The 114,608-nt window shown below is 71.4% G+C and carries 96 protein-coding genes and 3 pseudogenes (2 of these 99 running past the window's edge); 60 read left to right on the top strand and 39 right to left on the bottom strand.

The genetic code is table 11. The features are described 5' to 3' along the window. From ACKTSN_RS41445 to ACKTSN_RS41410, 8 genes and pseudogenes are all read left to right on the top strand, one after another. Positions 1-117, top strand: partial view of an ArsR/SmtB family transcription factor gene (locus ACKTSN_RS41445; protein WP_409473770.1) — the 3' portion only. Its footprint begins 246 nt before the window's first position; only the last 117 of its 363 coding nucleotides appear in the window; its start codon lies beyond the left edge, outside the window; its stop codon occupies positions 115-117. Beyond that, positions 114-428, top strand: coding sequence for a hypothetical protein (locus ACKTSN_RS41440; protein WP_409473769.1), 315 nt, complete (start codon positions 114-116; stop codon positions 426-428). Before ACKTSN_RS41445 ends, ACKTSN_RS41440 begins: the two co-directional genes overlap by 4 nt. Before the next feature lie 188 nt (positions 429-616). Then, positions 617-2,671 (top strand): MMPL family transporter, encoded by a 2,055-nt coding sequence (locus tag ACKTSN_RS41435; RefSeq protein ID WP_409473768.1) that lies wholly within the window; start codon positions 617-619, stop codon positions 2,669-2,671. A 225-nt stretch (positions 2,672-2,896) separates the two neighbouring features. Further along, on the top strand, positions 2,897-3,871 hold the full coding sequence (locus ACKTSN_RS41430; protein WP_409473767.1) for an alpha/beta hydrolase: 975 nt from the start codon (positions 2,897-2,899) through the stop codon (positions 3,869-3,871). A gap of 92 nt (positions 3,872-3,963) precedes the next feature. Further along, positions 3,964-4,953: a helix-turn-helix domain-containing protein gene (locus tag ACKTSN_RS41425; RefSeq protein ID WP_409473766.1), complete on the top strand. Its 990-nt coding sequence runs from the start codon at positions 3,964-3,966 to the stop codon at positions 4,951-4,953. Positions 4,954-5,180: 227 nt separating this feature from the next. Next, positions 5,181-7,535: pseudogene (locus ACKTSN_RS41420) on the top strand (molybdopterin cofactor-binding domain-containing protein). 12 nt (positions 7,536-7,547) lie between these two features. After that, a complete protein-coding gene (locus tag ACKTSN_RS41415; protein ID WP_409473765.1) occupies positions 7,548-8,027 on the top strand; it encodes a (2Fe-2S)-binding protein in 480 nt (159 codons plus the stop codon). A gap of 126 nt (positions 8,028-8,153) precedes the next feature. After that, positions 8,154-9,728: an SMI1/KNR4 family protein gene (locus ACKTSN_RS41410; RefSeq protein WP_409473764.1), complete on the top strand. Its 1,575-nt coding sequence runs from the start codon at positions 8,154-8,156 to the stop codon at positions 9,726-9,728. A 36-nt stretch (positions 9,729-9,764) separates the two neighbouring features. Here the strand turns inward: ACKTSN_RS41410 and ACKTSN_RS41405 are convergent, their stop codons facing one another. After that, complete coding sequence (locus ACKTSN_RS41405) at positions 9,765-10,871, bottom strand: NAD(P)/FAD-dependent oxidoreductase (protein WP_409473763.1); 1,107 nt, start codon at positions 10,869-10,871, stop codon at positions 9,765-9,767. Between the two features lie 300 nt (positions 10,872-11,171). Between ACKTSN_RS41405 and ACKTSN_RS41400 the strand changes: the two genes are divergently transcribed. After that, positions 11,172-11,897: a polysaccharide deacetylase family protein gene (locus ACKTSN_RS41400; RefSeq protein WP_409473762.1), complete on the top strand. Its 726-nt coding sequence runs from the start codon at positions 11,172-11,174 to the stop codon at positions 11,895-11,897. A 1,108-nt stretch (positions 11,898-13,005) separates the two neighbouring features. Here the strand turns inward: ACKTSN_RS41400 and ACKTSN_RS41395 are convergent. From ACKTSN_RS41395 to ACKTSN_RS41375, 5 genes are read right to left on the bottom strand one after another with little or no spacing between them, the layout of a single operon-like run. Further along, complete coding sequence (locus ACKTSN_RS41395) at positions 13,006-15,060, bottom strand: right-handed parallel beta-helix repeat-containing protein (protein WP_409473761.1); 2,055 nt, start codon at positions 15,058-15,060, stop codon at positions 13,006-13,008. Between the two features lie 40 nt (positions 15,061-15,100). Beyond that, positions 15,101-16,336: a mandelate racemase/muconate lactonizing enzyme family protein gene (locus ACKTSN_RS41390; RefSeq protein ID WP_409473760.1), complete on the bottom strand. Its 1,236-nt coding sequence runs from the start codon at positions 16,334-16,336 to the stop codon at positions 15,101-15,103. 1 nt (position 16,337) lies between these two features. Continuing rightward, a complete protein-coding gene (locus ACKTSN_RS41385; RefSeq protein WP_409473759.1) occupies positions 16,338-17,165 on the bottom strand; it encodes a carbohydrate ABC transporter permease in 828 nt (275 codons plus the stop codon). After that, complete coding sequence (locus tag ACKTSN_RS41380; RefSeq protein WP_409473758.1) at positions 17,165-18,151, bottom strand: carbohydrate ABC transporter permease; 987 nt, start codon at positions 18,149-18,151, stop codon at positions 17,165-17,167. Before ACKTSN_RS41380 ends, ACKTSN_RS41385 begins: the two co-directional genes overlap by 1 nt. 4 nt (positions 18,152-18,155) lie before the next feature. After that, positions 18,156-19,421, bottom strand: coding sequence for an ABC transporter substrate-binding protein (locus tag ACKTSN_RS41375; RefSeq protein WP_409473757.1), 1,266 nt, complete (start codon positions 19,419-19,421; stop codon positions 18,156-18,158). Positions 19,422-19,565: 144 nt separating this feature from the next. On the opposite strand from ACKTSN_RS41375, the gene ACKTSN_RS41370 reads away from it, so the two are divergent. Next, the gene (locus ACKTSN_RS41370) at positions 19,566-20,336 is read left to right on the top strand and encodes a FadR/GntR family transcriptional regulator (protein WP_409473756.1); all 771 of its coding nucleotides are present in this window, start codon (positions 19,566-19,568) and stop codon (positions 20,334-20,336) included. Between the two features lie 54 nt (positions 20,337-20,390). On the opposite strand, the gene ACKTSN_RS41365 is transcribed toward ACKTSN_RS41370, so the two are convergent. Next, positions 20,391-20,675 carry a ricin-type beta-trefoil lectin domain protein gene (locus tag ACKTSN_RS41365; protein WP_409473755.1) on the bottom strand — a complete coding sequence of 95 codons (285 nt, stop codon included), beginning with the start codon at positions 20,673-20,675 and terminating at the stop codon, positions 20,391-20,393. Between the two features lie 4 nt (positions 20,676-20,679). Next, positions 20,680-22,146, bottom strand: a complete 1,467-nt coding sequence (locus ACKTSN_RS41360; RefSeq protein WP_409473754.1) for a non-reducing end alpha-L-arabinofuranosidase family hydrolase — start codon at positions 22,144-22,146, stop codon at positions 20,680-20,682. 40 nt (positions 22,147-22,186) lie between these two features. Between ACKTSN_RS41360 and ACKTSN_RS41355 the strand changes: the two genes are divergently transcribed. The 6 genes and pseudogenes from ACKTSN_RS41355 (at position 22,187) to ACKTSN_RS41330 (ending at position 29,950) form a co-directional block, all read left to right on the top strand. Continuing rightward, the gene (locus ACKTSN_RS41355) at positions 22,187-22,309 is read left to right on the top strand and encodes a hypothetical protein (RefSeq protein ID WP_409473753.1); all 123 of its coding nucleotides are present in this window, start codon (positions 22,187-22,189) and stop codon (positions 22,307-22,309) included. A gap of 339 nt (positions 22,310-22,648) precedes the next feature. Then, positions 22,649-23,460, top strand: a pseudogene (locus ACKTSN_RS41350) (LacI family DNA-binding transcriptional regulator). Between the two features lie 916 nt (positions 23,461-24,376). Beyond that, positions 24,377-24,658, top strand: a pseudogene (locus ACKTSN_RS41345) (non-reducing end alpha-L-arabinofuranosidase family hydrolase); the annotation flags it as partial. 61 nt (positions 24,659-24,719) lie between these two features. Then, positions 24,720-26,873 carry a glycoside hydrolase family 9 protein gene (locus ACKTSN_RS41340; protein ID WP_409473752.1) on the top strand — a complete coding sequence of 718 codons (2,154 nt, stop codon included), beginning with the start codon at positions 24,720-24,722 and terminating at the stop codon, positions 26,871-26,873. Positions 26,874-27,120: 247 nt separating this feature from the next. Further along, a complete protein-coding gene (locus ACKTSN_RS41335; protein WP_409471458.1) occupies positions 27,121-28,551 on the top strand; it encodes an endo-1,4-beta-xylanase in 1,431 nt (476 codons plus the stop codon). Positions 28,552-28,582: 31 nt separating this feature from the next. After that, complete coding sequence (locus ACKTSN_RS41330) at positions 28,583-29,950, top strand: RICIN domain-containing protein (RefSeq protein WP_409473751.1); 1,368 nt, start codon at positions 28,583-28,585, stop codon at positions 29,948-29,950. A 449-nt stretch (positions 29,951-30,399) separates the two neighbouring features. On the opposite strand, the gene ACKTSN_RS41325 is transcribed toward ACKTSN_RS41330, so the two are convergent. After that, a complete protein-coding gene (locus tag ACKTSN_RS41325) occupies positions 30,400-30,822 on the bottom strand; it encodes a secondary thiamine-phosphate synthase enzyme YjbQ (RefSeq protein WP_409473750.1) in 423 nt (140 codons plus the stop codon). A gap of 84 nt (positions 30,823-30,906) precedes the next feature. Here ACKTSN_RS41325 and ACKTSN_RS41320 point away from each other — a divergent pair, with 84 nt between their 5' ends. Then, entirely contained in the window at positions 30,907-31,986 is a 1,080-nt protein-coding gene (locus tag ACKTSN_RS41320) for an NAD(P)-binding domain-containing protein (RefSeq protein WP_409473749.1), read from the top strand. A gap of 49 nt (positions 31,987-32,035) precedes the next feature. On the opposite strand, the gene mltG is transcribed toward ACKTSN_RS41320, so the two are convergent. Both mltG and ACKTSN_RS41310 read right to left on the bottom strand, forming a co-directional pair. After that, positions 32,036-32,890: an endolytic transglycosylase MltG gene (gene mltG / locus ACKTSN_RS41315; protein ID WP_409473748.1), complete on the bottom strand. Its 855-nt coding sequence runs from the start codon at positions 32,888-32,890 to the stop codon at positions 32,036-32,038. Between the two features lie 43 nt (positions 32,891-32,933). After that, complete coding sequence (locus ACKTSN_RS41310) at positions 32,934-34,736, bottom strand: ABC transporter ATP-binding protein (RefSeq protein ID WP_409473747.1); 1,803 nt, start codon at positions 34,734-34,736, stop codon at positions 32,934-32,936. A gap of 93 nt (positions 34,737-34,829) precedes the next feature. On the opposite strand from ACKTSN_RS41310, the gene ACKTSN_RS41305 reads away from it, so the two are divergent. After that, on the top strand, positions 34,830-35,297 hold the full coding sequence (locus tag ACKTSN_RS41305; RefSeq protein WP_409473746.1) for a MarR family winged helix-turn-helix transcriptional regulator: 468 nt from the start codon (positions 34,830-34,832) through the stop codon (positions 35,295-35,297). A gap of 74 nt (positions 35,298-35,371) precedes the next feature. On the opposite strand, the gene ACKTSN_RS41300 is transcribed toward ACKTSN_RS41305, so the two are convergent. Further along, entirely contained in the window at positions 35,372-36,736 is a 1,365-nt protein-coding gene (locus ACKTSN_RS41300; RefSeq protein WP_409473745.1) for a cation:dicarboxylate symporter family transporter, read from the bottom strand. 435 nt (positions 36,737-37,171) lie between these two features. On the opposite strand from ACKTSN_RS41300, the gene ACKTSN_RS41295 reads away from it, so the two are divergent. The 4 genes from ACKTSN_RS41295 to ACKTSN_RS41280 all read left to right on the top strand — a co-directional run bounded on the left by ACKTSN_RS41295 (position 37,172) and on the right by ACKTSN_RS41280 (position 41,934). After that, on the top strand, positions 37,172-38,977 hold the full coding sequence (locus ACKTSN_RS41295) for an ABC transporter ATP-binding protein (protein ID WP_409473744.1): 1,806 nt from the start codon (positions 37,172-37,174) through the stop codon (positions 38,975-38,977). Then, positions 38,974-40,791: an ABC transporter ATP-binding protein gene (locus ACKTSN_RS41290; protein ID WP_409473743.1), complete on the top strand. Its 1,818-nt coding sequence runs from the start codon at positions 38,974-38,976 to the stop codon at positions 40,789-40,791. The genes ACKTSN_RS41295 and ACKTSN_RS41290 overlap by 4 nt, the downstream gene beginning before the upstream one ends. A 360-nt stretch (positions 40,792-41,151) precedes the next feature. Next, a complete protein-coding gene (locus ACKTSN_RS41285; protein ID WP_409473742.1) occupies positions 41,152-41,619 on the top strand; it encodes a DUF5709 domain-containing protein in 468 nt (155 codons plus the stop codon). Between the two features lie 51 nt (positions 41,620-41,670). After that, on the top strand, positions 41,671-41,934 hold the full coding sequence (locus ACKTSN_RS41280) for a type B 50S ribosomal protein L31 (RefSeq protein WP_409473741.1): 264 nt from the start codon (positions 41,671-41,673) through the stop codon (positions 41,932-41,934). A 56-nt stretch (positions 41,935-41,990) separates the two neighbouring features. Here ACKTSN_RS41280 and ACKTSN_RS41275 read toward each other — a convergent pair whose 3' ends face one another. Next, positions 41,991-42,785 carry a metal-dependent hydrolase gene (locus ACKTSN_RS41275; RefSeq protein ID WP_409473740.1) on the bottom strand — a complete coding sequence of 265 codons (795 nt, stop codon included), beginning with the start codon at positions 42,783-42,785 and terminating at the stop codon, positions 41,991-41,993. Positions 42,786-42,930: 145 nt separating this feature from the next. On the opposite strand from ACKTSN_RS41275, the gene ACKTSN_RS41270 reads away from it, so the two are divergent. Then, positions 42,931-45,444, top strand: a complete 2,514-nt coding sequence (locus tag ACKTSN_RS41270; protein WP_409473739.1) for a DEAD/DEAH box helicase — start codon at positions 42,931-42,933, stop codon at positions 45,442-45,444. A 19-nt stretch (positions 45,445-45,463) separates the two neighbouring features. Further along, positions 45,464-46,330 carry an acyl-CoA thioesterase gene (locus tag ACKTSN_RS41265; RefSeq protein ID WP_224739451.1) on the top strand — a complete coding sequence of 289 codons (867 nt, stop codon included), beginning with the start codon at positions 45,464-45,466 and terminating at the stop codon, positions 46,328-46,330. 46 nt (positions 46,331-46,376) lie between these two features. On the opposite strand, the gene ACKTSN_RS41260 is transcribed toward ACKTSN_RS41265, so the two are convergent. Both ACKTSN_RS41260 and ACKTSN_RS41255 read right to left on the bottom strand, forming a co-directional pair. After that, positions 46,377-47,258 carry a DUF6397 family protein gene (locus ACKTSN_RS41260; RefSeq protein WP_409473738.1) on the bottom strand — a complete coding sequence of 294 codons (882 nt, stop codon included), beginning with the start codon at positions 47,256-47,258 and terminating at the stop codon, positions 46,377-46,379. Positions 47,259-47,385: 127 nt separating this feature from the next. Then, complete coding sequence (locus ACKTSN_RS41255) at positions 47,386-47,796, bottom strand: roadblock/LC7 domain-containing protein (RefSeq protein WP_129796562.1); 411 nt, start codon at positions 47,794-47,796, stop codon at positions 47,386-47,388. 93 nt (positions 47,797-47,889) lie between these two features. Here ACKTSN_RS41255 and ACKTSN_RS41250 point away from each other — a divergent pair, with 93 nt between their 5' ends. Continuing rightward, entirely contained in the window at positions 47,890-48,318 is a 429-nt protein-coding gene (locus ACKTSN_RS41250) for a PPOX class F420-dependent oxidoreductase (protein ID WP_409473737.1), read from the top strand. Positions 48,319-48,339: 21 nt separating this feature from the next. Here the strand turns inward: ACKTSN_RS41250 and ACKTSN_RS41245 are convergent, their stop codons facing one another. The 5 genes from ACKTSN_RS41245 to ACKTSN_RS41225 form a co-directional block, all read right to left on the bottom strand. Continuing rightward, entirely contained in the window at positions 48,340-48,945 is a 606-nt protein-coding gene (locus ACKTSN_RS41245; protein ID WP_409473736.1) for a GTP-binding protein, read from the bottom strand. 144 nt (positions 48,946-49,089) lie between these two features. Continuing rightward, positions 49,090-49,503, bottom strand: a complete 414-nt coding sequence (locus ACKTSN_RS41240; protein ID WP_409473735.1) for a DUF742 domain-containing protein — start codon at positions 49,501-49,503, stop codon at positions 49,090-49,092. A gap of 22 nt (positions 49,504-49,525) precedes the next feature. After that, positions 49,526-49,999 carry a roadblock/LC7 domain-containing protein gene (locus ACKTSN_RS41235; protein WP_409473734.1) on the bottom strand — a complete coding sequence of 158 codons (474 nt, stop codon included), beginning with the start codon at positions 49,997-49,999 and terminating at the stop codon, positions 49,526-49,528. Further along, positions 49,996-52,506, bottom strand: coding sequence for a sensor histidine kinase (locus ACKTSN_RS41230; protein WP_409473733.1), 2,511 nt, complete (start codon positions 52,504-52,506; stop codon positions 49,996-49,998). The genes ACKTSN_RS41235 and ACKTSN_RS41230 overlap by 4 nt, the downstream gene beginning before the upstream one ends. A gap of 49 nt (positions 52,507-52,555) precedes the next feature. Continuing rightward, the gene (locus ACKTSN_RS41225) at positions 52,556-53,329 is read right to left on the bottom strand and encodes an MHYT domain-containing protein (RefSeq protein WP_409473732.1); all 774 of its coding nucleotides are present in this window, start codon (positions 53,327-53,329) and stop codon (positions 52,556-52,558) included. Between the two features lie 152 nt (positions 53,330-53,481). Between ACKTSN_RS41225 and ACKTSN_RS41220 the strand changes: the two genes are divergently transcribed. From ACKTSN_RS41220 to ACKTSN_RS41205, 4 genes are all read left to right on the top strand, one after another. Further along, complete coding sequence (locus ACKTSN_RS41220) at positions 53,482-54,081, top strand: class I SAM-dependent methyltransferase (RefSeq protein ID WP_409473731.1); 600 nt, start codon at positions 53,482-53,484, stop codon at positions 54,079-54,081. A 128-nt stretch (positions 54,082-54,209) separates the two neighbouring features. Then, positions 54,210-54,506 (top strand): hypothetical protein, encoded by a 297-nt coding sequence (locus ACKTSN_RS41215; RefSeq protein WP_409475047.1) that lies wholly within the window; start codon positions 54,210-54,212, stop codon positions 54,504-54,506. 136 nt (positions 54,507-54,642) lie between these two features. Beyond that, positions 54,643-55,476 carry a hypothetical protein gene (locus ACKTSN_RS41210; protein ID WP_409473730.1) on the top strand — a complete coding sequence of 278 codons (834 nt, stop codon included), beginning with the start codon at positions 54,643-54,645 and terminating at the stop codon, positions 55,474-55,476. A gap of 171 nt (positions 55,477-55,647) precedes the next feature. Next, positions 55,648-57,048, top strand: a complete 1,401-nt coding sequence (locus tag ACKTSN_RS41205; RefSeq protein ID WP_409473729.1) for a tannase/feruloyl esterase family alpha/beta hydrolase — start codon at positions 55,648-55,650, stop codon at positions 57,046-57,048. A 4-nt stretch (positions 57,049-57,052) separates the two neighbouring features. Here the strand turns inward: ACKTSN_RS41205 and ACKTSN_RS41200 are convergent, their stop codons facing one another. Further along, positions 57,053-57,235 carry a hypothetical protein gene (locus ACKTSN_RS41200; RefSeq protein WP_129796572.1) on the bottom strand — a complete coding sequence of 61 codons (183 nt, stop codon included), beginning with the start codon at positions 57,233-57,235 and terminating at the stop codon, positions 57,053-57,055. Positions 57,236-57,479: 244 nt separating this feature from the next. On the opposite strand from ACKTSN_RS41200, the gene ACKTSN_RS41195 reads away from it, so the two are divergent. The 3 genes from ACKTSN_RS41195 (at position 57,480) to ACKTSN_RS41185 (ending at position 63,071) form a co-directional block, all read left to right on the top strand. Continuing rightward, complete coding sequence (locus tag ACKTSN_RS41195) at positions 57,480-60,344, top strand: DEAD/DEAH box helicase (protein ID WP_409473728.1); 2,865 nt, start codon at positions 57,480-57,482, stop codon at positions 60,342-60,344. Continuing rightward, positions 60,341-61,609 carry an SWF or SNF family helicase gene (locus ACKTSN_RS41190; RefSeq protein WP_409473727.1) on the top strand — a complete coding sequence of 423 codons (1,269 nt, stop codon included), beginning with the start codon at positions 60,341-60,343 and terminating at the stop codon, positions 61,607-61,609. The genes ACKTSN_RS41195 and ACKTSN_RS41190 overlap by 4 nt, the downstream gene beginning before the upstream one ends. A 121-nt stretch (positions 61,610-61,730) precedes the next feature. Continuing rightward, positions 61,731-63,071 (top strand): esterase-like activity of phytase family protein, encoded by a 1,341-nt coding sequence (locus ACKTSN_RS41185; protein WP_409473726.1) that lies wholly within the window; start codon positions 61,731-61,733, stop codon positions 63,069-63,071. A gap of 10 nt (positions 63,072-63,081) precedes the next feature. Here ACKTSN_RS41185 and ACKTSN_RS41180 read toward each other — a convergent pair whose 3' ends face one another. Together ACKTSN_RS41180 and xylA are read right to left on the bottom strand one after the other, a co-directional pair. Beyond that, positions 63,082-63,471: a hypothetical protein gene (locus ACKTSN_RS41180; RefSeq protein WP_409473725.1), complete on the bottom strand. Its 390-nt coding sequence runs from the start codon at positions 63,469-63,471 to the stop codon at positions 63,082-63,084. A 121-nt stretch (positions 63,472-63,592) separates the two neighbouring features. After that, positions 63,593-64,759: a xylose isomerase gene (xylA, locus tag ACKTSN_RS41175; RefSeq protein ID WP_409473724.1), complete on the bottom strand. Its 1,167-nt coding sequence runs from the start codon at positions 64,757-64,759 to the stop codon at positions 63,593-63,595. Positions 64,760-64,943: 184 nt separating this feature from the next. On the opposite strand from xylA, the gene xylB reads away from it, so the two are divergent. The 4 genes from xylB to ACKTSN_RS41155 all read left to right on the top strand — a co-directional run bounded on the left by xylB (position 64,944) and on the right by ACKTSN_RS41155 (position 70,254). Beyond that, complete coding sequence (gene xylB, locus ACKTSN_RS41170) at positions 64,944-66,389, top strand: xylulokinase (RefSeq protein WP_409473723.1); 1,446 nt, start codon at positions 64,944-64,946, stop codon at positions 66,387-66,389. A 14-nt stretch (positions 66,390-66,403) separates the two neighbouring features. After that, positions 66,404-67,618 (top strand): ROK family protein, encoded by a 1,215-nt coding sequence (locus tag ACKTSN_RS41165; RefSeq protein WP_409473722.1) that lies wholly within the window; start codon positions 66,404-66,406, stop codon positions 67,616-67,618. A 518-nt stretch (positions 67,619-68,136) separates the two neighbouring features. After that, complete coding sequence (locus ACKTSN_RS41160) at positions 68,137-68,739, top strand: N-acetylmuramoyl-L-alanine amidase (RefSeq protein ID WP_409473721.1); 603 nt, start codon at positions 68,137-68,139, stop codon at positions 68,737-68,739. 264 nt (positions 68,740-69,003) lie between these two features. Beyond that, positions 69,004-70,254 carry a right-handed parallel beta-helix repeat-containing protein gene (locus tag ACKTSN_RS41155; RefSeq protein WP_409473720.1) on the top strand — a complete coding sequence of 417 codons (1,251 nt, stop codon included), beginning with the start codon at positions 69,004-69,006 and terminating at the stop codon, positions 70,252-70,254. Between the two features lie 55 nt (positions 70,255-70,309). Here the strand turns inward: ACKTSN_RS41155 and ACKTSN_RS41150 are convergent, their stop codons facing one another. Together ACKTSN_RS41150 and ACKTSN_RS41145 are read right to left on the bottom strand one after the other, a co-directional pair. Next, positions 70,310-71,770, bottom strand: a complete 1,461-nt coding sequence (locus ACKTSN_RS41150) for an FAD-dependent oxidoreductase (protein ID WP_409473719.1) — start codon at positions 71,768-71,770, stop codon at positions 70,310-70,312. Between the two features lie 64 nt (positions 71,771-71,834). Continuing rightward, positions 71,835-73,058: a polysaccharide pyruvyl transferase family protein gene (locus ACKTSN_RS41145; RefSeq protein WP_409473718.1), complete on the bottom strand. Its 1,224-nt coding sequence runs from the start codon at positions 73,056-73,058 to the stop codon at positions 71,835-71,837. 601 nt (positions 73,059-73,659) lie between these two features. Between ACKTSN_RS41145 and ACKTSN_RS41140 the strand changes: the two genes are divergently transcribed. The 10 genes from ACKTSN_RS41140 (at position 73,660) to ACKTSN_RS41095 (ending at position 84,725) form a co-directional block, all read left to right on the top strand. Then, a complete protein-coding gene (locus ACKTSN_RS41140) occupies positions 73,660-74,658 on the top strand; it encodes an NAD-dependent epimerase/dehydratase family protein (protein WP_409473717.1) in 999 nt (332 codons plus the stop codon). A gap of 81 nt (positions 74,659-74,739) precedes the next feature. Next, positions 74,740-76,401, top strand: coding sequence for a carbamoyltransferase family protein (locus tag ACKTSN_RS41135; protein ID WP_409473716.1), 1,662 nt, complete (start codon positions 74,740-74,742; stop codon positions 76,399-76,401). Next, positions 76,401-77,471, top strand: coding sequence for a glycosyltransferase family 2 protein (locus ACKTSN_RS41130; RefSeq protein ID WP_409473715.1), 1,071 nt, complete (start codon positions 76,401-76,403; stop codon positions 77,469-77,471). Before ACKTSN_RS41135 ends, ACKTSN_RS41130 begins: the two co-directional genes overlap by 1 nt. Beyond that, complete coding sequence (locus ACKTSN_RS41125; RefSeq protein WP_409473714.1) at positions 77,468-78,076, top strand: D-glycero-alpha-D-manno-heptose-1,7-bisphosphate 7-phosphatase; 609 nt, start codon at positions 77,468-77,470, stop codon at positions 78,074-78,076. Before ACKTSN_RS41130 ends, ACKTSN_RS41125 begins: the two co-directional genes overlap by 4 nt. Continuing rightward, positions 78,073-79,233 (top strand): glycosyltransferase family 9 protein, encoded by a 1,161-nt coding sequence (locus ACKTSN_RS41120; protein ID WP_409473713.1) that lies wholly within the window; start codon positions 78,073-78,075, stop codon positions 79,231-79,233. Before ACKTSN_RS41125 ends, ACKTSN_RS41120 begins: the two co-directional genes overlap by 4 nt. Continuing rightward, positions 79,230-80,195 (top strand): glycosyltransferase, encoded by a 966-nt coding sequence (locus ACKTSN_RS41115; protein ID WP_409473712.1) that lies wholly within the window; start codon positions 79,230-79,232, stop codon positions 80,193-80,195. Before ACKTSN_RS41120 ends, ACKTSN_RS41115 begins: the two co-directional genes overlap by 4 nt. Beyond that, positions 80,192-81,460, top strand: coding sequence for a glycosyltransferase (locus ACKTSN_RS41110; protein WP_409473711.1), 1,269 nt, complete (start codon positions 80,192-80,194; stop codon positions 81,458-81,460). The genes ACKTSN_RS41115 and ACKTSN_RS41110 overlap by 4 nt, the downstream gene beginning before the upstream one ends. A 147-nt stretch (positions 81,461-81,607) precedes the next feature. Next, positions 81,608-82,264, top strand: a complete 657-nt coding sequence (locus ACKTSN_RS41105; RefSeq protein WP_409473710.1) for a D-sedoheptulose-7-phosphate isomerase — start codon at positions 81,608-81,610, stop codon at positions 82,262-82,264. Further along, positions 82,261-83,655: a D-glycero-beta-D-manno-heptose 1-phosphate adenylyltransferase gene (gene rfaE2 / locus ACKTSN_RS41100; RefSeq protein WP_409473709.1), complete on the top strand. Its 1,395-nt coding sequence runs from the start codon at positions 82,261-82,263 to the stop codon at positions 83,653-83,655. The genes ACKTSN_RS41105 and rfaE2 overlap by 4 nt, the downstream gene beginning before the upstream one ends. Then, positions 83,652-84,725 (top strand): glycosyltransferase family 9 protein, encoded by a 1,074-nt coding sequence (locus ACKTSN_RS41095; protein WP_409473708.1) that lies wholly within the window; start codon positions 83,652-83,654, stop codon positions 84,723-84,725. Before rfaE2 ends, ACKTSN_RS41095 begins: the two co-directional genes overlap by 4 nt. Before the next feature lie 191 nt (positions 84,726-84,916). Here the strand turns inward: ACKTSN_RS41095 and ACKTSN_RS41090 are convergent, their stop codons facing one another. Next, positions 84,917-86,185 carry an MFS transporter gene (locus tag ACKTSN_RS41090; RefSeq protein ID WP_409475046.1) on the bottom strand — a complete coding sequence of 423 codons (1,269 nt, stop codon included), beginning with the start codon at positions 86,183-86,185 and terminating at the stop codon, positions 84,917-84,919. A gap of 533 nt (positions 86,186-86,718) precedes the next feature. On the opposite strand from ACKTSN_RS41090, the gene ACKTSN_RS41085 reads away from it, so the two are divergent. Continuing rightward, positions 86,719-86,913, top strand: a complete 195-nt coding sequence (locus tag ACKTSN_RS41085; protein ID WP_224733218.1) for a DUF2795 domain-containing protein — start codon at positions 86,719-86,721, stop codon at positions 86,911-86,913. Positions 86,914-86,967: 54 nt separating this feature from the next. Here ACKTSN_RS41085 and ACKTSN_RS41080 read toward each other — a convergent pair whose 3' ends face one another. The 4 genes from ACKTSN_RS41080 to ACKTSN_RS41065 are packed head-to-tail and all read right to left on the bottom strand — an operon-like array spanning position 86,968 to position 90,780. Continuing rightward, positions 86,968-87,900 (bottom strand): glycosyltransferase family 2 protein, encoded by a 933-nt coding sequence (locus ACKTSN_RS41080; RefSeq protein ID WP_409473707.1) that lies wholly within the window; start codon positions 87,898-87,900, stop codon positions 86,968-86,970. Next, entirely contained in the window at positions 87,887-88,792 is a 906-nt protein-coding gene (locus tag ACKTSN_RS41075) for a glycosyltransferase family 2 protein (protein WP_409475045.1), read from the bottom strand. Before ACKTSN_RS41075 ends, ACKTSN_RS41080 begins: the two co-directional genes overlap by 14 nt. Positions 88,793-88,821: 29 nt before the next feature. After that, complete coding sequence (locus ACKTSN_RS41070) at positions 88,822-89,718, bottom strand: glycosyltransferase family 9 protein (protein WP_409473706.1); 897 nt, start codon at positions 89,716-89,718, stop codon at positions 88,822-88,824. Positions 89,719-89,739: 21 nt separating this feature from the next. Next, positions 89,740-90,780 carry an NAD-dependent epimerase/dehydratase family protein gene (locus tag ACKTSN_RS41065; RefSeq protein WP_409473705.1) on the bottom strand — a complete coding sequence of 347 codons (1,041 nt, stop codon included), beginning with the start codon at positions 90,778-90,780 and terminating at the stop codon, positions 89,740-89,742. 343 nt (positions 90,781-91,123) lie between these two features. Between ACKTSN_RS41065 and ACKTSN_RS41060 the strand changes: the two genes are divergently transcribed. Further along, a complete protein-coding gene (locus ACKTSN_RS41060; RefSeq protein WP_409473704.1) occupies positions 91,124-92,362 on the top strand; it encodes a phosphodiester glycosidase family protein in 1,239 nt (412 codons plus the stop codon). Between the two features lie 21 nt (positions 92,363-92,383). Here the strand turns inward: ACKTSN_RS41060 and ACKTSN_RS41055 are convergent, their stop codons facing one another. The 7 genes from ACKTSN_RS41055 to ACKTSN_RS41025 all read right to left on the bottom strand — a co-directional run bounded on the left by ACKTSN_RS41055 (position 92,384) and on the right by ACKTSN_RS41025 (position 99,445). After that, complete coding sequence (locus tag ACKTSN_RS41055) at positions 92,384-92,578, bottom strand: hypothetical protein (protein ID WP_224733213.1); 195 nt, start codon at positions 92,576-92,578, stop codon at positions 92,384-92,386. A gap of 104 nt (positions 92,579-92,682) precedes the next feature. Continuing rightward, positions 92,683-93,549, bottom strand: a complete 867-nt coding sequence (locus ACKTSN_RS41050; RefSeq protein ID WP_409473703.1) for a phosphatidylinositol-specific phospholipase C/glycerophosphodiester phosphodiesterase family protein — start codon at positions 93,547-93,549, stop codon at positions 92,683-92,685. Positions 93,550-93,730: 181 nt separating this feature from the next. Next, positions 93,731-95,377: an IS1182 family transposase gene (locus ACKTSN_RS41045; protein ID WP_409473702.1), complete on the bottom strand. Its 1,647-nt coding sequence runs from the start codon at positions 95,375-95,377 to the stop codon at positions 93,731-93,733. Between the two features lie 155 nt (positions 95,378-95,532). Next, positions 95,533-96,645 (bottom strand): acyl-CoA dehydrogenase family protein, encoded by a 1,113-nt coding sequence (locus ACKTSN_RS41040; RefSeq protein ID WP_409473701.1) that lies wholly within the window; start codon positions 96,643-96,645, stop codon positions 95,533-95,535. Further along, positions 96,624-97,805 carry an acyl-CoA dehydrogenase family protein gene (locus tag ACKTSN_RS41035; protein ID WP_409473700.1) on the bottom strand — a complete coding sequence of 394 codons (1,182 nt, stop codon included), beginning with the start codon at positions 97,803-97,805 and terminating at the stop codon, positions 96,624-96,626. The genes ACKTSN_RS41040 and ACKTSN_RS41035 overlap by 22 nt, the downstream gene beginning before the upstream one ends. Beyond that, a complete protein-coding gene (locus ACKTSN_RS41030) occupies positions 97,802-98,767 on the bottom strand; it encodes an NADPH:quinone oxidoreductase family protein (RefSeq protein ID WP_409473699.1) in 966 nt (321 codons plus the stop codon). Before ACKTSN_RS41030 ends, ACKTSN_RS41035 begins: the two co-directional genes overlap by 4 nt. A gap of 105 nt (positions 98,768-98,872) precedes the next feature. Next, a complete protein-coding gene (locus ACKTSN_RS41025) occupies positions 98,873-99,445 on the bottom strand; it encodes a helix-turn-helix domain-containing protein (RefSeq protein WP_385508971.1) in 573 nt (190 codons plus the stop codon). 79 nt (positions 99,446-99,524) lie between these two features. Between ACKTSN_RS41025 and ACKTSN_RS41020 the strand changes: the two genes are divergently transcribed. The 5 genes from ACKTSN_RS41020 to ACKTSN_RS41000 all read left to right on the top strand — a co-directional run bounded on the left by ACKTSN_RS41020 (position 99,525) and on the right by ACKTSN_RS41000 (position 104,215). After that, complete coding sequence (locus ACKTSN_RS41020) at positions 99,525-100,454, top strand: NAD(P)/FAD-dependent oxidoreductase (protein WP_409473698.1); 930 nt, start codon at positions 99,525-99,527, stop codon at positions 100,452-100,454. 29 nt (positions 100,455-100,483) lie between these two features. Beyond that, the gene (locus ACKTSN_RS41015) at positions 100,484-102,022 is read left to right on the top strand and encodes an ATP-dependent DNA ligase (protein WP_409473697.1); all 1,539 of its coding nucleotides are present in this window, start codon (positions 100,484-100,486) and stop codon (positions 102,020-102,022) included. Beyond that, on the top strand, positions 102,019-102,483 hold the full coding sequence (locus tag ACKTSN_RS41010) for an NUDIX domain-containing protein (protein ID WP_409473696.1): 465 nt from the start codon (positions 102,019-102,021) through the stop codon (positions 102,481-102,483). Before ACKTSN_RS41015 ends, ACKTSN_RS41010 begins: the two co-directional genes overlap by 4 nt. A gap of 75 nt (positions 102,484-102,558) precedes the next feature. Then, positions 102,559-103,953: an NADP-dependent succinic semialdehyde dehydrogenase gene (locus ACKTSN_RS41005; RefSeq protein WP_409473695.1), complete on the top strand. Its 1,395-nt coding sequence runs from the start codon at positions 102,559-102,561 to the stop codon at positions 103,951-103,953. A 25-nt stretch (positions 103,954-103,978) separates the two neighbouring features. Continuing rightward, positions 103,979-104,215 (top strand): DUF6213 family protein, encoded by a 237-nt coding sequence (locus tag ACKTSN_RS41000; protein ID WP_224733204.1) that lies wholly within the window; start codon positions 103,979-103,981, stop codon positions 104,213-104,215. A 52-nt stretch (positions 104,216-104,267) separates the two neighbouring features. Here the strand turns inward: ACKTSN_RS41000 and ACKTSN_RS40995 are convergent, their stop codons facing one another. After that, positions 104,268-105,494 carry an acyl-CoA dehydrogenase family protein gene (locus tag ACKTSN_RS40995; protein WP_409473694.1) on the bottom strand — a complete coding sequence of 409 codons (1,227 nt, stop codon included), beginning with the start codon at positions 105,492-105,494 and terminating at the stop codon, positions 104,268-104,270. A 169-nt stretch (positions 105,495-105,663) separates the two neighbouring features. Here ACKTSN_RS40995 and ACKTSN_RS40990 point away from each other — a divergent pair, with 169 nt between their 5' ends. Further along, entirely contained in the window at positions 105,664-106,305 is a 642-nt protein-coding gene (locus ACKTSN_RS40990) for a TetR family transcriptional regulator (RefSeq protein ID WP_224733202.1), read from the top strand. A gap of 16 nt (positions 106,306-106,321) precedes the next feature. Here the strand turns inward: ACKTSN_RS40990 and def are convergent, their stop codons facing one another. Beyond that, the gene (def, locus tag ACKTSN_RS40985) at positions 106,322-106,861 is read right to left on the bottom strand and encodes a peptide deformylase (protein ID WP_409473693.1); all 540 of its coding nucleotides are present in this window, start codon (positions 106,859-106,861) and stop codon (positions 106,322-106,324) included. A 156-nt stretch (positions 106,862-107,017) separates the two neighbouring features. Here def and ACKTSN_RS40980 point away from each other — a divergent pair, with 156 nt between their 5' ends. From ACKTSN_RS40980 to ACKTSN_RS40955, 6 genes are all read left to right on the top strand, one after another. Beyond that, a complete protein-coding gene (locus ACKTSN_RS40980) occupies positions 107,018-108,256 on the top strand; it encodes a MurT ligase domain-containing protein (protein WP_409473692.1) in 1,239 nt (412 codons plus the stop codon). A 24-nt stretch (positions 108,257-108,280) separates the two neighbouring features. Beyond that, positions 108,281-109,012, top strand: a complete 732-nt coding sequence (locus ACKTSN_RS40975) for a type 1 glutamine amidotransferase (protein ID WP_224733199.1) — start codon at positions 108,281-108,283, stop codon at positions 109,010-109,012. A 188-nt stretch (positions 109,013-109,200) separates the two neighbouring features. Continuing rightward, entirely contained in the window at positions 109,201-110,226 is a 1,026-nt protein-coding gene (locus ACKTSN_RS40970; protein WP_409473691.1) for a 6-phosphofructokinase, read from the top strand. Between the two features lie 179 nt (positions 110,227-110,405). Continuing rightward, complete coding sequence (locus tag ACKTSN_RS40965; protein ID WP_409473690.1) at positions 110,406-111,356, top strand: cytochrome c oxidase assembly protein; 951 nt, start codon at positions 110,406-110,408, stop codon at positions 111,354-111,356. 68 nt (positions 111,357-111,424) lie between these two features. Continuing rightward, the gene (locus ACKTSN_RS40960) at positions 111,425-112,858 is read left to right on the top strand and encodes a DUF6777 domain-containing protein (RefSeq protein WP_409473689.1); all 1,434 of its coding nucleotides are present in this window, start codon (positions 111,425-111,427) and stop codon (positions 112,856-112,858) included. 20 nt (positions 112,859-112,878) lie between these two features. After that, on the top strand, positions 112,879-114,608 hold the 5' portion of the coding sequence (locus ACKTSN_RS40955; protein WP_409473688.1) for a serine/threonine-protein kinase. The gene runs 94 nt beyond the window's last position; the window shows 1,730 of its 1,824 coding nt (coding positions 1-1,730); the start codon lies at positions 112,879-112,881; its stop codon lies beyond the right edge, outside the window.

Genomic DNA, 114,608 nt, shown 5'->3' with positions numbered 1-114,608 from the left:
TTCGAAGTCGCCCCGTTCTTCTACGAGTTGACACCCCACATCATCGCCCGGGCGGCCGCGACGATCACTGAGACCGCCGACCGGACCGACCGGACCCCGAAAGAGGAAGCGAAGTGAATGAGGAACTGGTGACGCTCTCCGCCGACGCCGAGGAGCTGGGGGTCCTGGTCGGCGCCGTCGGCGCGGCCGGGTTCTTCGCCCTGCTCATCGTGATCGTCTGGCAGGCCGCCGCCACCTGGCGGGCCCGCATGCTGGCGGCACGCGAGGAGCAGTACAAGGAACTCGCGGCAAAGTACGCGCAACTCCTCGAAGACACCGTTGAGTTGCAGCGCCGCACCGTCGAGGAACAGCGCCAGACCCTCGACGAACTGACGCAGACCCGGCTGGCGGTCGGCTCGATGGAGAAGATGATGCGCGAGCTCGAGTAACAGCGGCCGCAGACGTACGGCCGGGAGCGCCAACTCCCGGCCGTACCGAGGAAGCACACGCCCCGGACACACATCCCGTACGCCACGGCAGGTCGTCACACCTCATGCGCCGTGGTGCCGATCCCGTGCGCCCTGTGCCGGTCGCCGCACAGGCTACCGGCGGCACGCTCCCACGAAGGAGACTACTCATGCGTGCGCTGCTCAAGCGCGTCACCCGTGCGCCCGGCGGGCGGCGCGGCAAATGGCTGGTCCTTGCGGCCTGGCTGATCGTGGCCGTCGCACTCGGCCCGCTGGCCGGAAAGCTCGGCGAGGTCGAGGACACGAGCGCCAACGCCTTCCTGCCGCGCGGCGCCGAGTCCGCGCGGGTCAACACCGAGCTGGAGAAGTTCCGTACGGACCCGGTCATGCCCGCCGTCGTCGTCTACACCGGCGAGGGCGCGGAGGCGAAGGCGGCCGCCGACCGGACGGTCTTCGCGCAGTTCGTTCCTGCTGGGGAGGAGATCTCGCGGCCCGTCCCGTCCGATGACGGCAAGGCCCTGATGATCGTCGTCCCGCTGGACACCGAGGACGACCTCACCGGCAGGATCGACGAACTGCGCGAGATCGCCGGAGCCAATGCCCCACCCGGTGTGGACATCGAGGTCGGCGGGCCTGCCGGCTCCCTCACCGACCAGGTCGCGGTCTTCGACGGCCTCGACTCGACCCTGCTGGTCGCCACCGCCCTGGTCGTCGCAGTACTGCTCCTGATCACCTACCGCAGCCCGATCCTGTGGCTTCTCCCCCTGCTCTCCGTCGGCTTCGCGGCCGTCCTCACCCAGGTCACCACCTACCTGCTGGCCAAGCACGCCGGGCTGCCGGTGGACCCGCAGAGCGCGGGTGTGCTGATGGTGCTCGTCTTCGGTGTCGGCACCGACTACGCGCTGCTGCTCATCGCCCGCTACCGCGAGGAGCTGCACCGACACGCCGACCGGCACGAGGCGATGCGCATCGCGCTCGGCCGCTCCGGCCCGGCGATCCTCGCATCGGCCGGCACCGTCGCGGTCGGACTGGCCTGCCTCGCCTTCGCCGACATCAACTCCTCGCGCTCGCTGGGACTGGTCGGCGCGATCGGCGTCATCTGCGGCTTGCTGGCGATGGTCACCGTGCTGCCGGCGCTGCTCGTCATCACGGGCCGCTGGGTGTTCTGGCCGTTCGTACCGCGCCACGGCACGCCCGCCCGCAAGGCGCGCACCGTCTGGTCCCGCATCGGCACGGCCGTAGCCCGGCGCCCCCGCTGGTCGTGGATGATGTCCGTCGCCGCCACCGGCGTCCTCGCCCTCAGCGCGGCCGGCATCAACCTGGGGCTGACACAGGCCGAAATGTTCCAGGACAAGCCCGAGTCGGTCGTCGCCCAGGAGAGGATCTCGGCGCACTATCCGTCGGGCGCCTCGGACCCCGCGAAGATCGTCACCAGCACCAGCCAGGCAGCCGAGGTCCGGGCCGCCGCGGCCACGGTCGACGGCGTCGCCCGCGTCGAGAAGGCCGCCGACCACACCCCGGACGGCGAACTCACCACACTGTCCGTGGTGTTGGCGGACGCCCCGGACAGTCAGGCCGCCAAGGACACGATCGACGAGCTCCGCGACGCCGTGCACAAGGTCAGTGGCTCGGGCGCCCTCGTCGGCGGCACCACCGCACAGACCCTCGACACCCAGCGGGCCGCCGACCGCGACCTGACCACGGTCATCCCGATCGTGCTCCTGGTCGTCCTCGGCGTCCTGATCTGGCTGCTGCGGGCCCTCGTCGCCCCGCTGCTGCTGTTGGCCACCGTGGTGTTGTCGTACTTCGCCGCCCTCGGCGCCTCGAACCTGCTCTTCGAGCACGTCCTGGGCTTCGCCGGCTTCGACTGGTCGATCCCGCTCATGGGCTTCGTCTTCCTGGTGGCCCTCGGCATCGACTACAACATCTTCCTCATGCATCGCGTGAAGGAGGAGGCCGCCGGCATCGTCCTCGCCGCCACCTTCGCGGTCTTCGCCGGCCTGCCGCTGGTGACCACGGCCCAAATGGGCGTGCTCGTCGGCATCGGTGTCCTCCTGGACACCTTCCTGGTCCGCACGGTCCTGGTCCCCGCTCTCGCCCTGGACCTGGGCCGCTGGTTCTGGTGGCCGGGCAAGCTCTTCCACCGCTCGGCCGACCGCGGTGGAGACGCTGAAGGCAGCCCCGCCTCACCCTCCGCACGGGACCGTGCGCACGAGCCGGCCTGACGCCAGACGGACGACGTAGCTCGGGGATGCGGGACGCAGGTCGCGTCGGGTCCGCGTCCCAAGGCGCTGGCGCCACCGGCACATGCGGACGGTGCGGCGGACTGCGCCCGCGGCCGCCACCCGCCAAGTGGCGGGGACATTCCGCCGTACGGCGGCGTGGGAGGCTCGCCCGGCGCATCGACCATGGTCGTACGAACCGCCGTTTCCCCGCTCGAGGAGACAGACATGACCCTGGTCCCACCCCCGTTCGACCCTGAGCTGGCTGCTGCCCTGGAGTTGGTCAAAGAGATGATGCCGTCCCGGTTCACCCTTGACACCATCCAGGCGCAGCGGGAGGGCCCGGCCATGCAGATGCTGGCCGAGGTGGACCTGACGTCGGGCGGGGCCTTCGAGGCGGAGGACCGGCTGGTGCCCGGGCCCGAGGGTGCGCCCGAGGTGTCCCTGCTGACATGCCGCCCGATCGCCCCCGCCGCGTCCGGTCCGCTGCCCGTGATCTACCACATTCACGGTGGCGGCATGGTGCTGGGCGACAACCGGGCCGGCGTCGACGTGCCGCTGGCCTGGGCCGAGGATCTGGACGCGGTTCTGGTGTCCGTCGAGTACCGGCTGGCACCGGAGAACCCGTACCCGGCCGCGGTGGACGACGTGCTCGCCGGTCTGCTGTGGACCGCGGAGCACGCCGAGGAGATCGGCGGCGACCCGGAGCGGATCGTCATCGCGGGCGCCAGCGCGGGCGGCGGCCTGACCGCCGCGCTCGCCCTGCTCCTGAGGGACCGCAAGGGCCCGCAGCCGATCGGCCAGGTCCTGATGTGCCCGATGCTCGACGACCGCAACGACACTCCGTCCGCCCACCAGATGGCGGGCCTCGGCGTGTGGGACCGCACCGCCAACGAGACCGGCTGGACGGCCCTGCTGGGCGAACTCCGCGGCGCCCCCGGCGTATCCCCGTACGCCGCGCCCGCCCGGGCCGAGGACCTCTCCGGGCTCCCACCGGCCTTCCTCGACGTCGGCTCCGCGGAGACCTTCCGCGACGAGGTCGTCACCTACGCGTCCCGCATCTGGCAGGCCGGCGGGGTCGCCGAGCTCCACGTCTGGCCCGGCGGCTTCCACGGCTTCGACGGCTTCGCGCCCCAGGCAGCGCTCTCCCAGGCGGCCCGGGCGGCACAGCTTCAGTGGCTGCGCAGGATTCTCGGCCGGTGAGGGAAAGGCACGCGGGCCGTGCGGCGCGGTGAGCTGGGCGACAACGCTCCGCAGGGTCCTTCACCACCCGCCGCATGGCGCACCATGGGCGTATGAAAGAGCTGGCCGGGCGCCTGACCGCGCTGGACCCGGATGCCGGGGCCGCCGTGCAGGTCATCGCCTATTTCGACCGACTGGCCGAGTCCCGTGCCGGTCTGGAAGCGCTGGTGCGCGGGGCCGCCGTACTGGCCGGGGTGCCCGCACGGCTCGTCGAAACCGGGACGCGGGTGCACGTCCGCGTCGAGGCCGACGGAAGGCGCCGGGACACGGATCTCCCACCGGATCCCGGCTGGCCGTCGACGGCCCTGACGCCGGGCGGCACTCCCGCCCTGTGGCTGGAGCGGCCGGAGGCGGCAGCCAGTGTGGTCGACGCCGTGATCCTGGAGCGCGCCGCACGGGCCGTACGACAGGTTCTCGACCGCACGCGGGGCCGGGCTCCGCTCGACGACCCCGCCCTCGTGGAGACCGTCCTCGACGCCACCGCACCTCAGGCGGCGCGACTGCACGCGGCCCGCCGTCTGGGCCTCGACCTCACCGCCGAGTGCCGCGCGCTCGCCACCCCCGACGGCCGGCCCCGGATCCTCCCCGCACACCCGGACGCCGCACTGCCCGCCGGCCGGCTCGGCGTCGGACCCGCCGTCCCCGTACTCGATCTGCCCCGCTCCTGGGCCGCCGCCCGCATCGCCCTGCGCCTCACCGCCGAGGGCACGGCGCAGGACCCCGGCTCACGCGTCGTCCACGCGGACGGCCTCGGCGACATTGCGCTGCTCGCCGGCCTGGTCGCACCGGGCGCCGAGGTCCCGCCGGACGTACGCGTCCTCGAGTCCGCGGCGGCGCACGCCCCCTGGGTGCTGGCCACCCTGCACGCCGTCGCCTCGACGACAAGCCTGCGGGCGGCTGCCGCCGAGATCAACGTCCACCACTCCACGCTCCAGGACCGGTTGACCCACGCCGAGACCCTGCTCGGCTGGCCGGTGCGCACCCCGGGGGGCCGGTTCCGGCTCCAACTGGCCCTGAGAATGCGTCTCTTGGCCCGGCCGTAGGGATCAGGAGCCGCCGTGGTCGACGGTGACGCTGTCGTCGGAGGCGCGGGTGCCCCGCGCACGCAGAGGTTCGTCCCATGGGCGACGACCCTCGGTGAGGGGTTCGTGCCGCACGGGTGAAGCATGCGACAAACCAGCTTCCGCAGCCGGGCGAAGTGCGCGATCGTGCCTGCGAGTTACACGGATCCACCACCAGAGACCCACGGGACGCGTTGAAGGGGCAGCCGATGGGAGCGCGGGACGATGCGTGGCAGGGCGAGGAGGCGGCGGCCCGGCGCGGCACCGGGCGGCGCAGATTCCTCGGATACGTACTGGCGGCACCGACCCTGACCGTCGCCGCCCAGCTCGGCGAGGCGGCGCTCGCTCCCCGGCAGGCCGCGGCGCAGGCCGCGTCCGTGGTCCCGTCCCTGCCCGGCCCGTCCGAGATCTACGACCTCAACGACATGCTCACGCATGCCACGCTGCCCACGGCGAACCTCATCACCATCCGGATCGACGCCGACGGCACGGCCGCCTTCGCTCTGCCCCGGGCCGAGGTGTGACAGGGCATCACCACCTCCAGCGCCATGCTGATCGCCGAGGAACTCGACCTGCCGCTCGACAAGATACGGGTCACACTCGCCGACGCCCGGCCCGAGTTGCTCTTCAATCAGCTCACCGGCGGCTCCAACACCACCATCTCCACCTTCACCCCGATCCGCGTCGCCGCCGCCGTCGCCCGGGGCCGACTGCTGCGCGCCGCCGCCCTGGAACTCGGCGAGGTGGTCGGCTCGCTCACCGCCCGCGCCGGAGCGATCGTCTCCACCACCGGGCGCAGCCTCACCTACGGCGAGCTGGCCGCGAAGGCGGCCGCCCTCACCGACACCGCGGTCGAGGTGACCCTCAAGGACCGGTCCCGGTTCACCGTCATCGGAACCCCGCAGCGGCGGATCGACGCCCTTGAGGCGGTCACCGGCCGCAAGAAGTTCGCGATGGACCTGCAGGTGCCTGACGCGCTGCCCACCATGGTGTGCCGCCCCCCGACCATCAACGACACCGTCCGTTCGGTCGCCAACCTCGACGCGATCCGCACCATGCCCGGCATCACCGACGTCGTACGGATCTCCACCGGCGTCGCCGTCCGCGGCCGCACCTTCGGCCAGTGCATCGACGCCGTCCGCGCCCTGAAGGTCACCTGGGGACCCGGCACTGCCGACGGCGCTTCCGACGAGACCGTCCTGCGCGCGCTGAAGGCCGCCGAACTGCCTCTCGTCGTGTCACCGTTGCCGCTCCTCACCAAGTCCGTCGACGCCCGCTTCACCTTCCACTTCGCCAGCAACAGCGCTCTGGAGACCAACTGCGCCATCGCCGACGTACGCGCCGACTCGGCCGAGATCTGGGCCGGCCTCAAGTCGCCGATCGCCGCCCAGGAGCAGATCGCCCTCCAGCTCGGTCTGCCGATCGCCGCCGTCAGGGTCCATGTCACCGAGGGCGGCGGCTCGTTCGGACGCAAGTTGTTCTACGACGCCGCCAGTGAGGCCGCCGAGATCTCGAAGGCCATGGGCAAGCCCGTGAAGCTGATGTGGCACCGCGCCGACGACTTCCGTCAGGGGCGCACGCACCCCATGTCGACCTCGCGGGTCCGGGCCACCTACACGCCGGGCGAGGTCCTCACCTACGCGCAGCGCCACACCTCGGTCGCCACCGACTTCGGGCACGGAATCGGCGAGGTCATCACCTCCCAGGCCGCCCGACTGCCGGTCGCCGATCTCACCTTCTCCCAGACGCTCTTCCAGCTCACGCAGCAGAGCCCGTACCACTTCGGCGCCACCACCATGCTGCTCAACGAGACCGACAACGGCTACAACACCGGCGCGATGCGGAACATCTACTCGCCCAACGTGCGCTGCGCCCAGGAACTGGTCGTCGACGAGCTCGCGAAGCGGATGGGCGACCAGGACCCCTATGCCTTCCGCCGCCGGTTCCTCAAGGACGAGCGGGCCAGGGCCGTCCTCGACAAGGTCGCGGAGCTCGGCAGCTGGGGCCGAGCCATGCCCGCCGGCACCGCCCAGGGCATCGCGGTCCACCCCGAGTACCACTCCTTCGTCGCCGTGCTCGCCGAGATCGACTGCCGGCCCGAGACCACCGGGCGGAAGATCCCCGACGCGTACACCGGACCCCGGGTCACCAAGGTCGTCTGCGCCGTCGACGTCGGACTGGCCGTCAACCCGCTCGGTCTGGAAGCCCAGATGATGGGCGGGATCATCGACGGCATCGCCCTCACCCTCACCTCCGGCCTCCACCTCCACGACGGGCACTTCCTGGAGGGGAGCTGGGACAACTACTTCTACACCCGCCAGTGGAACACCCCGCCCGAGCTGGAGATCGTCGTCATGCCGCCGACCACCGGCCGACCGGGTGGCGCGGGGGAGCTGGCTGTCGCGGGCGCGATGGCCGCCGTCGCCTGCGCCTACGGACGCGCCACCGGCACCATGCCGACGGCCTTCCCCGTCAACCACGCCGAACCGCTCGGCTTCGAGCCGCCGCCCACCACCCCGCCGATCCCCGCCTCGCCGACCGACGGTCTCGACCGCGCCTTCTAGACAGGAGTCCCTGTGCCGCAGCACACCTTCATCCTCAACGGCAGGGCCGTCACGGCGGAGGTCGAGGACGACGTCCGGCTGCTGTGGGTGCTCCGGGACGTCCTCGATGTCACCGGACCGAAGTACGGCTGCGGGGTCGGCGTCTGCCGGGCCTGCACCAGCCACATCAACGGCAGGGCGTTCACCCCCTGCACCGTCCCGGTCAAGGACATCGCGCCCACCGACGAGATCACCACCATCGAAGGCCTCCCCGCCACCGTCGGCAGGGACCTGCACCCCCTGCAGGAGGCCTGGCTCGACCTCGACATCGCCCAGTGCGGCTACTGCCAGCCCGGTCAGATCATGACGGCGGTCGCACAGGTGCGCCGGGCGCGGGAGGAGGGACGGGAGATCGACGAGGCCGAGCTGGACGAGATCCGCAACATATGCCGCTGCGGCACCTACAACCGCATCCGCGAGGCGATCGTCGCGGGAGCCCGGCGCATGCCGTGACACGGTCCCGAAGGCCGTTCTCACGCCTTGTTGTTGTCGATGTCCGGCGCGTTCAGGTACACCCGGTCTCGATGTCAGTGGTGGCTGCCATGATGCCCGGCAACATCGACAGCACGGGAGCACGACATGGTGGAGCAGGCGGTACGACCGATAGTCGAGGCGATCGTCGCCAAGGCTCCGAACGGCTGGACGCACGCGGTCCTGCACGGGCGGGCAGGGCGGGGCGGTACGGGAGTGACCGGCGGCTACGGCCGGCACGAGGAGAACTGGAACACAGGCCTGCCCAATCCCTATGAGGAACTCATGGCACTGGCGGAGAGACTGCGCGAAGACCGCGGTTGGGAGCCCGTCAGCCTGGAGATTCGGTGCCGGCCGTCAGGCGAGTATCGGCTCGTCGCCTTCGACGACGCCATCAGCAGGGTGACCGGGATGAGCAGCGGCTTCCAGGTGGTCCTGGACCCCGACTACCGATTGCCCCAGCCCGGCCGGCATCAGGAGCCCGGCACCGGCGCGCCGGCGGGCGATCCCGAACTGGCCGTGGCCCGCTTCCGCGCCTACCTCGAGCGGCGCGCCGCGATCCTGGGACACTCCGAGGAACTGCCCCCGCCCGTCACCGCCGCCTCGATCGAGGAGGCCGAACGCCGCCTGGGCCGCCGCCTGCCCCCCGATCTGCGCGCGCTCTACCTGATCGCCGACGGCGACGGCATCGGCTACGAGAACCGCTACCTGTTCCAGGGCAACGCCTGGCTGTCGCTGGAGAGCATGGTCGCCGAGCGCACCGAGTGGGGCGCGGGCGAACGACCCTGGTACGGCTGGGACCTGGAATGGGAGGCCGTCGTCTTCGACGCCGCCCCCGCCGACACCGTCCGCCGCTGTGGAGGCCACCCCGGCTGGTTGCGCTTCGGCAGCAGCGAGGACGGCAACTTCCTGGCCGTGGACACAGCTCCGGCCCGCGACGGCCGCCCCGGCCAGATCATCCGGACCGGCCGCGACTACGACGAGGGACCCACCTACGTCGCCGACTCGATCACGTCACTCCTGGGCCACTACCTGGAACTCCTGGACCAGGGCGCTTACGAGAAGGACGGCGACCACATCCACTTGCTCGAACCCGACCACGATCCCGCCCCGCAGCAGCTCATCGGCGGTGATGTCCCCGCCGAGGTCCCGCCCACCCTCCAGGCGATCCACATCAACAACGTCACCGGCCTCGTCGACCTCGCCCCGCTCACCGCCGCCCCCAACCTCCGCCGCCTGCACCTCAACCGCTCCACCGCCGCGGACCTGTCACCCGTGCGCGAACTGCCCGTCGAGTCCCTGCGTGTCACCCTCACCACAGGCGATCTGACTCCCCTCGAAGCCCACCCCCACCTCACCTCCCTCGACCTGACCACCACCGGCCCGGCCGACATCACCCCCCTGCGCACCGTCCCCCACCTGCGGGGCCTCGACCTCTCGGGAGCCGACGTCCCCAACCTGCCCGTCCTGGCCGGCCTTCCGGACCTCCGCTACCTCTCCCTCACCGCCCGCCAGTGGACCACCCTCCTGAATGAAGCCAAGGTGCCACCCACCCTCACCGCCGCTCACCTGGCCGAGGCGAACGCCACCCTCGACGACGCCCTGGCCTGGGCAGCCCGCCTCGGCCTCGACACCGACAACGCCCTACGTCTCTCCGGCACCCTGAAGACCGTCGACGGGTGAAAGGCGCCGCCAGATCGAGCCGACAGCAGGCTGTCCTCAGTTCGCGGTGTAACCGAGCTGGCGCCTGATGTAAGGGGTCATGAGCGTCTTCGCCTTGGCCAGGACGGTGGTACGGCTACCGAGGACCGCGGTCTCGCCGCCCGGTACGGGCAGCACGGTCAGTCCGTCGGCCGAGCCGAACGGCACGATGATCGGGCTGCGCCGGACCGGCTGGTACATGCGGGGCTGCTTGCGGTGCCTTCCGGAACTGTTCAGGTAGGTGCGGATGTTGTGGGCGGCGAGGTCCGCCTGGGCGAGCGCGGTGGGGGTGATCTTGAACTCGCTGGCGTCGTTGACGTCGCCGACCGCGAACACGTCCGCCTTTCCCTCGACCCGGAGCATCCGGTCGACCTTCACCTGCCCGGCCGCGTTGAGCCAGTCGCCGTGCCCGGCCAGGCGCAGCCAGAGCGTGTTGGGGGTGGTGCCCGTCGTCCAGAAGGAGAGGTCGGCCTCGACGATGTTGCCGTCGGCGTCGCGGTAGGTGCCGAAGTCATTGCCGGGCGACATGAAGGAGTCGAGCCGTACCTGAACGTCGTGGGACTCCAGCCAGTCGCGGGCCTTGCGCCCGGCCCGCGCACTGCCCGTGGCATTGAGCAGCGCCGGCCCGGCATGGGCGAGCGTGACCCGGGCGTCCGGCCGGGCCAGCCGGATCTCGGCGCTGAGCTCGACGCCGGACGGCCCGCCGCCGACGACGAGGACGTGATCGGCGGCGGAGATGTTCCGCTGGTGCACCGCGAACGACGTGGCCGCCTCCTCGGCAGTGGTGCCGGTGAAGCGGGCCGGTTCCGGGTAGTCGGCGCCGGTGGCGATCACCAGCACGTCGTACGGCAGCCGCTCGCCCGTGGCCAGCGCCACCTGCCGCTCGCCGGTCTCGACGCGGACCGCCTTGCCCACGACCACACGGCCGTGGCTCAGCAGTCGGTCGTACGGAATGAAGGGCGTCACCGACCACTCCGGGCGCACACCGGCGCGCAGGGAGGCGATGCGGTGGAAGAAGATCTCCTTGCGGTCCACCAGCGTGACCCGTGCCGTCCCGTCCAGCCGTTTCGCCAGCCGGACGCCCGCATAGCCGCCGCCGATCACCACTACGTCGCCGTCATACACACCGAGTCTCCTGTGCCTGGTGGGGGGAGCGAGTGCCGCGGTGCGGGTGCTCCGTCGGCCACTCGCCGGTCGGCGAGCGTAACGCTTGAAAGATAAAGTTTTGGCGAAGCTCTGTGGGCGTTCTGTGAAGCGACGAGGATCACGAACCCGCAGCTTGGGTTCGCTGTTGCTCTTTTGCAGCCCGGCAGGAGGGCGACCGCTCGTCCCTTGATCAGACCGGTCCGCACCCGCGGTGGCGCGGGCCGAAGGGCTGAGCGACGGACCACCGCAAGCCCACGACACACGCGGCATACTGGGCTGATGTCGGCGTTCTTCCCCGCAGGCGCGGCAGTCGCGGTGAGCCTGTCGTTCGACGACGCCAGGGAAAGCCAGCTGCACGGAGTGCGGATCCTCGACGAACACGGGATCCGGGCGAGTTTCTACGTCCTGCCCTCCGGAATTGCCGCGGCACCCGACCGCTGGTCTTCTGTCGCGTCGGCAGGCCATGAGATCGGCAACCACACCACGACGCATCCATGCAGTGCGAACTACGAGTTCTCGCGCACCAACGCGCTCGAGGACAGAACCTTGGACGAAATCGCCGCTGACATCGACAGGGCCGGCCAGGTGATCGAGGATCTGCTCGGTGTGCGCCCGAAGACGTTCGCCTATCCGTGCGGCCAGTCCTTCGTCGGCCGGGGATCACGACGGCAGAGCTACGTCCCGCTCGTCGCACACCGCTTCATGGCAGGACGCGGCTACGGCGGCGAAACCGGCAACATGCCGGACGTCTGCGATCTGGCGCATCTGGACGCGTACGTCATCGACGGACTCGACGTCGACGCGCTCATGTCCCTTGTGGACAGCGGAACAGCCCGCGGCGAGTGGGTGATCATGGCGGGCCACGACATCGGCGACCAGGCCCCGCAGACCGTGCGCGCCCGCGACCTCGAAGAGTTCTGCCGTCGGCTGGCGCGCGACGACCGCGTGTGGGTGGCACCCGTGGTCGAGGTCGCCGAACAGGTGCTGGCGACTCGCGCGCACTGATCGACCGGGAGGATCGGCCAGGAGTCGAGCCCGGGAACGGCGGCGGCCTGCGCGCCCACCGGGTGAACGACAGGGTTACCCGCGTGCACTCACAAGCGAACAGACCTGGTGTGGGCCGTTGAGAGGTAGGCGCTCAGCGCCGTTTCCACGGCCCGGGGCTCCTCGACTGCGAGATGGCCGGCGGCCACTGTCCTCAGGGTGGCTCCGGGGATGCCGTCCGCGAGTTCCCTCGCGTGGTGCGACCGCCGGGGAGTGGGGCACCGCGGCCGACACCCTGGTCAAGGCCAGCCGTCTGAGCAGCGACCGCCCCGCCCGCCAGAACCGGCTGCTCCGCGCGGTCGACGCCATGATCGGCACAGGAGACGTACCGCAGGCCGCGGTCTTCGCCCTGGAACTGGAAAGTTTCCCGCCCAGCACCCTGCGCGACGTGGTCCTCGGCTATCTGGCCATCATGCGCGGCCGGCCCTCGGAAGCCGAGACGTTCCTGACCCAGGCCTGGGAGCGCTGCGACCCGAAACGCCACCGCGACCTGATGGCGAAGATCTGCCAGCGGCGCGTGCTGCACGCCCTGGGGCGCTGGAACGGGCGCGATCTGGTCCCCTGGGCCCGCCGCGCCATGGACCTGGCAGACCCGGACGATCCGTCGGCCATCGAGTCGGAGGCCATCCTCGGCCTGGGCCTGGCGGGGATCGGCCGGCCCGAGGAGGCCGTCGCCGCATACGACGCAGCCGCCGCCCAACTGCCCGGCGGCGCCCAGCCGCAGCGCTTCCAGCTGGGACGCGGCTGGGTGGACGTCGCTCTGGACGCCCCGGAGGACGCACGCCGGCGACTCGAGGCCGCCGTCCCCACCGGCTACCGGATGGGCTCCACCCGGATCTCCCTCTGGGCGCAGGGCTGGCTCGCGCGCACCCAGTTCGCACTCGGGGCATGGCAGGAGGCCCTCGAGACGGTACAGCGGGCCACCATCCGTCTCTCCGAGGCCCGCATCGAGGGCCGGGGCGAAGACCCGGCTGCGCCCACTCGTCCCGGTGCGTGCGCGGGTGCGGCGAGAGGGCGCGGCCGGGTGTCGTCCGCCTGTGACGGTGACGGTGACGGTGACCAACAACGGTCAGGTCACCACGTCGACATGGTCGTCGGCGCCCTCACTCTTCGGTGCGGCCGCGCCCGCGTTGGACATGATCTCTCTGGCCTCTGCGGGGATGTTGTCGCTGGTGAAGATGGTGTTGTCCCGTACGACGTTGCCGCGCTCGCCGTCGACGAGGCCGGTGATGTTGGGGTTGGTCGCGTAGTTTCCGATCAGGGTCTGATCGCCAGTGCGGTTGCCGTGCTGGTTGTTGGCATGCGCCCACTGGCCGGCGGTGTCGAGGAAGACGTTGCGGTTCGCGGTCATGTAGCGGGATCCCTCGTCGAAGTACAGGCCGAGTTGCCCGCTGTCCTCGCAGAAGTTCTCCTCGATGGTGCCGTTGGGGTTGGCGGAGAGCGTATAGATGCAGCCGGCGTCGAACATCGTGTGCACGACATTGCTCACATGGTTGCCCACCACGTGGAGGTCCGTCAGGGTCGTGGGCGTGTCGTAGATCGGCTGGAAGTCGTACAGTCCGCGGTTGATGTACTCAGGGCTGCCGCCCGGGTCGTTCGCACCCCATCCGTAGCCGATCCCGATGCCGGTGTACGGCATGTCGGAGACGTCGTTGTGCTCGATGGTCAGCCGGGTGGCGTAGCTGGCGAAGATGCCGTCCTGGTCGAGGTACTCCAGCGCCGTGGAGAAGATGCGGTTGTTGCCGATCAGGATGTCGCTGTTGGTCATGCGCTCGTCGGACGGGTGGTGCGCGTCGGGACGCACTCCGCCGACCACGATGCCGCCGCCGGCGCTCGCGGTGAACGTGTTGCGGGTGACGGAGATGTTCTGCGCGCCCAATCCGACGCCGGTGGCGTGTGCGTTGGCGTCGTTGCCGATGCCGAGCCCGACCGAGCCGAGGTTGACGAAGCGGTTGTCGGCGAAGGTGATGCCGTCCGCCGCCGACACCTGCACGGCCGCGGGCGCCTGTGCCCAGTTGTTGCGTGCTCCCTCAAATCCCCGGCAGCCGACCGCACACGACGTGAAGGCATCGGCGGGCCGGTGGGGCTGCACGCCGGTGATGAACGCGCCCGTCTGCTGGTTGGCGTATCCGTTGGGCGAGCTGGGGTGCAGCCACGTGGTGCCGGTGAAGGTCATTTTCTGGAACCGGAGGTCATGGGCCGGCTCGTCGTAGGTGCCGCCGACCTCGAGCAGCGTTTCCATGCGCGGCAGCTCGACCTGTGCGCTCTCCAGGTCCTGCCCCTCGAGCGGCTTGTAGTACAGCGTGCCGGCCGTCGTGTCCAGGTACCACTCTCCGGGCTCGTCGAGGAAGCTCTTGGAGTTCAGCAGCCAGAACGTCGGCGTCCGGAACGGGGACTGGATGGTGTCGTATCCATAGGTGTTGTTGTCCCAGGCGGGTTGCTGCATCACGACCCTGGAGCCGGAGATGCTCTCCACGGGCGCGAAGCGGTTGGTGAACGACAGCTTCGCCTGGAGTTCGATGCGCTTCTGGTCGGGCAGCGTGGCCAGGTGATCCAGGTCCGAGTTGTCGAGGGTGAAGCCGGTCGGGTTGAGCGAGATGTCGGACCGGTTCAGCGCGAGGCGCGCGCGCTGTGCCGGGACGCCGTCGACGTAGAGCTGACGGGTGTCGAAGCCGGTGCCGACATGTGCCTTGTAGATGCCCTTGTCCGGGTCGTCGAGTTCCCAGTCGGTGACCGGGTCCGCGCCGCTCACCACGGGCTTCGCTCCGGGCGCGGCCTTCCAGGTCACCGTGTGCCCGTCGCGGCCGGAGTCGGCTGCGCCGAAGCGCAGCGGCGAGGTGAGCCGGTGGGTCCCGCTCAGGAGGTTCACGGTGACGTCGCCGTCGCCTCGGGCAGCGAGGACCTCTGCCCGGCGCTGCGCCTCCGCCAGGGTCTTCAACGGCCGGCTGACCGTGCCTGGCCCGTGGTCGTCGGCGCGCGGAGCACCGGTGGGAGCGACGACGAGTCTGTGCCCCTGGGGAGCGGCGTGTGCGTCGGAGGGCAGGGCGGCGAGCAGTCCGGCGGCCAGGGCTGCGGCGGTTGCCACGACGGACGTTCGGGTGTGCCGTGCGAGGAGCGCGGGCATGGCCACGTCCTTTCTTCGCGGTCGGGGTGGTCCGGGCCGGTCAGGGCCCAGCGGTGTGCGGCACTTCGTTGACGGGATGCGGTAGGCGGAAGTCGGGAAGACCGGGGTGGTGCTGCTGCGTGGCAGAGTGACGAGCGGCCGCCGCCAGCAGTCGTCGTCCTGCGTGCTCGGGCCGGATTCCGGGACCTTCGGGTGCGGCGGTGTTCTGTCGTCCTGACGCCGCTATCACGTCCTCGTCGACCTCGATGCCCAGGCCCGGCGAGTGACCGAGGACGAAGGCACCGTCCTCAACGTGCAGGTCGAGGGAGAGGCCGAGGGGCGGCTGGAGGTTCTGCAGCTCGGCGGCGATGAGGTTGGGCACGGACGTCGCGGCGTGCAGGAGCGCCACGGGAGTGTCGCCGATCGGGCTGACGGGCAGGTCGTGGGCGTGAGCCAGGGCGGCGACCCGAAGAAAGTGGGTCACGCCCCAGACCGCCGCCGTCTGGACGATGTCGACCGCGCCCCGGGCCAGCAGCGGCCGGTACTGCTCGAGGCCGCTGAGGTTCTCCCCGCTGGCGACCGAGGCCCGGATTCCCCGTCCGACGGCAGCCATTCCTTCGGCGTCCCAGCGCCGGACGGGTTCCTCGACCCAGGTGAGGTCGAGCGTGCGTTCCAGTTCCCAGATGTGACGGACCGCCTGCTTGCGGGTCCAGGTCTCGTTCGCGTCAAGCATCAGGGCCGGCCGCGCGCCCCGTCCGGCCCTGGTCAGTACCTCCCGCACGAGGGCCAGCCGGTCGCGGTCCCGCTCGACGTCGAGGCCGCCCTTGAGCTTGGCCGCCCGCAGGCCGTGCTCGGCGTAGGTCTGGTAGACGTGGGCCAGTTCGTCGTCGCTCAGGGCGATGTCCAGGGCCGATGCGTAGGCGGGGACCCTCCGGTCGCCTCCGCCCAAAAGGCGCCACAGCGGTTCGCCGGCCGCCTTCGCCTTGACGTCCCACAGGGCGGTGTCGAGTGCACCGATGGTCCCGAAGAGGGCTCCGGCGTGGCCGGCCTTGAAGGTGTGCCGCAGCATGCGGTCGTAGAGCGCGGTCACGCAGCGCGGGTCCTCGCCGTCGATGGCGGCGAAGACGGCTTCCACTTCTACGTGAGATCCCAGTCCGACGCCGGTGACGCCCGCGTCGGTGTCCACCAGGATGATCGGCACCGGGATGAGCCCGTCGGCGTAGACGCCGTTGGCGTCACCGACGGGCCGGCCCCATTCGAGGACGGTCGTCAGCGTGCGAAAGCCGGCTATCCGCATGTCAGCCCTTCGTGGCGCCGGCGGTGATGCCGTCGGCGATCTGGCGCTGGAAGAAGAGGTAGAGCACGAGGACCGGCAGTGCGGCGATCAGCACTCCGGAGGCGAAGGTGGGGATGTCGTCGGAGTACTGTCCGCGCAGTGACGTGACCCCGACCATGAGCGTGCGGTGTTCGGCGGACGGCATCATCAGCAGGGAGATGAGCACGTCGTTCCAGCAGAACAAGGCGTTGAGGATGCCGACCGACAGCAGTGCAGGACGGCCGATCGGCAGCATGACCCGCCAGTAGACGCCGTACAGCGTGTTCCCGTCGATCCTGGCCGCGTCCATGATCTCGCCCGGAATCCCGGAGTAGTAGCTCGTCATCAGGAAGATCGTGAACGGGAGGAACTGTGCGACGTAAGCGAGGATCAGCCCGGGATAGGTGTCCATGAGGCCGCAGTCCGCCATGACCCGCGCGAGCGGGACCATGATCACCTGGAACGGGATGAACAGCGCCGCGAGAAAGCACAGGAACAGGGCCCGTGAGCCCCGGAACCGCAGGTGGCTCAGCGCGAAGCCGGCCATCGAGCCGATCAGCAGAAGGAGGGCGACAGCGGACGCCACCACGATGACGGAGTTGGCGAAGTACCGCCCCAGGCCGACACTCGTCCACGCCGTGGCGATGTTGTCCCAGGACAGGGAACTCGTCAGGGAGAACCGGTCGAGGATGTAGTCGTGCCGGGTCTTCATGGCGACGTTGGCGGTGAACACCAGAGGGTAGATCGTCGCCACTGCCAGGGCGGCCATCGGGACGGCGGCCACCCACACACGCAGGCGCACGCGGCGCATCAGTGCTCCCTCCCCGCGCGGCGGAGCAGCCCGATCTGCGCGAGCCCCACCACGAGCATGAGGAGAAAGAGAACCGTCGAGGCGGCAGCGGCGAGCGCCGGCCGGTTCATCTCCCCCTGCTGGATCCAGATGTAGTACTCGGGCAGGTAGGTGGACCCCTCCGGGCCGCCGCTGGTCATCACATAGAGCAGGCCGAACATCGACGTCAGCATCCCGATCATGGTGGTGACGAAGGCGAACTGAATGGTGCGGGACAGGCCCGGGACGATTACGTGCCAGATCACCTGGGGCAGCGACGCGCCGTCGACCCGGGCGGCGTCGAGGAGTGTGGCGTCCAGGGTGGAGAACCCGGCGAGGAAGACCACCAGGGCCATCCCGAACGTCGCCCAGACGTGCACTGCGACGACCGTGAACATGGCGATGTCCGGATCGCCGAGCCAGTCGACGGGGTCGATGCCGGCGTTCCCGAGGGCCGCGTTGAGAGGGCCGTCGAAGGCCAGCAACAGATTGAAGATCGCGCCGACGAGCACCGGGGAGAGCACGGCCGGAAAGAAGTAGACGCTGCGGTAGAACCGGTGCCCGGGCACGCGCAGATAGAGGAACGTCGCGAGCAGGCCCGGGATCGCCACCGCCACCGGCAGCAGCAGCACTAGCAGTCCGACGTTCTGCAGGGCAGTGCGGAAGAGCGGGTCCCGGAACAGTTCCGCGTAGTTGTCCAGGCCGACCGCCGTCCCGTCGCGCTCGCCGTCGCCGGTGAAGGAGAAGTTGACGCCCATGAGCAGCGGGACCAGGCGGAGCGCCACGACGATCACAATGGCCGGGGCCAGCAGGACGTAGGGCGCGAGGCGTTCGGCACGCTGCCGGCCGAAGAGCCGTGGGGCATCCGCCCCAGGGGCCGTGCGGCGCGTGCGCTGCCCGGCCTTCGTCTCATCGGTGCGCCCGGCATCAGCCGGGCGGACCGATGGGGGCGAATTCCGGGGCGGCACGGGTTCAGCCCTTCTGGTCGGAGTCGGCCAGCTTCTGCACGGCGTCGTCGACGCTGGTCGATCCGCTCAGGATCTGCTGGGACAGCCTGCCCATCAGATCCAGCGTCTTCGAGGACAGCGCGACGTGCAGTGCGGGCTTGCCGGTTTCGATCTCCGACACGATCGTGGCGAGGGCCTGGCCGCCGCCTGACACGTCGATGGTGGTGTCGGATGCGACCGCGCCGGCGTCGGCGTAGAAGGCCTTGAGAGCGTCCTTCGAAGTCAGGGAGCGCACCAGGTCTGCGGCCAGGTCCGGCTTCTTCGTCCACTCGGCGACCCCGTAGCCGATACCGCCGTCGTACGGAAGGCTGGGGTCGGCCCCGGCGTTGACGAGCGGCGCCCGCATCACGCCGATGTCGTCCGGGTCCAGGAACTCCCTGAAGTCCTTCCAGTGGCCCACGTCCGACATCAGCCCGACGATGTGGGCGGCCTCACCGGACTGGAAGCGGGCGAAGGCGTCGTTGAACAGCGCTGTCGAGTTGGCCCCGTCGTTGTTCAGGCCGGCGTCCTCGGCCTCCTTCCAGAGTTCGAAGATCTGCCGCACGCGGGGAGAGTTCCAGTCCCGGTCCCCGCCGATCCAGTCGTCGTACTCCTGTGGTGTGAGGACGCCCGGCCCCAGTGCCGAGAGGAAGAACTGGATTCCGATGCCCTCCTTGTTTCCGAGGGAGAGACAGCTGGCCTCTGTCTCCTCGGCGATGGCCCGGCAGTCGTCGAGGAACTCCCGCCACGTCGTCGCCGGGTGTTCGGGGTCGAGACCGGCCTCCTTGTAGAGCGCCTTGTTGTAGTAGAGCGGGTGCCCCTGCAACGTCACCGGCGCGGCGTAGACCTTGCCCTCCGCGGTGAAGGCCTCCCACCCCGACAGCCGCTTCCTGTCCTTGGCCACGTAGTCGTCCAGAGGCAGGAGCGCGTCCGTGCGGCCGCGTATCTCACCGCCGCCGTTGAAGAGCATGACGTCGGGGCCCTTGCCGGACTGTATGGCCGTGCCCAGCAACGTGTAGTACTGGTCGAACGGCTGGGCCACGAACTCCACCTTCACATCGGGGTGTTTCTCGGCGAAGTCGGCTTTCGCCTGCTCGATGTAGGAGGCGGCCGTCTCCTCACCGGACTTCCAGTCCCAGACCACGAGCTTGTCGTCCGCGGCGTCGTCAGATGAGCCGGATCCCGCGCTGCCGCAGCCGGACAGCGTCATCCCCGCGACCAGGACGGCCGATAACAGTGCTCGCCGCTTCACGCCGATCACTCTCCGTTGCCTTTGGGCGACCCACCGCCCGCCGATGACCCGGAAACGTAACTCGTATGACGTATGATGTCAATGGCTGTCGCGTATGATGGCGCCTCGAGTCGCCCGCGTGGTCGCGGGACCACCGGAGGGACCATGACGGCATCGCAGCCAGCAGCCGAGAGCAGTTCGGCGCCTCCCGCCTGGGCACGACGGCCGGCCAACCTCGCGAAGGCGGTCACTGCCGAGTTGGTGGGCCGCATCGTTCGCGGAGAGCACCAGCCGGGGACACCCCTCCCGCCCGAGCCCGCTCTCTGCGAGGCCTTCTCGGTGAGCCGGACCGTCATCCGGGAAGCCGTGAAGATCCTGCAGGAGAAGGGACTGGTGCAGGTCCGCCAGGGTGCCGGCACCATGGTGACCGCCCCGGCGAAGTGGAACATGCTCGACGAGCACGTCCTGGCGGCGAGCATCGACCAGGACGAGAGTCTGCAGCTCCTCGACGACCTCGTGGTCACACGGCGGCTGTTGGAGTCCGACATGGCGCACGTCGCCGCCCGGCTGGCCACTCAGGACGTCGTTGATCGGCTGCGCACACTGGTGGACCGGATGGACGAACTCGTGGACGACTACGTCACGTACGCGGAGCACGACCGCGCCTTCCACGACGTCATCATGCAGGCGTCGGGAAACCGCATCGCCCGTGGGGTGGTACGCGCACTGGAGAGCCAGGTCGTCAACACCGCGCGGTACATGGGCCGGCCCGAGCGCGCCATGTGCATCGCGTCCAACCGCGGCCATCGCCGCGTGTACGAGCGCATCGCCGCCCACGACCCGAGCGGTGCGGCCGAGGCGATGTTCACCCACATCACCGAAGCCTGGCTCGTCCGCCGCAGCGCACCGGGCGACCCGGTGCGGCTGGACCGTTAGCGAGCGCCACCGGCGGCGCCGCGTTGCGGGCGGCGCCGCCGGTGGAGCCCGGCCTCACCCGCAGGCCCAACGCCGATTGTCCTGGCCGTTACAGGTCCACAGGATGAGCGCCGATCGGTTCGCGGTGGCCGCCCCGTCCACGTCGAGGCACAGCCCTGCGGGTACGTTGCGGATCGATCCGTCGGCCGCGAGTGTCCACTTTTCTGGTTGTCCTGTTCGTTGCCCGACCCCACGCTCCGTCGCCGTATGAGCGCTGACGTGGTCGCGTGACCCCGGGCGGGCTCGGCCTTCCGCCGAGCCCGCCCCGCCGGCTCCATACCGGAGCCGGACTCGTGTCACGCCGTCAGCGCTGCAGTGTCAGCAGACCCGGACGGTAGGGGAGGAGGCCGTAGTCGCCGCCGGAGTTGGGGCTGCGTCCCTGGTAGAGCAACTGCAGATTGCAGGGATCGACGGTCATGGTCTGATCGGGGCTGGTGCGGATCAGTTCGCCGTGGCTGATGTCGTTGGTCCAGGTGGCGCCGCTGTTGGCCTTCCCGGCGAAGGGATTGCTCTCGGTCGCGGCCTGGGGTGTCCATGAGCCGTTCAGACTGGTGGCTGTGAACGAGCGGAAGTAGCGGCCCTGCGAGCCGATCGCCTCGACGATCATGAGGTAGCGGTTCTGGCCCTGGAGCTTGTAGACCTGCGGGGCTTCGAACAGGTTGTTCGTCGTATCGCTCATGATCGTCGTGTACGACGAGCCGAAGCTGCCCGGGAAGTTCCCGATCGGCATGCTGGCCCGGTAGATCTTGCCGTTGTCACCGGCGAAGAACAGGTACATGTTCTGGTCGTCGGCGATGAGCGTCTGGTCGATGGGTCCGGTCCCGGAGCCGGAGATGCTTCCGGAGAAGAGCACCTGCTCGGATGACCAGCCATTCGGGTTGGTGGGGTCGCTCGACGTCCGGTAGGAGAAGGCAGTCCCACCCCACTGGTAGGCGAGCACCCAGATGTTCTTCGGCGCGAAGTAGAAGAGCGTGGGCGCGACGGTGGAAGTCGACATGGTGTTCTGGCTGGCCGAGGCCATCTCCGACCAGTTGGTGAACAGGCCGAAGTTCATCGAACCCCACCTCGTCCCCGTGTCGTGCGTCGTCGCATAGACGAGTTGCCTGCCGTTGTAGGGGACGACGGTGAAGTCCTTGAGCGAGACCCACCCCGGCTTGGGCTGCGCCAGCGCGCCCGTTGATGTCCAGCGGTATGTCGACGGAAGATCGCACGGGCCGGGGTTGCCGCCGCCGACCTTGACGAGCTGCCACTGCTGGTTGGTGCCGCCCCAGTCGTCGTACTGGACGACGTTCGCGTTGTCTGCGGTGGAGCCGCCTTGTACTTCAAGGGCCTTGTTGCTGTGGCGCGAAATCAACCTCACGTAGCCATCCGAGCTGTCGGCCAGCCGCCACTGCTGGTTGGTGCCATTCAGGTCGGCCCACTGGACGATCGAGCCGCCGTTCGCGGTGGACCAGTTGTAGACGTCCAGCACCTTGCCCGAGTGGCGGGACTTGATGCGGTAGTTACCGCCGCCGGAGTCGACGAACTGCCACTGCTGCTGGTTCTGATCGTTCCTGGTCCACTGGGTGATGCGGGCGCCGTCGTTGGTCGCCAGGTTGTAGACGTCCAGGGCCTTGCCGCTGTTGCGGTTGACCAGCACATACCAGGCGTTGGGGTCGACGGTCGCCGCAGCGGCGGGCTGGGCACCGAGGAAGGTAGCCACGAGCAGCAAGGGCGCAAGGACGGCGAGTAAGCGTCTCAGGTGGGCCGGGGACGGACGGCGAAACCACATCAGAAGACCTCCTTGGGGGGCGGGGGTGAGGTGACCCCCGATGAACCGCGGAGCGGCCGCGCCGGGGGGCAGGGACGGGAGAGGTGCGAAGGCGGCCGCACATGCCGAAGAGTTGGCGCCCTGGGCGCTCCAGCCGGACCACTTCGCCGTGGCCGAGACGTGAGAGGTCTCCGGCCTTCAGCCGTTCCAGCTGACGGCCGGTTGTGACGGCTGCGGCCAGGGGGCCGTCACGCCGACGGATCCACCAGGCGTCCGGGGAGTGCTGGCCAAGGGGGACCTCCGGGGTGAGGAACGTCGGTTCATTCTCGAAATTTTCGGAAGCTTCTCGTATTCTTTGACGCCACAAGCTAGGAACGTGGAGCGTCCCGGTCAAGACCTGTCGCCGATCTGTCCACAAACAGCGCCTCCCCTATGGGCTTAACAGGCATGTCGGTCGACCGGAAAATCTCCGAATGTTTCGATACAGCTCGCTGGCCCAAGGTGTCCGCGCGGAGGAGGGAAGTTGAGCAAGCAGCGCCCGACCCTGGCCGTCATCGCCGCGGAGGCAGGGATCTCCCAGGCCACCGTGTCCAAGGTGATCAACGGCCGCGCCGATGTCGCACCCGCGACACGCGAACGGATCGAGAGCCTGCTGCAATCCCACAATTACCTCTCCCCCGGCCGGCGCGGCAGGGCCCGCAGGTCGGGCCTGGTCGACTTGATCATCGGCGGCCTGGACAGCGCGTGGGCGTGGAGATACTGCGCGGCGTCGAGGCCGAGTGCGCCCAGCGGAGCGTCGGCACCGTCGTGTCGCTCGTCCCGCCGGGCGAGGCCACGCCGTCGAGCTGGGCCGCGCTGCAGCGGGCAGGGATCGAGGTCGACCGCGACCTGATCCGGTTCGGCAACTTCCAGCACGAGGGCGGGTTCCGGCGCGCCCAGGAACTGCTCGCCCTCCCCGAGCCGCCGACCGCCATCTTCGCCGGCAGCGACCAGCAGGCGATGGGCGTCTACGAAGCCACCGGGCAGGTCAGGCTGAGCATCCCGCAGGACCTCAGCGTGGTCGGCTTCGACGACCTGCCGATGTGCGAATGGCCGTCACCACCGCTGACGACGGTGCGCCAGCCGCTGGAGGAGATGGGCCGGCTCGCCGCCCGCACGCTGTTCCAGCTTCTGGAGGACCAGCCCCTGATCAGCCCTCGAATGGAGCTCTCGACGGAGCTCAAGGTCCGGCTCTCCACCGCCCCGCCGCGTCCCTGGGAAAACCCCTTGGCCGAGCCCTGGCGTGCCCCCTCCTGCCCGCATCCGTGCGAGTCGCCGATCTGCTGGAACGGATGAAGATGGAGGAGAAGGCGGGGCAAATCGTCTGCTTCTGGGCGTTGCCCTCGAATCCGGGAACACCTGTCGCGCCGATCACCGCAGAAGCACTGCACACGAGCGGCGAGCTTCCACATCGGGCTTCACTTACCAGCGCTTCGTGGTCTGCACATTGGTGTGGTCGGCCCACCGAGCCAGGAGGTGATCCGGCACGCCGTGGTTCGAAAGGTACGTGAAGCAGCTCGAGCGGGCGTCGTACAGCCGGACCCGCCGTAGGGCGTTTTTCGCCCATCCCTCTGCACGCCCGCTCACGCAGCTGCCGCCCCTTGATGGCCCTGCCGACCGTCGGCCCACAGGGCGCAGGGAACACACCGGCGCAGTTGACACCGTGGGCGAAACCGCCGCCCGCCCACTCCACGCCGCATCCGTCAGCTCCCACAGTGCGAGCAGTCGCTCCGCCGGCTCCCCGGCCGGCACGCACAGCGCGGTCACCGCGTTGCGCGGAGGCAGCTTCTTGCCTTGCAGACAGCACTGCCAGGAAGACTCGCTGTACGCCGTGCGGGCGCGGCTGCGGACAGGATCTCGCTCAATCGTCTCCCGCGCGTGATGTCCAGCCGGGTCACCACCCTGCCTGCTCGATCAGAAGGGCCGTCAACTCCTCGGTCTGCCCACGCAGTTCAGCGTGCCGACCCCGTGCCACGGTCTCCCGCCGCTCCAGCCATGACACCATCACCGCCTCCCAGCCCCGAGCCCCGAGCCCCGAGCCCCGACACGACGATCCGGCAAACGATCCCCGACCGGCTTCTACACCAACCCAGGAGACGTGTCCGTCACATCTTCAACTCCCGCATGAGTCCACACCTGTTGACGACTGTCCTGTGCGTCATTACTGTCCGCCCCGAATCCTCGACCCACCGACCTCTGTTCGATATTTCGAATGGGAGCGCTCCCGATCTCCGCCGCCGCCCATGGCGCCCGCTGGGCACCAAGAACGGCTCCACAGAGAAAGGACGATCATGTCGGTGTTACCCCGATCTCCGAGACGTCGGTCACGGAGACTCAAGGGCTCAGCAATCGCCGCGGTGTTCGAGGCGCGACCGACGTGTACTACAAGGTCGCCGGCAGCAACCAGTACCTGCTCCTCCAGGAGGCCATCGGCTCCACCGGCCGACGCTACTTCCGCTCCTTCACCTCCACCGGGACCTGGACACCCCTGGCGAATGGGCCTGCTCACCCAGACCAACTCCCCCTGCTGACCACCATGGACACAGGAGCCGCTCATGCCCCCCACCCCTCTGTTACGCCACCCCAGACGCCTCGCCGCCACCCTGCTGACGGGTTCCTTCCTCGTCGGCGGCCTCCTGACCGCGCCCACCGCGGCAGCCGCCCCTTCCGCGGCGGCGACCACGGCCGTACGCGTCAACCAGGTCGGTTACCTGCCGGACGGCCCCAAGCGCGCCACCGTGGTCACCACGGCGACGCAGTCGCTCACCTGGCAGTTGCGCGACGCGTCCGGGACGGCTTTCGCCTCCGGTGCGACCGTCCCGCGCGGCGCGGATGCCCCCTCCGGGCAGTCCGTCCAGGTGGCCGACTTCTCCTCGTACCGAGGGTCCGGCTCGGGATACGTCCTGACGGTGGACGGCAGCGGTAGCGTGCCCTTCGACATCCGCGCGAACCTGTACGACGCTCTGCGCTCCGACGCGATGGCGTTCTTCTACCACCAGCGCAGCGGCATCCCCATCGATGCCTCTCTGGTGGGCTCCGCCTACGCGCGCCCGGCCGGACACCTCGGTGTCGCGCCCAACAAGGGCGACACCTCCGTCCCGTGCCAGGCCACCGTGTGCGACTACAGCCGGGACGTCAGGGGCGGCTGGTACGACGCGGGCGACCACGGCAAGTACGTGGTGAACGGCGGCATTTCCACCTGGCTGATGGTCAACTCCTTCGAGCGGGCCAAGCGGGCGGGTAAGGACACGGCGCTGGGCGACTCGACCCTGCGGATCCCCGAACGCGACAACGGCGTACCCGACGTCCTGGACGAGGCGCGCTGGGAGCTCGACTTCCTGATGCGGATGCAGGTGCCCGAGGGCAAGCCGTACGCGGGCATGGCGTTCCACAAGATCCATGACGCGGCCTGGACTGGCATGCCGACCCGCCCCGAACAGGACGCCCAGCCCCGCGAGCTGCACCGTCCGTCCACGGCAGCGACCCTCAACCTCGCAGCGGCCGCGGCGCAGTGCGCCCGCGTCTTCCGGCCCTACGACGCCGCGTTCGCCGACCGCTGTCTGTCGGCCGCCCGCCGGGCCTGGACGGCGGCCCGGGCCAACCCGACCCTGTACGCGCCGGATTCGGACAGCACGGGCGGCGGTGCCTACGGCGACACCCAGGTCGGCGACGAGTTCTACTGGGCGGCGGCCGAGCTGTACGCCACGACCGGCGAGAGCGGCTACCGGGACGCGGTCACCGGCTCGTCCTGGCACACTTCCCCAACTGCCTTCTCCGCCTACGGGTTCGGCTGGGCAGACACCGCCGCGCTCGGCCGGCTCACCCTGGCCACCGTCCCAAGCGGCCTCCCCGCAGCCGACCGGGACCGGGTCCGGGCCTCGGTAACGACAGCCGCCGACGGCTACCTGTCCCGGATGGCCGCCCAGGGATACGCGGTGCCCGTCCCGGCGGACGGCTACTTCTGGGGCTCCAACGGCGAGGTCGCAGGCGACGCGATCGTCCTGGCCGTCGCCGGGGAACTGACCGGCAACGAGCGCTACCGCACCGGCGCGCTGGAGACAATGGACTACCTGCTGGGCCGCAACGCCATCGGCCAGTCCTACATATCCGGCTATGGCGAGACATCCTCGCGCAACCAGCATCACCGCTTCTGGGCACACCAGTTGGACGCCACACTGCCCAATCCTCCGGCGGGATCCCTGGCCGGCGGGCCCAACAGCGCCCTCCAGGACCCGGTGGCGCAGGAGAAGCTGGCCGGCTGCGCGCCCGCCGCCTGCTACATCGACGACATCGGCTCATACTCCACCAACGAGGTGGCCATCAACTGGAACGCCCCGCTGGCCTGGCTCGCCGCCTACGCCGCCGAGCGGACCTCCACCGGCGAACCACCCACCGGTGCCTGCACGGTGACGTACAAGACCGACAGCTTCTGGAACACCGGCTTCACCGCGACGGTCACCGCCAAGAACACGGGCCCGACAGCCGTGGACGGATGGCAGCTGAGCTGGATCTACCCGGCCGGCCAGCGCGTCACGAACGCCTGGAACGCGACCGTCGCCCACAACGGCACCACCGCCGTCGCCCGCAACGCCGACTGGAACCGGACCATCGAACCCGGCGCGACAGTGAGCTTCGGAATCCAGGGGACACACAGCGGGACCAATCCCTCCCCCACGGCCTTCACCCTCAACGGGAATGCCTGCGCCTGATCCATGGCCGACCAGACTCAGGCAGACGATCCCACCCGGGCTCACCCTGCAAGGCCCCCTAAGTCACCCGACGGCCGACCGGGTGCCGTCCATGCCGGTTGAGATCGTCCCGGTTCCATGACCGCGGTGTCCGGTGATTCCGTGCTGCCCGGGTTCCGGCCCGCCTCGTCCGCCTGCCGAGTGGGAGCGGACGACGCATTCCGCTGCACTTCAGTCCTTCCGTGATTTCTACCCTGGAGGCACAGTCATGGGCTCGTATGCCATTCCCCCACCCGCCGTCCGCCGGAAGCTCCGCGGTCTGCTGATAGCGCTGGTCGTCGGCGTCCTCGGTGTGGTCGGTGCACTGGTCGCGCCGCCGAGAGCACACGCCGCCGAGAGCACGCTCGGCGCCGCGGCAGCGCAGAGCGGTCGTTACTTCGGCACCGCCATCGCCTCGGGCAGGCTGGGCGACTCGGCGTACACGGCGATCGCGGGCCGCGAGTTCAACTCGGTGACGGCCGAGAACGAGATGAAGATCGACGCCACCGAACCGCAGCGGGGCCAGTTCAACTTCACCGCCGGTGACCGCGTCTACAACTGGGCGGTGCAGAACGGCAAGCAGGTGCGCGGTCACACCCTGGCCTGGCACTCCCAGCAGCCCGGCTGGATGCAGAGCCTCAGCGGCGGCGCGCTGCGCCAGGCGATGATCGACCACATCAACGGCGTGATGTCCCACTACAAGGGCAAGATCGCCCAGTGGGACGTCGTGAACGAGGCCTTCGCCGACGGCAGTTCGGGAGCCCGGCGCGACTCCAACCTGCAGCGCACCGGCAACGACTGGATCGAGGTCGCCTTCCGCACCGCGCGCGCCGCCGACCCGGCCGCCAAGCTCTGCTACAACGACTACAACGTCGAGAACTGGACCTGGGCCAAAACCCAGGCCATGTACGCCATGGTCCGGGACTTCAAGCAGCGCGGCGTGCCGATCGACTGCGTCGGCTTCCAGTCGCACTTCAACAGCGGCAGCCCCTACAACAGCAACTTCCGCACCACCCTGCAGAACTTCGCCGCCCTCGGCGTCGACGTGGCCATCACCGAACTCGACATCCAGGGCGCCTCGGCCACGACCTACGCCAACGTGATCAACGACTGCCTGGCCGTCCCGCGCTGCCTCGGCATCACCGTCTGGGGTGTGCGCGACACCGACTCCTGGCGACCGGAGCACTCGCCGCTGCTGTTCAACGGCGACGGCAGCAAGAAGCCCGCCTACACCGCCGTCCTCAACGCACTCAACGCCGGCTCCTCTACGCCCCCTTCGGATTCCGGGCAGATCAAGGGCGTCGCTTCAGGCCGCTGCCTGGACGTGCCCGGCGCCGGCACCACCGACGGCACCCAGCTCCAGCTGTGGGACTGCCACAACGACACCAACCAGCAGTGGACCCACACCGCCGCCGGCGAGCTCAGGGTCTACGGCAACAAGTGCCTGGACGCCGCCGGCACCGGCAACGGCGCCAAAGTCCAGATCTACAGCTGCTGGGGTGGCGACAACCAGAAATGGCGCCTCACCTCCGACGGCTCCATCGTCGGCGTCCAGTCCGGCCTCTGCCTCGACGCCGCCGCAGGCGGCACCGCCAACGGCACCCTGATCCAGCTCTACTCCTGCTGGAACGGCAGCAACCAACGCTGGACCCACACCTGATAGGACCTGCCACAAACGAAAGGGTGGATCGATGAAGACCCATGGTGCGGCTTCCCCCGCCCCTCCACGAAGGCATCGCTGGTGGTCCCGGGTCGCCGCCGCGGTGGCGGCGACCCTCGCGATCGGCATGCTCGGCGCGGTGAATCCGGCGCCCGCCGAGGCGGCGACGGTGGACACCAATGCCTGGTATGTCCTGGTCAATCGCAACAGCGGCAAGGCGCTGGACGTCTATGACGTGTCCACGGCCGACGGCGCGCGGGTCAGCCAGTGGACGCGCAACGACGGAGCCAACCAGCAGTGGCAGTTCGTGGACTCCGGCGGCGGCTTCTACCGGCTCAAGGCCCGGCATTCGGGCAAGGTTCTCGACGTGGCCGGCGCCTCGACCGCCGACGGTGCCGCGATCCAGCAGTGGGCCGACCACAACGGGGCCAACCAGCAGTTCCGCCTGGCCGACTCCGACGCGGGCCACGTCCGGCTGATCAACCGCACCAGCGGCAAGGCCGTGGAGGTGCAGGGCGCCTCCACCGCCGACAGCGGCAACGTCGTCCAGTACACCGACTGGGGCGGCGCCAACCAGCAATGGCAGATGATCAAGCTGTCGTCCGGTGGCGGCGGATGCGGCAGCACCCCGACCCTGGCGAGCGGTACGCATACGATTCAGAGCGGCGGTAAGAACCGCAGCTTCATCCTCAGGGTTCCCGAAAACTACAACAACAGCCACCCCTACCGGCTGATCTTCGCGTTCCACTGGCGGGGCGGAACCGCCGGCGACGTCGCCCCGGGCGGCACGAGTGGGAACGCCTGGTCCTACTACGGCCAACAGGAGCAGTCGAACAACAGCGCGATCCTCGTCGCTCCCCAGGGCCTCGGCAATGGCTGGGCCAATGCGGGAGGTGAGGACGTCACCTTCGTCGATGACATGATCCGGCGAATCGAGGGCGGCCTCTGCGTCAACCCGGCACAGCGTTTCGCCACGGGTTTCAGCTGGGGCGGCGGTATGAGCTACGCCCTCGCATGCGCCCGGGCGAGCGTCTTCAGGGCCGTCGCGGTCATCTCCGGCGCTCAGATCAGCGGGTGCAGCGGCGGCACCCAACCCACCGCCTACTTCGGAATCCACGGCATCAGCGACAACGTCCTCAACATCACGCAAGGACGGTCCCTGCGCGACAGATTCGTCAGCAACAACGGCTGCACCCCCCAGAGCCCGCGCGAGCCCGCGCCGGGCAGCCGAACGCACATCACCACCACCTACTCGGGCTGCCGTGCCGGGTACCCGGTCCAATGGGCCGCGTTCGACGGAGGCCACATACCCGGTCCGGTCGACGGCTCCCCCAACGAAAGCGGCGTCGCCACCTGGACCAAGGCAGAGATCTGGAGGTTCTTCGCACAGTTCCAGTGACACGCCCGCACCATGGAGTGGAGCCAGGATGATCCTGGCTCCACTCCGTCGACGTCTATCTCAGATTGAAGACCGGATCGTGTGGTCCGAGGAGGAGGTGCCCGGGTGGCTGCGAGGCAGTATTCGGAGGAGTTCAAGCGGGACGCGGTCGCGCCTCATCGCGGAGCCAGGGGCCCAGTTTGGGCCCGGTCATCGGGTCTGTGGCACCCGACACCTCCCAGTCGTCGGCCCAGCCGATGATGTGGCAGCCGTGAGGACGTCCTCCCGTTGACGCTCCGGCAAAGAGGTCGCCCCTTCCTGCGGGACAGCCGCCGCACTCCAAGCAGACATTTTCCGCACCCGTCACAGGGTCGCTCGATCATGTTCAGGTCCGTACCGCGCAAGGTCTCTCCATTTCGAGCACGCAGCGTACGGAGAATTCGCGGCCACGCCCTGGACGATGATCTTGATCATCCCAGGAAACTCAGCCGCACCTGTCGGTTCGGGTTGTCGCGGTTGGTGTCCACCAGGCACACCGACTGCCACGTCCCCAGCTCGAGCCGTCCGTCCAGTACGGGCAGGGTCGCATGCGGGGGGACGAGTGCCGGGAGGACGTGGTCGCGGCCGTGGCCGGGGCTGCCGTGGCGGTGCTGCCAGCGGTCGTCGGCGGGGAGCAGGGTGTGCAGCGCGGCGAGGAGGTCGTCGTCGCTGCCCGCGCCCGTTTCGATGATCGCGATGCCGGCCGTGGCGTGCGGGACGAAGACGTTGAGCAGGCCGTCGCGGCCGGCGGCCACCTCGCTCAGGAAGGCCTCGCAGTCACGGGTGAGGTCGACGACGTTCTCCGCGGAACCGGTGGCGACGTGCAGTACTCGGGTGCTGAACACATCTGACATGCCTCCATCCTGACCCACGGGCCGCCGCCCGGGCCCGCCAGACCGCGCGGGAAGATCCACGGACTCGACGCTGTTGGTGGAAGCGTGAACTACACGCGCGAGGTCGAGGTTGTCGTCATAGGCGCCGGTCAGGCCGGACTGGCCGGCGCCTATCACCTGCGGCGGACCGGTTTTGAGCCGGACCGTGACTTCGTGGTGCTGGACCACTCCCCCGGTCCGGGCGGCGCGTGGCAGTTCCGGTGGCCTTCGCTGACGTACGGCAAGGTGCACGGGATGCACGCGCTGCCGGGGATGGAGCTGACGGGCGCCGATCCGGCGCGGCCGTCGTCGGAGGTGATCCGCGAGTACTTCGCCGCGTACGAGGAGACGTTCGACCTGCGCGTACGGCGGCCCGTCGACGTGCGCTCCGTGCGGGAAGGCCCGGGCGGGCGGCTGCTCGTCGAGACCTCGGCCGGAGACTGGGCCGCGCGTGCGCTGATCAACGCGACCGGCACCTGGGACCGGCCTTTCTGGCCGCGTTATCCGGGCCAGGAGACCTTCCGCGGGCGGCAGTTGCACACCGCGCAGTACCCCGGGCCCGAGGAGTTCGCCGGACAGCGGGTCGTCGTGGTGGGCGGCGGCACCTCCGGTACGCAGCATCTGCTGGAGATCGCCGCGTACGCGGCCGCCACCACCTGGGTGACACGGCGGCCGCCCGTCTTCCGTGAGGGGCCCTTCGACGAAAATGCCGGCCGGGCGGCGGTCGCGCTCGTGGAGGAACGGGTACGGCAGGGACTGCCGCCCAAGAGTGTGGTTTCCGTCACGGGCCTGCCGCTGAACGACGCCATTCGGCAGGGGCTGACGAACGGAGTGCTGGACCGGCAGCCGATGTTCGACCGGATCACGCCGGACGGTGTCGAGTGGCAGGACGGGCGGCACGTGAGCGCGGATGTCATCCTCTGGGCGACCGGATTCCGGGCCGCCATCGACCACCTGGCGCTGCTGCGGCTGCGTGAACCGGGCGGCGGCATCCGGGTGGACGGAACGCGCGCGGTCGCCGACCCGCGGATCCACCTCGTCGGCTACGGCCCCTCGGCCAGCACCATCGGCGCCAACCGGGCCGGGCGGGCGGCCGTACGGGACATCAGGCGGCTGCTGGCCGAGGAGCGGCCCGTCGCCGCATGACGTCCAGCCGGTGTCGTGCAGTCGCCTTGCCGCCCGATGTTCCGTCGGGTCACCGCGTCGGCTGCGGGCTCACGGTCGCCTGCTGTGCGTTGAACTCGGCGACATTGCGCTGGTGTTCCGCGTAGTCGGCCGTGAAGCGGGTGTCGCCGGGCTTGACCGTGACGAAGTACAGCCAGTTGCCCGGGGTCGGGTTGATCGCGGCGCGCATCGCCTCCTCGCCCGGGTTGTCGATCGGCGTGGGCGGCAGGCCCATGCGCTGGTACGAGTTGTAGGGGCTGTCGATACGGGTGTCGTTCAGCGTCGCCCTCAGCTTGGTGCGGTTGAGGGCGTAGTTGATGGTGGAGTCCATCTGGAGCGGCATACCGCGCTCCAGTCGGTTGAAGATGACCCGGGCCACCTTCCCCATGTCGGCCTTGGTCGCGGCCTCGGCCTGGATGATGCTCGCGATGGTGACCGCCTGGTAGACGTTCATGGCGTTGCGCTGCGCCCCGGCGGCGATCGGGGCGCCGTTGAACTTCCTGTTGGCGGTGTCGACCATCGTCGACAGCAACTGCTCCGGCGTCGCCTTCTCGGGCAGCGGATATGTCGCCGGGAAGAGGTAGCCCTCCGGGTTGCCGTCGGCGTCGTTCGGCAGTTTCAGCTTGGCTCTGGGGAGGGCCTTCTTGGTGGTGCCGGGGGGCAGTTCGAGGACCTTGTCGACGGCCTCGTAGACCTGGCCGGCGCGCCAGCCCTCCGGGATCACCAGCGATGTGGGTCTGGCCTCCTCGTCGTCCCCGTGGGTCAGCAGCGGCACCGCCACGGCGGTGCCGGCCAGGACGGCTCCGATTGCGATGAGGGCGGCACGGCCCCGGCGCGTCAGTCGAGTCCTGCGAGTCGTGCTCCGTGGCGGAGTATTCGTCTGCATGCGGGCACGGTAACCCGCACATCACTACAAACCCGGCATATCGTCACCTTGTCGGCTCAAGTTGGGCGTCCCGGCGTACCAGCGCCGCATACCGCCCGTCGAGCTCCAACAACTCCTCGTGCGTGCCCCGTTCGACCGCGCGCCCGGCGTCCAGGACCACGATCTGGTCGGCGCCCCGAACGGTGGACAGCCGGTGGGCGATGGTGAGCGTCGTCCGGTTGGCCGACAGCGCGTCGATCGCCTCCTGGACGGCGCGTTCGGTGCGGGTGTCCAGCGCACTGGTCGCCTCGTCGAGAATCAGCACCGGCGGATCGCGCAGGATCGTACGGGCGATGGCCAGGCGCTGCTTCTCGCCGCCGGAGAAGCGGTGGCCGCGCTCACCGACCACGGTGTCGTAGCCGTCGGGCAGGGCGGCGATGTGATCGTGGATCTGGGCTGCCCGGGCCGCCGCGTGCAGCTCCTCGTCGGTGGCATCGGGTTTGGCGAAGCGGAGGTTGTCGGCGACCGAGGCGTGGAAGAGGTACGTCTCCTGGGAGACGACGCCGACCGCCCGGGCGAGGGTGTCGAAGTCCAGGTCGCGGACGTCGACGCCGTCGAGGGTGACCCGGCCGCCCGTCACGTCGTACAGCCGCGGCACCAGGTAGCCCAGCGTGGACTTGCCGGCGCCGGTCGGGCCGACGATCGCGAGGCTGCCGCCGGCCGGGACGGTGAGGTCGATGCCGTCAAGGACGGGGCCGCCCTTGCCGTCGTAGCGGAACTCGACGCCCTCGAAGCGGACTTCGCCCTTGACCTGGTCGAGACGGAGGGGGCGCTCGCGCTCGGTGATGTCGACGGGCAGGTCGAGGTACTCGAAGATGCGCTGGAAGAGGGCCAGCGAGGTCTGGATCTGGACGCCGGTGCCGAGCAGGCTGACCGCCGGGCGGAACAGGCCCTGCTGGAGGGAGACGAAGGCGACGATCGTACCGATGGAGACCTCCGGACCGCCCAGATGGAGGGCGAGGCCGGCCGTCCAGTAGATGACGGCGGGCATGGCGGCCATGACGATCGTGATGACGGCCATCCGCCAGCGGCCGGCCATGTTCGACCGCACCTCGAGGTCGACCAGCCGGTCGGACTCTTCGGCGAAGGACTTCGTCAGCGACTCCGCTCGGCCCATGGTGCGGCCCAGCAGGATGCCGCTGACCGACAGCGACTCGGTGACCGTCGCGGCCATCACGGCCATCTGCTTCTGACGCTGCGTGGTGATCTTCCGGCGTTCGTCGCCGACCCGGCGGCTGATCCACACGAACGCCGGCAGCAGGAGCAGCGAGACGACGGTCAGCCGCCAGTCGAGGGCCAGCATCGCGATGATCGTGGCGACGACGCTGGTGAAGTTGGAGACCAGGGAGGTGGCCGTGGAGGTGACGGTGGCCTGCATGCCACCGATGTCGTTGGCGATGCGGGACTGGACCTCGCCCGTGCGGGTGCGGGTGAAGAAGGCGAGCGACATGCGCTGCAACCGGCCGTAGACGGCGGTGCGCAGATCGTGCATGACGCGCTGGCCGACCGTCGTCGAGATCAGGGTCTGCAGGACACCGAAGACGCTGGACAGTACGGCGCTGAGGATCATGCCGAGGGCCAGCAGAGTGAGCAGGCCGGTCCGTCCCTGGGGAATCGCGGTGTCGAGGATCGCCTTGAGCAGGAACGGCGTGGCGACCGAGACGAGTGACGCGGCGCCGACGAGCAGGCCGACGACAAGGAGTCGGCCACGGTAGGGGCGGAAGAGTTTCAGGATGCGTCGCACCTGCCGCGGCTGCTCCTCGGAGTCGTCCGGCGGCGTCCAGGCGGGTTCGTGGTCGGGTTTCATGGGCTCCTTCAGGAGGGGGTCGGCGACGACTGGCGGAGCGTAGCTCATTGTTACCTATACTCACAATGAACGGGGTCCTGATATTGTTCCCGCATGACCACCTCCGACCCCGACGGACCGCTCGCCGAGCAGCTGCTGCGGCTCACCCGCCGGGTGCACCGGATCCAGAAACGCCATCTCCAACAGCGTGCCCTGGGCATCACCCCGGCGCAGTCCCGGCTGCTGCGCACCCTCGCGCACTACGACTCACCGCCCCGTATGGCCGACCTCGCCGAGCGGCTGGAAGTCGTGCCGCGTGCCGTGACGACGCTGGTCGACGCCCTGGAGGCGAGCGGCAAGGTCCGCAGGGTTCCCGACCCGAGCAATCGCCGGGTGATCCGGATCGACCTCACGCCCGAGGGACGCGAGGCGCTGCGCGAGCTGCACGCGGCACGCAGATCGGCCGCGGAGGAGATCCTCGCACCCCTCACGGACAAGCAGCGGGAGGTGCTCGGAGGGCTGCTGGACACGCTGGTCGACGGGGGGCCTGGCGGTGCTGACGCCGGCCAGATGCTCTCGTAGGCCCCAACACCAAGAGCCGCGCGCTGCCGCTCCCGGTTACGGAGTGGCAGCGCGCGACTCGTTGCGACGAGTGCTCAGCGGGCCTCGGACGCAGGCTCCTTGGCCGACTGCGCGGGCAGAGCCTCTTCGTGGGCGTCCGGTACGAAGACGATCTCCCCGTCCAGCACCTTCTTCGCCCGTACGGCATCCAGCGCGCCCTCCCAGCGGGACACCGCGAAGACGGCGACGCAGTTGCCGAGGAGGTTCGTCACCACGCGCATCGAGTCCATGATGCGGTCCACACCCAGCAGGAGGGCGACGGCGCCGGCGGGAATGGCGCCCAGCGAGGCGGCGGTCGCGGACAGGGCGAGGAAGGCCGAACCGGGGATGCCGGCCATGCCCTTGCTGGTCAGCATCAGCACCAGCAGCACGGTGATCTGCTGGTCCAGACCGAGATCCACACCCACGGCCTGCGCGATGAACAGGGTGCCGATGGACAGGTACAGCGAGGCGCCGTCGAGGTTGAAGGAGTAGCCCGTGGGCAGTACCAGGCCCACGGCGTCGTCGCGGGCACCTGCCTTGCGCAGCTTCTGCATCACGCGCGGCATGACGGACTCGGTGGACGCCGTGCCCAGCGCGAGCAGCATCTCCTCACGGATGTACCGGAGGAACTTCCAGAGGCTGAGCCCGGTGACCATCCGCAGGGCGACCGCGAGGAGCACGATGAAGAACGCCGCGGCCGCGTAGCACAGGACGATCAGCTTGGCGTACGTCTCGATCACGCCGAGCCCGTACTGGCCGATCAGGACGGCCATCGCGCCGAACACCGCGATCGGGGCCAGCCGCATGACGAAGCCGACGATCGCGAAGATGATCTCCTGGGCCTGCTCGATGGCCGGCAGGACCTGCGGCACCTTGGTGTGGCCGAGATACAGCAGAGCGGCGCCCACCAGGCAGGCGAGAATGAGCACTTGGAGCAGGGAGTTCTCGGCGAAGGCTCCGATGAAACTGGTGGGAAGCGCGTTCAGGACGAACTCGGTCGTCGAGGGCAGTGAACCGCCGCCCGTCTTCTCGTCGACCGCCGAGGTGTCGAGCGTGGCCGGGTCGACGTTCATCCCCGAGCCGGGCTGGACGACGTTGGCGGCGAGAAGCCCGATGAGCAGGGCGAGCGTGCTCGCGACCTCGAACCAGATCAGGGACTTGAGCCCGATCCGGCCGAATGCCTTCAAGTCACCGGCCTTGGCGATGCCGACGACCACCACGCAGAACACCAGCGGCGAGATGATTGTCTTGATGAGCCGGGTGAACCCGTCGCCGAGCGGCTGGAGATCCGCGGCCAGGCCGGGCCACAGCTTTCCGACGACGATGCCGAGCACGAGCGCGCAGGCGACCTGCGCGAAGAGAGAGGTACGCAGTATGCGTGCGACGCGTCGCGGCAGGGACGGTATGGACGGCGGCACGGGCACTCCTTGGGGACGGTGGCACACAGAAGCCGGACGGGGCTTCTGCAATGCGGAAAGCGGCTTCCGCGGCGATCACTTTGCGGGGGTTGTTGATCGCCCACGAGACCGCCGTGTTGCCACCGTGTAAATCAGGAACCGAGTGACGCATCGCACACAACTCGCTTCAACAGCCGCGGCGGTCCTCGCATCGCCGGTGTGCCACGGCGAGTCGGGCGCGCCCGCAATGAGGCCTCGGTGACGGGAGGCGCACGAGGTGAGTCCCGCGGTAGCCGGATCTGTGCGCTGCCGCGGAAAACCGGTTGCCTTCGACCACGTTGTGACGCGAACCTTTCACGGCCTGTTTCCCCCGTGCACGGTCCTTTCCGTTCGCATCCGCACCCCTTCACCAACCGCCATCCCTTCCGCCAACCTGACACGAGCCACTGGGACGTCATGCAGATCCAAGACCTTCCGTATCCCGACCCAGGTGTGCCGGACGCGCGCTCGGGACCGCGGTTCCTGTGGTGGCTCGGCCGGAATCAGCTGCGTGGACAGTTCAGATCGCTGGCCTGGGGACTGCTCCACTTCGTGTCGGTCTCCGCGTTGCCGTTCTGTGTGGGCTTCGCCGTCCAGGCCGTGGTCGACCGATCCGGCTCCCGGCTCGCCCTCGCAGGCGGTCTGATGGCGCTGGCCTGCGCCGGCAACGCGATCGGCGACACCTTCCTGCATCGCGCCGCCGTCACCAACTGGATCACGGCGGCCGCCCGCGTCCAGCAACTCCTGGCCCGCAAGGCCGCACTGCTGGGCTCCGCACTGACCCGGCGCGTCGCGGCGGGCGAGGTGGTGGCCGTCTCCACGGGTGACGTCGAGAAGATCGGCTGGTTCGTGGAGGCCATGTCACGCTTCACCGCCGCGGCCGTCAGCATCGTGCTCGTCTGCGTCGGCCTGGTCGTCTACCAGCCGGCCCTCGGCGTGGTCGTCGCCGTGGGCCTGCCCGTCCTCGCGGTGGCGGTGCTGCCGCTGCTGCCCCGCGCGACCCGCCGCGCCGACTTCCAGCGCGAGAAGGCGGGACGGGCCACCGAGCTGGCCTCGGACACCGTCGCCGGGCTGCGTGTCCTGCGCGGCATCGGCGGCGAGGAACTGTTCCTCGACCGCTACCGCCGCGCATCCCAGGAGGTCCGCCACGCGGCCGTGCGCAGCGCCCGGATGTGGTCACTGATCTCGGCCATCCAGGTACTGCTGCCGGGGCTGCTGCTGATCGCGGTCGTCTGGTACGGCGTGCACCTGGCCCGCCACGGCCGGATCACCGTCGGTGAACTCGTCACCGTCTACAGCTCCGTCATGATCCTCACGTATCCGTTGCGGCACTTCGAGGAAATCGCGATGGCCTACTCCTTCTCGCGGCCTTCGGCCCGGCGGGCGGCGCGGGTTCTGGCCCTGGAGCGGGTCACGTCCGCCGAGGGGTCGCGCGAGGCCGATCTGCCCTCGGGCGACCTGTACGACCCGGCGAGCGGTCTGCTCGCGCCGGCCGGCCGGCTCACCGCCGTGGTGTGCGGCGACCCGGACGCGGCGGGCCGACTGGCGGAACGCCTCGGCGGACACCCCACGGAGGCGGGCGCATCGGCGCTGCTCGGCGGCGTCCCGCTGGACGAGCTGCCGCTCGACAGTGCTCGGACGGCCGTGCTGGTGCAGGACAAGGATCCGGTGCTTCTGTCGGGCTCGCTGCGCGAACTGCTCGACGTGCCCGCCTCGGGAGACGTCGGCGCCGAGGAGGCACTGGCGGCCGCGCAGTGCGGGGACGTGCTGACGGCACTCGTACAGGGCTCGCTCGACACCGAGGACCCGATGGACGCCCGTATCACCGAACGCGGACGGTCCCTCTCCGGCGGCCAGCGCCAGCGGCTCGCACTGGCACGGTCGCTCATCACCGACCCGGAGGTGCTCGTCCTGGACGAACCGACCTCCGCCGTCGACTCCCACACCGAGGCCCGGATCGCGGAAGGCGTGCGCAGTCTGCGAGCAGGCCGCACCACGGTCGTCTTCACCTCCTCGCCGCTGCTCCTGGACCGGGCCGACCGGGTGGTGCTCGTGCACGAGGGCGAGGTGGCGGCGGTGGGCGTGCACCGGGAGCTGGTGCACAAGGAGCCCCGGTACCGGGCCGTGGTGACCCGCGAGACCGAGGACGAGGCCGCCCTGAGCAGCGCGCTGGACAAGCTGGATGAACTGGATGAGCTGGACGAGATCGAGGAGACCGCATGATCGGCGTGGCGCCACCGGCCTACGACCCGGCAGCCCCGACGACGGCGAACACCCTGCCCGTCGGCGCCACTGCGACCGTACGCGCCTACGTGGCCGAACTGTTCCGTCGGCACCGCCGTGCCTTCCTGCTCCTCATCACCGTCAACACCGTCGCCGTGGTCGCCTCGATGGCGGGCCCCTACCTGCTGGGCGGGCTCGTCGAGCGGGTGTCGGACGAGGCTCGTGAGCTGCACCTCGGCCTCACGGTGACACTGTTCGTGCTGGCGCTGGTCGTGCAGGCCGTGTTCGTCCGCGAGGTGCGGCTGCGGGGCGCGATGCTCGGCGAGCGGATGCTGGCTGATCTGCGCGAGGACTTCCTCGTGCGGTCGGTCGGGCTGCCGCCGGGTGTCCTGGAGCGGGCCGGCACGGGCGACCTGCTGTCCCGGATCACGACCGACATCGACCGGCTCGCCAACGCCATGCGCGAGGCCGTGCCCCAGCTGGCGATCGGCGTTGTGTGGGTGTGCCTGCTGCTGGGCGGGCTGGTCGTCACGGCACCTCCGCTGGCGGGCGCCGTGCTGCTGGCACTGCCGCTGCTGGTGGTCGGCTGCCGCTGGTACTTCCGGCGGGCGCCGGCCGCCTACCGCTCGGAGGCCGCCGGGTACGCGGCCGTCGCCGCCGCCCTCGCCGAGACCGTGGACGCCGGGCGCACTGTCGAGGCGCACCGCCTCGGCGCCGACCGGGTTCAGCTGTCGGACCGGCGGATAAGGGAGTGGACGGCCTGGGAGCGCTACACGCTCTGGCTCCGGTCGGTGCTGTTCCCGGTCATCAACATCACGCACGTGACGGTGCTCGCCTCGGTCCTCATGGTCGGCGGGGTCTTCGTGCTCCAGGGCTGGCTCGGGGTCGGCCAGCTGACGACGGGTGCGTTGATCGCGCAGATGCTCGTCGACCCGGTGGGCCTGATCCTGCGCTGGTACGACGAGCTGCAGGTCGCCCAGGTGTCGCTGGCCCGGCTGGTCGGCGTCCGGGACGTCGAGCCGGACGCCGGTGACGACCGGCTCGCTCCCGACGGGCGCGACGTGCACGCCGACCGGGTGCACTTCGGCTACCTCGATGGCGTGGACGTGCTGCGCAAGGTGTCCCTGGAGGTCGCTCCCGGCACCCGGCTGGCGCTGGTGGGTCCCTCGGGCGCCGGCAAGTCCACGCTGGGACGGCTGCTCGCCGGGATCTACGCGCCCCGGAACGGCCGGATCACCCTCGGCGGTGCGGAGCTTTCCCGCATGACCGCGGAACGCGTCCGCTCCCACGTGGCCCTCGTCAACCAGGAGCACCACGTCTTCGTGGGCTCCCTGCGCGACAACCTCCTGCTCGCCCTCCCCCACTCCCGGCTTCGTTCGAGCGAGGGGACCTCGGCCGACGCCGTCGATGCCGAGCTGTGGGCGGCGCTCGGGGCGGTCGACGCGGACGGGTGGGCGCGTGCGCTGGACGACGGTCTGGACACCGAGGTCGGTTCGGGCGGGCTGGCGCTCACTCCGGCCCAGGCCCAGCAGATCGCGCTGGCCCGGTTGGTGCTGGCCGACCCGCACACACTCGTCCTGGACGAGGCGACCTCTCTGCTCGACCCACGCGCGGCACGTCACCTGGAACGGTCCCTGGCCCGCGTCCTCGACGGGCGCACGGTCGTCGCCATCGCCCACCGGCTGCACACCGCCCACGACGCGGACGTGATCGCCGTTGTCGAAGACGGTCGGATCAGCGAGCTGGGCAGCCACAACGAGCTGGTCGCGGCCGACGGGGCGTACGCAGCGCTGTGGCGCTCGTGGCATGGGTGAGGGACTCGTGCTGCCGCCAGGCCACGGCACTACAGGAGGCGACCCCAGGCCGGGCCCTGTGACTGCGGTGGATCGCCCGAGGCCGGGCCCACGTGGCCACGATGGTCGTCCCGAGCGACACCCCGGGGCCACGGTGGTCCACCCCAGGTCATGGCCTGTGCATGTGGCGGACCACACCGAGCCGGGGCCCGTGCCGTTGCGCTCGGGCGAAGAGGGGTGGAAGGCTGGATAGCGGCGCAGGCTCGGGGAGCGCCCGCAAACCCCGCGGGATCGCGTCGGGCGCAGTCTGTGTCCCCCGTACGGGCGGCCCGAGGCCGACCGTGGTGGGAACGGCTCCGTCTTCACCACCTGGAGGTACCTGTGAACAGCGCCGACGGATGGGGGGACGACGTCTACCAGCCCGACGGATCCGAGATTCAGGAGGACTCGGGGCTGCTCGACGCGGAGGACACCCTGGAGAACGACGGTGTCAGCGATCCCCTGGACCGTGGCTGGTCCCCTCCGGAGCGGCCGTGGGCAGTGGAGCGCGCGGATGTGACGGCGGCCGAGCGCCAACGGGGCGAGACGCTGGACCAGCGGCTCGGCGAGGAACTGCCCGATCCGGCCGTACCCGACGGTGACGGCATCGGCGACCGCGACACCGACGGCGAACTCCTGGACAACGAGGTCGGCGCCGTCCGCTCCGGCCGTCTCGTGGCCCCCGACGAGGGAGCGCACGAGGACGAGGAGAGCGCGCTGATCGCCTCGGACGTCGGAATCGACGGCGCGGCCGCCTCCGCCGAGGAGGCCGCGATGCACATCGTCGACGAGGACGCCCTCTCCGGCTGACCCGCGCCCCACCTGCCCGATGCCCTCAGCACCGCCGTACCAGGAGCAGCCATGCAGCAGGAAAAGCACCCCGACTACCACCCCGTCGTCTTCCGCGACCGCGCTGCCGGCTACGCGTTCCTGACCCGCTCCACCGCGACCAGCGACCAGACGATCGAGTGGGACGACGGCGAGACCTACCCGGTGGTGGACGTGGAGATCTCCTCCGAGAGCCACCCGTTCTACACCGGCAAGGCCCGCACGGTGGACACGGAGGGCCGCATCGCCCGCTTCGAACGGCGGTACGGCGAGGGCTCGCGGCAGGGTTCCGACTGAGGCAGAGACGGAGGCCGGCCGGCCGACACCCGACCCGGCCGGGACGGCGCCGTGCCTCAGATGACGTTGAGCGCGGCGGCGCCGCCCACTCCCCCGAGCAGCATGAACGCCGGCATCAGCACCTTGAGCTCCACCCAGCTGCCCGCCCGGAACCGCATGCCCTTCGGCGGCCCGATCGGGTACCAGCGCTTGCGGCCCACCGGAATCGGCCACAGGATCGGGCAGCCCGAGACGGTGAGCGCGTCCCCGATGTCGTGCACCAGTGCGCCGAGCACGATCGGCAGGCCCAGCCACAGGTACTCCTGGCCCGGCGCCGTGAACAGCCAGTCCGCGCCGTTGCCCGGCTTGTCCAGCACGCCGGCGAGAATCCAGGCGCTCGTTGCGGCCAGCAGCCACACCAGGACGTCGCTGCTGGAACCCCGGGCCGCCCGCCACAGCAACCCCTCGATGGCCAGCACCATGTGCACGAAGAGGATCGCCAGCACCGCCCAGCGTCCGCCGGTGATCGCCAGGACCGAGGTGCCCGCGCCGATCAGGACCGCCCACAGCCAGGTGTGGGTGAGCGTGCGGTGGCCGCCGGAGCGGCGTGGATCGCCCTGCTTCCTGGTGGCCTTGTAGACGGCGTAGGAGAGCTTGTCGACGATCTCGCACACCCAACGCGAGATCGGCCCGAAGGCGCGTGAGATGGTGGCGGCCTTGTGGTCGAGGTCGGGGGCGAGCGCGGCGCCGGCGCAGATCAGTGCGCCGCACAACAGGACCGGCCAGGGCATCGGGCGTCCGGCCGCGGCGGCGGCCGCACCGACACCGAGCCAGGCTGCGGCCCCCGAAAGAGAGTGTGCTGGTCCCATCATCGCCGTAGCCCGCCCCGTTCCTTGTGTGCCGCTGTCCAGTTGACCTTGTGCGCCGACGTCGTGTCGGCGACACAGCGTAGCGTTCGCGATCTTCGTGCGGGCATCCGATTCCCTGATCGGGCGAGAGGCCAGGCAAGATGGGGGCGTGACCCTCATCGATCAGCTGCCGCAGACTGCCGACCCCGACGCCCTCTACGAAGCCTTCGAGTCGTGGGCCCAGGAGCGCGGTCTCACGCTCTACCCCCACCAGGAGGAGGCGCTGATCGAGGTGGTCTCCGGCGCGAACGTGATCGTGTCGACCCCCACCGGCTCCGGTAAGAGCATGATCGCCGCGGGCGCTCACTTCGCCGCGCTGGCCCGGGACGAGGTCACCTTCTACACGGCTCCGATCAAGGCACTCGTCTCGGAGAAGTTCTTCGAACTGTGCAAGCTGTTCGGCACCGAGAACGTCGGCATGCTCACCGGTGACGCGTCGGTCAACGCCGACGCCCCGGTCATCTGCTGCACTGCCGAGGTGCTCGCGTCGATAGCGCTGCGCGACGGCAAGGACGCGGACATCGGCCAGGTCGTCATGGACGAGTTCCACTTCTACGCGGAGCCGGACCGCGGCTGGGCGTGGCAGATCCCCCTGCTCGAGCTGCCGCAGGCACAGTTCATCCTCATGTCGGCCACGCTCGGCGACGTCTCGATGTTCGAGAAGGACCTCACCCGACGCACCGGCCGCCCGACCGCGGTGGTCCGCTCGGCGACCCGTCCTGTGCCGCTCTCCTACGCCTACCGGCGCACCCCGCTGACGGAGACGCTGACCGAACTGCTGGAGACCAAGCAGGCTCCCGTCTACATCGTGCACTTCACTCAGGCCCAGGCCGTGGAGCGTGCGCAGGCACTGATGAGCATCAACATGTGCTCGCGCGAGGAGAAGGAGCAGATCGCCGAGCTGATCGGCAACTTCCGCTTCACCACCAAGTTCGGGCGCAATCTCTCCCGATACGTCCGGCACGGCATCGGCGTGCATCACGCCGGCATGCTGCCCAAGTACCGCCGCCTGGTGGAGAAGCTGGCGCAGGCCGGTCTGCTGAAGGTCATCTGCGGCACCGATACCCTCGGCGTCGGTGTCAACGTGCCCATTCGGACCGTGCTGTTCACGGCTCTGACGAAGTACGACGGCAGCCGCGTGCGCACGCTGCGCGCGCGTGAGTTCCACCAGATCGCGGGGCGTGCCGGGCGTGCCGGCTTCGACACGGCGGGCTTTGTCGTCGCCCAGGCTCCGGAGCACGTGATCGAGAACGAGAAGGCGCTGGCCAAGGCGGGCGACGATCCCAAGAAGCGCCGGAAGGTCGTCCGCAAGAAGGCGCCCGAGGGCTTCGTCGCCTGGAGCGAGGACACCTTCGACAAACTCATCGCCTCCGAGCCGGAGCCGCTGACGTCCCGCTTCCGGGTGACGCACACGATGCTGCTGTCGGTGATCGCCCGGCCGGGCAACGCGTTCAAGGCGATGCGGCACCTCCTGGAGGACAACCACGAGCCGCGCAAGCAGCAGGTGCGGCACATCCGGCGCGCGATCGCCATCTACCGCTCGCTGCTGGACGGCGGCATCGTCGAGAAACTGGACGAGCCGGACGCCGAGGGTCGCATCGTCCGGCTCACCGTGGATCTGCAGCAGGACTTCGCGCTGAACCAGCCGCTGTCGACCTTCGCTCTGGCCGCCTTCGAGCTGCTGGACCCCGAATCGCCCTCGTACGCCCTGGACATGGTGTCCGTCGTCGAGTCGACGCTTGACGACCCGCGGCAGATCCTCGTCGCCCAGCAGAACAAGGCGCGGGGCGAGGCCGTCGCCGCCATGAAGGCGGACGGCGTCGAGTACGAGGAGCGCATGGAGCGCCTCCAGGACATCACCTACCCCAAGCCCCTGGAGGAGCTGCTCTTCCACGCGTACAACACGTACCGCAAGAGCCACCCGTGGGTCGGCGACCATCCGCTGTCGCCGAAGTCCGTCATCCGGGACATGTACGAACGGGCGCTGTCCTTCACGGAGTTGGTCTCCCACTACGAGCTGGCCCGTACTGAGGGCATCGTGCTGCGCTACCTGGCCAGCGCCTACAAGACCCTCGAGCACACCATCCTGGACGATCTCAAGTCCGAGGACCTGCAGGATCTGATCGAGTGGCTCGGCGAGATGGTGCGTCAGGTCGACTCCAGCCTGCTGGACGAGTGGGAGCAGCTCGCCAACCCGGAGGAGATGACCGCCGAGGAGGCGCAGGAGAAGGCCGACCAGGTCAAGCCGGTCACCTCGAACGCGCGCGCCTTCCGCGTCCTCGTCCGCAACGCCATGTTCCGCCGTGTCGAGCTCGCCGCCCTCGACCAGGTCGAGGAGCTGGGCGAGATGGACGCCGAGTCCGGATGGGACGCCGACGCCTGGGGCGAGGCGATGGACAAGTACTGGGACGAGTACGACAGCCTCGGCACCGGTCCGGACGCCCGGGGTCCCAAGCTGCTGCTGATCGAGGAGGAGCCGGAGAACGGGCTGTGGCGCGTCCGGCAGATCTTCGACGACCCGAACAGCGATCACGACTGGGGCATCAGCGCCGAGATCGACCTCACGGCCTCCGACGCCGAGGGCCGTGCCGTGGTCCGCGTCACCGACGTCGGACAGCTGTGAGCACAGGAGAAGGACATCCATGACAAACCCGGCCGAGAGGCTCGTCGATCTGCTCGACCTGGAACAGATCGAGGTCAACATCTTCCGTGGCCGCAGCCCCCAGGAGTCCCTGCAGCGTGTCTTCGGCGGCCAGGTGGCCGGCCAGGCGCTGGTCGCCGCCGGGCGCACCACGGAGGGCGACCGCCCGGTGCACTCGCTGCACGCGTACTTCCTGCGCCCGGGCCGGCCGGGCGTGCCGATCGTGTACCAGGTCGAACGGGTCAGGGACGGGCGGTCGTTCACGACCCGCAGGGTCACCGCCGTACAGCAGGGCCGCACGATCTTCAATCTCACCGCCTCCTTTCACAAGCCTGAGGTTGGGAGCTTCGAGCACCAGCTGCCGCCGGCGCGTGAGGTGCCGGACCCGGAGTCCCTGCCGTCGGTCGTGGACGAGGTCCGGGAGCATCTGGGCGCGCTGCCGGAGCAGTTGGAGCGGATGGCGCGCCGTCAGCCCTTCGACATCCGGTATGTGGACCGGCTGCGCTGGACGCCCGAGGATGTCAAGGGCGCCGAGCCGCGCAGTGCGGTGTGGATGCGCGCGGTCGGACCGCTCGGCGACGACCCGCTGGTGCACACCTGCGCGTTGACGTACGCCAGCGACATGACCCTGCTGGACGCGGTCCGCATCCCGGTCGAACCGCTGTGGGGGCCGCGGGGGTTCGACATGGCGTCGCTGGACCACGCGATGTGGTTCCACCGGCCGTTCCGCGCGGACGAGTGGTTCCTGTACGACCAGGAGTCCCCCATCGCGACGGGCGGGCGCGGGCTCGCGCGCGGGCGGATCTACGACCTTCAGGGGCGGCTGCTGGTGTCCGTCGTCCAAGAGGGGCTTTTCAGGGCGCTGTAGGGAAACGTCCAGCCGTCCCGGGAAGGGCTGTTCAGGGCGCTGTGAGTCAGGCGCTTCTGCGGCGCAGCCAGCCCAGCAGGCGGTGGGTTCGCTCCGGCTCGGACGGGTGTGCATCGTGCTGTGGTGCCGGCGGCGCCTGCCGGGGTGCGGGGCGGGGCGCGGACCGGTGCTCGCGCGCCTCGTCCAGGGTTTGTGCCAGGTCCGCCCGCAGCCAGCCGATCTCGTCCGGGTCACCCGCCGTCATGATCCGCTCGGCGAGCAGCGCGGTCGGTGAACCGGGGGCGCCATGGTTCGGTGGCCCCGGTCGGAACCGGTTGAGGTGGGCGCGCTCGTAGGGGTCCTTGGCGATGTCCGCGATCTGGACGGGATCGAGCAGGGCGGCCAGGGCCCCGGCGCGCTGCCACGGGTCCTCGGCCTGGCGCAGCAGGAACCCCAGATGCCGTCCCCGCCAGTTGCGGGGGCGGAGGTCCAGTCCGGTGTCCAACTGCTCCCGCAGTCCTTCGGGCATACGCCCCTTCACCAGGTGGGCGTTCTTCTCGTCGGTCGCGAACTGCCGGATTTCATCGGCAAGATACAGCCACACGAGCGCCCGATAGCGGTTCAGGTAGAAGTAGACCGGCACCACCAGCCCCAGACGGGCGAGGCGCGTGAACCTCTCCTTCGTCACCTCCATGATGGCTGCGGCTTCCCCGGTACCCACGGCCCGCACGCTCTCATGGAGCGACCGGGGAAACCCGTCCTCCGCGCGCAGCCGGTCGATCTCGACGGGCGCCACGCGACGCCCTCCCCCGCCTTCGTCGGGCACGGTGCGGATGCGACCCAGGTGCACGGCCAGATCGAACTCGCGCCGCTTGAGGCCCAGTTCGCGAGCCGCGCGGCTCGGCGTGTACGTCACGCGGTCCGGTGTCGTGATGGTGTTGCCTGACATGGTCCGTCTCCCCCGTGGAGTCATCTGCTCACGCTGTGTGCGCTCGCCGTGACACAAACCGTAGCCGGTCGCACGGATCTCGTGACCGGCCTGTGGATAACTCCACAGGGGTTGAAGAACCCGCAGGTCAGGGGTCCAGTCGGGTCCGCTCGGGCTGGCGGGCGTCCACGCCGAGGTGCTCGCCGACCCGGTTGACGAGCAGCGTCATCTCGTAGGCGATCTGACCGATGTCGGCCTCCGCGGCGCTGAGCACGCACAGGCAGCTGCCGCTGCCCGCCGCCGTGACGAAGAGCACCGCATCATCGAACTCCACCATTGTCTGGCGCACTTGTCCGGCGCCGAAGTGACGTCCCGATCCCTTGGCCAGGCTGTGCAGTCCGGACGCGACGGCGGCGAGGTGCTCGGCGTCCTCGCGTCGTAGCCCGGTACTCGCTCCCGTCACCAGCCCGTCGTTGGACAGGACCAGGGCGTGCCGCACATGTTCGACACGCTCGGTCAGATCGTCCAGTAGCCAGCCAAGTCCCTGGTTGTGCGCCATGATTCGGTCTCCCCGTGTGATGACTCCCCCTGGCCGGAGGATCTCTCCGCCAGCCTTCCCCACGACCGGCGCGCGGGCAAGGAACATGGGGGCATGGCAGAGAAGATGACCGGCAAGGAATGGCGGGAGTTCGTCTCGTACGGCACCCGCACCGGCAAGCTGTCGACGGTCCGGGCCGACGGGAGCCCGCATGTGACGCCGATCTGGTTCCTGCTCGACGGAGACGAGGTGGTGTTCAACACGGGCAAGGGGAGTGTGAAGGGGCGCAATCTGGCGCGGGACGGCCGGGTCGCCCTCTGCGTGGACGACGACCGGCCGCCGTTCGACTACGTGGTGCTGCAGGGCCGCGCCCGTCTTTCTGAGGACCTCGACGAGCTCCGGCTCTGGGCCACGCGTATCGGTGCGCGGTACATGGGTGAGGAGCGTGCCGAGGAGTTCGGTGCCCGCAACGGTGTGCCGGGCGAACTCCTCGTCCGCGTCACGATCGACAAGGTCGTGGCGCAGAAGGCCGTGGCCGACTGAAGCCCCCGTCAGGTAAGGCGGTCATCCCACGGAGTCGAGCAGCCGGGCGGTGTGCATCCGTCCGGCGTACTCGACGAGTCGGATCAGGACCTCCTTTCCCGAGTCGCGATCGCGGGCGTCGCAGAGCACGACGGGCGTGCCCTGGTCGAGGTCGAGGGCGCGGGAGACATCCTGGGCGCCGTAGGTCCGGGCCCCCGCGAAGCAGTTGACGGCCACCACGAACGGGATGTGCCGGTGCTCGAAGTAGTCCACCGCCGGGAAGCAGTCCTCGAGGCGACGGGTGTCGGCCAGCACCACAGCTCCGAGGGCTCCCTGCGACAGCTCGTCCCACAGGAACCAGAAGCGGTCCTGGCCGGGCGTGCCGAACAGGTAGAGGGAGAGGCCGGACCGGATCGTGATGCGGCCGAAGTCCATGGCGACGGTCGTCGTGACCTTCTGGTCCACGCCGTCAGTGTCGTCCACCAACTGGCCCGCCTCGCTGAGCAGTTCCTCGGTGCGCAGCGGCCTGATCTCACTGACCGCACCCACCAGGGTGGTCTTGCCCACGCCGAATCCGCCGGCGACCAGTATCTTCAGCGCCAGGGCGGCCGTCTCGCCACCTGTGGCGTCCAAGGCCTCGGAGATCATCGATCACTTCTCTCGGGAGTGCCGGCAGGGATGGACGTCGGTACGTGCGTGCCGTGCCCCGGCACGTCGTCCGCGCACGGCTTCGGTGCATGGGAGCGAAGTCAGCATGAGGTGGTGCGGGTCCGGGGTGTTCTGAACGTTCATCTACAGCGCCCGCAGTCCTTCGATGACCTCGCGCAGAATCCGTTCGTCGGGCAGCTGCGCGGGCGGCACCGGACGGCTGACCGTGACGCAGCCGAGCTCCAGGAGGTCGCCGAGGAGGACCCGGACGACGCCGACGGGGAGATCGGCGTCCGCGGCCAGCTCGGCGACCGACTGGGTTTCCGTGCGGCACAGCTCGATCAGGGTGCGGTGCTCCGGCCCGAGCGCGATGTCGTCGTCGATGTCCGGAGCGCCCGGGTCGAGTGTGACCAGGGCGATCAGGTCGAACCGCACTCCGATGGGGCCGGGCTTGGTGCGGCCTCCCGTCATGGCGTACGGGCGGACCAGCGGGCCGGCCTCGCTGTCGTACCACTGGCTGCCCTGCTGGTGCGGGGTGCCCTGGATGTCCTCGGTCATGGCTGTGGGCCGCCTTCTCGCCTCATCCGGCGGCGGGCGGCCGCGCGCCGACGCGCGGCGCCGTGTAGAGATGCTCACCGACGCGCTTGACCAGCCGTGCCATCTCGTACGCCACCAGGCCGATGTCGGCGGTCACTGCGGTGAGGACAGCGAGGCAGGAGCCGTCGCCGGCCGCGGCCACGAACAGGAAGGCGTCGTCCATCTCCACCATGGTCTGGCGCACACCGCCGGCGCCGAAGTGCCGGCCCGCCCCCTTGGCCAGGCTGTGGAAGCCGGAGGCGACCGCGGCGAGGTGTTCCGCGTCCTCGCGGCCGAGGTCGGTGGAGGCGCCCACCGCGAGCCCGTCGTTGGAGAGCACCACGGCGTGCCGTACTTCGTGCACACGCAGTACCAAGTCGTCCAGCAGCCAGTCGAGTTCGCCGGACCTCCCCCACTCTCGGCTTCGCTCGAGCGGGGGGACCCCCCCGGCGGCTCTCATGCTCGGGTCCTGGATCATGCGGGGTCTCCTTCACTGCTGTCGCTGCGGCCTGCGGGATCCGGTGCGGCACCGCGGCCGGGTCGCCGGCCGCCACCGCGCGCCCATCCGTCGCGATAGGCCGCCATCCGGTCCCGTACGAGTTCGGGGGTACGCCGGTCGTCGTTCCGGGGGTCGGACGGCTGCGCCGTGTCCTCGGGGCGCCGGTCGCGCAGTTGGGGTGCGAGGTTCGCCTGCCGTACGCGGCGTGGGAGGTCTTCCGAGCCTTCGGAGTTGTCCGTGGGCCGGTGCAGGCGCAGGGTGGCCACTCCGGGGGGCGGGGTTTCGGGGCCGGTCTCCGTCGCCGCCGGGACCGGAGCCACGAGGGCGGGCCGGTCGGCCGTCCGGGGGACGGCCTCCTGATGCCGGGGGCCGCCGGGCACGCGCGCGTACTCGGGTTCCGTTTCCACCGTCTTGTTGGGGGAACGTTCCGGCGCGCCGCTGTGCAGCAGGGCCGTGGGCAGCAGGACGACCGCCGTGGTGCCGCCGTAGGGCGAGGTGCGCAGGTGCACCTTGATGTCGTGCCGTGCCGCGAGCCTGCTGACCACGAACAGGCCGAGCCGGTCACTGTCGAACAGGTCCAGGGCCTCGGACTGGGCGATACGGCGGTTCGCCTCGGCTAGGGTCTCTTTGCCCATGCCCAGGCCGCGGTCCTCGACCTCGACGGCGTAGCCGTTGCCGACGGGCTCTCCGGTGATGCGCACGCGCGTGTGCGGGGGCGAGAACTGGGCGGCGTTCTCCACGATCTCGGCGAGGAGGTGCGTGAGGTCGGCGACGGCGGCGCCGATGACGGAGGCCTCGGGGAGTTGTCGTACCTCCACGCGCGCGTAGTCCTCGACTTCGGAGACGGCCGCGCGAACGACGTTCGTGAGGGGCACCGGCATGCGCCAGGCCCGGCCGGGTGCCGCGCCGGAGAGGATGATCAGGCTTTCCGCGTGGCGCCGCATGCGGGTGGTGAGGTGGTCGAGCCGGAACAGGTCGCTGAGTTCGTTCGGGTCCTCGGAGCGGCGTTCCATGCTGTCGAGGAGGCTCAGCTGGCGGTGGACGAGGACCTGGCTGCGGCGGGCGAGGTTGACGAAGACCCCTGAGATGCCGCTGGCGAGTTCGGCGCGCTCCACGGCGGCGCGCAGCGCGGCTCGGTGCACGCTGCCGAGGGCCTCGGCGACCTGGCCGGTCTCGTCCTCCGCGGGCGGCCCGGGTGGTGCCTCGGCCCGGACGTCGATCTCCTCGCCCGCGCGCAGCTTCCGCATGGCTTCGGGGAGTTTGCGGCGGGCTATCTCCAGGGCACTGTTGCGCAGACTCACCAGCTCGACGACGAGGGCACGTCCGATGCGTACGGAGATCACCAGGGACGCGGCGACGGCGGCGAGTCCGAGGAGGACGGCGGCGCCTGCGGGAGTGAGCAGTCCGCGGGTGAACGGGTCGGCCCGGTCCGCGACACCACGGGCGGCGTCCTGTTCGATCGTGCGCATGCCGCCCTGTACGCGTGCGTGTGCCCGCTCCCAGTCGGCTTCGGGTGCGGCCTCGATCGCCCGGGCGCCCGGGCCGACGGTCAGGACCTCGTCCTCGAGGGTGCCTAGGGCGGCGTAGTCACCGCCGTCGGCGAGGTTTCGCCAGGCGGCGCGTTCGTCACCACGCAGGTCGGCGACGGCGGACTCGGTCAGGGCGCGGCGGGTGTCGACGGCGCCGGTGAACAGGCGCAGCCGCTCGCCGCCCAGGCCACCCGCGAGGCGCGCGCTGGTGAGCAGCACGTCCTCCTGGGCCAGGGCCTCCCCCGCGCGGGAGAATTCGAGCAGTACGCGCGCGTCGGAGCCGAGTCCGGCGTCCTGGATGCCAGTGAGCGCGCCGCCCACGCCGAAGGCCGTGGAAATGGTCTTCGTGTAGCGGTCGTACGTCTCGTCCCATCCGGCGCGCCGGTCGAGCACCGCGGTCCGCAGCGGGCGCAGTTGCTCGGCGCCGGTGACGAAGGCGTCGAGCCGCTGGGCCACTCCCGGGGGCAGCTCCTGGCCGTCCGCGACGGTGCTGCGGTCGCCGAGCCGCAGTTCCGCCACTGCCCGGTCCGTGCGCTGCGCGAGCTGCTTGAGGTCGCCGCCCTGTCCGGCGGAAGGGTCGGTCGCATGGCGTACGGCGGCGGCGCGCTCGGCCTGGAGTGCGGCCACCGCGGCCGCGACGGGGGCCCGTACCTCGGAGTCCACGCGCTGCAACTGCCGCAGCCGGGAGACGTCCTGGACGGTGGTGACGGTCGCGTACGCCCACAGGGCCAGCAGCGACACGACGGGCACCATCAACAGGCAGACGATCTTGGCGCGGACGGTGCGCGGTCGGATGCGCCAGTGGTCCGCGCGCGGGGACCCGTCCTCCGGCGCCGCATCGGTGGCCTCGTCCGGGCCCTCGTCCGCCGGTGGTCCGGCGTGCGCGCGGCGGCCGCGTACGGGGGGTATGGGCGGCGTCTGGGCGCCTGACGTGGGGGTCCTACGGGGTGTACGCATGGCCTCCTCGCTCGGAAGGGTTCGGGGGCGTGCCGGTGCGCATGCGCCGTCAGCGGGCGACGCTCTCGACGGGCCGCTGGGCCGACGCGGATGCCTCGCGCTCCCCCGCCGTCGGCGACAGCGCCACGAAGGCCGAGGTCAGGAAGAGGTAGGACCCGAGGCCGACGGCGAGGGGGAAGACGAACTGCATCGTCGTGGCCCCGGGCAGAACCTCGCCGGAGGGGGTGACCTGCACGCGTACCGCGAACATCCCGGTGTAGTGCATGCTGCTCACCGCCGCTCCCATGACGAGGGAGGCGACGGTGACCGCGACGGGCGACTTGATGTTGAGCGCCGCCCACAGGGCCGCTGTCGCCGCGACGACGGCGATCACGACGGAGAGGGCGACGAGCATCGGGTCGTACGTCACGTCACCGTGCAGTCGGACCGCCGCCATGCCCAGGTAGTGCATGCTCGCGACCCCCAGCCCGGTGGTGAGACCGCCGAGGAGCAGGGCACGGGTCCGGTCGCGGCCGTAGCCGACGGCGAAGACGCCGGCGCTGACCACGATCATGGCCACGAGAAGGCTGAGGACGGTCAGCGGTACGTCGTAGCGGATCTCGGTGCCGTTGACGCTGAAGCCGAGCATGGCCACGAAGTGCATGGTCCAGATGCCCGTGCCGATGGCCGAGGCGGCCGTGACGAGCCAGTTGCGGCGTGAACGCCCCGTGGCGCCGAGCGCGCGGACGGTGCAGCGGAGCCCGAGTGCGGCGCCTATGCAGGCCATCGCGTACGACAGCACGGGAGTCAGCCAGCCGAAGGTGGCGTGGTCCAGGTGTCCCATGGCCCCGGGACGCTAGTCGGGGCACGGGCGCACAAAGGGGGCGCATTTCGAAAGCTGTTGGAATATGACGCAGAAATGTACCTGAACGATCGCGTCCAGCTCGAACATGTGCGCCGACGCGTCATCCGTGACGGTGAGGGATCATGCGGAATATGAACGACGACCGCACGCACGTCCAGGATTTCTTCGCCACCCGCGCGGCCGACTGGGACAGCCGGTTCCCCGACGACGGCCCCGCCTACGCGGCGGCGGTGGCCGAGCTCGGTCTTCACGAGGGCGATCGTGTCCTCGATGCCGGCTGCGGCACCGGACGTGCCCTGCCGCCCCTGCGGGCGGCCGTGGGGCCCTCCGGAGTGGTCCTCGGCGCCGATCTGACGCCCGCCATGCTCGAAGCCGCCGTACGGGCCGGACGGGACCGCGACGGGCGGCTGCTGCTCGCGGACGTGGCCGCGCTGCCGTTGCGCGCCCGGTCGCTCGACGCGGTGTTCGCGGCGGGCCTGATCGCCCACTTGCCCGACCCGGCCGAGAATCTGCGGGAGTTGGCGCGTGTGGTGCGCCCCGGCGGCAGACTGGCGCTCTTCCACCCGATCGGACGGGAGGCGCTCGCCGCCCGCCAGGGCCGGCAGATCACCCCGGACGACCTCCGCGCGGAGCCCAACCTGCGTGCGCTGCTGACCCGTTCGGGGTGGCGCATGACGTCGTACGTCGACGAGGATGCCCGCTTCCTGGCCCTGGCCGTCCGCGAGAGCTGACCCGTGGTCGAACGGACCGGTCCGGCCGCTCACCGCGCCGTCCCTCTTCTGTCGCCGAAGCTCCAACTCTAGGTTGAGGAGCGGCTGATGAACGATCGGCGACGCCATGGAGGGGGAAGGTGACCACAGTGTTCGACAGAGTCCGCAAGTCCTGGGCAGGATTCCGCGAGGCCTTGCGCTCGGAGCGGGACTCCGGCGGGGACAAACGTACGCACAACCTGTTCGAGGCGGCCGCCGCATACGTGTCGGCATGCGCGGAGGACGACCAGGAGCGGATCGACGAGGCTGCGGGCTGGGTGTCGCCGGAGGCGCTGTCGTTCGGGGTGAACGAGCTGGCGTGCCGGGCCGTCATCGCGCTGGCGCGGGAGCGCGACGAGTCGCCGCGGACCGTCGCCCGTGCGCTCCTGGGGCTGCCGGTGTCCTGACGTACCCGCCCAGGGCGGGCGATTCTGCCCCGACCAGCCGGATAACCGCAGCTCCGGATGGTCCGCGGAGTCGTGACAAGCTCGTCCCGGTCGCACTAGGGTGCGCGCCGTTGGACGAACTCCTGGGGAGGCTGGGATGGCCGGGACGGACGAGACCGCCGTCGCCGCCGCGGACGATGCGCTCTATGTGCTCACGGCGGTGTTGCTGACGCCGGCGCAGTTCCCGAGCGTGCTGGGCGACGACTACCCGGAGGCCTGCGCGGCGCTCGGTCTCGCGCCGCTCGCCGACGGGTACGGCCTGGTGCTCGGACAGGACGGCGACGGCGCACGGTGGACGGTCGTCACCAACGACGTGTCGCTGGTCGCCGTCGCCATCGCCTCCTGGGACTGCGGCATGGAGTACGACCTGTCGCCCGACGAGCGGTCCGTCGTCGCGGCCCTGCCCGGCTGGCCCCTGGCGGTCGCCGTGGCGGCGCCCGGCGTGCCCGAGCCGCACGATCCCGATCCCGACCCCGCGGACGGTCCCCCGCTGTGCCCCCCCGACACCAGCAACTGGGGGCCGGCCCAGCGACGGCTCGGTGCCGACGAGATCGCGCTCCAGTGGGCAATGTGGCGCGAGCAGATCGACGACGCCGAGTTCGTGACGCCGGACGGTTCCGCCGGGGCCGCGGAGGGAGGGGACGGCAAGGACGCGAGCCCGGGGCGCACCGGCATCCGGCGCGTGCTCGCCGAGGCGCGCGCGTACGTGGACACCCCGCCGCCGCTCGGCCGCGTCCGCTCGTCCTTCGCCCCGGGAGACGCACGGACGCTGCGGGCCGACGGTCCCGGTTGGTCGCTGGTGGCCAGGACCGACGACATCGCGTTCGTGCTGCTCGACGAGGTGCCCGGCGAGGTCCTGCCGGTGGGCCGGGGGCCGGAACTGCCGGGTCTGCTGGAGGCGCTCGACAAGATGGCCGTACGGCCCAGTTGATCCGGGACTGCCACCGTAGGGCCTCACACCCCTCGCTCTATTAGGGACATCCATACGGAGACGGCGTCATATGTGGTGCCAGTCCATGGAAGATGCGAATGGGGAGCCGCACGATAGGGCAGCCCGCGGCTCTGCTCCCCTACCGCTCCCCGGCACGCTCTGGAGGCCCCGATGCGTCCTTCCCGTGGTGTTCCCTCGGTTGCCGCCGCCCTTGCGGCAACGATTGTGGCAGCGGCTCTCAGCGCGCCGAAACCCGCCGCTGCCGCGGGCCTCGGCGACAGCCACTGCGAACGACAGGACCGTGTGCGCGTGCCGGGCGCGGAGTTCCAGCGAACTGCCTGTCTGGCCGACCTGACCACCACGGGACTGGCCGGCACCCCGTACACCGACCTGGCCGACCAGGCGGGACTGACCGCCCGGGCCACCCGGACACCGTCCGGCGTGCCCGGGGTGCAGGTCGACGGCTACTTCCCGGACTCCTCGCATTTCAACGCCACGCATGGCTGGCGGCATGACGCGCAGTTCGTGATCCGCCTGCCGGACCGCTGGAACGGCGGTCTCGTCGTCACGGGGGCGCCCGGCACCCGCAGACAGTACGCGACCGACAAGGCGATCTCCGATCAGGTGCTGGCCCAGGGATATGCATACGCCGCGACCGACAAGGGCAACAACGGGACCGACTTCTACCGCGACGGCACCCGGCCCGGCGACGCGGTCGCCGAGTGGAACGCGCGCACGACCCAGCTCACGCGCGCGGCGCGGAAAGCCGTCGCCCAGCGGTACGGGCACACCCCACGCCGCACGTACATGACCGGCATCTCCAACGGCGGCTATCTCACGCGCTGGCAGCTGGAGAACCATCCGGAGCTGTATGACGGCGGTGTGGACTGGGAGGGTGCGCTGTGGACGGCGGACGGCCCCAATCTGCTCACCTCCCTGCCCACGGCGGTGGCGCGGGTCCTCGGCTCGGCGTCGGAAGAGGAGTTGTACTCGGTGGGCTTCGCGCGCGGCTCGGAGTTTCTGTGGCCGTACCACGAGAAGGCCTACTGGGGTGTCACGCAGAAGACGTATCGGGCGGAGTTCGACCCGGCATACGATCCCGGCTGCCCCGGACCGTCCGCCGGTGCGACGACCGAGGAGATCCTGGCGCCCTGTGCGTCCGACGCGGCCTACGACTACGCCTCGCGCCCCGCGTCCGTCCATCGCGCCGTGGCCCGGGCGGCGCTGACCGGACGCATCGGGAGGCCGCTGATCACACTGCACGGGGACCTGGACGCACTGCTGCCCAAGGCGGCCGACTCCGACGTGTACGAGGGCATGGTCGACGCCCGCGGGCGGGGTCCGCTGCACCGGTACTACACCGTCCAGGGTGGAACCCATGTCGACGGGCTGTACGACACCTACCCGGACCGGCTGCGGCCGATCCTGCCCTGCTATCGGTCTGCCTTCGACGCGCTCGTCGCATGGGTCGAACAGGGCACCCGTCCGCCCGCGGACCGGACCGTCGCCCGGCCCACGGACGGTGACGTGGTCGACTCGTGTGCACTGGACGGCACCGGCCCGGGGCGGTAGCGCGTCAGCGGCCGAGCTCCTTGCGTCCGACACGACGCAGCCTGCGTCGCTGCGAGGGGTCCAGCGCGAGGTACGCGGCGGCCGGGACTCCCAGCACGATCAGCAGCGCGGCCCACCAGGGAAGCCAGATCAGCAGGATGAGCCCGGCCGCCACACCTCCTGCGGCGATCTTCGCGTTCTTCGACATATGTGTCGCCTCCTTCGCGGCCACTGCCGCTCTCTGTCCTGAAAACGGGCCCGCGCTTCCGGCGGTTCCGGATCGCGACCCTGAGACGCACCCTGAGACATCCCTGACGCCCGACCCTTACCCACCCCCGAGCATCGACAGTGATCCAGGTCACAGCCAAAGCATGCCGGGTCGGCCGACGATGTGCCGTATCCTCGGCGACTCCGATCCCAGGTAGTCAAATTTGAGGAATGCGGACTTCGCTGTGCAGAGGACTCCCGCGGCATCCCCCTCCGAGATCTCCGAACTGGCCCGCTGCTGTGCCGTGTTCCTGCCGGGCGATCCCGCCCGCACCGGCAGCGTAGCCTTCTGGCGGCCGGACGGCGCCGCTCCGCCGGGCGTCGACGGCGGCACCGTCGAGGACCTGGGCGTCGTCCTGCCCGGCGGCGACGGCGTGGAGCTGGTAGGCGTGTCCGCCCTGTTGCTCCCCGTGCGCGCGGCCCTGCCCGTTCTCACGCGCGTGCGTGTGGCCCCGCAGGGACATCGTTCGGCCGTGTTCTGGGGAGCCGCAGCGGTACTGGCCCTGCAGTTCGCGGCGCGTGGCCTGCTGCTGCCCGGCCTGTCCCCCGGCGACCACGACGCCTGGCGCGCGGGCCCGCTGCGCGCCGAGGACGTCGAGAGCGTCCGCCGACTCGCCGCCGCGATACCGCCCGAAGCGCACGCCGTACCGCTGGGCACCACCGAGCCGCTGCGTCTACCCGCACCGGAGCGCCTGCTGCGGGCCTTCCTGGACGCGGCCGCCGACACGCTGCCCCGGTCCCCGGCCGCGTCGCTCGTCACGGGCGGTCCGGCCTACGCGGCGCAGGATCCGCAGCACCTTCCCGGGCAACGAGCGTGGGCCGCCGATGTCGCCGCGGGCAACGACGCGGGCGTACGGATCTCGCTGCGGATCGAGGTGCGCGGTCTGGCGGCCGCGGAGCGGGACGAGACGGAGCCGGCCTTCCGGGCCGTGCTCCAGGTGCACAGCGTGAGCGATCCCTCGCTGGTCGCGGACGCCGCCGAGGTGTGGGCCGGGACGGATGCGACGAGCCGTGTCCTCGGTCCGCGCGCGCGGATGGACGCCCTGCTCTCGCTCCGTCGCGCCGCCCGCGCCTGGCCGGCGCTCACCCCGCTGCTCTCGGCCTCCGTGCCGGATGCCGTCGAACTCGCCGACGAGGAGGTGACCGAGCTGCTCGGTGACGGTTCGGCAGCCCTCGCCGGTACCGGGGTCGACGTGCACTGGCCCAGGGAACTGGCCCGCAAGCTGACCGCACGCGCGGTCGTCGGCCCCCCGGACGACGAGACGGCTGCGCACCGGCTGTCCTCGGACACGCCGTCGTTCCTGTCCGCCGATGCACTGCTCGCCTTCAACTGGCGGTTCGCGCTGGGCGACCAGCGGCTCACCCGCGCGGAACTGGACCGTCTCACCGAGGCGAACCGGCCGGTGGTGCGACTGCGCGACCAGTGGGTCCTGATCGACCCTCAGGAGGTGCGCCGCGCCCGCGCGCAGCAGGACCGCAAGGTCACGCCCATCGACGCGCTCGGCGCCGCGCTGACCGGCTCGACGGAGGTCGACGGCCGCCGGGTCGAGGTGCAGCCGACGGGGTGGCTGGCCGCGCTGCGGAAGCGCCTCGCGGACCCGGAGGGGCAGGAGCCGGTCGGGCAGCCCGCCGCTCTCGCCGCCGAGCTGCGCGACTACCAGCGGCGGGGCCTGAGCTGGCTGGCTCGGATGACGTCCCTGGGGCTGGGCTGCTGTCTCGCCGACGACATGGGGCTCGGCAAGACGATCACGTTGATCGCCCTGCATCTGCACCGGCAGACCGATCCGTCGGCCGCCGGTCCCACGCTCGTGGTGTGTCCGACGTCCCTGATGGGCAACTGGCAGCGCGAGATCGAGAGGTTCGCGCCCGGCACGCCCGTGCGCCGCTTCCACGGCTCGCGGCGTGCCCTGGACGACCTGGTCGACGGGGAGTTCGTCCTCACCACGTACGGCACGATGCGCCTCGATGCGGGTCGGCTGGCCGAGGTGCCGTGGGGCCTGGTCGTGGCGGACGAGGCACAGCATGTGAAGAACCCGTACTCGGCGACCGCGCGTGCGCTGCGTTCCATCGGCGCACGCGCGCGCGTGGCGCTGACCGGCACACCGGTGGAGAACAACCTCTCGGAGCTGTGGGCCATCCTCGACTGGACCACTCCGGGACTTCTCGGCCGCCTCGGCACCTTCCGCACACGGTACGCGCAGGCCGTGGAGAGCGGCCAGGACCCGGCTGCCGCGGAGCGGCTCGCCCGGCTGGTCCGCCCGTTCCTGCTGCGCCGACGCAAGTCGGATCCGGGAATCGCGCCCGAGCTGCCGCCGAAGACGGAGACCGATCGGGCCGTGTCGCTCACCACGGAGCAGACGGGACTGTACGAGGCGGTCGTACGCGAGACGCTGGCGGAGATCTCCGGCGCCGACAGCATGGCGCGGCGCGGTCTGATCGTGAAGCTGCTGACCGGCCTGAAGCAGATCTGCAACCACCCCGCGCAGTACCTCAAGGAGGACCGGCCCACGATCGCCGGACGCTCGGGGAAGCTGGAGCTGCTGGACGAGCTGCTCGACACCATCCTCGCCGAGGGGGCGAGCGTCCTGGTCTTCACGCAGTACGTGGCGATGGCCCGCATCGTCGAACGGCATCTGTCGGACAGAGGCGTGGCCTCGCAGTTCCTGCACGGCGGAACGCCCGTGCCCGAGCGCGAGGCGATGGTGCGGCGCTTCCAGGACGGTGAAGTCCCCGTCTTCCTGCTGTCGTTGAAGGCCGCCGGCACGGGGCTGAACCTCACACGGGCCGAGCACGTCGTGCACTACGACCGCTGGTGGAACCCGGCCGTCGAGGCGCAGGCCACCGACCGGGCGTACCGCATCGGCCAGGACCGGCCCGTGCAGGTGCACCGGCTGATCGCCGAGGGAACGATCGAGGACCGGATCGCCGACATGCTGGACCGCAAGCGGGAACTGGCCGACGCGGTGCTCGGCTCCGGCGAGGCGGCGCTGACGGAGCTGACGGACGCGGAACTGGCCGATCTGGTCGAGCTGAGGGGGACCACACGATGAGCCGTCACGACCACGGACACGCCGACGAGACAGAGCGCACGTTCGCCGCGTTGCCGCCCACGCGCGGGAGGGGTTTCGCGGTGACGTGGTGGGGCCGTGCCTGGCTCAGGGCCCTGGAGGACTCGGCACTGGACGCCGAGCAGGTGAAGACGGGCCGTCGGCTCGCGCGCGCGGGAGCCGTGGGCGCGGTGTCGGTGCGGCCGGGCCGTATCACCGCGGTCGTCCAGGACCGCGACGGTACGGGGCACCGGGCCGACGTGCTGCTGGAGGAGCTGTCCGCAGAGCAGTGGAACCGCTTTCTCGAGATGGCGGTGGAGCGGGCCGGGCATGTCGCCGCGCTGCTCGACCGGGAGATGCCGCCGCACCTCGTGGAGGACGCGGCGGCGGCCGGGATCGAACTGCTGCCGGGCATGGGCGATCTGGAGCCCGAGTGCGACTGCGGCACCTGGGACCAGTGCGGGCACACGGCAGCGCTGTGCTACCAGACGGCGCGACTGCTCGACGAGGATCCCTTCGTGCTGCTGCTGATGCGGGGGCGGGGCGAACGCGCCCTGCTGGACGACCTCCAGGACCGCACCAGCAGGCCCGCCGAAGAACCGGTCGAGCCGGAGGGACTGGACGCCGCGGAGGTCTGGGCGACGGGCGACATCCTGCCTCCGCTGCCCGACCCACCCGAACTCCCCGACCACCCGGGTCTCCCGCCCTCTCTGGACACCGAGGCACCGCCTGCCCCAGGGGTCGGCCCGGCCGCCCTGGAGTTCCTGGCGGCCCGGACCGCCGTTGCGGCGCATCGGATGCTGGCCCAGGCGCTCCGGCCGACGGCTGCTCCGGAAGCGGAACTGACGGTCGCGCAGGACGCCGTCCGGCTGGCTGCGGGGTCTCCTGAGGAGGCAGTGGCGGACCGGCTCGCCGACGGTTCCGGGCGCGGCCGGGACGAACTGGCGTCGGCCGTACGCGCCTGGCAGTACGGTGGCGTGGCCGGACTGTCGGTGCTCGAGGAGGAGTGGGCCGTGGAGGGGGAAACCCTCGCACGCGCGCGTGCGGCCCTGGCTGCGGCCTGGGACGACGACGAGCGGCCGACGCTGCGCGCCAGGGGCAACCGGTGGACGGTCGTCGGCGCGCCGAGCCAGTTGCGGCTGGGTGGCGACGGCCGCTGGTGGCCGTACCGGAAGGAGCACGGCCGCTGGGCACCGGCGGGAAGCGGGGTCCAGGATCCGGCCACGGCACTGGCCGCGGCGGAACAACCGGCCGCGGAAGAAACCTGATCGAACCGGACGTCGGCCGGACCGGCGGCCGATGTCCGGCGTTCACCGGAGCGTCGTACGTCGTTCCCCGTGGGGTTCAAGTCTGGCCGCTGTCACCGAACTTGGTCCATCAGGAGGCCCGATGTCCCCGCACGCCACCGGCCGGCGCCGCGTCCACCGTTCCGTCGCGACGGGCGTCCCTCTCGCCGTGGTCGCCGCTCTGCTGACGGCCGCTCCGGCCACGGGCGCCCCGTCCGAGGACGCGCGCGTGATCCGCACGGCGACACTGGGCGACATGTCGCTCGGCGCGTTCAGCAACGCGCTGCTGCCCGGCACGGTGGCCGACGACCGGGGTGTGGACCTCGGCGGCATCGGCAGCGACATCTACCCGGCGGGCCGCAAGGGCGAGTTCTGGACGGTCACCGACCGCGGGCCCAACGGCCAGATCAAGGTGGACGGCAAGAATCGGCGGACGTTCCCGGTGCCGGGCTTCGACCCGGCGATCGTGCGGATCCGGGTCTGCGGTGACTCGGTGCGGGTGCTGGACGCGACCCCGATCACCACGTCCTCCGGGAAGCCCTTGACCGGCCTGTCCAACCAGGAGGGGCGTGACGAGGCGCCGTACTCCTACGACGCGAGGACTCCGCTGTCGTACGACCCGAACGGGCTGGACACCGAGGGCCTCGTGCGGGCCGAGGACGGCAGTTTCTGGCTCGTCGACGAGTACGGGCCCTCCCTGGTCCATGTCTCCGCGCGCGGGAAGGTGCTCACGCGCTATGTGCCGGAGGGGCGGAACCTCACCGGCGCGGACTACCCGGTCGTGGAGGCGCTGCCGTCCGTACTGCTGCACCGGAAGATCAACCGTGGCTTCGAGGGGCTCGCGCTGCTGCCGGGCGGCGACCTGGTGATGGCGGTGCAGAGCCCGCTGTCCCTGCCGGACAAGGGCGCCGGAGAGGCGTCGCGCACGACCCGGCTGTTGCGCTTCTCCCCGAAGAAGAAGGCCGTCACCGCCGAGTACGCGTACCGCTTCGACGCGGTGAACGTCGTCGATCCCGGCGAGGACGACACCTCCGAGCTCAAGATCTCCTCGGTGGTCGCCGTGGGCGGTGACCGTCTGCTGGTCGAGGAGCGCACCGACAAGGCCGCCCGCCTGCAGCTCGTGCGCCTGGACCGCGGCGCGAACATCCTGGGTGGCGCGTGGGACGACGACGCCACGTCACCGTCCCTCGAGCAGCTCGACGACCCGGCGGCCGCAGGTGTTCCGGTGCTCGCCAAGCGACTGGTCGTCGACCTGGGCACGGTCGCCGGCGTCCCCGGCAAGATCGAGGGCGTCGCGCGCGTGGACCGCGACACGCTCGCCCTGATCAACGACAACGACTTCGGGATGACGGACGGCGCGGAGGCGTTCGACGCCCAGGGCCGCCTGGTCGACAGCGGGATCGAGACGTCGGTGGTCTACGTACGGCTGCCGCGCGGGCTGTGATGCAGTCCTCCTAGGGCAGTAGGTCGCCCGGGATGGAGGGGATCAGCGATTCGAGGTCGCTCGGTACCCCACTCGGCAGTTCGGTCGGGAACTGGGACGGCAGGGACGGCAACTGGCTGGGCAGCCTGCTGGGCAGCTCGGTCGGGATGCCGAGGGACGGACGGGGCGACCGACTCGCGCTGCTCTCGGCGGGCTGCTTGCCGTCCGGGGAGTCGTCGCTGCCGGAGGCCATGAGGACGACGGCGGCGACGGCGCCGACGCCCACGAGCGCGGCGAGCACGATGAGGACGGGGTTCCGCCGGCGTGCCGGAGGTTCCGGCGGCGGTCCGAAGCCGCCGCCCGGAGGCGGTGTGTCACCCGGAGGGCCGGGCGGTTGAGGCGGTACGGGCGGCAGGGCCATACCGCCAGGGTCGCGGCACGCCCGGCCGTGCCGCGACCCCCACGCGGACGTTGACACGGACTCATGCCATGGATCGCACGATTCCGCGGCATTCCGCGTGGAGGTCACGACGGGCGCAGCCTCAGCCGCGCGCGCCCAGCAGATGGTCCATGGCCAGCTGGTCGAGCCGCTCGAAGGCCATCCCGCGCGCGGCGGCCGTCTCCACGTCGAACTCCTCGAAGGCCGTGCGGTCGGCGAGCAGTGCCTGCAGACCGTCCGCCGCGGTGGGCTGGGCCAGCTCGTCGAGGCGGGAGGCGCGCAGGGCCTCCTGGACCTCCGGGTCGGACCGGAAGGCGGCAGAGCGCTCCTTCAGGATGAGGTAGTTGCGCATGCAGCCGGCGGCCGACGCCCACACGCCGTCGAGGTCCTCGGTCCGCGGCGGCTTGAAGTCGAAGTGGCGGGGGCCGTCGTAACCGGCGCTCTCCAGGAGGTCGACCAGCCAGAAGGCGGCGCGCAGGTCACCGGCGCCGAAGCGCAGGTCCTGGTCGTACTTGATGCCGGACTGGCCGTTGAGGTCGATGTGGAAGAGCTTGCCCGCCCACAGGGCCTGCGCGATGCCGTGCGGGAAGTTCAGCCCGGCCATCTGCTCGTGCCCGACCTCGGGGTTGACGCCGTACAGCTCCGGCCGCTCCAGGCGCTCGATGAACGCCAGGGCGTGGCCGACCGTGGGCAGCAGGATGTCGCCGCGCGGCTCGTTCGGCTTGGGCTCGATCGCGAAGCGCAGGTCGTAGCCCTGGGAGGTCACGTACTCGCCGAGGAGGTCGAACGCCTCCTTCATCCGGTCGAGTGCCACGCGCACGTCCTTGGCGCCGCCGGACTCGGCGCCTTCCCGGCCACCCCAGGCGACGTACGTCTTCGCGCCGAGTTCGACCGCGAGGTCGATATTGCGGATGGTCTTGCGCAGCGCGTAGCGGCGCACGTCGCGGTCGTTGGCGGTGAACGCGCCGTCCTTGAAGACGGGGTGCGTGAAGAGGTTCGTGGTGGCCATCGGCACGGTCATGCCGGTCGCGTCCAGCGCCTGGCGGAAGCGCTTGATGTGCGACTCGCGCTCGGTGTCGGAGGACCCGAACGGGATCAGGTCGTCATCGTGGAAGGTCACTCCGTGCGCGCCGAGCTCGGCCAGGCGCTGCACCGTCTCGACCGGGTCGAGGGCCCGCCGGGTGGCGTCGCCGAACGGGTCCCTTCCCTGCCAGCCGACGGTCCACAGGCCGAAGGTGAACCTGTCCTCGGGGGTGGGCTGGTAGTTCATGCCGCGGCTCCCTTGCTCGCTTGCGACTGTTGCACACGACTATTTCGTCATGGCGGTTTACAAATTAGTATGCAGAAGCACCTCTGGGAAGAGACAAGGTGTCTCCGGAGCCGGAACATGACCCAGAGAGACGTGCCTCACAGCAGCCGCCGGGGCGCGTGAGCCGCAGGAAAGGGAGAGCCCGATGTCAGCAGCCGAGGGTCCGCTCGTCGTCGGCGTGGACACGTCCACCCAGTCCACCAAGGCGCTGGTCGTCGACGCGGCGACCGGCGAGGTCGTGGCGAGCGGCCAGGCACCGCACACCGTGTCCTCGGGAGCCGGGCGCGAGAGCGATCCGCGGCAGTGGTGGAACGCCCTGTGCGAGGCGCTGCGCCAGTGCGGCGACGCCGCGCACGAGGCCGCCGCCGTCTCCATCGGAGGGCAGCAGCACGGCCTCGTCACGCTGGACGACCGGGGCGAACCCGTCCGCCCCGCCCTGCTGTGGAACGACATGCGCTCCGCTCCGCAGGCGCGCCGGCTGACCGAGGAGCTGGGCGGCGCGAAGTTCTGGGCGGACCGCACGGGCAGCGTGCCCGCGGCGTCCTTCACGGTCACGAAGTGGGCGTGGCTCGCGGAGCACGAGCCGGAGGCGATCCGCGCGACCAGGGCGGTGCGCCTGCCCCACGACTACCTCACCGAACGCCTCACGGGGCAGGGCACGACCGACCGCGGGGACGTCTCCGGGACGGGCTGGTGGGCGTCCGGCACCGAGTCGTACGACGAGGAGATCCTCGCGCACGTGGGACTCGATCCGGCGCTGCTGCCGCGCGTGGTCAGGCCCGGCGAAGTGGCGGGCACCGTGCGCGACAGCCACGACCTGCCGTTCTCCAAGGGCACCCTGGTCGCCCCCGGAACCGGCGACAACGCTGCCGCCGCGCTCGGCCTCGGGCTGCGCCCCGGCATGCCGGTGCTGAGCCTCGGCACGTCGGGCACGGTGTACGCGGTGTCGCAGCGGCGCCCGGCCGATCCGACCGGTACCGTGGCGGGCTTCGCCGATGCGCGCGGCGACTGGCTGCCGCTGGCCTGCACTCTGAACTGCACGCTCGCCGTCGACCGCGTCGCGACCCTGCTGGGCCTGGACCGCGAGGCCGTCGAGCCCGGCACGAGCGTCACCCTGCTGCCCTACCTGGACGGCGAGCGCACCCCCGACCTGCCGAACGCGTCGGGGCTGCTGCACGGCCTGCGCCACGACACCACCGCAGGCCAGCTGCTCCAGGCCGCGTACGACGGCGCCGTCCACTCACTGCTCGGCGCGCTCGACCTGGTCCTCGACGAGGACGCCGACCGCTCGGCACCACTGCTACTGATCGGCGGCGGCGCCCGGGGCACGGCCTGGCAGCAGACCGTACGACGGCTCTCCGGGCGCCCGGTCCAGGTCCCCGAGGCCAGGGAGCTGGTGGCGCTCGGCGCCGCGGCCCAGGCGGCCGGCCTGCTCACCGGCGAGGATCCGGCCGCGGTCGCCCGACGCTGGAACACCACCCGCGGACCGGTGCTCGAAGCGGTCGAACGGGACGAGGAGACGCTGGCCAGGATCTCCGGGGTACTCTCCGACGCGGCCCCGCTGCTGGAGCGGAGCACACAGATCGACTGAGGACGGACGGAGGCATGACCGCACCGCTGCACGAGGCCCGCCCTGCCGGTCCCGGGCGTGCGCTGCCCGACACCCAGCAGGGCATGCGGCGCCGCAACCTGGCCCGGGTGATGCACACGGTCAGCGCCGAGGGGCCGCTCTCCCGTGCCGCGGTCGCCTCGCGCATCGGGCTGACCCGCGCGGCGGTCTCGACCCTCGTCGACGAGTTGATCCGCTCCGGGCTGCTGGAGGAGCTGGGCCCGGAACGGCCCGTCCGGGTCGGCCGGGGCCGGCCCGGGTCCGCCCTCGCCGTCAGCGGGCGCGGTCCCGCCGGGATCGGCGCCGAGGTCGGCGTCGACCACCTCGCGGTCTGTGCGGTCGACCTGCGCGGACAGGTGCGGGCGAGGATCGTGCGGCACAGCTCCAACCGCGGCCGCTCCCCCGCGCCGGTCGTCGAGGAGCTGACCCGGCTGGTACGTCATGTCGTAGCCGAGGCGGAACGCGAGGGGCTGTGGCCGGCCGGGCTCGCCGTGGCCGTGCCCGGTCTGGTGGCGGGCGACGGGCGCACCGTCGTACGCGCCCCGAACCTCGACTGGCACGACACGGACCTCGGCTCCCTGCTGCCCGTCGAGCTGCCGCTGACCGTGGACAACGAGGCCAACTTCGGAGCTCTGGCCGAGCTGTGGCTGGGCGAGGGCACTCCGCGGGACTTTCTGCATGTGTCCGCCGAGATCGGCATCGGCGCGGGCGTCGTCGTGGACGGGCGGCTGCTGCGCGGAACGCGGGGATTCGCGGGCGAGTTGGGGCATGTGCCGGTCCGGCCCGACGGGCCGGCCTGCGCGTGCGGCGGGCGCGGCTGTCTGGAGCAGTACGCCGGCGAGGAGGCGGTGCTGCGCGCGGCCGGCCTGGAACCGGGCGAGGACCGGGTGGGACTGCTCGCGGCGCGCGCGGCGGAGGGCGACGAGGACGTACGGCGGGCGCTGCGGGATGCGGGAGAGGCGCTCGGTGTCGCGCTGACCGGGGCGGTGAATCTGCTGGACCCCGAGAGTGTCGTGCTGGGCGGGGCGCTGGCCGGTCTCGCGCCGTGGTTGCTGCCGTCGCTGCGGTCCGAACTGGCCGGGCGCACGGCGGGGCCGGCCTGCCCCGTGTCCGTGTCCCGGCTCGGGCCGCAAGGGCCGTTGCTGGGTGCGGCGCACTCGGTGGTGCGCGCCGTGCTGGACGATCCGGCGGCGGTGGCGGAACGTTCCTGACGGGCCGAGAACTGAAGGCCCGACGGGCGAAAGAACGACGTCCCCACCCGTTCGGGTGAGTGAGTTGTCCACAATTCCGCGGCCGTCCACCGATGAGCGGGACGTCCTCCCGTCCAACCGGCAGGCGTCGTACCGTGATTCACGCGAGGCGCAGCCGCCGTGTGGTGACCACGGCGGGTGTGCGGGGCTGGATTGTCGAGGGGGACGCATGATGTCGGTGGAGCTGCCGAAGGGTGCTGGTGCCCGTCCGGTCGCGTCGCGGGGAACGCAGGGGTGTGGTCAAGAGCGATCCCCGCATGCCGCCCGTCCGGCCCGAACGGGGCGAATACGCCTGGATGTTCGGCGGCGCGCCGCCCATGGCGCGCATCGCGCCGGGCACGGTTCTCGATCTGTACACGGAGGACTGCTCCGCCGGGCGCACGCGCGGCTGCGTAAGACGGCGGCGGCGCTGCGGCGCTGAGCGGCCACCGTGGCTCGCAGCATTTCCCGACTTTCCTCAATGCAAAGGCGAATCGTCCATGGAACGGGCCCGACCGATCTCCACCAGGCGTCGCATCCTGAAGGGCGCCGCCGCCCTCGCCGCCGTCCCGTACGCGCTGCTCCCCGAGCCCAGCGTGGGTGCCGTGATGCCGGCCCCGGACCACCCGCACGCCGACTGGCAGCCGGCCACCGCCGCCAACTACACGGCGTCGAACCGAGGGACCGCCCGTCCCGTCGATCTCGTGGTCATCCACGTCACGCAGACGAGCTACTCCAACACCCTGGCCGTCTTTCAGAACCGCCGGAAGCAGGTCTCGGCGCACTACGTCGTCAGATCCGGCGACGGGCACGTGGCGCAGTGCGTCCGCGAGTCCGACATCGCCTGGCACGCGGGGAACTGGCACTACAACACCCGCAGTATCGGCATCGAGCACGAGGGCTGGGTCGACCAACCCGGTTACTTCACCGACGCCCTCTACGAGCAGTCGGCCGCACTCACCGCCGCGATCTGCACGAGGTACGGCATCCCGAGGGACCGGGAGCACATCATCGGGCACTACGAGATACCGGGCACCGACCACACCGACCCCGGACCGCACTGGGACTGGGCGCGCTACACAAGGCTCGTCAACTCCGCCTGAACCGGACGCCGGGCTCGCTCGGGACTTCCGGGATTGGGCACGGCCGTTCACCGCCCCCAGGGCGAAAGACCGCCCACGAGACGGCTGGTACGATCTCCGACGTGCTGAGCGAGAACCAAGCCAGCACAGCAACTCCTTTGTTTGCAGTACCAAACCGGGCTGGTTCCAACCCGGCTGGTGTTGATCGTGTAAGACCTGCCGGTCCGCAGGGCCGCAGGCGACGTGAGCCAGGAATCCCCCTGCCTTCAGCTGGGGAGGGTTCAAATGTCCAGGTCCCTGTCGATGCCGTTGCCGGTCGACGCCCGGAAGCACGGTCTGGTCGGTGAGGGAAACATCGATCAGCCGGCGTTCACCGCCGCGCAGCACGGGGCCGGCCGGGACAACCATCTGGCGGACATCACCTTCGCGCATTTCGAGGTGGACGGTTCGGGCGTGTGGACCCAGGAGTACGACGCCCTGGCGAAGGGGATCGGTCTGCAGTACGTGCTGCGGGGCCGGTTCAGCGATCTGTTCGTGCACGACACCGCGGCGACCGGTTTCGGTTGTGACTTCCTGCAGGACACGCTCGTGGAGGGGGTTCTGGCGGAGCGGTGCGGACGGCAGGACCCCGGCGAGAGGATGGGCGGCGCGGGGACAGGGATCGGCGTGGGCGGCTGGAGCATGGTCGAGCGCCTGACGATCACCGCCCGCACGGCGGTCGGCAACGGCACCAACGGCATCTTCGTGGAGTTGCAGAAGGAGCACTGGCCGCCACCCCGCGGCATCCGCATCACCGCCTGTCACGTCGAGGACAACCGGTTCGGCATCTCCGACTGGGGAGCCGACGGTCTGCTGGTCACCTCGTCGACGATGCTCACCAATCACGAGGCGGGGTTCGACGTGTCCTCCCAGGGCACATCGGGCGTCGGCGGACGCGGCGGCATCGTCACCGGCTGCGTGATCGACGGCAATGTGCGCGACGGCCTCGGGATCGGCAGCACTCCCGGCCCCTACGCCTTCCGCGGCAACCGGATCAGCAACAACGGCCGCCGCGCCGCGCCGGCGGCATCGGGTGGCGGTGACGGGGTGCGCTTCAGTCGTCTGTCCATGATCGACGAGAATGCCGACTGGCCGCCGGACGGGCATCGCGGCAAGCAGCTGACGGTGGGCGCCCAGCACGCCGTGGTCACGTTCAACACGGAAACGGAACTACGCCTGGCGCCTGTGCGGCCGGGGTCAGGGACGGCCTGGATCGACGGCACGCCGACGCCGGGCTCCCCGTACCGGCTGCCCGGTTCCCCGGCGCCGCGGGCCGGAATCACCACCGCCGCCACCGTCTGCGGACCGCACATGCACAGCAACCGGATCTGGGACGACCAGCGGCCCAGGACTCAGACCCACGCCCTCTGGATCACACACGAAGGCAGCTGGAGGGACGGACGCGTGGTCGGCAACGACTTCAGGGACAACGCGTCGGCGGCCACGCGCTTCGACACCGCTCCCGTCAACGGCCGGTGGCACGACAATGAGTCATGAACCGCCGCTCACCACGCCGTTGAGTGGCTGCCAGTACGCCGTTCGGAGCGCGGCGTCAGCGGGGCTGTGGCGCGGGTGCGTCGGCCTCGATGTCCAGTCGGGCTCCCTGGCGCAGGAGTTCCTGCTGGACGAGGTGGTACGGCACGTCGCGCGGGCTGCGGCCGAGGCGGGTGGCCAACGCGGCGCAGGCGCCTGCCGCCTGGCCGGTCGCCATGGCGATGGGCATCACACGGTAGGAGGAATGTGCCACGTGCGAGCCGGAGATGCAGCGCCCGGCGACGAGCAGTCGGTCCGTTTCGCGGGGCAGCAGACAGCGCAGCGGGATGTCGTAGAACCGCCCACGGGGGACACGCTTGAGGACGGTGCCGCTTCCCCTCGGGTTGTGGATGTCGACGGGATAGGCGCCGTGTGCGACGGCATCGGGGAAGGAACGCGCGGCCAGGATGTCGTGTCCGGTCAGGTGGTAGTCGCCGAGGATGCGGCGCGTCTCCCGTACGCCGACCTGGGTGCCGCTCTGCACGACGTACGACTGCTCGAAGCCCGGTACGTGCAGGCGCAGGAAGCGTTCGATCTGCTCCAGTTGGCGGCGGGCGACGTACTCGGCACGGCTGAGGTCCCACACGTCGATGCCGAGCGCTCGCGTGACGCGGGTGCTGTTGACACTCACCTCACGAGGGTGCGGTGTGCCGAAGAACAGGATGTCCTCGCGGGGCAGGCGCAGTTCGCCGGACTTCGTGGCCTCCTCGACGAGGTCCCACAGGCCGTGCACGCCCCGCCACTGGTCGGGATGCTCGTGGACGTACTCGGCGAACCGCGGCCGCAGGAAGTCGACGACCCGGAACATGAGCGTCATGGGCTGCACCAGCCCGTCCTCCGGGCGGCCGACCTCGCTCGGCGCCCCGCAGGCCGCGGCCACATCGCCGTCGCCCGTGCCGTCGACGACGACATCGGCGTCGATCACCACCGGACCGGACTTGGTCTCGAAGACCACCCGCCAGCCCTCGCCGTCGTCGAGCGGCAGCGCGGCGGAGGCGAAGGAGTGGAAGAGCATGCGTACGCCCGCCTCGTCGAGCAGATCGAGGAGGACGAGTTTGAAGATCTCCGGGTCGAAGGGCACGGTGTAGCCGGTGTCGAGGGAGGGCGGGGTGCAGCCGCCGCGCTCGTCCAGCCGTTCCAGCAGCCGCCACAGAAAGCCGGCGACCACCGCCTCGCCCTCGCCGTGATCGGTGGGCAGCAGCCGGTCCCCCTCCTCGCCGGGCCCGGCGAACACGGCCTGTTTCTGCTCGTTGTGGAACGACATCAGGGGCATGACGAGTGCCACGGTGGCGTTGCCGCCGAGGAAGCCGTAGCGCTCCACGAGCACGACGTCGGCCCCTGCGTCGGCCGCCGCGTGTGCCGCCGCGGTTCCGGCCGGGCCGCCGCCGACGACGAGGACCTCCGTCCGGCCCGCGTGGTGGGCGGAACGCGGAGGCAGGGTGATGGTCCGGGGCTGTGGCGGTCGTTCCAGGATCGGCATCGCTATTTCCCGTCGGGTGGTTTCTCCGAGGGCGGCGGGGCGGTCTCGCCCGGGCTGCGGTCCCTCAGGTCGCGGTTCCGGTGCCCGGCCGGAGCAGATGCAGCCCGGGCTGTTCGGGACCGGCCCGGTCACCGGTCTCGTGGTCCAGGGCGTCGAGCACCGCGCCGCACCGGACGCAGGTCTCCCGGGCGAGGGCCCGCAGCTGCTGAATCCGGGCGTCGAGATCGGCGCGCCGCTGCGGGAACTCGTCCCAGAGCCGATCGACTTCGGCCAGCAGCAGCCCGGCCTGCTCGCGCGCCACCCCGACCAGGGCCGGTGCGCCCATACGCCGGGCGAAGTCGAAGACCTTGCCGGAGTAGGGCAACGGCAGCACGGGCAGTCCGGCGAGCGCGGCGAAGATCACGAAGTGCAGTCGCATGCCGACCACGAGGTCGAGGTGGCTCATGAAGCCGAGGACCTGGCCGGGACTGTAGATGCTGTGCAGGATCCGCCCCCGGTCCGGTGCGGTCATCCGGGACAGGACGCCGTGGGCGTGGTGCACGTCCTGCCGTTCCATCGGGACGAAGACCACATGGGCGTCCAGCCGCCGTACGAGGAAGTCGGCGACGTCGGCGAGGAGCGCGTGGTAGTCGCTCTCGTCGAGTTTCTCCGCCGCCCGGCCCGGTTCGCGCACCGACATCCCCACCAGCCGGGTCGCTGCGGGGATGCCCTCCTGCCGCATCATCTGCTCGGTGAAGGGCTCGGGCGGCAGCAGCAGCGCCGGGTCGGCGGTGACCGTGAGATCGCGTTCGAGCCCGGCCTCCTCCAGTACGAGCCGTGATTCCTCGTCCCGCACCACGACCTCGTCCATCACCGGCAGCACGGCGCGCACCGCCTCCCGGTCGTCCGCCTCGCGCAGCGGGCCCGCGCCGACGGCGTAGGCGAAGGTGCGCACACCGCGGGTCTGGGCCGCCCGCACCAGCCGCAGGTAACGGCGGGCCTCGCCGTCGTAGAGGATGCCGCCGCCGCCGAGCACCAGCACGTCCAGGCCGGACAGGACGTCGAGGACCTGTTTCTGCGGGACGCCTTCCCAGTCCACCACCCGGTCGGCGGTCGGCTGGTGGGCGCGGGTGTGCTCGGCGTTCCGGCTGAAGACGACGAGCCGGGCGTGCGGGCGGTGGCTGCGCAGGCAGCTCATGACGCAGGTCAGGATGGCCTCGTCGCCCAGGTTGAAGCCGCCGTACGAGCCGAGCAGGCCGATGTGCGGGGCCGGTCCCCCGGGCCGCGGACGCTGTGTGGTGGTGGTCATCCGGAACTCCTGTTCCGTGGAGCTGAAGAGCAGGGCGTCGGTCCGGGACAGCTCTGCGGGCGCGGCGGGGAAGCGGTCGGACTCTGGTGGGTCGCTGCCGCGGGCTCGGGCCCGAGTTGCCGCCACAACTCGGGAGAAACCCCCTCGCTGCGGTGCTTTCCGGCGGCAGCGGACAGGGAAGCAGGCGGGGGGCCGTCGGCGCCGGCAGCGAGCTGCGCCACCGCGGGATCTTCGCCCGGCGGCCCACTCCTACGCTCATCCTTCCATGGGACCGCGGTCGGCACCATCGCAGTGACATGAGGCGGCGGCGCGGGCGGCGCCGCGATTGAGCGGCAGCCGGCGGGGAAACCGGCGTCGCATGTCCACTGCTCGGACGGCCCGCCCGCCCGGGCCGCGGGTGCTCACTCTCCGTCGCTCACTCGATTGCCGTACACCACCGAGCCGCCGGCGCCGGGGCGGATGAGGCTGATGTGGGTACCCGACGACCTCTGCGGCGTGTGCGACCGGGCGCCGGCGCCGGGGCGGAACCAGAAGGTCCCCGGATCGGCGACGGGCGTACGCCATGCCGTGGATGCAGTGGCCCCGTGCAGAGGAGACCTGAATGAGCACCACTTCTTCCCGCGACTGGGAGCACGCCGTCGTCACCGGCGGCGCGGGCTTCGTCGGCTCGCACCTGTGCGCCGCCCTGCTGGACTCGGGCGCGGCGGTCACCTGCGTGGACGACTTCTCCACCGGCAGGCCCGAGAACGTGGCGCCCTTACTGGACCGGCCCGGATTCACGCTGGTGCACGCCGATGTCGCCGAGCGGCTCCCGATCGACCGGCCGCCCGATCTCCTCCTGCACTTCGCGTCCCCCGCGTCCCCCGCGGACTATCTGCGGCTGCCCCTGCACACCATGGAGACCGGCAGCCTCGGTACCCGCAACGCCCTGGAGCTGGCGCACCGCAGTGGCGCCCGTTTCGTGCTCGCGTCGACGTCCGAGGTCTACGGCGACCCGCAGCAGAACCCCCAGGACGAGCGCTACTGGGGCCATGTGAACCCGGTCGGGCCCCGGAGCGTGTACGACGAGGCCAAACGGTTCGGTGAGGCGCTCACCACCGCGCACGCCGAGGCCGAGGGCACCGACACCTGCATCGTGCGGCTGTTCAACACCTACGGCCCCCGGATGCGCGGCCACGACGGCCGCGCCGTACCGACCTTCGTCCGCCAGGCACTGGACGGTGAACCCCTCACGGTCACCGGCGACGGACGCCAGACCCGGTCGCTGTGCTACGTCGACGACACCGTCCGGGGCGTTCTCGCGGCCGCCGGGCACGGCATGCGCGGCCCGGTCAACATCGGCAATCCGACCGAGATCACCATGCTCGATCTCGCCCGCCTGGTCATCGAACTGACCGGATCCAGGTCGGAGATCCGCTTCGTCGAACGCCCGACGGACGACCCGGCGGTGCGCTGTCCGGACATCACGCTGGCCCGCGACAAGCTCGGCTGGGAGCCCGAGGTGGCCGCCGAGGAAGGCCTGCGCCGCACGATCGACTGGTTCCGTACCGCCGCCGGCAGCGACCGGCTCGCGGTGGACGGCAGGCCCACGGACCCCTGACCGCCGTCGTCGGCCCGCCACGAGCGCTCCGCCCCGGCCGCCCGCCCGGCTCACCCCACCTCGCGAAGACCAGGACCCCCTATGCGCATCCTCGGAATCAACGCCCTCTTCCACGACCCCGCCGCCGCCCTGGTGGTCGACGGCCGTATCGTCGCGGCTGCCGAGGAGGAGCGGTTCTCCCGGCGCAAGCACGGCAAGCGGCCGGTTCCCTTCTCCGCCTGGGAGCTGCCGGAGAAGGCCGCCGCGTGGTGTCTGGGCCGGGCCGGTATGCGCCCGCAGGACCTCGACGCGGTCGCCTATTCCTACGACCCGCAGCTCGCTCGGCCGGCCGAGTCCATGGGCCTGGACGATCCCTGGGACCACCTGCGGCAGACCTACGCCCGCGAGGCACCCGGCTTCCTCGCGTCCGCGCTGCCGGGCCTCGACCGCGAAAGGGTGCACTTCGTGCCGCACCACATGGCGCACGCCGCATCCAGCGCCTTCGCCGCCCCCGACGCGGGCGACTCGTCCGTCCTGGTCCTGGACGGGCGAGGGGAGCGTGCCTCGCATCTGGCCGCGCGCCGGGTCGGGCAGCGGCTGGAAGCACTGCACGCGCAGGAACTCCCCCATTCCCTGGGCCTGGTCTACGAGGAGCTCACCGACCATCTCGGCTTCCTGCGCTCCTCCGACGAGTTCAAGGTGATGGCCCTCGCCTCGCACGGCACTCCGCGGATGCTGCCCGAACTGCGGCGCCACGTGTACCCGACGGGCGACGGCGGGTTCCACGCCACCGGCGTCCCCTGGCACGAGTTCTGCCCCCCGAGGGCCTCCGACGAGCCCTGGACGCAGGACCACGCGGACGTCGCCGCGTCCGCGCAGGCCGTCCTGGAGGAGACGCTGCTCGACCTGGTGCGCTGGCTGCACGGACGGACGCACCACGGCATGCTCACACTCGCCGGGGGTGTCGCACTCAACTGCGTCGCCAACTCCCGTATCGCACGCGAGGGGCCCTTCTCCCAGGTGTGGGTGCAACCCGCGGCCGGGGACGCCGGCACGGCGCTGGGCGGCGCGCTGCTGCTGGCCGCGGGCGCGGGGGACGCGCCGGAGCCCATGCGGGGCGCCGACCTGGGCAGGGACTGGTCGGACGCGGAGCTCGGCGCGTGGCTGAAGACGGCGGCCGTACCGTTCGAGCGGCCCGCGGACATCGCGACGACCGTGGCCGAGGCCCTCGCGGACAATGGGATCGTCGCCTGGTTCCAGGGCCGCTCCGAGTACGGCCCCCGGGCTCTCGGCCACCGCTCGCTGCTGGCCCACCCCGGGCACGCGGGCAATCTCGAACGGCTCAACGACGTCAAGGGCCGTGAGCAGTTCCGGCCGGTGGCGCCCATGGTGCTGGCCGACCGCGCCGCCGAGATCTTCGACGGTCCGCTGCCCAGCCCGTACATGCTGTTCGTCCACGATGTGGCCGAGGCCTGGCGGGACCGCATCCCGGCTGTCGTGCACGTCGACGGCACGGCCCGCATCCAGACCGTGGACCGGGAACAGGAGCCGCTGGTCGCCCGCATGCTCACGGCGTTCGAGCGGCTCACCGGGTTGCCGGTGGTGGTCAACACCAGCCTGAACACGGCGGGCCGGCCCATGGTGGACGATCCGCGCGACGCGCTGGAGTGCTTCGGCTCCTCGCCCGTCGACCTGCTCGCCATCGGCCCCTACGCGGTCCGGCGCGGTGACTTCTTCCACGCGGCCGGCGACGGGAGGGCGTGATGGCGCAGTACGCAGCCCAGCGGGCGCACACCGAGTACGCGGTGGTGATCCCGACGCTCGGCCGCCCCAGCCTGGACGCCTGTCTGCGCGCGCTGGCCCGGGCCGGCGGACCGCCGCCGGTGCGGGTGGTCCTCGTCGACGATCGCCCGGACCCCTCGCGCGCGCCGCTGTCCGTCGACGTCCCCCAGGCGCTGCGGTCGCTCGTCACGGTCGTCCGGGGCCGGGCGCGGGGTCCGGCCGCCGCGCGCAACGCGGGGTGGCGGGCGGCCGGGCATGTGCCCTGGATCGCCTTCCTCGACGACGACGTGGTGCCCGGCCCCGCCTGGGGCGAGGATCTCGCCCTGGACCTGGCCGCGGCGACACTCCGTACGGGCGCGATCACCGCCCGTATCGACGTCCCTCTCCCACCGGACCGCCGGCCCACGGACTGGGAACGCAACACCGCCGGGCTCGCCACCGCCCGCTGGATCACGGCCGACATGGTGTACCGCCGGGCAGCGCTGGAGGCGGTCGGCGGATTCGACGAACGGTTCCGGCGGGCCTTCCGGGAGGACGCGGACCTCGCCCTGCGGGTGCTCGCCGCCGGGTGGACCGTGTCCGCCGGGGACCGCCGCACAACCCACCCGGTGCGTCCCGCCGACCGCTGGGTCTCCCTACGTCTCCAGGCGGGCAACGCGGATGACGTCCTGATGACGCGGCTGCACGGCCGCACGTGGTGGGGCCGCGCCGGAGCGCCCCGCGGGCGGCTGCCCCGGCATCTGGCGGTGACCGGAGCGGGGGTGACGGCCCTCGCCTGTGCGGTTCTGGGCAGGCCCCGGGCGGCCAGGGCCTGCGCGGCGGCCTGGCTGGCCGGGACGACGGAGTTCGTGCTGGCGCGGATCGTGCCGGGACCCAGGACCCGGGACGAGATCGTCACCATGGCACTGACCAGCGTGGCCATCCCACCCGCCGCCGTCTGGCACTGGCTGCGGGGGCAGGTGCTCCACCGGGGGACGCCGCCGGCCGTCGTGCACGGCTCCGGTGAGCCGCCGCCTGCCCGGCGGCCTGATCGTGAACGGGTGCGCTCATGACGCACCCGAACTCCGCGCCGTGGCTGTTCGACGGGCCACCCGATGCCGTGCGGCCGACGGACGGCTATCCGTCGGCGGTCCTGTTCGACCGCGACGGCACGCTGGTCGTCGACGTGCCGTACAACGGCGACCCGGCGCGGGTCGAGCCGATGCCGACGGCGCGGGAGGCCGCCGACGCCGTGCGCGCGGGGGGCGTTCCGATCGGGGTGGTGAGCAATCAATCCGGCGTGGCGCGCGGGCTGCTGACCTACCGTCAGGTGGCAGCCGTACGGCATCGGGTCGACGAGCTGCTCGGCCCGTTCGGGGTGTGGGCGGTGTGCCCGCACGGACCGGACGACGGCTGCGGCTGCCGCAAACCCGCGCCGGGCCTGGTGCTGGCCGCGTGCGCGCGGCTCGGTGTCCCGGTGGAACGCACCGTCGTCATCGGTGACGTGGAGGCCGACGTGGCCGCCGCCCGCGCCGCGGGGGCCCGAGGCGTCCTGGTGCCCACCTCCGCGACCCTCCCGGAGGAAACCGAACGCGCCGAGGCCACGGCCCCCGACCTGCTCACGGCGGTTCGTCTCGCGCTCGACCCGGCGCCCGACCTGGTGGCGGGAGAGCCATGACGGCCGGCTCCCGAAGCCTCCCCCGCTCCCTGGTCGTGCGCCTGGACAGCGCAGGCGACGTCCTGCTGGCCGGCCCTGCCGTCCGCGCGGTGGCCGCCGGGTCCTCGTACACGGCGCTGCTGTGCGGGCCGCAGGGCATCGGCGCGGGTGAGCTGCTGCCGGGCGTGGACGAGGTGCTGGTGCACGAGGCGCCCTGGGTGGGCGTGGAGCCGGCGCCGGTCTCGCGGCCGGCGACCCGGGAGCTGCTCCAGGCACTGTCGGCCCGCCGTTTCGACCGTGCGCTGATCCTCGTGTCGTACCACCAGAGCCCGCTGCCGGCGGCCCTGCTGCTGAAGCTGGCGGGGGTCGGCTGGACGGCGGCCGACAGCGAGGACTACCCGGGCGCCCTCCTCGACCTGCGGCACCACCGGCAGCAGCACCGGCACGAGGCCCAGGCGGCCCTTGACCTGGCCCGGGACGCCGGGTTCGCGCTGCCGCACGGCGACGACGGTGCCCTGCGCGTCACGACCCCGCCGGACACCACGCCGCTCACCGGCTCCGAGCCCTACGTGGTACTCCACCCCGGCGCCGCCGTGCCCGCGCGGGCGTGGAGCCCCGAGCGGGCGACCCGGGCCGCGGCCGCGCTGTCCGCCGCGGGGTTCCGGGTCGTCGTCACCGGCGGCCCCGGCGAGCTGGAGCTGACCGCGCGGGTCGCCGGCCGGCACGCCGTCGACCTCGGCGGGCGCACCGATCTGCGCCAGCTGGCCGGGGTCCTGGCCGGGGCGCGCGTGGCCGTCGTCGGCAACACCGGCCCGGCGCATCTCGCGGCCGCGGTCGGGACACCGGTCGTCTCCCTGTTCGCCCCGGTCGTGCCGGCCGAGCGCTGGCGGCCGTACGGCGTCCCGCACGTGCTGCTCGGGGAACAGGAGGCCGCCTGCGCGGGGAGCAGGGCCCGGCGCTGTCCCACGCCGGGACATCCGTGTCTGGACGGGATCGGCGACGCGGAGGTGCTGGCCGCGGTCGCCGCGCTCTGCGAGAACCGACCAGTCGGGATGAATAACTTCAAGCAGACAAGGAAGTCGAATCGGACGGATCCGGTTGCGGGTCTGCCTCCTGAGCCGCCCGCCCCCCACGAACTCGGCGGCACCGCCGAAACGGAACGAGGAGCGACCAGATGAACATTCTGTTGTGGCATGTGCACGGCTCTTGGACGACGGCGTTCGTCCAGGGACCGCACACCTACCTCGTTCCTGTGACCCCTGGCCGCGACGCGGACGGACTCGGCCGGGCCCGCACGTTCGCCTGGCCCGCGTCGGTGCGGGAGGTGACCCCCGAGGAACTGCGGGAGGCGGAGGTGGACCTGGTCGTCCTCCAGCGCCCGCACGAAAGGGAATTGGCCGAGCGATGGCTGGGCGGTCGCCGACCCGGGCGTGAACTGCCCGCCGTGTACCTGGAGCACAACGCGCCGGACGGCAACGTGCCCGACGCCCGGCACCCCTTCGCCGACCGGGACGACCTGACGCTGGTTCATGTCACCCACTTCAACCGCCTGTTCTGGGACTGCGGCACCACCCGCACCGAGGTGATCGAGCACGGCATCGTCGACCCGGGGCACCAGTACACCGGTCGGCTCGCGCGTGCCGCCGTCGTCGTCAACGACCCGGTGCGGCGCGGCCGGTACACCGGCACGGATCTGCTGCCCGCCCTGTCCGAGGCGGCGCCGCTGGACGTCTTCGGCATGCGCACCGAGGGCCTCGCCGAGCACCTCGGCGTGCCCGAGCAACGATGCCGCTCGGCCGACCTTCCGCAGAGCGAACTGCACGCGGCCATGGCCGAGCGCCGACTGTATCTGCATCCGGTGCGCTGGACGTCCCTCGGCCTGTCGCTGCTGGAGGCGATGCATCTGGGCATGCCGGTGGTGGCGCTCGCCACCACGGAGGCGGTCGAGGCGGTCCCACCGGGTGCGGGCACGCTGTCGACCCGGCCCGAGGTGCTCGCCCGGGCCGCCCGGCGCTATCTCGAGGAGCCTCGGGCCGCGGCCGAGGACGGCGCCCGGGCACGCCAAGCGGCTCTCGGACGGTACGGGCTCAAACGCTTCCTGGACGACTGGGAGCGTGTGCTGACGGAGGTGGGCGCATGACCTCGTGGACGGGATCCCTGCTGCACACCCATGACGGCGACGGCCCCGGTTCCCTGGCGATCGCGCTGGTCTCCGAGCACGCGAGCCCGCTGGCCGCGCTGGGCGGGGTGGACGCCGGAGGGCAGAACGTCCACGTCGCCTGCCTGGCGAGCGCGCTCGCCGACCGCGGACACCGGGTCACCGTGCACACCCGGCGCGACGACCCCGACCTGCCCGACCGGGTCGTCCTGCGCGAGGGGGTCGAGGTGCACCACGTGCCCGCCGGACCGGCGGAGCCGATACCGAAGGACGAACTGCTGCCCCACATGGGGGACTTCGCCCGCCATCTGACCCGGGTCTGGCGGGGCCGGCCGCCCGACCTCGTGCACTCGCACTTCTGGATGTCGGGCCTCGCCGCACTGCGGGCGGTGGGCCCGCTGGGCCTGCCCCTGCTGCACACCTACCACGCGCTCGGCACGGTGAAGCGACGCCACCAGCAGCTGGCGGACACCAGTCCGCCGCAGCGGATCGCCCATGAGACGGATGTGGGCCTGGGCTGCGACCGGGTGATCGCCACCTGCCGGGACGAGGTCGTGGAGCTGTCCAGGATGGGCATCCCCTCCGACAGGGTGAGCATCGTGCCGTGCGGGGTCGACACCGACCTGTTCACCCCCCGGGGCCCGGCCGCGAAGCGCCGCACCCACCGCTACCGGCTGCTCCAGCTCGGACGGCTGGTCCCGCGCAAGGGCGCCGCGGTCTCCATCGCCGCGCTGGCCCGGCTGCCCGACACGGAACTCGTGGTGGTCGGCGGCCCGCCCGGGGACCGGCTCGATGACGACCCGGAGGTGCGCCGACTGCGCGCCATCGCCCGTCGGGCGGGGGTCGCCGACCGGGTCCACTTCACCGGCGGGGTGCCCAGCCGACAGGTGCCCGCGCTGCTGCGGGGCGCCGACGTGGTGCTGTGCCCGGCGTACTACGAACCGTTCGGCATCGTCCCGCTGGAGGCGATGGCCTGCGGCAGGCCGGTCGTGGCGAGCGCGGTGGGCGGCCATCTGGACACCATCGCGGACCCCGGCACCGGACGTCTGGTGCCGCCCCGCGATCCCGAGGCCCTCGCCCGGTCCGTTGCCGATCTCCTCGCCCGTCCCGAGGCACGGGAGGCGTGCGGCGCGGCCGGGCGCCGTCGCGTCCTGCGCCGGTACGGCTGGGGACGCGTCGCGGCCGAGACGGAGGCGGCGTACTGCGCCGTCCTGGACGCCCAGCAGGCCGTGACGGGGGTGGTGTGACAACTCCTTTGCCATCACCCCCTCGTCCGCCGGGCCCGGGTGACGCACCCGGCTCCCGACAGCTCTCCGACCGATCCCGGAGCACCGACGCCCGAAGGAGGTGCGGGTCCGGCCGCCGTCCAACGCGACGCGGTACGCCCGGCCAGCATGAGCGAATTCCCTGCGTCACCTGCCCTCGAAGCCGCCCATGTGCACTGCCGGTCCCTCGAGCAGGCGCTCGTCCGGCTGCGCCGCGACGGCCTCGCCCGGATCGCGGAATGGGGCGGCCGGCTCGCCGCGGTGCTGCCCGCCGGCGGCCGGCTCCTGGCCGCCGGCAACGGCGGAAGCGCCGCCCAGGCCCAGCATCTGACCGCCGAGCTCGTCGGCAGGTACCGCCGCGAGCGCCCCGCCTACTCGGCCATCTCCCTGCACGCGGAGACCTCCAGCCTGACCGCCCTGGGCAACGACTACGGATTCGACCAGGTGTACGCGCGCCAGGTGGCCGCCCACGGCCGCCGCGGGGACGTCCTGGTCCTGCTGTCCACCTCGGGCCGCAGCGCCAACCTGATCAGCGCGGCCGTGACCGGCCGGTCGGCCGGGCTGCGCGTGTGGGCCATGACCGGGCCGCAGCCCAACCCGCTGGCCGAGGCCGCCGACGAGACGCTGTGCGTCGCGGCCGACAGCACGGCGACCGTCCAGGAGGCCCACCTGGTCGCCGTACACCTGCTGTGCGAGGCCTTCGACGCGGCACTCGCCCCCCGGGCCGCGTCGGCCAGGCGCCCCTCCGCGCCCCGCGCGGTCGCGGACCGCAGGAGGGCGTCGTGACGGGGCTGAAGCCGCTGGTCGTCGTCGGGGACGTGCTGCTCGACGAGGACATCGAGGGCGTCGCCACGCGGCTGTCCCCGGACGCCCCGGCGCCCGTCGTCGACGTCGCCCGCGACCGGCGTCACCCCGGAGGTGCGGGGCTGGCCGCCGCGTTGGCGGCCCGGGGCGGGCGTGAAGTGGTCCTGGTGACCGCGCTCGGCGACGACTCCGCCAGCGAGGCCGTACGCCGTGAACTGAGCGGCCGGGTCCGGCTGGTGGAGATCCCGCTGACGGGCAGCCTGCCGGTGAAGACCCGGGTACTGGCCGGCGGCCGCCCGCTGGTGCGGATCGACCGGGGCGGGGGTACGCCCGGCGAGCCCGACGGGGCCGTGCGGGACGCGTTGGCGCAGGCCCACGCCGTGCTCGTCGCCGACTACGGGCGGCACACGGCGAGCGCCGTGCGGGAGCATCTGGCGGCCGTCGTCCCCCGCACTCCGCTGGTGTGGGACCCGCACCCCAAGGGCGACGCCCCTGTCCCGGGAGCCCGGCTCGTCACGCCGAACGCCGCCGAGGCGCGCAGCCTGTGCCCCGACGAGGGCGACTCGCTGCGGGCGCACGCCGAGCGCGGGGCGCGGCTCGCGGACCGCTGGCAGGCCGCGGGTGTCGCCGTGACGCTCGGGGAGCGGGGGGTGCTGCTGGCCCGGCCCGGGGGCGGGACACCGATGCTGATCCCGGCGCCGTACCGGGCCGTCGGTGATCCGTGCGGTGCGGGCGACTGCTTCGCCGCCTCCACCGCCGGTGCCCTGGCGGACGGCGCGCTCCCGGAGGAGGCCCTGCAGCGGGCCGTCGCGGAAGCCGCCGCGTTCGTGGCGGAGGGCGGTGCCGGGAACCCGGCGCTGTGGCGGACGGCGCCCCCGGCCGACGCGGCCGGCGCGCCCGGGACCGACGCGTTCGCACTCGCCGAGCAGGTCCGGGCGCGCGGGGGCACGGTGGTGGCCACCGGCGGCTGCTTCGATCTGCTGCACGCCGGCCATGTCGGTCTGCTGGACAGCGCCCGGGGCATCGGCGACTGCCTCGTCGTCTGCCTCAACTCGGACGCCTCCGTCGCCCGGCTCAAGGGCCCGGGGCGCCCGCTCAACCCGGTGGCGGACCGCGTCCGCGTCCTCGAGGCCCTCGGCAGCGTCGACGCCGTCGCGGTCTTCGACGAGGACACCCCGGAGGAACTGCTCACCCGGCTGCGGCCCGACGTGTGGGTGAAGGGTGGCGACTACTGCGTCCAGGACCTGCCGGAGGCGGAGGTCCTGCGCGCGTGGGGCGGCCAGGCGGTCGTCCTGCCGTACCTGGACGGGCGGTCCACGACGCTGCTGGCCCGCCGTGCCGCGGAGGCCGCCGTGCCGCCGCCCGCGCCGTGAGGGCCGGTGACGGCGGCACGGCGGCCCGGCCCCGGCCCCGGGCGCTGGTGCTGCGGGCGCTCGGCCTCGGTGACCTGCTGACTGCGATTCCCGCCCTGAGGGCGCTACGGCGGCACCTGCCCGGCCACGAGCTCGTGCTGGCCGCCCCCGATCGACTGTCCGGGGCAGTCGCCGCGACCGGCCTGGTGGACCGGCTGCTGCCCGCGTCCGCCGCCGGACGGGCGGTACCTGCCGCACTGCCGTGGGACGGACCGGCACCCGACCTCGCCGTGGACCTGCACGGCAACGGCCCGCCTAGCCACCGGCTGTTGCAGCGGCTGCGTCCGCACCGGCTGTTCGCCTACGCGCACCCCGAAACACCCGACATCGCCGGCCCCGCCTGGCGGGAGGACGAACACGAGCGGGACCGCTGGTGCCGGCTGCTGCGCTGGTACGGCATCCCGGCGGACCCCGCCGACCTGCGGATCCCGGCGCCCACGGCACTCTCTCCCGCACCCGGCGCGGTCCTCGTGCACCCTGGGGCCGACGCACCCGCCCGCTGCTGGCCGAGGGAACGGTTCGCGGCCGTGGCCCGGGAACTGTGCCGGTCGGGTCACGACGTCGTGGTGACCGCGGGCGCGGGTGAGGGTGCGCTGGCCCGGTTCGTGGCGGCGGAGGCCGGTCTGCCGCCGAGCGCGGTCCTGGGCGGTGCCGGTGACGTGCCGTTCGACCGGCTGGCCGCGCTCGTCGCGCGGGCCCGCTGCGTGGTGGCCGGCGACACCGGGCCGGCCCACCTGGCCACGGCGCTCGGCACCTGCTCGGTCGTCCTGTTCGGCCCGGTCGCCCCTCGCCTCTGGGGACCGCCACCCGACGCGCGGCACCGGGTGCTGTGGCACCCGGGCGACGACGACTCGCCCCGCCCCGGCGACGCCCACGGCCGCCTGCCGGACGAACGCCTGCTGAGAATCGGCGTCGACGAGGTCGTCGAGGCGGTACGGGAACTGCTGGAGCCGGGCCAGGACGTGGGGCGCGAGGAATGCGGCGCGGCGGACACCGGTCGGCCCCCAACTGTCGGACGTGTCCGCCGCTGAGCCGATGCGGACCTCCGGCCGCCGAGCAGGTGGCGCGCCGAGACCGCCCAGGGCGAGCCGCCCGCCGGCGCCGAACCCCCCAGCGCCGGATCCGGAGCCGCGCCCGGGTGACCCCGATGCCCTGCCCGGCGGATCCGGGGCGCTGGGACGATCACCACCCCAGGACCCGCGCCGACCCCGGCCCCGCGCCCTCAAGCAGCCGTGCCCAGCTCCGGCTGAGCTGCCCCGCCGCGCTCGCCGGTCCGCAGCGGCACCGGCGTCGTACTGCGCCGCTCCCGCAGGAAGAAGCCCGCTCCGATCGCGCCGGCGATGATCAGCCCACCGGTCACCAGCGCGCCACGGGCACCCGCAAGCTCCATGAGAAGCCCCAGCGCGGGCGGCCCGGCCAGGCCCCATCCGGTGCTGATGCTGCCCCACACGCCCAGCACGCGACCCCGCATGTGGGCGGGCGGATCGGTCTGGAGGACGGTGGTCCCGGCCGTGTCGGAGACGGACTCCACGACGGCCATGGGCAGGACCAGCACCAGCAGGACGGCGAGCGACGGCGACAGTCCCGCCACGGCCTGGAGCAGGGCGCCCACGGCGGCCAGGGTGCCCACGAGCCGCACGGACGGCCGCCGCAGCCTGGCCCCGAGCACCGCGCCGAGGATGCCGCCCACGGCGAGGACGGTGGAGACCGTGCCGAATGCCCCGGCGCCGCCGGCGAGCGGGCCGGTGACGAGGACGGCCAGGGTGAGTCCGTAGTTCCGGCCGAAGACCGCGCTGATCCCGGTGACGCCCGCGAGCGCGACCAGCCGGGGGCGGCGCAGGAAGTAGGCAAGGCCCTGCCGCACGGTCATGTCGTGACCGGACTTCCTGGAGCCCCGCTGGGCGGGAATGGCGGGCGTGCTGTGCACGTCCTGTGGGACGGCCCCGGCGGCGGGGCGCAGGAAGGGGATGACCGAGGCGACGAAGAGGAAGGACGCGCCGTTGGCGGCGTAGGCGGCGGATGTGCCGAGGAAACCCACCGTCACGCCGGCGAGCGCGGTGCCGGCGAGCCGGCCGGCGCTGTGCACCAGGGAGCCCACGCCGATCGCGGAGGGGACGTCCGCCGTCGGGACCAGGTCGTTGCCGAGCAGGGCGCAGGCCGGTCCGTCGACGGTGGCGATGGTGCCGGTGACGGCGGCCAGGACCAGCAGGACCGTCAGGTCGAGCCGGTCCCTCGCCACGAGGAGGGCCGTGACGAGGGCGACGACACCGAGGAGGGCCTGGCTGACCATGGCCGTCAGCTTCCGGGGCCAGCGGTCGACGGCCGCACCGCCCGCGAGGCTCACGAGCAGGGCGGGGGCGGCCTGCACGGACACGGACAGGCCCGTGGCGGCAGCCGATCCGGTGATCTGCAGCACCAGCAGGTTCTGCACCGTGAGCTGCATCCACGTACCGGCGTTGGACACGAAGTTCGCCAGCGACCACCAGCGCATGCTGCGGTGCTTCAGGGACCGCCATGGCGAGCGGGACTCACCCGTGGACGGCGCGGCGGCGTCCGGCGCGGAGGCGGCAGGAGGCACGGAAGGGGCAGGAGGCACGGAAGGGGCAGGAGTGGAAGACACAGGAGTTCTCGGTGAGAGGGGTCCCGGGGGACTCGGGTCGGGAATCGGCAATCCGCGGGAGCTCGGAACACCGGCTGCGCTGCGCGGTCACTCCGCCCGGATCTTTCGGGCCGCCGCGCTGCTGGAAAGCCCGTCCTCGGCACATCTGCCGGGACACCGGAGCACGGCGTCGCTCATCGTGGCAGACGGGACTTCCGAGTCACGTCGCACACCCTCGGGCGAGGCGGTCGAAAGGCACCAAGTCGCAGAAGCACACCGGGATTTGCCGCATCCTGTGCACTTGCTCACAACCTCCCCGGCGACCCCGCCGGAGGACCGTGTCGTCCGGCGTTATCCGGCGCGGGACAAGGGGCACCCGGAGGTGTGGGGGAAGCCCCCGTACCTCTCACCGACGTGGAGGCGTCATGGCTGGTATCAGCCCCCCTGATCTGCAGAAAGCCCTGTCCGGCGCGGAGTACCCGGCCGACCGGGACCAGCTGGCGAAGGTCGCCAAGAAGAATCACGCGCCCAAGGAGGTCACCGAGCGGATCTCGCACCTCGGCAAGAAGGAGTTCCAGAACCCCGCCGAGGTGAGCAAGGCCGTGTTCGGCAAGGAGTGATCAACCTCACGGATGCGGCGGCCGGCGCTTCGAGCCCGGCCGCCGTCCTCGTGTTCAGCCGACGTACCTGCGGGCGGGAGAAGTGCGCCGCGCCCGTTCCAGGGCGGCCAGCCGGGCCTCGAGGTCGGCCGGGACCGGATCGCGCTGTCTGAGCACCCAGGGGAGCCCTGCCGCCGCACGCGCGAAGGCACGTGCGGACGCCCGGTCGCGCGGCACGGTGCGCAGCAGGTACCAGGTGCGGCGCAGGGCCGACGGCCAGGGCCGGCGCAGCCAGGTGAACCACAGGGTGTTGCGCAGGCCGAGGATCCGTCGGCCGGTGCTGTCGCGGACCGGTGACGCGGCGTGATGGATGGTCAGTTCCGGCACGTAACTCAGCCAGTACCCGAGGCGCAGCAGGTCGGTGGCGAGGAGTTCCTCCTCCCCGCCGATCCAGAGCCCGGGGTGGAAGCCGCCGACGGCCCGGAACGCGTCGGCCCGCAATACGGTCGCGGCGGCAAGGAACGAACCCAGGGCGGGGCCGGGCAGCCAGTCGGGGCCCGCCAGGGGCGAGTCGCGCAGCTCGGCGACCACGGGGTCCTCCTCCCCGGACGGCTCGACGACGATCCGGGCCGTGACGGCCGCGAGCGCGGGATGCGCGTCGAGCAGGTCCGCGGCCCGCCGCAGAGAACCCGGCTCCCACCAGGTGTCGTCGTCGCAGAACGCCACGTACGGCGTCCGTACCTGCCGCACCGCGAGATTGCGGCCGACCGCCCCCAGGTTCCGGCCCGGGCGCAGCAGGAGCACTTCCGGAAAGTGCTGCGCGACGGCCTCGGCGGTGCCGTCGCGGGACCCGTTGTCGGTGACGACGACCCCGGGCCGCTCGGGCAGCTCCCGCAGGATGCGCAGGGTGCGCAGCAGCTCGGCGCGCCGGTCGCGGGTGATCACGACGACGGTCGTACGAGGGTCAGGTCCCGGCCCGTCGCCGTACGTCGTGTCAGCTCGACCCACGTCGTCCCCCCTCTCCGCCGCTCTCCCCGTCCAGCAGCCGGGCCGCATGCTCGACCGGGTCGGGGAGCCGTTCGCGGTCCCGGAGGGCCGCGGGGAGCCGGACGAGCGTGCCGCGCAGGACCGCCGCGGCCTCCGGCTCGCCCCTGGCCGCGGCGGCGAGGAGGTGGCCGGTGTGCCGCAGGGCCACCGGCACTGGCCGCCGGAGCCAGGCGGTGAGCAGGGTGTTGCGCCGCACGACCGCGGACCGGCCGGGCCGCCCGCCGGGCTCGGGGTGGTGCAGGGCGATCACCTCGGGGACATGGCAGACGCCCCAGCCGCGGGCTGCCAGGTCGTAGGCGAGCAGTGTCTCCTCACCACCGAAGAACAGCACCCGGTGATAGCCCCCGGCGTCGAGGAAGGCGCTGCGCCGGACCACGGCCGCGCACCCGAGGAAGCCGAGGACGGGGCGGCCGGGCAGATCGGGGTCGGACGGCAGCGGCGAGTCCGCGAGCACGGAGTTCAGCGGGTCCTCCACGGCGTCCGGGCCGACCAGGGTGCGCGCGGCCAGCAGCCCCAGGCGCGGGTGGGCGTCGAGCACGTCGGCGGCGGTGTCCAGGGCGCCGGGTGCCCACCAGGAGTCGTCGTCGCTGAAGGCGACGTACGGGGTGGTGGCGTGGCGGACAGCGAGGTTGCGGCCCAGGGCACCGGTGTTGCGGCCGACCGCGAGGACACGTGCCCCCACCGGATGGGCCCGTACCGCGGCCACCGTCGCGTCGGTGGAGCCGTTGTCCACGACGACGACCGGTGGCCGCTCGGGGAGGGCGGCCAGCCGGTCGAGGGTTCGGAGCACGCTCCGGCAGCGGTTGCGGGTGATCATCGCGACCGTGACGCGGGGGGCGGCGGCGTCGGGCATGGGCTCCTCCGGAACGGGAGTGTCGGCCTTCACGCGCTCTCCGCGAGGAGTTTGCGCACGGCGCTCGCCACGTCCCGGGCCGTGGTGTCGTCCTGCCCGAGCACGATGCCGGGCACGCCGCGGAGGCAGGCCAGCGGGACGAGCGAGACGACGGGAGTGCCGGTGGCCGCGGCGAGGTGGGCCGCGCCCGGGGCGCCGGCGACGACGGCATCGGCGGCGTGCAGGACACCGGTGAGCCGTCGCGGGTCGGTGCGGCCGCCGAGGTCGACCGCCGTGGCGCCGCTGACGTACCGGGTCAGGGCGGTCTCCTCCGGTCCGCCGGTGACGACGACGCGATGGCCGGCATCGGCGAGCTCGGCAACGGCCTCGGAACAGCGGTCCGGGGTCCACGCGTCGGCCCCTGGGTGTACGACGACGTAGGGGCCGTTGCCCGTGAGGCCCGTGGTGTCGGGCGGCGGGATCACGCGCAGCCGTCCGTCGTCGCCCGCCCTGGGCAGGAAGCCCATCGCGGCGGCCGTGTCGAGGGCCGCCGCGGCCTCGTCCTGGCCCGGCAGGCGTCGGTGGCCGACATCGAGGAGGCCGTCGTCGCCGTCCGCACCGATCCGGCGCACCCGTGCCATCCGCAGCAGCCGCGCGGTGGGCAGCGGACTGCGCCCCTGCGCTGCGAGGACGAGCGCCACGTCGTAGCAGGCCTCGCGCAGGACCCGCAGGGAGCCCTCGCCGTCCGTCCGGTCCGGTCCCGGCGGCTCCCAGGGCGCGTCCCATGCGAGGACGTCGTCGACGTGGGGCAGCAGCCGGGCGGCGGGCGCGCCGTCGGGTTCGCACATCACCGTGACGTGGGCGGCCCGGGTGGCGACGGCGCGGACGGCCGGTCCGGCCAGCAGCACACTGCAGAACCCGTCCGGGCGTACGACGAGCGCCTTCACCGCAACCGCTCCCCTCGCCCGTCACCAGCAACACGCATGACGGGTACCTCCCTCGGCGCGCAGGGGCCGGCGGTCCGCCGACACGTCCGCGAAGTGGGCGATGGTGCGCCGGAACCCTTCCTCCCAGGTGACCCTCGGAACCCAGCCGAAGATCTCCCGGAGCAGGGTCGTGTCGGGGCGGCGCCGGGCCGGATCATGCGGGCGGCGGGCGGCGAACTCCAGGCGCGAGTGCGAGCCGGTGAGCTCGATCACCCGGCGGGCGATCTCCCGGACGGTCGGCTCGTCGCAGCCGCCGATGTTGACGGGGCGGACGGACCGGCTCGCGGCCACCAGCAGCACGCCGTCGACCATGTCGTCGACGTGGCACAGGGAGCGGGTCTGGCTGCCGTCGCCCTCGATGATCAGCGGTGCCCCGGCCAGCGCCCGCGTGATGAAGGTGGGGACCGCCTGGCGGCCGTCCGCCCGCATCCGCGGGCCGTAGGTGTTGAACACGCGAACGATTCCGGCGTCGGTGCCGTGGGCGGTCGCGTACGCGGTGGTCAGTGCCTCGGCGAAGCGTTGGGCCTCGTCGTGGGCGCTGCGCGGTCCCACGGGGTCGACGTGGCCGCAGTAGTCCTCGCGCTGGGGATGCACCAGTGGATCGCCGTAGACCTGGCACCCGGAGCCGAGCAGGAACCGAGCGCCTGCCCGGTCCGCGACGGCCAGCGCGTTGTGGGTGCCGCGGCCGGCGGTGTCGAGCGCGTCCAGAGGGTGCCGTCGGCACTCGGCGGACGAGGCCGGGCCCGCGAAGTGCAGGATCAGGTCGTACGGAGCCTCCAGGGCGTCGGGGCAGCCGGGCTCGGCCAGGTCGAGTTCGAGGAACCGGAAACCAGGTCGGCCGACCAGGTGCCGGACATTGTCCTCGGACCCCGACGAAAGGTTGTCCACACAGTCGACGTCGACCCCGCTACCGAGGAGGCGTTCGCACAGGTGCGAGCCGAGGAACCCGGCGCCGCCGGTCACCAGGGCCCGCTCCCAGCGGCACCCGGCCGTCGGCAGGGCGGAGAACGTCATCGGCGTCATGAGCACAACCTTCCTTCCGCCGATGAGGACGGACGGGCTGTTCGAGTGCCCCACAGAGTCGCTTTTATACTCCGCCGCCCGATATGGGAGTGCCACATGGTGCTGCGCTTGACAGCGGCCTGACGACGACACTCCGCACCCACCCTGCACGTCGCTCTTGCCCCCGGCCGGGTCGGCCACTCGCACGTCGACCGGGCGTCGGCGCTCATCCCTGACCGCCGCCAACAGCACGCGTTCTCCCACCCGTTCTCGCGCGGCCGGGTCCCCGTCACCCCCTCGGACACGGTCGTCTGGTGCACTTCCCCCGCGTCCTGAGACAGTTGACGAGACCTCAGGGGGATCTGTGACGCGTCGTCAGAAGCGGTTCGGAGCAGGCAGAACGTTACTGGCAGTACTCACGGCACTCGGCGCGCTGGCCGGAGCGGCCCTGGTGGGGGCGGCACCGGCCGGCGCCGCTGAGGACGCGACCCGGATCGCGCCGGGCGTCGTCTACCGGGAACTCGACATCCAGGCGGCCAGGGGACCGACGCACGCCCATGTACTGAGCGTCGACCTGCGCGACCCTCGGGTACGCCTCGACCTGCTGTACCCCGGAGCGGTGGCCGCACGGGCGACCGTCTCCCAACTCGCCGACGCCCGGGGGGCCGTCGCCGGGGTCAACGGGGACTTCTTCAACATCACCGAGGTCCAGCACCCGGGCGTCCGGGCGACCGGCGCGAGCGTCGGACCGGTGATCGCGCGCGGCACGGCGCTGAAGGCGGCGGTGCCGAACGGCCAGCGTTTCGGTCCCGCCCTGCCGCCGGGCACGAGCACCCAGGACGTCGTGGGCGTCGGGGTCGACCGGCGAGCCCGGCTGGACAGCCTGGCGCTGGACGGGGCGGTCACCACGCCTGCGGTGCGACTGCCGCTCGGCGGGCTCAACCAGTACGCGCTGCCGGTGGGCTCGGTCGGCGCGTTCACCTCGGCCTGGGGCAGCGCGTCCCGGGTGCGTGCCACGTGCGGCACGGACACCGACCGGGCGGCGCCGTGCAGCACGGACACCTACGAGGTGACGGTCAGGGACGGTCGGGTGGTGTCGGCCGCGGACACTCCCGGAAGCGGCCCGATCGCCGAGGGGACCACCGTGCTGGTGGGCCGGGAGGCGGGTGCCCAGCAGCTGCGGAAGTTCTCGACGGGCGAGCCCGTGCAGGTACGCCACCGGCTGGTGGCGCAGAAGTCGTGGGTCCCGTACCGCTTCGCTCTCGGCGGCTATCCGGTCCTCAGGGACGGCCTGCCGTTGGCCGGCCTGGACGACCGGACCTCGGCCGTACGCACGGCCGTGGGCATCGGGGACGGCGGGCGTCGCGTGCTGCTGCTGGCGGTGGACGGTGCGCCGGAGTACCGCACCGGTCTGACGATCGCCGAAGTGGCCGACACCATGCGGCAGCTGGGCTCGGTGGACGCCTTCAGCCTGGACGGCGGCGGTTCGTCGACGCTGGTCGCCCGCACGCCGGGCGCGGGCGGTGTGTCCGTGCGCAATCACCCCACCGACGGAGTGGAGCGCCCGGTTCCGAACGGCATCGGGGTCTTCTCCGCGGGCTGACCCCGCCCTTCCACGCGGTCCTCACGGTCTCAGACCGCTGACGATGTCAGCCGTGGCCGTGAGGCCGCTGTGGATGGTCGGGGCGACGCTCGAGCTCGCGAGGTAGAAGCCGAGCAGCAGGCAGACAATCGCATGGGTGGGCTTGAGCCCGCCGTTGCGCAGAAAGATCACTGCCAGGATCAGCAGCAACAGCACCACAGAGATGGAAATGGCCATCGTCAACCTCCTCCGCCACGTCCACTGCGCGGCGTTTCGGCCGCAAGTGTGGCGCAGCGGAGGGTTCGTCCGGGCAGCTGACATGTCCCCCGAACGTGTGGTCTCTACGCCTGCTCGTGAGCGTCCAGGAACGCCGCCAGGCCGAGCAGGTCGTCGGTGTTGATGAAGTCGACGTCGGCGGCGAGCAGCTCGGTCCACAGCGCGTCCCGGGCAGGGCCGGCCAGGTCCGGGGTGGCCCAGAACCGCACCTTCTGCCCTCGCGAGTGTGCCGCCTGCATGATGGTCCGCAGCTTCTGCCGCTCGGCGTCGGGGAAGGCGCCCACGCCTCGCCAGGTGAAGTTCAGCGTCCAGTTGTCGCTGATCAGCGGGATGAAGGAGGCGGGCGCCGGGCTGCCGAGGTCGGCGAGCCGGCCGTCGTAGAAGGCCCGGCGCACGGTCTGCGCCGCCATGGGCACGCGGGCCGCGCGGTCGCCGGAGATGACGGCGGTGACGGGTCCGGGGAAGACCCGACCGTGGGCGTATGTCGTGAACAGGTGCTTGCAGCGGCGCAGATGGCGGTCGAGTTCGAGGTACGTCGAGGCGCCCTCGGTCTTGATGTCGATGAGCAGCTGCAGGGAGCCGCGGTGACCGCGGTACACCCGGCCGTGGTTGGCCTTGACTCGGGCGGCGAGGGTGTCGAGGTAGAGGGACTCCAGCGTGCGCTCCGGGTCGAGGTCCTCCGGGTCGTGGGCGACGAGGAGCTGGTCGCCGACGAGGTAGATGTCGGCCTCGACGCTGCCGAAGCGGTGGTCGAGCGCGTCGAGGAGCGGGCGCGGGTGCTCGTAGTCGTTGTGGGCGTGGGCTCGCCACAGCGGGCGCGGGCCGTGCTTCTTCGCTTCGCTCGCGATCGCGCTCGCGCCGGGCAGGGCGACCGCGCCCGCGAGGGCGGCGCCGAGAGTGGTGAGGGCTCTGCGACGGGTGGTGAGGGCCATGCTCTGCCTCCCTGGTGGGCGGGACGGAACCCCAGTGAGTATGCGGTTCCGTAGCGCCCAAGAGGCAGGCCCGAGCAGGGAGTTGGCCGGACCGCCGTCATCAGTTCACTTCACCGGACCAGGGCACACCGAAAAGCCCGCCCCAGGTGGACGCTGTTGGTTAATTCCGCCCCGCTGGATCTCATCCAGTGGGGCGGAGTGCTGCGAAGGGTGAAACGCGGGTCTTGGCGAGTGGTCTGCCGGTGAGCCATGCATCGACGCGAGCGAAGTTGATGGCCGCGCCGGTGAAGTGGTGCTGCAACCGGGTCTTGTCGAGTCCGCGGTAGCGGGGTCTGCGCAGGCCGAAGGCCTGGACACCTTGTGAGATGGTGCCTTCGACGCCGGCTCGGTGTCCGTAGCGGCGGCGCCAGTGGTCGGTGTCCTGCTCAGTACGGGCCTGTTGAAGGATGTCGTGTTCGGTCTTCGGTCTCAGGGTCAGATTGCGGCCGGTCCTGGAGCTGGTGCACGAGGTCCGCAGTTCGCAGGGGTCGCAGTGCCGGGCGGCGAACCGGACCCGGGTGACCGGGGCGTCCCACTGGCTCTGGGCTTCTCGCCAGACGACACTGGTCTGTCCGCCGGGGCAGACGGCCTGGCGCTGGCCCCAGTCGATGGCGAAGTGGGTGTTGTCGAAGACGTCTCCGGTCGCCTGTCCCTTCACGGTGGTGGACTTGACCGGGCCGACCAGCTCGATGTCGTGATCGCGGCGGGCGTGGTGGATCTGTTCGGCGTCGATGTATCCGGCGTCCACCAGGTGCTCGTCCGGCAGCAGACCGCGTTCGGCCAGAGCGGTGTGGGTGTCCTCCAGGACGAGGACGTCGTTGACGGGCGCCGGCGTGGTGCGAATGTGGGTGATCAGATGCGGGGCGTCGGGCTCGCAGGTCTCGCTGAGGTGGACCTTGTAACCGGACCAGCCCAGATCCCGTTTCGAACCAGTGCGGGCCTCGGGCTCGTAGGGGGTCCGTAAGCGGATCAGACCCGGCGGGAGGTCCTTCGTCCCGCGCCAGCGCATGGCCCCGTCGACCTGGTGAAACTGCTGGACCCAGGTCTGCCGCAGGAACTCCACCGCGGGCAGGCTCTGCAACGTGGGCGGTGACACAGCCGACCAGACGGCCTTCAGCAGCATCATGCCGTCGGTCCCGCACTGGTCGGCGTGTTCGACGCGGGCCGCCCACCGGGACGCGAAGCGACTGTCCTCCGGCCGGGCCGAGTAACGGTCGAACCACTCCGGCGGCGACACCGTCATCAGCCAGTCCCCGGCCTCCTCCGCTACCTGGTTCAGTGCCGCCCGCAGTGTCTCGACCACGAACTCCAGCCGGTTCAGGTCTCTCGTTGCAGCCAGCACGTGGGTAGCATCCGTGCGCTGTCGCTTGCCCGCCTTGACCAGCCCTGCCTCGCCAGCCGCCCGAAGTACTGCATCGAACACCATCTGGCCGGCCTCACCGTCGACCAGCCGGGCACGGAACTCGCTGAGCACCGAGAAGTCGAATCCGGTGTCGGCCAACTCCAGCGAAAGAGCGTACTTCCAGTCCAGACGCGAGCGGACCGCGTGCGCGGCCTGCCGGTCGGTCAGCCCCTCCGCGAACTGCAACACCGACACCAGCGCGAGCCGGGCAGGAGACACCGTCGGCCGCCCCCTGACCGGGAAAAGTTCCTCGAAATCGGCATCCGAGAACACCGGCCCGAGCGCATCCCGTACCCGCATCACCAGGCAGCCCTTCGGGAACACCGCACGTGCCAGCCGAGCGGTCTCCTCCGGGATCTCCATCAGATCCACCCCACGCAGCGACACCGAACCCACCCCTCAACACAACGACGGCCTGCACAACCCCAACGGGGTCATGCAGGCCGTCGTCACGCCCGCACCCGATTTACCAACAGCGTCCAGGTGGGGCGGGCTTTCCTCGGGATTCCCGCGCGCGTCGACCGCGCTTCTCCAGGTGTACGTCAGGGGGCCTGAAGGTCCACCAGCTCGGCCAGCGCGCCACGGTGGGCACCCGCGGTGCCGTACGCGATGGAGTCCGCCTTGGCCCGCTTCAGGCAGAGGTGGACCGGGTGTTCCCAGGTCATCCCGATACCGCCGTGCAGTTGCAGCGCCTCCTCGGCGGCACGGACGGCCACGGGCGCGGCGTACGCCTGCGCGACCACGACGGCCACGTCGACGTCCTCGCCGGTCGCCAGCGCGTCCGCCGCACCCCGTGCCGCGGCCCGGAGGCCCGCGACCTCCAGCCACAGCTGGGCGAGCCGGTGCTTGAGCGCCTGGAACCCGCCGACGGGGCGATTGAACTGCTTGCGCTCCTTCAGATAGCGGACCGTTTCCGTCAACGACCAGTCGGCAAGGCCGAGTTGCTCCGAGGCGAGCAGCCCGGCCGCACTCAGCAGGGCTCGTCGTACGGCGGGCTCCGCGTCGCCCAGCCGACGCCCCGCCGCCCCTTCGAAGCGCACCCGTGCCACCGGCCGGGTCAGGTCGAGCGACACCTGCGGCAGCACGGTCACGGCATCGCGCTCCACGGCGTACAGCCCGCCGTCGTCCGCAGGCACGAGCAGCACGTCCGCGGCCGACGCGTCCGCGATGCCGGTCAACTCGCCGTGCAGAACGCCGTCCTCGAGTCGTACGACCGGGAAGGCGGCGCCCGGAGCGAGGTGCAGGGCGACGGCGAGGGCGCCGATCGTCCGCCCGGACGCCAGCCGGGCGAGCAGCTCGGCGGAGTCGTCGCAGGCCAGCAGGGCCTCGGTGGCGACGACGGCACTGGTCAGATACGGCACGGGCGCCACTGCCCGCCCCAACTCCTCCAGGACGACGGCTGCTTCGCGGTGCGAGGCTCCCTGACCGCCCCGGTCCTCCGGCACCAGCAGCCCGGCCAGCCCCATGCCGTCGGCGAGGAGCTTCCACAGCTCCATGTCGTGCGGGGCCTCGGACTCGCTGCGGGCGATCACACCGGCCGCGTCGCAGTGGTCGGTGAGCAGGTCCCGGACGGCGGCGCGCAGCGCGTCTTCCTCCTCCGAGTACAGCAGGTCGGGCTGTGCGCTCGTCGTGCTCATCGGGCGAGGTCCTTCCATGCGACGTCCTTGTCGGTGCGCGGCTCGGCGGGCAGGCCCAGAACGCGCTCGGCGACGATGTTCAGCAGGACCTCGCTGGTCCCGCCCTCGATGCTGTTGCCCTTGGAGCGGAGGTAGCGGTAGCCGGCGTCCCGGCCGGTGAAGTCCACGAGTTCGGGTCGGCGCATGGTCCAGTCGTCGTACAACAGACCCTCCTCGCCGAGGAGTTCGACCTCCAGGCCGCTGATTTCCTGGTTGAGGCGGGCGAACGACAGCTTCATGCCGGAGCCCTCGTAGCCGGGCTGGCCCGCGACGAGCTGCTGGCGCAGCCGTTCGCCGGTGAGCCGGGCGACCTCGGCCTCGACCCACAGCTTCAGCAGCCGCTGGTGGAGGTCGTGGGTGCGCAGTTCGGGGCGCTCGCGCCAGGTCTTCGCGACCGGGCCGATCATGCCGCCCTCGCGGGGCAGCCGCATGCCGCCGATGGAGACGCGCTCGTTCATCAGGGTGGTCTGCGCGACCCGCCAGCCGTCGCCGATCGGGCCGAGGCGGCGCGAGTCCGGGATGCGGACGTCGGTGAGGAACACCTCGTTGAACTCGGCCTCGCCGGTGATCTGGCGCAGCGGACGCACCTCGACACCCGGGTCGGTCATGTCGCAGATGAAGTACGTGATGCCCCGGTGCTTGGGCACGTCCGGGTCGGTGCGAGCGATGAGGATGGCCCAGCGGGCGACATGGGCGCTGGACGTCCACACCTTCTGCCCGTTGACGACCCAGTCGTCACCTTCCCGTACCGCCCGCGTGCCGAGCGCGGCCAGGTCGGAGCCGGCGCCCGGCTCGCTGAACAGCTGACACCAGACCTCCTCCCCGGTCCACAGGGGCCTGAGGTACCGCCGCTTCTGCTCCTCGGTACCGAAGCCGAGGATCGTGGGCGCGGCCATGCCCAGGCCGATGCCGATCCGCCGCGGGTCGTTGTCGGGGGCACCGGCGGCCTCCAACTCGGCGTCCACGACGGCCTGGAGGGAGCGCGGGGCACCGAGTCCGCCGAGTCCCTCGGGGTAGTGCACCCAGGCGAGCCCGGCGTCGAAGCGGGCCCTGAGGAAGTCGAGCCGGTCAGTGGTGGCCGGTGGATGTGCGGCCAGCAACTCCTGCGTGCGGCTGCGCAGTTCCGTGGCGTCGATCATGCTGCCTCCTCCATGACGACGGCGATCCGGCCGGTGGTGACGCCGTCCGCGACCCGCTGCACGGCGTCCGCGGCCCCGCTGAGCGGCACCCGCTCGCTCACCAGCGGCTTGATGGTGCCCCGCGCGGCCAGCTCGGTGAGCTGCTCGTGGCAGTGCTGGACCAGCTTCGGGTTCTTGGTGTTGTACAGGCCCCAGTGCAGGCCGAGGATCGAGTAGTTCTTCACCAGGGCGTGGTTGAGCGCGGGGCTGGGGATCGACCCGCTCGCGAAGCCGACTACCACGATCCGCCCCTCGAAGGCGACGGTCTTGGCCGACTGGGCGTAGGCCTCCCCGCCGACCGGGTCGTAGATCACGTCGGCGCCCCGGCCGCCGGTGGCCTCCTTCACGGCCGCGACGACATCCGTGGCACGCCGGTCGATCACCACGTCGCAGCCCAGCTCGCGGGCGACGGCGGCCTTCTCGGCACCGCCGACGACACCGACGACCGTGGCGCCGGCCGCCTTGCCGAGCTGCACGGCCGCGCTGCCGACCCCTCCTGCGGCGGCGTGGACGAGCAGGGTCTCGCCGGCCTCCAGCCGGGCCCGGCGGTGCAGGCCGAACCAGCCCGTCTGGTAGCCGATGTGCAGGGCGGCGGCCTCCGCGTCGTCCAGCGCGTCGGGCGCGGGCAGAGTCGCGGCGGCGTCCGCGACGGCGTACTCGGCGAAACCGCCGTACGGCAGCGCCGGGTTGGCGATCACGCGGCGGCCGTCCTCGGTCTCGCCGCAGATCTCCACGCCCGGCGTGAAGGGCAGCGGGGGCCGCACCTGGTACTGGCCCCGGCACAGCAGGGCGTCGGGGAAGTTGATGTTCGCGGCCCGCACTCTGAGCAGGACCTGGCCGTCGCCGGGCGTGGGCGGCGCCACGTCCGCGAGGCGCATCACCTCGCTCGGTTCGCCGTTCTCGTGCACCTGCCATGCCTGCATGCGGGGCCTCCACGCGACTTCCTCGTCCGACCGGGGTCGATCGCATACTAAGCGGTCGCTTGCCCATCAGGGAACAGTCGCGTACGTCACGCGGGCCGGAACAGGTCAGGCCCGCTTGGGCCGCGCCCGCACATGCATCCGCTCCCCCTGCGGCCCGAACAGGCTCAGGAACTCCACCGGCCCCTCCCCCGTCGATCCGAACCAGTGCGGCACGCGTGTGTCGAACTCGGCGGCCTCCCCCGCCGTGAGCACCACGTCGTGCTCCCCCAGCACCAGCCGCAGCCGCCCGGACAGGACGTACAGCCACTCGTAGCCCTCGTGCGTGCGCGGGTCGGGTTCGAGCCTGCGCTGCGGTTCGAGCACCTTGAAGGCCTGGAGTCCGCCGGGCTGGCGGGTGAGCGGCCAGTGGGTGCGGCCGTGCATCTCGATCGGCTTGGCCCGCACCCGTGGATCGCCGACAGGAGGCGCACCGACCAGCTCGTCCAGGGGCACCTGATGGGCCTGTGCGATCGGCAGGAGCAGCTCCAGGCTGGGCTTGCGCAGCCCGGACTCCAGCCGGGAGAGCGTGCTCACCGAGATGCCGGTCGCCTCGGACAGCCCGGAGAGCGTGACCTCCCGTTCCTTCCGGATCCGCCGCAGCCGCGGACCCACGCCTGCCAGAACGTCATCGGTACTCATGCCTCGTATTGCAGTTTCAGCAAAGACATTTGTCAACACGGCATCGGTGGGGCGACCTTCTGTCGTGGAGGTGGTCACCATGACCGAGACATACGAAGTGATCGTCGTCGGCGGTGGCACGGCGGGCCTGTCCGCCGCGCTCGTCCTGGGGCGGGCCAGGCGCCGCACGCTGGTCGTCGACGCCGGCGAGCCGCGCAACGCACCGGCGGCCCACATGCAGGGCTATCTGTCGCGGGACGGCATGCCGCCCGCCGAGTTCCTGGCGATCGGCCGCGAGGAGATCGCGCGGTACGGCGTGGAGCTCGTCCGGGACACCGCGGTGGACGTCACCAAGGGTGAGGACTTCGCCGTGGAACTCGCGAGCGGACGGACCGTGCGCGCCCGGCGGCTCGTCGTCACCACGGGGCTCAAGGACGAACTGCCGACGGTGCTCGGGGTCGCCGAGCGGTTCGGACGGGATGTGCTGCACTGCCCCTACTGCCACGGCTGGGAGGTGCGCGACCAGGCCTTCGGCGTGCTCGCCACCAGCCCGCTCAGCGTGCACCAGGCCCTGATCGTCACCCAGTGGTCCAAGGACGTCACCTTCTTCCTGCACGAGGTCGCCGAGGACGACCTGACGGACGACGACCTGCGCCGCCTCGCCGCGGCCGGGGTGGACGTGGTGCCCGGTGCGGTCGCCGGCCTGGTGGTGGAGGACGACCGGCTCACCGGCGTCCGGCTCGCGGACGGTACGACCCACGCCCGCGAGGTGCTGTTCGTCGCGCCCCGCGCTGTCCCGCAGACCGGCTTGCTTCAGCGGCTCGGCGCCGAGCTGAACGAGACCCCGTTCGGCGCCTACCCCGTGGTCGACGCGACGGGCAAGACGACCGTGCCCGGCGTGTGGGCCGCGGGCAATGCCATGGGGTTCGCGGAGCAGGTCGTGAACGCGGCGAGCGGCGGCTACCGCGCGGGCGCCACGATCAACGGGGAACTGCTGATGACCGACCTCGACGCGGCCGTGCGGGTGTAGTCCCCGGTTCCCCGTTGCACCATGGCTGCATGCTGCTGACCCGGCTCGCCGACGTGTCCCGGGAGGTCGCCGCCACCTCGGCGCGGTCCCGCAAGATCGCCCTGCTCGCCGAGTTGTTCCGGGACGCGGAGGCGGACGACGTGCCGATTGTCATCCCCTACCTCGCGGGCCGGCTCCCGCAGGGGCGGCTCGGCATCGGCTGGAAGGTGCTGAGCCGCCGGGTCGCCCCGGCCACCGAGCCGACCCTGAGCGTGCGCGAGGTGGACGCCCGGCTCACCCGGATCGGCAAGGTCACCGGCACCGGCTCGCAGGCAGAACGGGCCCGGCTGGTCGGGGAGTTGATGGGTGCGGCGACCGAGGAGGAGCAGCGGTTCCTGTTCGGGCTGATCACCGGCGAGGTCCGGCAGGGTGCCCTGGACGCGGTCGCGGTGGAGGGGCTCGCCGAGGCGACCGGGGCGCCGCCCGCGGATGTCCGGCGGGCCGTGATGCTGGCCGGGTCGCTGCAGACGGTGGCGCAGACGCTGCTCGCGGAGGGACCCGGGGCGCTGGAGCGGTTCCGGCTCACCGTCGGCCGTCCCGTCCTGCCGATGCTGGCGCACACCGCGTCCTCGGTGGCGGAGGCGGTCGGCAGGCTCGGCGCCTGCGCGGTGGAGGAGAAGCTGGACGGCATCCGTGTCCAGGTGCACCGCGACGGCGACGACGTACGCCTCTACACCCGCACCCTCGACGACATCACCGACCGGCTGCCCGAGCTGACGAAGGCCGCGCGGGAACTGCGCGGCGAGCGCTTCGTGCTGGACGGCGAGGTCATCGCCTTCGACGCCGCCGGACGGCCTCGCTCGTTCCAGGAGACGGCCGGCCGGGTCGGCTCCCGGGTGGACGTGACGACGGCCGCCCGGGCGGTGCCGGTCTCCCCCGTCTTCTTCGACGCGCTGTCCGTCGACGGCCGCGACCTGCTCGACCTGCCGTTCGCCGAGCGATACGCGGAGCTGGCCCGCCTGGTTCCCGAACCGATGCGGGTACGGCGCACGCTGGTCTCCGGCCCCGAGGACCTACCGGCCGCGGAGGACTTCCTCGCCGGGACGCTCCGCCGCGGTCACGAGGGCGTCGTGGTCAAGGCCCTCGACGCGCCCTACAGCGCCGGCCGGCGGGGCGCCTCGTGGCTGAAGGTCAAGCCCGTCCACACCCTCGACCTGGTGGTGCTGGCCGCCGAGTGGGGCCACGGCCGCCGCACCGGCAAGCTCTCCAACCTGCACCTGGGCGCTCGCACCGCGGACGGCGGCTTCGCCATGCTCGGCAAGACCTTCAAGGGCATGACCGACGCGATGCTCACCTGGCAGACCGAACGGCTGCGGGAGCTGGCCGTCGAGGACACCGGTCACGTGGTGACCGTACGCCCCGAACTGGTCGTCGAGATCGCCTACGACGGACTGCAGAGGTCCACCCGCTACCCGGCCGGCGTCACCCTCCGCTTCGCCCGCGTGGTCCGCTACCGCGAGGACAAGCGCCCGCAGGAGGCGGACACCGTCGAGACACTGCTGGCCGCGCACCCGGAGGTGGCTCCTTGACGGGCAGCCGAAGTGCCGGACTGCTCCTCTTCCGGCACACCGACCAGGGCCTTCAGGTGTTGCTCGGCCATATGGGCGGCCCCTTCTTCGCCAGGCGGAGCACCGGGGCGTGGACCGTGCCGAAGGGTGAGTACGACCCCCGGGAGCCCGCCTGGGAAGCCGCCCGCCGGGAGTTCGAGGAGGAGCTCGGGCTGCCGCCGCCGGACGGCGAGGCGGTCCCGCTCGGGGAGGTCCGGCAGACCAACGGCAAGATCGTCACCGCCTGGGCGGTCGAGGCCGACCTGGATCCGGCGTCCATCAGTCCCGGCACGTTCACGATGGAGTGGCCGCCGAAGTCGGGACGCACCCAGGAGTTCCCCGAACTGGACCGCGTGGAGTGGTTCGGCCTGGACCGGGCCCGCGAGGTGATCGTCAAGGCCCAGGCCGCGTTTCTCGACCGCCTGGCGGAGCACTCGGCCTGAAGAGATGTGTACGCGTTGCGGTGCCCGGCACCGCGCGGGAAGGTCGAAGCACAGTCGCTCCCGAGGAGGTCGGCCATGCCCATCGCAACGGTGAACCCGGCGAACGGCGAGACGCTCAAAACGTACGAGGCCATGGGTGCCGAGGAGATCGAGCGCCGGCTCCAGCTCGCCGAGGCCACGTTCCGCACGTACCGGCAGAGCAGCTTCGTCGACCGTGCACACCTGCTGGTCCAGGCCGCGAACCTCCTGGACGAGGACCAGCAGGACGTCGCCCGCGTGATGACCACCGAGATGGGCAAGCCGATCAAGCAGGCGCGCGCGGAGGCCGCGAAGTGCGCCAAGGCGATGCGCTGGTACGCCGAGCACGCCGAGGAACTCCTCGCCGACGAGGAGCCCGCCGACTCCGACGTGAAGGACTCCGGCGCCTCCCGGGTCCGGGTCCGCTACCGGCCGCTCGGCCCGGTGCTCGCGGTGATGCCGTGGAACTTCCCGCTGTGGCAGGTGATCCGCTTCGCGGCGCCCGCGCTGATGGCGGGCAACGTGGGCCTGCTCAAGCACGCCTCGAACGTGCCGCAGACCGCGCTCTACGTGGAGGACCTCTTCCACCGGGCGGGCTACACCGAGGGCTGTTTCCAGATCCTGCTCATCGGCGCGAGCGCGGTCGACGAGATCCTGCGCGACGAGCGCGTCAGGGCGGCCACCCTCACGGGCAGCGAGCCCGCGGGCCGCGCGGTCGCCTCCACCGCCGGCGAGATGGTCAAGAAGACGGTGCTGGAACTGGGCGGCAGCGACCCGTACATCGTCATGCCGTCGGCCGACCTCGACCGTGCCGCGCAGGTCGGGGTGAATGCGCGCGTGCAGAACACTGGGCAGTCCTGCATCGCCGCCAAGCGGTTCATCGTGCACACGGACGTCTACGACGCTTTCGCCGAGCGGTTCGTCGAGGGAATGAGGGCGCTGGTGGTCGGCGACCCGATGCAGGAGGAGACGGAGGTCGGCCCGCTGTCGAGCGAGAAGGGGCGAGACGATCTGGAAGAGCTCGTCGACGACGCCCGGCGCAGTGGAGCGACTGCGCTGTGCGGCGGTCACCGGCTCCGCCGGCCCGAGCTGCCCGGCTGGTACTACCCGCCGACCGTCCTCACCGGCATCACCCGGGAGATGCGGATCCACCGCGAGGAGGCGTTCGGGCCGGTCGCCACGCTGTACCGCGCCGGCGATCTGGACGAGGCGGTGCTGATCGCCAACGACTCACTGTTCGGGCTGAGTTCCAACGTCTGGACGCGCGACGAGGCCGAGGTCGACCGCTTTGTACGGGATCTGGAGGCGGGCAGCGTGTTCGTCAACGGGATGACGGCGTCCCACCCGGCGTTCCCGTTCGGCGGGGTCAAGCGGTCCGGGTACGGGCGTGAGCTGTCCGGGCACGGAATCCGCGAGTTCTGCAACATCACGACCGTATGGCACGGAGCGTGAGCCTTCCGCGGTTACGATCCCCTTTGTGAACCGCGAAGTGACTCTCCCTCTGATCGTCGACGACCGCGGTACCTTGCAGGTGGCTGCGGCCGACGTGAGCAAGCTGCTGCGCACGGTGGGCGGGCGGTGGCTGCATCTGGTGGAGGCCGGACAGGAGGGGCTCGACGAGGACACCGTGGCCGCGCTGACCATCGAGCTGGCCAAGTTGGCCGATCGCATCGACGTGGCGTGTATTGCGCACAGCAGTGGGGCCGGGTCCTAGCGGTTCCCCGCGGCCCCGGCCCCACCCGCCCCACAGTCCGCTTACCGGCTTGCTAGCGAACGGACATCCCCGAGATCGTCCGCGCGATCACCAGCCGCTGGATCTCGCTCGTCCCCTCGAAGATCGTGTAGATCGCGGCATCCCGGTGCATCCGCTCCACCGGGTACTCCCGCGTGTACCCGTTGCCGCCCAGGATCTGGATCGCCTGCGCGGTGACCTTCTTGGCGGTCTCACTGGCGAACAGCTTGGACATGGAACCCTCGGCCGCCGTGAACGGCTTGCCGTTGACCGCCATCCAGGAGGCGCGCCAGACCAGCAGACGGGCCGCGTCGATGGAGGTGCGCATGTCGGCGAGCTGGAACGCCACACCCTGGTTGTCGATGATCGGGCGGCCGAACTGCTCGCGGGTCGTCGCGTAGTCCAGCGCCACTTCGTACGCGGCCCGTGCCGTACCCACCGCCATCGCACCGACCGCCGGGCGGGACGCCTCGAACGTGGCCATCGCCGCGTTCTTGACGCGCTCGCCCCCCTTCTTCGCCTTCTCGCGGGCCCGGGCCAGCCGCTCGTCGAGCTTCTCCTTGCCGCCGAGCAGGCAGGAACCGGGCACGCGCACGTTGTCGAGGACCACCTCGGCGGTGTGCGAGGCGCGGATGCCGTGCTTCTTGAACTTCTGGCCCTGGGCGAGGCCGGGCGTGTTCGGCGGGATGATGAAGGACGCGTGGCCCTTGGAGCCCAGCTCCGGGTCGACCACCGCGACGACGACATGGACGTTGGCGATGCCGCCGTTGGTCGCCCAGGTCTTGGTGCCGTTGATCACCCACTCGTCCTTGGCCTCGTCGTACACCGCACGCGTGCGCATGGAGGCGACGTCGGAGCCGGCGTCGGGCTCGGAGGAGCAGAACGCGGCCACCTTGACGTCGCTCGCATCGCCGTACATCTGGGGAATCCAGGTGCCGATCTGCTCCTCGGTGCCGTTGGCGAGCACACCGACGGCCGCGAGGCCGGTGCCGACGATCGACAGGGCGATGCCCGCGTCGCCCCAGAAGAGTTCCTCCATGGCCATCGGGATGCCGAGCCCGGTGGGGTCGAAGTACTGCTGGGCGTAGAAGTCGAGGGAGTAGATGCCGACCTTGGCGGCCTCCTGGATGACCGGCCAGGGAGTCTCCTCACGCTCGTCCCATTCGGCGGCCGCGGGGCGGATGACGTCGGCGGCGAAGCCGTGCAGCCAGTCCCGGACCTCCTTCTGTTCGTCGTTGAGCTCCATGGTGAACTCGGCCATGTCCCCTCCAGCGGCGCACATGCATGTTACTTGCGGTAACCGCAGTCTGTTACCCATGGGTAGGAAAAGTCAACTCACGAGGACTCCTCGGCAGCCCGTTCGAGGTCCTGGGGGAGCCGAGTGTTAGTTTGCGCAGGCGTCACCGATTCAGCACGGGTGGGGAGAGCTCATGGACACCACGCAGCGGACCGAGCAGCAGCGGTCCGCCGACCGCCGACGGCGCGAGCTGCTGGAGGCCGCGGACCGGGTGGTGCTGCGCGATGGTCCGCAGGCCTCGATGAACGCGATCGCCGCGGAGGCCGGCATCACCAAGCCGATCCTCTATCGCCACTTCGGTGACAAGGGCGGGCTGTATGCGGCACTGGCCAAGCGACACACGGACGCACTGCTGGATTCGCTGCGGGCGGCGCTGGACGCGCCTGCCGAGCGGCGGGAGCGGGTCGAGTCCACGCTGGACACCTACCTTGCGGCGATCGAGGCACGGCCCCAGGTGTACCGGTTTCTGATGCACCCCGCGGAGGGCTCGTCGGGGGACCAGGAATTCGATGTGGGGAAGCACTCGGCGCCGTTGCTGCGGCGCATGGGTGAGGAGCTTGCCCAGGTGATCGAGGAACGGCTGGATCTCGGGCCCGGGAGTCAGCAGCTTGCCCGGGTGTGGGGGCACGGGATCGTCGGGATGATGCATGCCGCCGGGGACTGGTGGCTGGGGGAACGGCCTTGTTCCCGGGCCGAGTTGGTGCGGAGTCTGGCTGACCTGTTGTGGGGTCGTCTTGCGGCTGCCGGAGACAAAATAGGGGGTCCGGGGTTCTGACGGTTGTCCGTTCCGGTCACCTGCGCCATGAAGCTCGCGCCACCTGGCGCATCAGTCGTCTGTGGCGCCAGCCCTGCACGCGGTCCGCGTACACCCGGCCCTCCAGGTGGTCGCACTCGTGTTGCAGGCACCTGGCGAAGAAACCCGTACCGTGCACCGTGACCGGCTCGCCCGTCATCGTGAAACCCTCGACCACCGCGTGGTCGTAGCGCTCCGTCCCTGCCTCCAGGCCCGGCAGGGACAGGCAGCCCTCCGGGCCGCGGATCACCATGCCGTCCGTTTCCACCAGGCGTGGGTTCACCACATGGCCGAGGTGACGTACGTCATCGTCGTCCGGGCAGTCGTAGACGAAGACGCGCAGCGGCTCGCCCACCTGGTTCGCGGCCAGGCCCACTCCCTGCGCGGCGTACATCGTGGCGAACAAGTCCTCCACCAGGCGGACGAGTTCGGGGCCGAAGTCGGTGACTTCCGTGCAGGGTGTGTGAAGGATCGGGTCGCCGAGCAGGGTGAGGGACCGGACACGCCCGTGGGCGCCCGGGATGGAGCCGTGTCGCATGGCGGCAAGGGTACGGTCCTCGCTGGCGCGCGCCCCGCGCGCAAGGATCGTGATGGTGCCGCGATTCGGGCACGTGAGTGGATCTCGATAGGCTGAGGCCTCACCACGTTGCCGGATGCTACGGCGCGGCGGGTACGCAAGGAGGATCGAGAACTGATGGCAGGCAACTCGGACCCGCTCACGCCGCGGGCCAAGCTGGCCGTGACCGCGGGCAAGGCGGTCGCTGCGGCATCGCGCGCAGCAGGGCGCGGCAGCGGTTCGGTGATCGGTGGCCGGGTGGCCCTAAAACTCGACCCCGACCTCCTCGCCCGGCTCGCCCAGAACCTGGATGTGGTCCTGGTCTCGGCGACCAACGGCAAGACCACGACCACCCGGCTCATCGCCGAGGCACTGCGCGCCGCAGGCCCGGTCGTGTCCAACGCGCTCGGCGCCAACATGCCGGCCGGCATCACCTCGGCGCTCGCCGGCAGCTCGGACGCGCGGTACGGCGTCATCGAGGTCGACGAGAAGTACCTGGCCGGGGTCGCCCGGGACACCGACCCGAAGTGCATCGCCCTGCTCAACCTCTCCCGCGACCAGCTCGACCGCGCCGCCGAGACCCGGATGCTGGCCGAGAACTGGCGTGAGGGGCTCGCGGGGTCCAAGGCGGTCGTCGTGGCCAACGCGGACGACCCGCTCGTGGTGTGGGCCGCCTCCTCCTCCCCCAACGTGATCTGGGTCGCCGCCGGCCAGATGTGGAAGGACGACGCCTGGTCCTGCCCGTCCTGCGGTGGCGTGATGCAGCGCCCCGGCGACGACTGGTACTGCGGTGAGTGCGGTTTCCGCCGCCCGACGCCGAGCTGGGCGCTGTCCGGCGACCACGTCCTCGACCCGCACGGCTCCGCCTGGCCGATCCACCTCCAGCTGCCGGGCCGCGCCAACAAGGCCAACGCCGCCTCCTCCGCCGCCGTCGCCGCCGTGTTCGGCGTGCCGCCGCAGGTCGCCCTGGAACGCATGTACCAGGTGCAGGCAGTGGCCGGGCGCTATGACGTCGTGCAGTTCATGGAGCGCGATCTGCGGCTGCTGCTCGCCAAGAACCCGGCCGGCTGGCTGGAGACCTTCTCCCTGATCGACCCGCCGCCGACCCCGGTGATCCTGTCCGTGAACGCGCGCAGCGCCGACGGCACGGACACCTCCTGGCTGTGGGACGTCGACTACACGCGGCTGACCGGGCACCCGATCCTCGTCATCGGCGACCGCAAGCTGGACCTCGCGGTCCGTCTGGAGGTCGCGAACCAGCACTTCCAGGTCTGCGAGAACCTCGACCAGGCCGTGCAGATGGCCCCGCCGGGCCGCATCGAGGTCATCGCCAACTACACCGCGTTCCAGGATCTGCGCCGCCGCGTCGGCAACTGACGTACTCGTAAGGACAGTGACTTCATGAGCGACAACAGCCTGCGGGTCGTCTGGCTCTACCCCGACCTGCTCAGCACCTACGGCGACCAGGGCAACGTCCTCGTCGTGGAGCGCCGGGCCCGGCAGCGGGGCCTGGACGTGGCCCGGCTCGATGTGCGCAGTGACCAGCCGATCCCGACCTCCGGCGACATCTACCTGATCGGCGGCGGCGAGGACCGGCCGCAGCGGCTGGCGGCCGAGCGGCTGCGCCGTGACGGGGGTCTGCACCGGGCGGTGGGGAACGGCGCGATCGTCTTCTCCGTCTGCGCCGGGTACCAGATCCTCGGCCACGAGTTCATCAACGACCTCGGCCAGCGCGAGCCCGGCCTCGGTCTGCTCGACGTCGTCTCGGTACGCGGCGAGGGCGAGCGGTGCGTCGGTGACGTCCTCGCGGACATCGACCCGCGCCTCGGCCTGCCGCCGCTGACGGGCTTCGAGAACCACCAGGGCGTCACCCACCTCGGCCCCACCGCCCGCCCCCTGGCCCAGGTCCGCCTCGGCAAGGGCAACGGCACGGGCGACGGCACGGAGGGCGCGTACAACGACACCGTCTTCGGCACGTACATGCACGGTCCCGTGCTCGCCCGCAACCCGCAGATCGCGGACCTGCTGCTGAAGTTGGCGCTCGACGTGAACGCACTGCCGCCGACCGACGACCGCTGGTACGAGGCGCTGCGCAGCGAGCGCATCGCGGCGGCCCAACAGCAGCCTGCCTGAGGCCCGTACACCCGGGCGCCGACCCGGCTCAACCAGCCCGTCTGACGGGCCGTCCGCACAGGTGAGCGCGCTCGTCCAGCAGGCGGACGCACGGTTCGGCCCCGCCCCCTGGTGCCGCTAGGGTGGCGGGGATCGAGCCGGACAGCGTGGTCCGGTCCCCGGCCCACGTTGAGAAGGTATTTCGGGCTATGCGCATTGGTGTCCTCACGTCCGGCGGCGACTGCCCCGGCCTGAACGCCGTCATCCGGTCCGTCGTGCACCGTGCCGTCGCCGACCGCGGCGACGAGGTCATCGGCTTCCGGGACGGCTGGAAGGGCCTCCTGGAGTGCGACTACCTCAAGCTCGACCTCGACGCGGTGGGCGGCATCCTGGCCCGCGGCGGCACCATCCTCGGCTCCTCCCGGGTCCGTCCCGAGCATCTGCGCGACGGCGTGGAGCGGGCCAAGGGGCATGTGGCCGAACTCGGCCTCGACGCCATCATTCCGATCGGCGGTGAGGGCACGCTCAAGGCGGCCCGACTGCTGTCGGACAGCGGACTGCCCATCGTCGGGGTGCCGAAGACCATCGACAACGACATCGCAGTCACGGACGTGACGTTCGGCTTCGACACGGCTGTGACTGTGGCGACCGAGGCCCTTGACCGGCTCAAGACCACCGCCGAGTCCCATCAGCGGGTGCTGATCGTGGAGGTCATGGGCCGCCACACCGGCTGGATCGCACTGCACTCCGGGATGGCGGCGGGCGCCCACGCCATCGTCGTCCCCGAACGTCCCTTCGACATCGACGAGCTGACCGCGCGGGTCGGCGAGCGCTTCGAGGCGGGCAAGCGGTTCGCGATCGTCGTCGCCGCGGAGGGTGCCAAGCCGCGGCCCGGCACCATGGCGTTCGACGAGGGGGGCAAGGACATCTACGGGCACGAGAGGTTCGCGGGTATCGCACGTCAGCTGTCCATCGAGCTCGAGCAGCGACTCGGCAAGGAGGCGCGGCCGGTGATCCTCGGGCATGTGCAGCGGGGTGGGACGCCGACTGCGTACGACCGGGTGCTGGCCACGCGGTTCGGGTGGCATGCGGTGGAGGCGGCGCATCGCGGTGAGTTCGGGTACATGACCGCGCTGCGCGGTACCGACATCGTGATGGTGTCGCTGGCGGAGGCCGTGGAGACGCTGAAGACGGTACCCGAGGAGCGGTACGCCGAGGCGGAATGCGTGCTCTAGCCGTCCGGCGGGTGCGGGTTGTGAGGGGTTGCTCGCGCCCACGCGGCGGAGCCGCACATTGATACAGCCCCGCGCCCCTGAGTTGGCCGCGGTTGCCCCCGGTGACATGAGTCGCCGGGGGCGGTTCTAGTCTTGGGGCGGACGTAAACGTACAACCCCCACGAATCAGGAGCCGGCGGATGGATCACAGCGGGCACGGCATGACGATGGATCTGCCGCCGTTCACGCTGGGGCGGGGTCTTCAGTGGTCGGCGGACCCGTTCTTCCTCGTCTCCTGCCTGCTGGCGCTTGTGCTGTACGGCTGGGGCGTCGCCCGGCTCGTGCGGCGCGGTGACAAGTGGCCGGTGGGGCGGACCGTCTCCTTCGCCGCCGGTGTGCTGAGCGTCGGGCTGATGATGTGCACCAGGCTGAACGACTACGGCATGGTCATGTTCAGCGTGCACATGGTGCAGCACATGGTGATCAGCATGCTGTCCCCGATCATGATCCTGCTCGGCGCCCCCATCACCCTGGCGCTGCGTGCACTTCCGCCGGCCGCCCGGGGCCGCAAGGGGCCGCGTGAGCTGCTGCTGGCCGTGCTGCACAGCCGGTACATGCGGATCACCACCCACCCGGTGTTCACGATCCCGCTGTTCATCGCCAGCCTGTACGCGCTGTACTTCACCCCGATCTTCGACTTCCTGATGGGCTCCAAGGTGGGGCACATCGCGATGATGGTGCACTTCCTCGCTGTCGGCCTGGTGTTCTTCTGGCCGATCATGGGCGTGGACCCGGGACCGCACCGGCCGGGCTATCTGATGCGGATGCTGGAGCTGTTCGCGGGCATGCCGTTCCACGCGTTCTTCGGTATCGCGCTGATGATGGCCTCGACGCCGATGATCGACACGTACGCCGACCCGCCCGCCTCCCTCGGCATCGATGCGCTCAGCGACCAGAACGCGGCCGGCGGTATCGCCTGGGCGTTCAGCGAAATCCCGTCCGTACTCGTGCTGATCGCCCTGCTGTTCCAGTGGTACGCCTCCGACCAGCGGCAGGCGCGGCGCAAGGACCGGGCCGCCGACCGCGACGGCGACAAGGAACTCGAGGCATACAACGCCTATTTGGCCTCACTGAACGCACGCAGCCGCTGACCGCCTTTTCCGGGCAGTTCCTTTCAGTAGCATGAAACGCGTTGGGGGAACCGCCGGGGGGAGCGGTGATGGCGTTTCGTGTGTACCTGCGCAGGGCGGGGAAATCGGTGTTCCGCAGGATCGCCGTCCTGTTGGTTTTCGTGGTGGTCCTGAGCGGATGTGACCGGGGCGCACCTTTGTTCGCGGTGAAGGCCGTTGCCGCGGGAGTTCCTTCACTCGCACCTTTCTTCGACGAGAGCGCGGGGCTCGGCCACGACGCCGGCCTCCGCTCCCGTCCGGCGCCGGGCGGCCTTCAGCAGGGCGACACACCAGGGCTGTACGGCGGCACCGGGGAGCAGCGGATCTGTGATGTCGCACGGTTGAGGGAATTCCTCACCGATCCCAGGAATCACCGCAAGGCACAGGCCTGGGCGACCGCGCTCGATATCACGACGGCCGAGATCCCGGAGTATCTCGGCCGGCTCACGCCGGTTCTTCTCCGTACCGACACACTCGTGAAGAACCATGACTACAAGAAGGGAAAGTCTGTTCCCTTCGATGCGTTGCTGCAGGCGGGAATCGCCGTTCTCGTCGACCCGCAGGGACTGCCCGCCGTCAAGTGTTCCTGCGGAAATCCGCTGCGCCCCTTCGAGGGAGACACCGGGAGGATTTCGGTCCGGTTCGAGGACGGCAACCACAAGTGGAAGGGCTACGACCGCGACTCCGTGGTGGCCGTGCAGCCCGCCCCGCGGACACTGGACCGGCTGGCCCTGGTCGACGTGGACGACCCGGACCGCGGGATCAACCGTCCGGTCGGCACGACGGGTGACGACGACTCCACGTTCGACACGCGGGAGCGGCGCGCCGTACCGGACCTGGCCGGGACGACGTTCGGGCGGGCGAGCCGGCTGCTCGCCGACGCGGGGCTGGCGGTTGCGTTCGACGGCGGCGGGTTGCCGCCCGACGGTGCGCGGGTCACGGCGTCCGATCCGCCGGCCGGGAAGGAGCTGCGGTTCGGGGAGTACGTGACGCTGAGCGTGGCCGACGGCACGAGCGGAGGAGCGACCACTCCCCCTGACCCGAGCCCGGCGACCTCACAGCCGACAGACGACCCGTCGTCCGACACCTCGACGCCATCGCCCTCACCGTCGACCTCGAAGCCCTCGTCATCGGCCTCGACGCCGTCGTCATCGGCTCCCACGAGCGAACCGCCGACGAGTGATCCGCCCACGAGTGATCCGCCCACGAGCGAACCGCCGGCCACCGATCCACCCACCAGTGAACCGCCCACCAGCCGCCCGCCCTCCTCCGCCCCGCCGCCGTCCAGCCCAGCACCCACCAGCACCGCCCCGCCCACCAGCGAGCCGCCCCCGGAAACCAGCGCGCCCCCGGAGGTGACCGGCTCACCTCCGCCGAGTGATCCGGTCCCGAGCAGCGCACCGGCCTCCGGCGAGCCGCCCGGCAGCGCACCGGTCCCGAGTGAGCCCGGGGCCGTCGAACCCACAGCGAGCGCCACGACGTAGCACCCCGAGGGAGTCACCGCATGCCTTCAGGATCACCGACGTCGGGAGTGGGCCGGGTCATCGCCGGCCGCTATCTGCTGCTGCACCGGCTCGGCAGCGGTGGGATGGGCCATGTGTGGCTCGCCCACGACCAGAGACTGGCGTGCGAGGTCGCGCTCAAGGAGATCGTGTTCCGCGACCCGGCCGAGGCCGGCCACGAGCGGGAGGCGCGGGTTGCCCGGGCCCGCGCGGAGGCCCGGCACGCGGCGGGGCTGCGCGGCCATCCGCATGTGGTGACCGTGCACGATGTGCTGGAGCACGAGGGGCTGCCGTGGATCGTCATGGAGTACGTGGCGGGCGCCGTCGATCTGCGCGACCTGGTCGCCCGGCGCGGGCCGCTCGCCCCCGCGGAGTGTGCCCGCACGGGCCTGGCCGTGCTGGACGCGCTGACCGCCGGACACGAGCGGGGCGTCATGCACCGGGACGTGAAACCGGCGAACATCCTGCTGGCGCCGGACCGCACCGGGGCGCCGTACGGGCGCATCCTGCTCACCGACTACGGCATCTCCGTGCAGCCGGACGCGGGAGAGACGCGGTACACGCTCGCGTCCGCCCTGGTGGGAACGTCCGGCTATCTCGCGCCGGAGCGGGTCACCGGCGGGCCGCCCACCCCGGCCGCCGACCTGTTCTCGCTGGGCTGCACCCTCTACTACGGCGTCGAGGGCCATGGCCCCTTCGACCGGGAGTCGCACCTCGCGGAGCTCACAGCGGTGGTCACGGAGGAGCCGCGGCCCGCGGTGGGCGCCGGTGCACTGGAACCCGTACTGCGGGCGCTGCTCGCGAAGGATCCCGCGCAGCGGATGACCGCGGCTCAGGCCGAGGCCGCTCTGGCGCGGATCGTGGCGCCGCAGGGCGACGGGTACGTGCGGACCCAGACGGACCTCGGGTCGCGGCCCCACTGGAACGAGGCGTCGGCGCTTCCGCCGGCCGCGGCGGCCGCCCCCGTCGTGGCGCCTTCACCCGAGCCGGGCCGGCGCCGCCGCACTCGCCCCCGGGCCCTGCAGGCACTCGTCTCCGGAGGACTGGGGCTGGCCCTCGCGCTGGGCGGAGTCTGGTACGCCCTGGCCGACCGGACGACCGACGACGGCACGGATGCGGCGCCGTACGGCAACACCGTCGGGCTCGCCGCACCGCTGAAGGCCGGCGACTGCGTCCTCGCCGACTGGCCCGGCGCGGCTCGTTTCACCGGCACGCCCCGGCTCTCCCTGGACCCGACCTGCCGGGACAAGGCGCCCGACGGGCAGGTGATGGCGTTCTTCGAAGCCGCGTCCGCGGAGCAGGCACGCACGCTCGGGCAGGCCCGGTGCGAGGAGCTGACGCGGGAGGTCCGCGAGCGGCTCGCGGATGTGCGCAGCTTCGCGGTCCTGCCGACGCAGGCGGGCTTCGAGACGGCCGGACGGCGCGCCGCCTGTCTGGTGCTGGGCGCGCACGGGCCGGTGTACGGGCCGCTCGCCGGCCATCGCAGGCCGGGGTCGGCGTTCACGGACACGGCGACCATGCAGAAGCGGGACTGCCTCGACGCCCGCTCCAACCGGGACGTCCGGCTGGTGTCCTGCGAGGGACGCCACGACGAGCAGGTGCTCGGTTTCACCCGTCTGGACGCGGGGCTGACGCTCGCGCAGGCGCGCACGCGGTCGGACACGGCGTGCGCGCGGGACGTACCGCCTGCCGACTACGGATTCGACCCTTCCGTCTACGAGGCCGGTTCCTG

The sequence above is a fragment of the Streptomyces flavusporus genome (genome assembly GCF_046267975.1).
GTDB lineage: Bacteria > Actinomycetota > Actinomycetes > Streptomycetales > Streptomycetaceae > Streptomyces > Streptomyces flavusporus.
This window is presented reverse-complemented; position numbering and strand designations above follow the sequence as displayed.

Bases quoted from the DNA above. Each gene is read 5' to 3' on its own strand.
- ACKTSN_RS41435 (WP_409473768.1), top strand. From the start codon at position 617: ATGCGTGCGCTGCTCAAGCGCGTCACCCGTGCGCCCGGCGGGCGGCGC.
- ACKTSN_RS41430 (WP_409473767.1), top strand. From the start codon at position 2,897: ATGACCCTGGTCCCACCCCCGTTCGACCCTGAGCTGGCTGCTGCCCTG.
- ACKTSN_RS41425 (WP_409473766.1), top strand. From the start codon at position 3,964: ATGAAAGAGCTGGCCGGGCGCCTGACCGCGCTGGACCCGGATGCCGGG.
- ACKTSN_RS41410 (WP_409473764.1), top strand. From the start codon at position 8,154: ATGGTGGAGCAGGCGGTACGACCGATAGTCGAGGCGATCGTCGCCAAG.
- ACKTSN_RS41400 (WP_409473762.1), top strand. From the start codon at position 11,172: ATGTCGGCGTTCTTCCCCGCAGGCGCGGCAGTCGCGGTGAGCCTGTCG.
- ACKTSN_RS41395 (WP_409473761.1), bottom strand. From the start codon at position 15,060: ATGCCCGCGCTCCTCGCACGGCACACCCGAACGTCCGTCGTGGCAACC.
- ACKTSN_RS41390 (WP_409473760.1), bottom strand. From the start codon at position 16,336: ATGCGGATAGCCGGCTTTCGCACGCTGACGACCGTCCTCGAATGGGGC.
- ACKTSN_RS41385 (WP_409473759.1), bottom strand. From the start codon at position 17,165: ATGCGCCGCGTGCGCCTGCGTGTGTGGGTGGCCGCCGTCCCGATGGCC.
- ACKTSN_RS41370 (WP_409473756.1), top strand. From the start codon at position 19,566: ATGACGGCATCGCAGCCAGCAGCCGAGAGCAGTTCGGCGCCTCCCGCC.
- ACKTSN_RS41360 (WP_409473754.1), bottom strand. From the start codon at position 22,146: ATGTGGTTTCGCCGTCCGTCCCCGGCCCACCTGAGACGCTTACTCGCC.
- ACKTSN_RS41355 (WP_409473753.1), top strand. From the start codon at position 22,187: ATGAACCGCGGAGCGGCCGCGCCGGGGGGCAGGGACGGGAGAGGTGCG.
- ACKTSN_RS41340 (WP_409473752.1), top strand. From the start codon at position 24,720: ATGCCCCCCACCCCTCTGTTACGCCACCCCAGACGCCTCGCCGCCACC.
- ACKTSN_RS41335 (WP_409471458.1), top strand. From the start codon at position 27,121: ATGGGCTCGTATGCCATTCCCCCACCCGCCGTCCGCCGGAAGCTCCGC.
- ACKTSN_RS41330 (WP_409473751.1), top strand. From the start codon at position 28,583: ATGAAGACCCATGGTGCGGCTTCCCCCGCCCCTCCACGAAGGCATCGC.
- ACKTSN_RS41325 (WP_409473750.1), bottom strand. From the start codon at position 30,822: ATGTCAGATGTGTTCAGCACCCGAGTACTGCACGTCGCCACCGGTTCC.
- mltG (WP_409473748.1), bottom strand. From the start codon at position 32,890: ATGCAGACGAATACTCCGCCACGGAGCACGACTCGCAGGACTCGACTG.
- ACKTSN_RS41310 (WP_409473747.1), bottom strand. From the start codon at position 34,736: ATGAAACCCGACCACGAACCCGCCTGGACGCCGCCGGACGACTCCGAG.
- ACKTSN_RS41305 (WP_409473746.1), top strand. From the start codon at position 34,830: ATGACCACCTCCGACCCCGACGGACCGCTCGCCGAGCAGCTGCTGCGG.
- ACKTSN_RS41295 (WP_409473744.1), top strand. From the start codon at position 37,172: ATGCAGATCCAAGACCTTCCGTATCCCGACCCAGGTGTGCCGGACGCG.
- ACKTSN_RS41290 (WP_409473743.1), top strand. From the start codon at position 38,974: ATGATCGGCGTGGCGCCACCGGCCTACGACCCGGCAGCCCCGACGACG.
- ACKTSN_RS41280 (WP_409473741.1), top strand. From the start codon at position 41,671: ATGCAGCAGGAAAAGCACCCCGACTACCACCCCGTCGTCTTCCGCGAC.
- ACKTSN_RS41275 (WP_409473740.1), bottom strand. From the start codon at position 42,785: ATGATGGGACCAGCACACTCTCTTTCGGGGGCCGCAGCCTGGCTCGGT.
- ACKTSN_RS41265 (WP_224739451.1), top strand. From the start codon at position 45,464: ATGACAAACCCGGCCGAGAGGCTCGTCGATCTGCTCGACCTGGAACAG.
- ACKTSN_RS41260 (WP_409473738.1), bottom strand. From the start codon at position 47,258: ATGTCAGGCAACACCATCACGACACCGGACCGCGTGACGTACACGCCG.
- ACKTSN_RS41255 (WP_129796562.1), bottom strand. From the start codon at position 47,796: ATGGCGCACAACCAGGGACTTGGCTGGCTACTGGACGATCTGACCGAG.
- ACKTSN_RS41250 (WP_409473737.1), top strand. From the start codon at position 47,890: ATGGCAGAGAAGATGACCGGCAAGGAATGGCGGGAGTTCGTCTCGTAC.
- ACKTSN_RS41245 (WP_409473736.1), bottom strand. From the start codon at position 48,945: ATGATCTCCGAGGCCTTGGACGCCACAGGTGGCGAGACGGCCGCCCTG.
- ACKTSN_RS41240 (WP_409473735.1), bottom strand. From the start codon at position 49,503: ATGACCGAGGACATCCAGGGCACCCCGCACCAGCAGGGCAGCCAGTGG.
- ACKTSN_RS41235 (WP_409473734.1), bottom strand. From the start codon at position 49,999: ATGATCCAGGACCCGAGCATGAGAGCCGCCGGGGGGGTCCCCCCGCTC.
- ACKTSN_RS41230 (WP_409473733.1), bottom strand. From the start codon at position 52,506: ATGCGTACACCCCGTAGGACCCCCACGTCAGGCGCCCAGACGCCGCCC.
- ACKTSN_RS41225 (WP_409473732.1), bottom strand. From the start codon at position 53,329: ATGGGACACCTGGACCACGCCACCTTCGGCTGGCTGACTCCCGTGCTG.
- ACKTSN_RS41220 (WP_409473731.1), top strand. From the start codon at position 53,482: ATGAACGACGACCGCACGCACGTCCAGGATTTCTTCGCCACCCGCGCG.
- ACKTSN_RS41210 (WP_409473730.1), top strand. From the start codon at position 54,643: ATGGCCGGGACGGACGAGACCGCCGTCGCCGCCGCGGACGATGCGCTC.
- ACKTSN_RS41205 (WP_409473729.1), top strand. From the start codon at position 55,648: ATGCGTCCTTCCCGTGGTGTTCCCTCGGTTGCCGCCGCCCTTGCGGCA.
- ACKTSN_RS41200 (WP_129796572.1), bottom strand. From the start codon at position 57,235: ATGTCGAAGAACGCGAAGATCGCCGCAGGAGGTGTGGCGGCCGGGCTC.
- ACKTSN_RS41190 (WP_409473727.1), top strand. From the start codon at position 60,341: ATGAGCCGTCACGACCACGGACACGCCGACGAGACAGAGCGCACGTTC.
- ACKTSN_RS41185 (WP_409473726.1), top strand. From the start codon at position 61,731: ATGTCCCCGCACGCCACCGGCCGGCGCCGCGTCCACCGTTCCGTCGCG.
- ACKTSN_RS41180 (WP_409473725.1), bottom strand. From the start codon at position 63,471: ATGGCCCTGCCGCCCGTACCGCCTCAACCGCCCGGCCCTCCGGGTGAC.
- xylA (WP_409473724.1), bottom strand. From the start codon at position 64,759: ATGAACTACCAGCCCACCCCCGAGGACAGGTTCACCTTCGGCCTGTGG.
- xylB (WP_409473723.1), top strand. From the start codon at position 64,944: ATGTCAGCAGCCGAGGGTCCGCTCGTCGTCGGCGTGGACACGTCCACC.
- ACKTSN_RS41165 (WP_409473722.1), top strand. From the start codon at position 66,404: ATGACCGCACCGCTGCACGAGGCCCGCCCTGCCGGTCCCGGGCGTGCG.
- ACKTSN_RS41160 (WP_409473721.1), top strand. From the start codon at position 68,137: ATGGAACGGGCCCGACCGATCTCCACCAGGCGTCGCATCCTGAAGGGC.
- ACKTSN_RS41155 (WP_409473720.1), top strand. From the start codon at position 69,004: ATGTCCAGGTCCCTGTCGATGCCGTTGCCGGTCGACGCCCGGAAGCAC.
- ACKTSN_RS41150 (WP_409473719.1), bottom strand. From the start codon at position 71,770: ATGCCGATCCTGGAACGACCGCCACAGCCCCGGACCATCACCCTGCCT.
- ACKTSN_RS41145 (WP_409473718.1), bottom strand. From the start codon at position 73,058: ATGACCACCACCACACAGCGTCCGCGGCCCGGGGGACCGGCCCCGCAC.
- ACKTSN_RS41140 (WP_409473717.1), top strand. From the start codon at position 73,660: ATGAGCACCACTTCTTCCCGCGACTGGGAGCACGCCGTCGTCACCGGC.
- ACKTSN_RS41135 (WP_409473716.1), top strand. From the start codon at position 74,740: ATGCGCATCCTCGGAATCAACGCCCTCTTCCACGACCCCGCCGCCGCC.
- ACKTSN_RS41130 (WP_409473715.1), top strand. From the start codon at position 76,401: ATGGCGCAGTACGCAGCCCAGCGGGCGCACACCGAGTACGCGGTGGTG.
- ACKTSN_RS41125 (WP_409473714.1), top strand. From the start codon at position 77,468: ATGACGCACCCGAACTCCGCGCCGTGGCTGTTCGACGGGCCACCCGAT.
- ACKTSN_RS41120 (WP_409473713.1), top strand. From the start codon at position 78,073: ATGACGGCCGGCTCCCGAAGCCTCCCCCGCTCCCTGGTCGTGCGCCTG.
- ACKTSN_RS41115 (WP_409473712.1), top strand. From the start codon at position 79,230: ATGAACATTCTGTTGTGGCATGTGCACGGCTCTTGGACGACGGCGTTC.
- ACKTSN_RS41110 (WP_409473711.1), top strand. From the start codon at position 80,192: ATGACCTCGTGGACGGGATCCCTGCTGCACACCCATGACGGCGACGGC.
- ACKTSN_RS41105 (WP_409473710.1), top strand. From the start codon at position 81,608: ATGAGCGAATTCCCTGCGTCACCTGCCCTCGAAGCCGCCCATGTGCAC.
- ACKTSN_RS41090 (WP_409475046.1), bottom strand. From the start codon at position 86,185: ATGCGCTGGTGGTCGCTGGCGAACTTCGTGTCCAACGCCGGTACGTGG.
- ACKTSN_RS41085 (WP_224733218.1), top strand. From the start codon at position 86,719: ATGGCTGGTATCAGCCCCCCTGATCTGCAGAAAGCCCTGTCCGGCGCG.
- ACKTSN_RS41075 (WP_409475045.1), bottom strand. From the start codon at position 88,792: ATGCCCGACGCCGCCGCCCCCCGCGTCACGGTCGCGATGATCACCCGC.
- ACKTSN_RS41065 (WP_409473705.1), bottom strand. From the start codon at position 90,780: ATGACGCCGATGACGTTCTCCGCCCTGCCGACGGCCGGGTGCCGCTGG.
- ACKTSN_RS41055 (WP_224733213.1), bottom strand. From the start codon at position 92,578: ATGGCCATTTCCATCTCTGTGGTGCTGTTGCTGCTGATCCTGGCAGTG.
- ACKTSN_RS41050 (WP_409473703.1), bottom strand. From the start codon at position 93,549: ATGGCCCTCACCACCCGTCGCAGAGCCCTCACCACTCTCGGCGCCGCC.
- ACKTSN_RS41040 (WP_409473701.1), bottom strand. From the start codon at position 96,645: ATGGAAGGACCTCGCCCGATGAGCACGACGAGCGCACAGCCCGACCTG.
- ACKTSN_RS41035 (WP_409473700.1), bottom strand. From the start codon at position 97,805: ATGATCGACGCCACGGAACTGCGCAGCCGCACGCAGGAGTTGCTGGCC.
- ACKTSN_RS41030 (WP_409473699.1), bottom strand. From the start codon at position 98,767: ATGCAGGCATGGCAGGTGCACGAGAACGGCGAACCGAGCGAGGTGATG.
- ACKTSN_RS41025 (WP_385508971.1), bottom strand. From the start codon at position 99,445: ATGAGTACCGATGACGTTCTGGCAGGCGTGGGTCCGCGGCTGCGGCGG.
- ACKTSN_RS41020 (WP_409473698.1), top strand. From the start codon at position 99,525: ATGACCGAGACATACGAAGTGATCGTCGTCGGCGGTGGCACGGCGGGC.
- ACKTSN_RS41015 (WP_409473697.1), top strand. From the start codon at position 100,484: ATGCTGCTGACCCGGCTCGCCGACGTGTCCCGGGAGGTCGCCGCCACC.
- ACKTSN_RS41005 (WP_409473695.1), top strand. From the start codon at position 102,559: ATGCCCATCGCAACGGTGAACCCGGCGAACGGCGAGACGCTCAAAACG.
- ACKTSN_RS40995 (WP_409473694.1), bottom strand. From the start codon at position 105,494: ATGGCCGAGTTCACCATGGAGCTCAACGACGAACAGAAGGAGGTCCGG.
- ACKTSN_RS40990 (WP_224733202.1), top strand. From the start codon at position 105,664: ATGGACACCACGCAGCGGACCGAGCAGCAGCGGTCCGCCGACCGCCGA.
- def (WP_409473693.1), bottom strand. From the start codon at position 106,861: ATGCGACACGGCTCCATCCCGGGCGCCCACGGGCGTGTCCGGTCCCTC.
- ACKTSN_RS40980 (WP_409473692.1), top strand. From the start codon at position 107,018: ATGGCAGGCAACTCGGACCCGCTCACGCCGCGGGCCAAGCTGGCCGTG.
- ACKTSN_RS40975 (WP_224733199.1), top strand. From the start codon at position 108,281: ATGAGCGACAACAGCCTGCGGGTCGTCTGGCTCTACCCCGACCTGCTC.
- ACKTSN_RS40970 (WP_409473691.1), top strand. From the start codon at position 109,201: ATGCGCATTGGTGTCCTCACGTCCGGCGGCGACTGCCCCGGCCTGAAC.
- ACKTSN_RS40965 (WP_409473690.1), top strand. From the start codon at position 110,406: ATGGATCACAGCGGGCACGGCATGACGATGGATCTGCCGCCGTTCACG.
- ACKTSN_RS40960 (WP_409473689.1), top strand. From the start codon at position 111,425: ATGGCGTTTCGTGTGTACCTGCGCAGGGCGGGGAAATCGGTGTTCCGC.